This window comes from Acidimicrobiia bacterium, assembly GCA_029210695.1.
In the GTDB taxonomy this organism is placed as follows: Bacteria; Actinomycetota; Acidimicrobiia; order Spongiisociales; family JAHEDJ01; genus JAHEDJ01.
Genome location: JARGFH010000007.1, coordinates 1 through 105,107 on the forward strand (window position 1 = coordinate 1; position 105,107 = coordinate 105,107).

General features: G+C 62.1%; 92 protein-coding genes, 7 tRNA genes and 1 pseudogene. 68 read left to right on the forward strand and 32 right to left on the reverse strand.

What is annotated here, in order from left to right; translation table 11 throughout:
* Positions 1-112: 112 nt before the first annotated feature.
* From P1T08_03500 to P1T08_03515, 4 genes are all read right to left on the reverse strand, one after another.
* Positions 113-195 (reverse strand) — tRNA-Leu (locus P1T08_03500).
* A gap of 50 nt (positions 196-245) precedes the next feature.
* A tRNA-Lys gene (locus P1T08_03505) sits at positions 246-319 on the reverse strand.
* Positions 310-1,059, reverse strand: coding sequence for a hypothetical protein (locus tag P1T08_03510; GenBank protein MDF1595157.1), 750 nt, complete (start codon positions 1,057-1,059; stop codon positions 310-312). Before P1T08_03510 ends, P1T08_03505 begins: the two co-directional genes overlap by 10 nt.
* A gap of 43 nt (positions 1,060-1,102) precedes the next feature.
* Positions 1,103-1,807: a hypothetical protein gene (locus tag P1T08_03515; protein ID MDF1595158.1), complete on the reverse strand. Its 705-nt coding sequence runs from the start codon at positions 1,805-1,807 to the stop codon at positions 1,103-1,105.
* A 160-nt stretch (positions 1,808-1,967) separates the two neighbouring features.
* On the opposite strand from P1T08_03515, the gene P1T08_03520 reads away from it, so the two are divergent.
* From P1T08_03520 to proB, 24 genes and pseudogenes are all read left to right on the forward strand, one after another.
* Positions 1,968-2,041 (forward strand) — tRNA-Pro (locus P1T08_03520).
* Between the two features lie 127 nt (positions 2,042-2,168).
* Positions 2,169-2,239: transfer RNA gene (locus tag P1T08_03525), tRNA-Gly, on the forward strand.
* Between the two features lie 50 nt (positions 2,240-2,289).
* Positions 2,290-2,362, forward strand: a tRNA-Arg gene (locus P1T08_03530).
* A 12-nt stretch (positions 2,363-2,374) separates the two neighbouring features.
* Positions 2,375-2,454: transfer RNA gene (locus P1T08_03535), tRNA-His, on the forward strand.
* Between the two features lie 43 nt (positions 2,455-2,497).
* Positions 2,498-3,883 carry a trigger factor gene (gene tig, locus P1T08_03540; GenBank protein ID MDF1595159.1) on the forward strand — a complete coding sequence of 462 codons (1,386 nt, stop codon included), beginning with the start codon at positions 2,498-2,500 and terminating at the stop codon, positions 3,881-3,883.
* Positions 3,873-4,493, forward strand: coding sequence for an ATP-dependent Clp protease proteolytic subunit (locus P1T08_03545; GenBank protein ID MDF1595160.1), 621 nt, complete (start codon positions 3,873-3,875; stop codon positions 4,491-4,493). The genes tig and P1T08_03545 overlap by 11 nt, the downstream gene beginning before the upstream one ends.
* Before the next feature lie 6 nt (positions 4,494-4,499).
* Positions 4,500-5,765, forward strand: coding sequence for an ATP-dependent Clp protease ATP-binding subunit ClpX (gene clpX / locus P1T08_03550; protein ID MDF1595161.1), 1,266 nt, complete (start codon positions 4,500-4,502; stop codon positions 5,763-5,765).
* A 446-nt stretch (positions 5,766-6,211) separates the two neighbouring features.
* Positions 6,212-10,312, forward strand: coding sequence for an SdrD B-like domain-containing protein (locus tag P1T08_03555; protein MDF1595162.1), 4,101 nt, complete (start codon positions 6,212-6,214; stop codon positions 10,310-10,312).
* A gap of 309 nt (positions 10,313-10,621) precedes the next feature.
* Positions 10,622-13,630, forward strand: coding sequence for an SdrD B-like domain-containing protein (locus tag P1T08_03560; GenBank protein MDF1595163.1), 3,009 nt, complete (start codon positions 10,622-10,624; stop codon positions 13,628-13,630).
* Positions 13,631-13,840: 210 nt separating this feature from the next.
* Positions 13,841-15,775 (forward strand): SdrD B-like domain-containing protein, encoded by a 1,935-nt coding sequence (locus P1T08_03565; GenBank protein ID MDF1595164.1) that lies wholly within the window; start codon positions 13,841-13,843, stop codon positions 15,773-15,775.
* A 121-nt stretch (positions 15,776-15,896) separates the two neighbouring features.
* Positions 15,897-18,494 (forward strand): valine--tRNA ligase, encoded by a 2,598-nt coding sequence (locus tag P1T08_03570; GenBank protein ID MDF1595165.1) that lies wholly within the window; start codon positions 15,897-15,899, stop codon positions 18,492-18,494.
* 6 nt (positions 18,495-18,500) lie between these two features.
* Positions 18,501-19,796: a bifunctional folylpolyglutamate synthase/dihydrofolate synthase gene (locus tag P1T08_03575; protein ID MDF1595166.1), complete on the forward strand. Its 1,296-nt coding sequence runs from the start codon at positions 18,501-18,503 to the stop codon at positions 19,794-19,796.
* 138 nt (positions 19,797-19,934) lie between these two features.
* On the forward strand, positions 19,935-20,333 hold the full coding sequence (ndk, locus tag P1T08_03580; protein MDF1595167.1) for a nucleoside-diphosphate kinase: 399 nt from the start codon (positions 19,935-19,937) through the stop codon (positions 20,331-20,333).
* A 140-nt stretch (positions 20,334-20,473) separates the two neighbouring features.
* The gene (locus tag P1T08_03585; GenBank protein ID MDF1595168.1) at positions 20,474-21,505 is read left to right on the forward strand and encodes a rod shape-determining protein; all 1,032 of its coding nucleotides are present in this window, start codon (positions 20,474-20,476) and stop codon (positions 21,503-21,505) included.
* Positions 21,506-21,540: 35 nt separating this feature from the next.
* Positions 21,541-22,458: a rod shape-determining protein MreC gene (locus P1T08_03590; GenBank protein ID MDF1595169.1), complete on the forward strand. Its 918-nt coding sequence runs from the start codon at positions 21,541-21,543 to the stop codon at positions 22,456-22,458.
* Positions 22,455-22,958 (forward strand): rod shape-determining protein MreD, encoded by a 504-nt coding sequence (mreD, locus tag P1T08_03595; GenBank protein MDF1595170.1) that lies wholly within the window; start codon positions 22,455-22,457, stop codon positions 22,956-22,958. Before P1T08_03590 ends, mreD begins: the two co-directional genes overlap by 4 nt.
* Positions 22,955-24,895 carry a penicillin-binding transpeptidase domain-containing protein gene (locus P1T08_03600; GenBank protein MDF1595171.1) on the forward strand — a complete coding sequence of 647 codons (1,941 nt, stop codon included), beginning with the start codon at positions 22,955-22,957 and terminating at the stop codon, positions 24,893-24,895. The genes mreD and P1T08_03600 overlap by 4 nt, the downstream gene beginning before the upstream one ends.
* Positions 24,895-26,064, forward strand: coding sequence for a rod shape-determining protein RodA (rodA, locus tag P1T08_03605; protein MDF1595172.1), 1,170 nt, complete (start codon positions 24,895-24,897; stop codon positions 26,062-26,064). Before P1T08_03600 ends, rodA begins: the two co-directional genes overlap by 1 nt.
* An 84-nt stretch (positions 26,065-26,148) precedes the next feature.
* On the forward strand, positions 26,149-26,736 hold the full coding sequence (locus P1T08_03610; GenBank protein ID MDF1595173.1) for a thymidine kinase: 588 nt from the start codon (positions 26,149-26,151) through the stop codon (positions 26,734-26,736).
* A 302-nt stretch (positions 26,737-27,038) separates the two neighbouring features.
* On the forward strand, positions 27,039-28,574 hold the full coding sequence (locus P1T08_03615) for an Rne/Rng family ribonuclease (GenBank protein MDF1595174.1): 1,536 nt from the start codon (positions 27,039-27,041) through the stop codon (positions 28,572-28,574).
* Positions 28,575-28,634: 60 nt separating this feature from the next.
* Positions 28,635-28,934: pseudogene (gene rplU / locus P1T08_03620) on the forward strand (50S ribosomal protein L21).
* 90 nt (positions 28,935-29,024) lie between these two features.
* Positions 29,025-29,276: a 50S ribosomal protein L27 gene (gene rpmA / locus P1T08_03625; protein ID MDF1595175.1), complete on the forward strand. Its 252-nt coding sequence runs from the start codon at positions 29,025-29,027 to the stop codon at positions 29,274-29,276.
* A gap of 25 nt (positions 29,277-29,301) precedes the next feature.
* The gene (gene obgE, locus P1T08_03630; GenBank protein MDF1595176.1) at positions 29,302-30,630 is read left to right on the forward strand and encodes a GTPase ObgE; all 1,329 of its coding nucleotides are present in this window, start codon (positions 29,302-29,304) and stop codon (positions 30,628-30,630) included.
* Complete coding sequence (gene proB, locus P1T08_03635; protein MDF1595177.1) at positions 30,627-31,748, forward strand: glutamate 5-kinase; 1,122 nt, start codon at positions 30,627-30,629, stop codon at positions 31,746-31,748. Before obgE ends, proB begins: the two co-directional genes overlap by 4 nt.
* Positions 31,749-31,783: 35 nt before the next feature.
* On the opposite strand, the gene P1T08_03640 is transcribed toward proB, so the two are convergent.
* The 7 genes from P1T08_03640 to trkA all read right to left on the reverse strand — a co-directional run bounded on the left by P1T08_03640 (position 31,784) and on the right by trkA (position 38,286).
* Entirely contained in the window at positions 31,784-32,338 is a 555-nt protein-coding gene (locus P1T08_03640) for a hypothetical protein (GenBank protein MDF1595178.1), read from the reverse strand.
* Positions 32,335-33,828: a potassium transporter TrkG gene (locus P1T08_03645; protein ID MDF1595179.1), complete on the reverse strand. Its 1,494-nt coding sequence runs from the start codon at positions 33,826-33,828 to the stop codon at positions 32,335-32,337. The genes P1T08_03640 and P1T08_03645 overlap by 4 nt, the downstream gene beginning before the upstream one ends.
* A gap of 1 nt (position 33,829) precedes the next feature.
* Positions 33,830-33,964: a hypothetical protein gene (locus P1T08_03650; protein ID MDF1595180.1), complete on the reverse strand. Its 135-nt coding sequence runs from the start codon at positions 33,962-33,964 to the stop codon at positions 33,830-33,832.
* Entirely contained in the window at positions 33,957-34,721 is a 765-nt protein-coding gene (locus P1T08_03655) for a TrkA family potassium uptake protein (GenBank protein MDF1595181.1), read from the reverse strand. Before P1T08_03655 ends, P1T08_03650 begins: the two co-directional genes overlap by 8 nt.
* A 2-nt stretch (positions 34,722-34,723) precedes the next feature.
* Positions 34,724-35,380 carry an NAD-binding protein gene (locus tag P1T08_03660; protein MDF1595182.1) on the reverse strand — a complete coding sequence of 219 codons (657 nt, stop codon included), beginning with the start codon at positions 35,378-35,380 and terminating at the stop codon, positions 34,724-34,726.
* Positions 35,381-35,467: 87 nt separating this feature from the next.
* Positions 35,468-36,916 (reverse strand): TrkH family potassium uptake protein, encoded by a 1,449-nt coding sequence (locus P1T08_03665; GenBank protein ID MDF1595183.1) that lies wholly within the window; start codon positions 36,914-36,916, stop codon positions 35,468-35,470.
* Between the two features lie 41 nt (positions 36,917-36,957).
* Complete coding sequence (gene trkA / locus P1T08_03670) at positions 36,958-38,286, reverse strand: Trk system potassium transporter TrkA (GenBank protein MDF1595184.1); 1,329 nt, start codon at positions 38,284-38,286, stop codon at positions 36,958-36,960.
* Between the two features lie 83 nt (positions 38,287-38,369).
* On the opposite strand from trkA, the gene P1T08_03675 reads away from it, so the two are divergent.
* From P1T08_03675 to P1T08_03720, 10 genes are all read left to right on the forward strand, one after another.
* Positions 38,370-39,611, forward strand: a complete 1,242-nt coding sequence (locus P1T08_03675; protein ID MDF1595185.1) for a glutamate-5-semialdehyde dehydrogenase — start codon at positions 38,370-38,372, stop codon at positions 39,609-39,611.
* Positions 39,608-40,462 (forward strand): MoxR family ATPase, encoded by an 855-nt coding sequence (locus P1T08_03680; protein ID MDF1595186.1) that lies wholly within the window; start codon positions 39,608-39,610, stop codon positions 40,460-40,462. The genes P1T08_03675 and P1T08_03680 overlap by 4 nt, the downstream gene beginning before the upstream one ends.
* A 14-nt stretch (positions 40,463-40,476) precedes the next feature.
* Positions 40,477-41,952 carry a VWA domain-containing protein gene (locus tag P1T08_03685; protein ID MDF1595187.1) on the forward strand — a complete coding sequence of 492 codons (1,476 nt, stop codon included), beginning with the start codon at positions 40,477-40,479 and terminating at the stop codon, positions 41,950-41,952.
* Positions 41,953-42,122: 170 nt separating this feature from the next.
* A complete protein-coding gene (locus P1T08_03690; protein ID MDF1595188.1) occupies positions 42,123-42,512 on the forward strand; it encodes a response regulator in 390 nt (129 codons plus the stop codon).
* 192 nt (positions 42,513-42,704) lie between these two features.
* A complete protein-coding gene (gene gap / locus P1T08_03695; protein MDF1595189.1) occupies positions 42,705-43,706 on the forward strand; it encodes a type I glyceraldehyde-3-phosphate dehydrogenase in 1,002 nt (333 codons plus the stop codon).
* Between the two features lie 229 nt (positions 43,707-43,935).
* On the forward strand, positions 43,936-44,439 hold the full coding sequence (locus P1T08_03700) for a M23 family metallopeptidase (protein MDF1595190.1): 504 nt from the start codon (positions 43,936-43,938) through the stop codon (positions 44,437-44,439).
* A complete protein-coding gene (gene nadD, locus P1T08_03705; GenBank protein ID MDF1595191.1) occupies positions 44,439-45,005 on the forward strand; it encodes a nicotinate-nucleotide adenylyltransferase in 567 nt (188 codons plus the stop codon). The genes P1T08_03700 and nadD overlap by 1 nt, the downstream gene beginning before the upstream one ends.
* Positions 45,006-45,102: 97 nt before the next feature.
* Entirely contained in the window at positions 45,103-46,218 is a 1,116-nt protein-coding gene (locus P1T08_03710) for an LCP family protein (protein ID MDF1595192.1), read from the forward strand.
* Entirely contained in the window at positions 46,215-46,598 is a 384-nt protein-coding gene (gene rsfS / locus P1T08_03715) for a ribosome silencing factor (GenBank protein ID MDF1595193.1), read from the forward strand. Before P1T08_03710 ends, rsfS begins: the two co-directional genes overlap by 4 nt.
* A 27-nt stretch (positions 46,599-46,625) precedes the next feature.
* Positions 46,626-46,702, forward strand: a tRNA-Ala gene (locus tag P1T08_03720).
* Positions 46,703-46,814: 112 nt separating this feature from the next.
* Here the strand turns inward: P1T08_03720 and P1T08_03725 are convergent.
* A complete protein-coding gene (locus P1T08_03725) occupies positions 46,815-47,834 on the reverse strand; it encodes a tyrosine-type recombinase/integrase (protein ID MDF1595194.1) in 1,020 nt (339 codons plus the stop codon).
* Positions 47,835-48,097: 263 nt separating this feature from the next.
* On the opposite strand from P1T08_03725, the gene P1T08_03730 reads away from it, so the two are divergent.
* Positions 48,098-49,342: a hypothetical protein gene (locus P1T08_03730; protein ID MDF1595195.1), complete on the forward strand. Its 1,245-nt coding sequence runs from the start codon at positions 48,098-48,100 to the stop codon at positions 49,340-49,342.
* A 94-nt stretch (positions 49,343-49,436) separates the two neighbouring features.
* Here the strand turns inward: P1T08_03730 and P1T08_03735 are convergent, their stop codons facing one another.
* The 5 genes from P1T08_03735 to P1T08_03755 all read right to left on the reverse strand — a co-directional run bounded on the left by P1T08_03735 (position 49,437) and on the right by P1T08_03755 (position 52,298).
* Positions 49,437-49,784 (reverse strand): DUF3024 domain-containing protein, encoded by a 348-nt coding sequence (locus tag P1T08_03735; protein MDF1595196.1) that lies wholly within the window; start codon positions 49,782-49,784, stop codon positions 49,437-49,439.
* Between the two features lie 289 nt (positions 49,785-50,073).
* Positions 50,074-50,349 (reverse strand): type II toxin-antitoxin system RelE/ParE family toxin, encoded by a 276-nt coding sequence (locus P1T08_03740; GenBank protein ID MDF1595197.1) that lies wholly within the window; start codon positions 50,347-50,349, stop codon positions 50,074-50,076.
* Positions 50,346-50,633 (reverse strand): type II toxin-antitoxin system Phd/YefM family antitoxin, encoded by a 288-nt coding sequence (locus tag P1T08_03745; protein ID MDF1595198.1) that lies wholly within the window; start codon positions 50,631-50,633, stop codon positions 50,346-50,348. The genes P1T08_03740 and P1T08_03745 overlap by 4 nt, the downstream gene beginning before the upstream one ends.
* A 662-nt stretch (positions 50,634-51,295) precedes the next feature.
* On the reverse strand, positions 51,296-52,015 hold the full coding sequence (locus P1T08_03750; protein MDF1595199.1) for a nucleotidyl transferase AbiEii/AbiGii toxin family protein: 720 nt from the start codon (positions 52,013-52,015) through the stop codon (positions 51,296-51,298).
* Positions 51,969-52,298, reverse strand: coding sequence for a hypothetical protein (locus P1T08_03755; GenBank protein ID MDF1595200.1), 330 nt, complete (start codon positions 52,296-52,298; stop codon positions 51,969-51,971). The genes P1T08_03750 and P1T08_03755 overlap by 47 nt, the downstream gene beginning before the upstream one ends.
* A 23-nt stretch (positions 52,299-52,321) precedes the next feature.
* On the opposite strand from P1T08_03755, the gene P1T08_03760 reads away from it, so the two are divergent.
* From P1T08_03760 to P1T08_03785, 6 genes are all read left to right on the forward strand, one after another.
* Complete coding sequence (locus tag P1T08_03760) at positions 52,322-53,206, forward strand: reverse transcriptase domain-containing protein (GenBank protein ID MDF1595201.1); 885 nt, start codon at positions 52,322-52,324, stop codon at positions 53,204-53,206.
* Positions 53,207-53,313: 107 nt separating this feature from the next.
* Entirely contained in the window at positions 53,314-55,743 is a 2,430-nt protein-coding gene (locus P1T08_03765; GenBank protein MDF1595202.1) for an adenylate/guanylate cyclase domain-containing protein, read from the forward strand.
* A gap of 99 nt (positions 55,744-55,842) precedes the next feature.
* The gene (locus tag P1T08_03770; GenBank protein MDF1595203.1) at positions 55,843-55,974 is read left to right on the forward strand and encodes a hypothetical protein; all 132 of its coding nucleotides are present in this window, start codon (positions 55,843-55,845) and stop codon (positions 55,972-55,974) included.
* Between the two features lie 23 nt (positions 55,975-55,997).
* Positions 55,998-56,348, forward strand: a complete 351-nt coding sequence (locus P1T08_03775) for a hypothetical protein (protein ID MDF1595204.1) — start codon at positions 55,998-56,000, stop codon at positions 56,346-56,348.
* A gap of 129 nt (positions 56,349-56,477) precedes the next feature.
* On the forward strand, positions 56,478-56,942 hold the full coding sequence (merB, locus tag P1T08_03780) for an organomercurial lyase (GenBank protein ID MDF1595205.1): 465 nt from the start codon (positions 56,478-56,480) through the stop codon (positions 56,940-56,942).
* A 6-nt stretch (positions 56,943-56,948) separates the two neighbouring features.
* Complete coding sequence (locus tag P1T08_03785) at positions 56,949-57,158, forward strand: hypothetical protein (GenBank protein ID MDF1595206.1); 210 nt, start codon at positions 56,949-56,951, stop codon at positions 57,156-57,158.
* Between the two features lie 50 nt (positions 57,159-57,208).
* Here P1T08_03785 and P1T08_03790 read toward each other — a convergent pair whose 3' ends face one another.
* On the reverse strand, positions 57,209-58,048 hold the full coding sequence (locus P1T08_03790; protein MDF1595207.1) for an LLM class F420-dependent oxidoreductase: 840 nt from the start codon (positions 58,046-58,048) through the stop codon (positions 57,209-57,211).
* An 85-nt stretch (positions 58,049-58,133) separates the two neighbouring features.
* Positions 58,134-59,000: a fumarylacetoacetate hydrolase family protein gene (locus P1T08_03795; protein MDF1595208.1), complete on the reverse strand. Its 867-nt coding sequence runs from the start codon at positions 58,998-59,000 to the stop codon at positions 58,134-58,136.
* Between the two features lie 116 nt (positions 59,001-59,116).
* On the opposite strand from P1T08_03795, the gene P1T08_03800 reads away from it, so the two are divergent.
* From P1T08_03800 to P1T08_03825, 6 genes are read left to right on the forward strand one after another with little or no spacing between them, the layout of a single operon-like run.
* Positions 59,117-60,187 carry an ABC transporter substrate-binding protein gene (locus tag P1T08_03800; protein MDF1595209.1) on the forward strand — a complete coding sequence of 357 codons (1,071 nt, stop codon included), beginning with the start codon at positions 59,117-59,119 and terminating at the stop codon, positions 60,185-60,187.
* Positions 60,188-60,244: 57 nt separating this feature from the next.
* Positions 60,245-61,027, forward strand: coding sequence for an ABC transporter ATP-binding protein (locus P1T08_03805; protein MDF1595210.1), 783 nt, complete (start codon positions 60,245-60,247; stop codon positions 61,025-61,027).
* The gene (locus P1T08_03810; GenBank protein ID MDF1595211.1) at positions 61,024-61,896 is read left to right on the forward strand and encodes an ABC transporter permease; all 873 of its coding nucleotides are present in this window, start codon (positions 61,024-61,026) and stop codon (positions 61,894-61,896) included. Before P1T08_03805 ends, P1T08_03810 begins: the two co-directional genes overlap by 4 nt.
* 16 nt (positions 61,897-61,912) lie before the next feature.
* A complete protein-coding gene (locus P1T08_03815; GenBank protein MDF1595212.1) occupies positions 61,913-62,761 on the forward strand; it encodes a fumarylacetoacetate hydrolase family protein in 849 nt (282 codons plus the stop codon).
* A gap of 22 nt (positions 62,762-62,783) precedes the next feature.
* Positions 62,784-63,629, forward strand: coding sequence for an NAD(P)-dependent oxidoreductase (locus P1T08_03820; protein MDF1595213.1), 846 nt, complete (start codon positions 62,784-62,786; stop codon positions 63,627-63,629).
* Positions 63,626-64,240 carry a hypothetical protein gene (locus P1T08_03825; GenBank protein MDF1595214.1) on the forward strand — a complete coding sequence of 205 codons (615 nt, stop codon included), beginning with the start codon at positions 63,626-63,628 and terminating at the stop codon, positions 64,238-64,240. The genes P1T08_03820 and P1T08_03825 overlap by 4 nt, the downstream gene beginning before the upstream one ends.
* 59 nt (positions 64,241-64,299) lie before the next feature.
* Here P1T08_03825 and P1T08_03830 read toward each other — a convergent pair whose 3' ends face one another.
* On the reverse strand, positions 64,300-65,532 hold the full coding sequence (locus P1T08_03830; protein MDF1595215.1) for a pyruvate carboxyltransferase: 1,233 nt from the start codon (positions 65,530-65,532) through the stop codon (positions 64,300-64,302).
* A 175-nt stretch (positions 65,533-65,707) separates the two neighbouring features.
* Here P1T08_03830 and P1T08_03835 point away from each other — a divergent pair, with 175 nt between their 5' ends.
* On the forward strand, positions 65,708-66,385 hold the full coding sequence (locus P1T08_03835) for a GntR family transcriptional regulator (GenBank protein MDF1595216.1): 678 nt from the start codon (positions 65,708-65,710) through the stop codon (positions 66,383-66,385).
* 159 nt (positions 66,386-66,544) lie between these two features.
* A complete protein-coding gene (locus P1T08_03840; GenBank protein MDF1595217.1) occupies positions 66,545-67,474 on the forward strand; it encodes a hypothetical protein in 930 nt (309 codons plus the stop codon).
* A 95-nt stretch (positions 67,475-67,569) separates the two neighbouring features.
* On the opposite strand, the gene P1T08_03845 is transcribed toward P1T08_03840, so the two are convergent.
* Positions 67,570-67,818, reverse strand: a complete 249-nt coding sequence (locus P1T08_03845) for a hypothetical protein (GenBank protein MDF1595218.1) — start codon at positions 67,816-67,818, stop codon at positions 67,570-67,572.
* A gap of 137 nt (positions 67,819-67,955) precedes the next feature.
* Here P1T08_03845 and P1T08_03850 point away from each other — a divergent pair, with 137 nt between their 5' ends.
* The 3 genes from P1T08_03850 (at position 67,956) to P1T08_03860 (ending at position 73,414) form a co-directional block, all read left to right on the forward strand.
* The gene (locus P1T08_03850; GenBank protein ID MDF1595219.1) at positions 67,956-69,914 is read left to right on the forward strand and encodes an aldehyde ferredoxin oxidoreductase family protein; all 1,959 of its coding nucleotides are present in this window, start codon (positions 67,956-67,958) and stop codon (positions 69,912-69,914) included.
* Between the two features lie 63 nt (positions 69,915-69,977).
* Positions 69,978-71,483: a molybdopterin-binding protein gene (locus P1T08_03855; protein ID MDF1595220.1), complete on the forward strand. Its 1,506-nt coding sequence runs from the start codon at positions 69,978-69,980 to the stop codon at positions 71,481-71,483.
* Positions 71,480-73,414, forward strand: a complete 1,935-nt coding sequence (locus tag P1T08_03860) for a molybdopterin biosynthesis protein (protein ID MDF1595221.1) — start codon at positions 71,480-71,482, stop codon at positions 73,412-73,414. The genes P1T08_03855 and P1T08_03860 overlap by 4 nt, the downstream gene beginning before the upstream one ends.
* A gap of 74 nt (positions 73,415-73,488) precedes the next feature.
* Here P1T08_03860 and P1T08_03865 read toward each other — a convergent pair whose 3' ends face one another.
* From P1T08_03865 to P1T08_03875, 3 genes are read right to left on the reverse strand one after another with little or no spacing between them, the layout of a single operon-like run.
* Positions 73,489-75,303 (reverse strand): aldehyde ferredoxin oxidoreductase C-terminal domain-containing protein, encoded by a 1,815-nt coding sequence (locus P1T08_03865; protein ID MDF1595222.1) that lies wholly within the window; start codon positions 75,301-75,303, stop codon positions 73,489-73,491.
* Between the two features lie 28 nt (positions 75,304-75,331).
* Positions 75,332-76,672, reverse strand: coding sequence for a cyclic 2,3-diphosphoglycerate synthase (locus tag P1T08_03870; protein ID MDF1595223.1), 1,341 nt, complete (start codon positions 76,670-76,672; stop codon positions 75,332-75,334).
* A 29-nt stretch (positions 76,673-76,701) separates the two neighbouring features.
* Positions 76,702-77,835: a serine/threonine protein kinase gene (locus P1T08_03875; protein MDF1595224.1), complete on the reverse strand. Its 1,134-nt coding sequence runs from the start codon at positions 77,833-77,835 to the stop codon at positions 76,702-76,704.
* Positions 77,836-77,942: 107 nt separating this feature from the next.
* Between P1T08_03875 and P1T08_03880 the strand changes: the two genes are divergently transcribed.
* From P1T08_03880 to P1T08_03890, 3 genes are all read left to right on the forward strand, one after another.
* Complete coding sequence (locus P1T08_03880) at positions 77,943-79,157, forward strand: aspartate aminotransferase family protein (GenBank protein MDF1595225.1); 1,215 nt, start codon at positions 77,943-77,945, stop codon at positions 79,155-79,157.
* Positions 79,158-79,224: 67 nt separating this feature from the next.
* Complete coding sequence (gene ald, locus P1T08_03885; protein ID MDF1595226.1) at positions 79,225-80,346, forward strand: alanine dehydrogenase; 1,122 nt, start codon at positions 79,225-79,227, stop codon at positions 80,344-80,346.
* A 52-nt stretch (positions 80,347-80,398) separates the two neighbouring features.
* The gene (locus P1T08_03890; protein MDF1595227.1) at positions 80,399-81,268 is read left to right on the forward strand and encodes a polysaccharide deacetylase; all 870 of its coding nucleotides are present in this window, start codon (positions 80,399-80,401) and stop codon (positions 81,266-81,268) included.
* Between the two features lie 3 nt (positions 81,269-81,271).
* Here the strand turns inward: P1T08_03890 and P1T08_03895 are convergent, their stop codons facing one another.
* Genes P1T08_03895 through P1T08_03910 form a run of 4 tightly spaced genes read right to left on the reverse strand, consistent with a single transcriptional unit; the run spans position 81,272 to position 85,063 of the window.
* A complete protein-coding gene (locus tag P1T08_03895; GenBank protein ID MDF1595228.1) occupies positions 81,272-82,327 on the reverse strand; it encodes an ABC transporter ATP-binding protein in 1,056 nt (351 codons plus the stop codon).
* Positions 82,324-83,112 carry an ABC transporter permease gene (locus P1T08_03900; GenBank protein ID MDF1595229.1) on the reverse strand — a complete coding sequence of 263 codons (789 nt, stop codon included), beginning with the start codon at positions 83,110-83,112 and terminating at the stop codon, positions 82,324-82,326. The genes P1T08_03895 and P1T08_03900 overlap by 4 nt, the downstream gene beginning before the upstream one ends.
* Positions 83,109-83,984: an ABC transporter permease gene (locus tag P1T08_03905; protein ID MDF1595230.1), complete on the reverse strand. Its 876-nt coding sequence runs from the start codon at positions 83,982-83,984 to the stop codon at positions 83,109-83,111. Before P1T08_03905 ends, P1T08_03900 begins: the two co-directional genes overlap by 4 nt.
* Complete coding sequence (locus tag P1T08_03910; protein MDF1595231.1) at positions 83,960-85,063, reverse strand: extracellular solute-binding protein; 1,104 nt, start codon at positions 85,061-85,063, stop codon at positions 83,960-83,962. Before P1T08_03910 ends, P1T08_03905 begins: the two co-directional genes overlap by 25 nt.
* A gap of 180 nt (positions 85,064-85,243) precedes the next feature.
* On the opposite strand from P1T08_03910, the gene speB reads away from it, so the two are divergent.
* Together speB and P1T08_03920 are read left to right on the forward strand one after the other, a co-directional pair.
* Positions 85,244-86,227 (forward strand): agmatinase, encoded by a 984-nt coding sequence (speB, locus tag P1T08_03915; protein ID MDF1595232.1) that lies wholly within the window; start codon positions 85,244-85,246, stop codon positions 86,225-86,227.
* A 114-nt stretch (positions 86,228-86,341) separates the two neighbouring features.
* Positions 86,342-86,977, forward strand: coding sequence for a TetR/AcrR family transcriptional regulator (locus P1T08_03920; GenBank protein ID MDF1595233.1), 636 nt, complete (start codon positions 86,342-86,344; stop codon positions 86,975-86,977).
* Between the two features lie 30 nt (positions 86,978-87,007).
* On the opposite strand, the gene P1T08_03925 is transcribed toward P1T08_03920, so the two are convergent.
* From P1T08_03925 to P1T08_03940, 4 genes are all read right to left on the reverse strand, one after another.
* The gene (locus tag P1T08_03925) at positions 87,008-88,687 is read right to left on the reverse strand and encodes an urease subunit alpha (GenBank protein ID MDF1595234.1); all 1,680 of its coding nucleotides are present in this window, start codon (positions 88,685-88,687) and stop codon (positions 87,008-87,010) included.
* Entirely contained in the window at positions 88,677-89,384 is a 708-nt protein-coding gene (gene ureB / locus P1T08_03930) for an urease subunit beta (protein MDF1595235.1), read from the reverse strand. The genes P1T08_03925 and ureB overlap by 11 nt, the downstream gene beginning before the upstream one ends.
* An 18-nt stretch (positions 89,385-89,402) precedes the next feature.
* Positions 89,403-90,842 (reverse strand): amidase, encoded by a 1,440-nt coding sequence (locus P1T08_03935; GenBank protein MDF1595236.1) that lies wholly within the window; start codon positions 90,840-90,842, stop codon positions 89,403-89,405.
* A gap of 92 nt (positions 90,843-90,934) precedes the next feature.
* Positions 90,935-91,606 (reverse strand): TetR/AcrR family transcriptional regulator, encoded by a 672-nt coding sequence (locus P1T08_03940; GenBank protein MDF1595237.1) that lies wholly within the window; start codon positions 91,604-91,606, stop codon positions 90,935-90,937.
* Positions 91,607-91,717: 111 nt separating this feature from the next.
* On the opposite strand from P1T08_03940, the gene P1T08_03945 reads away from it, so the two are divergent.
* The 11 genes from P1T08_03945 (at position 91,718) to P1T08_03995 (ending at position 105,013) form a co-directional block, all read left to right on the forward strand.
* Complete coding sequence (locus P1T08_03945) at positions 91,718-92,851, forward strand: serine/threonine protein kinase (GenBank protein ID MDF1595238.1); 1,134 nt, start codon at positions 91,718-91,720, stop codon at positions 92,849-92,851.
* Positions 92,852-92,897: 46 nt separating this feature from the next.
* Entirely contained in the window at positions 92,898-94,307 is a 1,410-nt protein-coding gene (locus tag P1T08_03950) for an aminotransferase (protein ID MDF1595239.1), read from the forward strand.
* Positions 94,308-94,311: 4 nt separating this feature from the next.
* Complete coding sequence (locus P1T08_03955; protein MDF1595240.1) at positions 94,312-95,937, forward strand: amidohydrolase; 1,626 nt, start codon at positions 94,312-94,314, stop codon at positions 95,935-95,937.
* Between the two features lie 8 nt (positions 95,938-95,945).
* Positions 95,946-96,941, forward strand: a complete 996-nt coding sequence (locus P1T08_03960; GenBank protein MDF1595241.1) for an agmatine deiminase family protein — start codon at positions 95,946-95,948, stop codon at positions 96,939-96,941.
* Positions 96,938-97,879: a hydrolase gene (locus P1T08_03965; protein MDF1595242.1), complete on the forward strand. Its 942-nt coding sequence runs from the start codon at positions 96,938-96,940 to the stop codon at positions 97,877-97,879. Before P1T08_03960 ends, P1T08_03965 begins: the two co-directional genes overlap by 4 nt.
* Before the next feature lie 97 nt (positions 97,880-97,976).
* Entirely contained in the window at positions 97,977-99,548 is a 1,572-nt protein-coding gene (locus tag P1T08_03970; GenBank protein ID MDF1595243.1) for an ABC transporter substrate-binding protein, read from the forward strand.
* A 60-nt stretch (positions 99,549-99,608) separates the two neighbouring features.
* Positions 99,609-100,553 carry an ABC transporter permease gene (locus P1T08_03975; GenBank protein MDF1595244.1) on the forward strand — a complete coding sequence of 315 codons (945 nt, stop codon included), beginning with the start codon at positions 99,609-99,611 and terminating at the stop codon, positions 100,551-100,553.
* A complete protein-coding gene (locus tag P1T08_03980) occupies positions 100,550-101,425 on the forward strand; it encodes an ABC transporter permease (GenBank protein ID MDF1595245.1) in 876 nt (291 codons plus the stop codon). The genes P1T08_03975 and P1T08_03980 overlap by 4 nt, the downstream gene beginning before the upstream one ends.
* Positions 101,422-102,402 (forward strand): ABC transporter ATP-binding protein, encoded by a 981-nt coding sequence (locus P1T08_03985; protein MDF1595246.1) that lies wholly within the window; start codon positions 101,422-101,424, stop codon positions 102,400-102,402. Before P1T08_03980 ends, P1T08_03985 begins: the two co-directional genes overlap by 4 nt.
* Positions 102,399-103,388, forward strand: coding sequence for an ABC transporter ATP-binding protein (locus tag P1T08_03990; GenBank protein ID MDF1595247.1), 990 nt, complete (start codon positions 102,399-102,401; stop codon positions 103,386-103,388). Before P1T08_03985 ends, P1T08_03990 begins: the two co-directional genes overlap by 4 nt.
* On the forward strand, positions 103,385-105,013 hold the full coding sequence (locus P1T08_03995; protein MDF1595248.1) for an amidohydrolase: 1,629 nt from the start codon (positions 103,385-103,387) through the stop codon (positions 105,011-105,013). The genes P1T08_03990 and P1T08_03995 overlap by 4 nt, the downstream gene beginning before the upstream one ends.
* The last annotated feature ends 94 nt before the right edge of the window (positions 105,014-105,107 follow it).

Consider the following 105,107-nt stretch of genomic DNA (forward strand, 5'->3'; position numbering starts at 1 on the left):
AGTCCGCCAAACCGAGTTTGGCTTTGCCAAACTCGAACCTGTCGAGGCGGAGCTCACACGCTGGCGGGAGTTGCGCAGCAACTCCAATTTGCCGGACGAAGTCCGGCAAACGTGCGGGCGAGAGGACTCGAACCTCCACGGGCATTGCCCACCAGGTCCTAAGCCTGGCGCGTCTTCCAGTTCCGCCACGCCCGCTCTGTACGCGACGATCCCGACACATTGTGACAGGTGCCGGGATCGTATCGTGGGTCGCCGGGGACTTGAACCCCGAACCTGCGGATTAAGAGTCCGTTGCTCTGCCGAATTGAGCTAGCGACCCGGCGATAGGATAGCGCCCGATCCTTCTTCGTCGGAAACGGCCAGTTCATCGGCGAGGCCATCAATCCAGCCCATGACTCGGAACCACGCATCTGTGGACCGGCGCACTCGGACCCGTAACACGCCGTGCGCGAGATGGTTCTTGCGGTGTCCGGTTCTAGCGGGTTTGATGAATGTCCTGTGGAACTGGACATCGGGAAGGCCGAGCGCAATCTTCCAGAACTCGCGCGCAAGCGGCTCGTCGTTTCCATGGTGTAGATGAAGATGAAGGACGAATATGGGGTCGGAGTTGAGATGGGTTCTGACCCAGGCGATGAAAAGACGGTGCGCCCGCGGATCGGAATTCGCCAGATCGAGCTGACGCTTCGCTTTGGCTCCTTCTGCCCAGTACATCACGGTTCCCGCCAGCCACAGTTGGTCACCCACCAACGTCGGAACCTCGAGTCGAGCACTCGACCGGACTAGCTCCGTGGCTGCTCTGCGCTTCCTCTGGGTGTCACGTGGTACACCGCGACGCGACGAGGTTCGGCTGGCGATATCCAGGACCTGCTGTTCAGGTAGTCGGATGTCCCGGCACCAATATGCCAGCGTACCCTTAGGCACCGGGATCAGTTCCATGATCTCGCCGTAGGACCAACCGAGCCGCCGGACGGCCCGGCCCAGTTCGGATCGTTCCCAGCGTGACAGTCGATCCCATCCGGTGACAGCCTGTCGAAGTTGGGCGGGCAAATTCGGTTTCATCCCTCGAACGTACCTCGTCGGTGTGACAAGTCCGTCCGGTGCTTCATCCCCCTGCCAGCGCGCGCTCGAGTGTGCGAACGCGCGCTTCGAGCTTGCTGATCGAAATCGCGGCTCCAGAGTCGTCTCCGTATCTCAGCATCCGCCAACCCGTCTGGAACTCCTGCAGGAAGACGGCGAGGCGACCCAGAACGAGAACGATCAGTGCAAGAACGATCATGATTAGCACCGCACGTACCCAGCGGAAGGTCGTATCCCATATCCCCGCTCCGTACGTCTTCGTATCAGCTGCCACCGCTCGGATCTCCTGAGGAACTTCACCGAGTGCCGCCACTGCCGCCAGTTCTTCCCCAACTGCGCGCCCGGCCTCGGCCAGATCAGCTCCCAGCGCTTTCAACTGCGTCACTCCGGGGGCCTTGAAGTCCAGGTCGGGGAGGTCGAAGTTGATTACCGGGATCTCGGGAAGCGAGATCTCTATGCGATCGGTGAGGGATCGAAGGGCCTCGGCCTGAGCGGCCACGGCATCCCTCGACTTACCCACAAACGTACTGATGGTCTCGAGTCCCTGTGATGCAGCGCTCAGGTCGATCTGGATAGCATCGACCCGCGCCGCCATCGCTTCGCCGTACGCATCGGATGCCTCCCTGATATCGCGAACCGCCAGGCTGGTGATCAGCAAGAGGGCGAGAGCCAGCAAGAGAGGCGAGAGGAGCCGGGTGAGTATCAGCGCGCCGCGGATTCTGGTCAGCATCTTCGGGGTCCCTTCGGTGTCGTGAGGAGGAACGTAGTAGGTGCAGGGTCGGATGCAGGCCTTTACTCGCGGGCACCCGCGCTCCGCTCCGTTGGAACGCGATGTGTCTAAGTGCTCCCGCACCTAGTACCTTGTACGGCAAGCCGCGGGGCTTTCATCACGGGCTGTGGCGCAGCTTGGTAGCGCACCTGCTTTGGGAGCAGGGGGTCGCCGGTTCGAATCCGGCCAGCCCGACGCATGATTGAACCGGAGGTTCAATCAAATTGGAGTATCGCCTCCGGCGAAGCTCCAATCTGCCGACTTGTCGGCGGGCCGTGACTCGTGACTCGTCACTCTTGTTATCCTTGCGGGCGCAAAACACGCGGGTGTAGCTCAATGGCAGAGCTCCAGCCTTCCAAGCTGGCTATGAGGGTTCGATCCCCTTCACCCGCTCGGCGAAGACATCGCTTCGGCGATTTCCTCGCGGTGCGTTTGCGACCTGTGCCCCTGTAGCTCAGTGGACAGAGCAGGAGCCTTCTAAGCTCTTGGTCGGGGGTTCGAATCCCTCCGGGGGCGCTTTCGCCACATGGTGGCCGTAGCTCAGCTTGGTTAGAGCACCTGGTTGTGGTCCAGGATGTCGCGGGTTCGAATCCCGTCGGTCACCCCCACGTCGGGCGCCGCGCGCGCCCGTTTGTCAGCTGAGGAGCAGCATTGAACACCACCATGACCGACGAGGGGCCCTTCGAGAAGCTGGTCACTCTGCAAATCCCTGAGACCGAAATCGACAAGGCGAAGTCGGGGGCTGCTCGCAAGCTCGCCCGCGAACTCAAGATCCCCGGGTTCCGCCCGGGCAAGGCTCCACGACCCGTTGTGGAGGCGACTGTCGGCGCCGATCGCCTTCGTTCTGAGGCGATCGAGGAACTGCTCCCGACCGCCGTCACCGAAGCCCTCAGCGAACTCGCATTGCAACCCGCCGTCACTCCGTCGGTCGAAACCATGCGGGACATCGAGGAAGGGCTCGAGGTCGATGTAAGAGTCACCATGTGGCCGACCCTCGAGGCTGTTCCCCACTACGACGGCAGAAACGTTGAGGTCGCCACTCCAGACGTCACCGAGGAGGAAATCACTGAGAACGTCGATCGGATGCGCGAGCAGTTCGCCGAACTCGAGTCCGTCGAGCGGGCGGCTGTCACCGGTGATTACGTGAGCATCAACCTCTCCGCCACCGACGGAGATCAATCCGTCGAAGAGGCTGCCGCCGAAGATCTGCTCTACGAGGTCGGCTCGGGATCGTTCATTGATGGAATCGACTCTGAACTCGAAGGCGCTTCGGCCGGGGAAATCGTGAGCTTCAGCGCACCGCTTCCTGACGGGTTCGGTGACCGGGCGGGCCGCACCGTGAACTTCAAGGCGCTGGTCAAAGAGGTCAAGCAGAAACGGCTGCCCGAATTGACCGACGAGTGGGTCGACGATGTCACAGAATACGAGACGGTTGAGCAACTCACCGAGTCGCTGCGAGCGCGCATCCAACAGATGAAGATGAACGCGGCACGCAACGAGTTTCGGGTCAAGCTGCTCGACCTCCTGCTCGACGAGGCGGAGATCGAGATTCCGGCCGCCATCATCGACGGCGAGATGGAGTCGATCTTCCACTCGTTCTCCCACCGGCTCGAGTCGCAGAAGATCTCGATCGCCGACTATCTCCAGATCACCGGGCAAGACCAGCAAGCATTCATCGACGACCTGAGGAGTCAGGCCGATCGAAACGTCCGCACCAATGTCCTACTCGACGCGGTCATTCCGGCGGCCAACCTCGGCCTCGAAGAGGGCGAGTACAGAGATCTGGTCGGGGCGCTTGGATCGCAGACGAACACAGATGTGGACGAGCTCGTTGCCCGACTGGCGGAAACGAACCAGGAGAAAGAGCTACGCAGTGATATCCTGAGGCGCAAGGCGCTGGACGCGCTGTTGGAAGCTGCCGTAGCCGTTGATAGTCAAGGCCAACCCGTCGACCTGTCGCCGGTCGAAGAACCGATCGAGGATTCCGGTGATGAGGCTTCGGACGAAGAGCCCTTGGAGGATGCAGATGACGTTTGAGAACTACATGGTGCCGACCGTGGTCGAGCAGACCAGCCGCGGGCAGGTTGGCTACGACATCTACAGCCGCCTCTTGAAGGATCGGATCATCTTCCTCGGGACGCCGATCGACGACACCATCGCCAACCTCATCATGGCGCAGCTTCTCCACCTCGAATCAGAAGATCCCGACAAAGACATCTTCCTTTACATCAACTCGCCAGGCGGTTCGATAACGTCGCTGTTCGCGATCTACGACACCATGCAGTACATCAAACCGGATGTCAGCACGGTGTGCATGGGAATGGCCGCCTCTGCGTCGGCGGTGATTCTGGCCGGGGGAGCCAAAGGCAAACGATTCGGACTGCCGCACAGCCGGATCATGCTCCACCAACCGCACGGCGGGGCGCAGGGGCAGGCGTCCGACATCGAGATCCAAGCCAAGTTGATCATCCATATGCGTGAGCAACTCAATGAGATTCTCGCCGAGCACAGTGGACAGGACGTCGAGAAGGTCGCCACGGATACGGAGCGTGATTTCTGGATGCTGGCCGAACAAGCCGTCGACTACGGCATCATCGATGCGATTTTGACGAGGCGAGAACTGGCCGCGGTGAAGGAAGAAGGCTGATCGAGGATGGCGAAGTTCAGTGAGGGTGGCGAACTCCTGAAGTGCAGTTTCTGCGGCAAGTCGCAGAAACAGGTTCGCAAGTTGATTGCCGGACCCGGCGTCTACATCTGCGATGAGTGCATCGATCTCTGCAATGAGATCATCGAAGAGGAGTTCGCCGGCACCGAGGAACTGGACTTCACCGAACTGCCCAAACCGCAAGAAATCCTGACCTTCCTCGACGACTACGTCGTAGGTCAGGAACGGGCCAAGAGAGTCCTTTCGGTTGCCGTGTACAACCATTACAAGCGGGTGCGGGCCGGACTCCAACTTCGTGAAGACGTGGAACTACAGAAGTCGAACATCCTCCTCATTGGACCAACAGGATGTGGCAAGACGCTGCTCGCCCAGACGCTCGCCCGCATGCTCAACGTCCCCTTTGCGATCGCCGATGCGACTGCATTGACTGAAGCAGGGTATGTCGGCGAAGACGTCGAAAACATTCTGCTCAAGCTCATTCAGGCAGCCGACTACGACGTCAAGAAGGCGGAGACCGGAATCATCTATCTTGATGAGGTCGACAAGGTTGCCCGCAAAGCTGAGAACCCTTCAATAACACGAGACGTATCTGGTGAGGGTGTGCAGCAGGCGCTGCTGAAGATCCTCGAGGGAACCGTGGCGGCCGTTCCGCCGCAGGGAGGGCGGAAGCACCCCCACCAGGAGTTCATTCAGATCGACACGACAAACATACTATTCCTGTGCGGCGGCGCCTTCGCCGGACTCGAGGACATCATCGGAAACCGCGTCGGCAAACGTGCCATCGGATTCGGTGCCGACATACGGACGCGTGAAGAGGCCAACGGTTCTGAGCTGCTGGCGAAGGTTCTCCCGGAAGACCTCATGAAGTTCGGTTTGATTCCCGAGTTCATCGGCCGCCTCCCAGTCGTGGCGACCGTCGACGAACTCGATCGAACGGCCTTGATCGAGATCCTCGAAGAGCCCAAGAACGCACTCACCAAGCAATATGCAAGGTTCTTCGAACTCGACGGTGTTGAACTGGAGTTCACGTCCGGGGCGCTCGAAGCGATCGCCGATCAGGCTTTGGGTCGGGGAACTGGGGCTCGCGGTTTGCGGGCGATTCTCGAAGAGGTCCTGCTCAATACCATGTTCGAGCTTCCCTCCAGGTCCGACATCGGCCGGGTCGTCATTGACGAGGGAGTCGTACGCGAACGAGTCAACCCGACACTTGTGCCGCTGGCTGAACTCGATGAACCGCAGGAGCGTTCGGCATAGCCGGCACAACGAAACCATGGCGGACGTAGGTCCAAAGGCCTATAGCCACGCCCCCCTTGATCTGGTTGAATGCAACCATGGAGAGTGAGGAAGGCGGGTGAGCTGGTCGCTGTTTTCAGCTGGTCTCAACGTCGGCCTGAACAGGGCACGCAGATGAGCATCTGTGGCTATCATGAGCGGCCGGCACGGCGAATAAGACTTTCCGGGGGCACGCAGCGTGGTGTCCTGAGGGGCTTGGGAAGCATCGACTCTAGATCCCAAGGCGTATACCTTGGATTTGGTTGAGAGAGCTAGTGATAGGCTTGCCACAGAAAGTCACATATTGTGACAGGGGCGCAATTTGGGAGGCATCGAACTTCAATCCGAAACTCGGTCACCTATGGATTGAAGCGAGCTAGTGGTGAGACCGGCCCCGCCCCGTCACGAAAGTGAGGGGAGGCGGAGAAATGAATAAGGGTCCGATTTCGAGGGCAGCCGGCATCGCCGTGCTTGCATTTCTGTTGGTTATTGGTTCGTTCCTGGTCGTCATGCCGGAGAGTGCCGACGCGGCGCTCGGCGGTCTCACAGGTTTTGAGATCGATGGCGATGTCGTTGCGTCCGGGGGTGTTGATTGGCAATCGTTGCCGAATTCTGCTGGGGTATTCGATCCTGGTGAAGTCTTGGTCATCAACGATCAGAACTTCACCGGTGCCCAGCTCGTCACGGATCCCTCCACTGCGGCCAACACGTATTGCATCGGTGGTGACGACCTCATCGTGAAGAACGGCACCAAACTGACCGATTTCCCATTTGTGGCGGTAGACGGAAGTCCTGCTCCCGGAAAGAACGACATCTGTCAGACCTACGTTGCTTATGACGTGGTCCCGAACGCAGGTGTCAATGAAATCGTGCTTTACGTCGGCGTGATTCGGCGCGAAACAAATGGCACGACGGCCGTCGCCGTCGAACTCAACCGGATCGATCAAGCGCACCGCCAGTCGGGCGACCTCGTGATCTCGTTCGAGTTTGATGGAAACGGTCCTGTTGCGGTTGTGAATATCCGAGAGTGGAACGGCTCAGGGTTTGACCTTACGGCCGTCGGAGGAACGAGCGCTGCTGAGGGCTACTCGACAGACCACTTCGGTGAGATTGCCGTCAACCTCACGGCTACCGGTATTCTGCCGCCCCCCGAAAACCCGGAGGATTGCTCGACGCTCGGCACGGTGCTTCCGTTTGGCTGGGCAGGTAACTCCGATACCTCGAATATTGGCGACTGGGGTGGTAGCGCCCCTCTCGGTCTCGACCTCTGCGGCAAACTGATCATTGAGAAGCAGACAAATCCGACAGGATCGACCGAAACGTTCGGATACTCGCTCTCGACGAGTGCTCCTTTCTCCCCGCTGACCGGTTCGCTCATCGGTGATGGTGATTCCTTCGAGTGGTTGCTCCCCGACGGCAATTACACCCTCGTGGAGGCCGACCCATTCGGCCTTGGGTGGGCATTCGATAACTATTCGTGTAACAACGGGGCATCAAGCGAAGATCGGGCGGCCGGCGTGACCGTTCCGGTGTCGCTGGGCACGACGATCACCTGCACCATCGAAAACGTCCAGCCGGCCATCTCGGTAACGAAGACGGCCGATCCCACGAGCGTGCCCGAAACAGGCGGCGACGTCACCTTCACGTTCCGGGTCGACAATACGGGTCCCGAAGCTGTATCCCTCACCGATCTCGTCGATTCGGTGTTCGGCGACCTGGACGGCCAGGGGAGTTGCGTTCTTCCGCAGGACCTCTCCATTGGCGGTTTCTATGAGTGCTCTCTGACTGTCTTCCTGGACTCTGACGACCTCGTCGATCACTTCGACGAGGTCACGGCCACGGCTTTTGATGCAGCAGGTTTGACGGCAACGGCCACCGATGACGCAACCGTCACGTTCAACGATCTGTTGCCGACGGTTGGGTTGACGAAGTCGGCTGTGCCGTCGTCGTTGCCAGAACCTGGTGGTGATTTCGTCTTCACGTTGACGATTACGAATACGTCGGTGGAGCCGGTGACGATCACTGATTTGTCGGATTCTCAATCTGGTGCGACGGACTTCTCGGCGTGTTCTGCGCTGGTGGGTTCTGTGCTGGCTGTGGACGCGACGGTTGAGTGTGAGTACACGGTTGCTCACAGCGAGGCTGGTTCTTATGACAACACGGCGTCGGTGACGGTCGAGGACAATGACGGCAACTCGGCGTCGGATGAGGCCGCTGAGACGGTCACGGTTGTCGATGTGTTGCCGACGGTGGAGTTGGCGAAGTCGGCTGTGCCGTCGTCGTTGCCAGAACCTGGTGGTGATTTCGTCTTCACGTTGACGATTACGAATACGTCGGTGGAGCCGGTGACGATCACTGATTTGTCGGATTCTCAGTCTGGTGCGACGGACTTCTCGGCGTGTTCTGCGCTGGTGGGTTCTGTGCTGGCTGTGGACGCGACGGTTGAGTGTGAGTACACGGTTGCTCACAGCGAGGCTGGTTCTTATGACAACACGGCGTCGGTGACGGTCGAGGACAATGACGGCAACTCGGCGTCGGATGAGGCCGCTGAGACGGTCACGGTTGTCGATGTCCGGCCGTCTGTTGACTTGGTGAAGGATGCGTCGCCTGGTTCGTTGCCCGAACCGGGTGGTGACTTCACGTTCACGCTCACGATTTACAACACCACGGTTGAGCCGGTGCAGGTGACGGCGTTGTCTGATGATTACACGTTGCCGGCCGGTTGCACGGGCCTGGTTGGCCAGTGGATTCCGGTGGGCGGGAATCTGTCTTGTTCCTATACGGTGACACATACCGATGCTGGTTCGTATGACAACACGGCGTCGGTAACGGTCGAGGACAATGAAGGCAACCCGGCGTCGGATACCGACGATGAGACCGTGACGGTCACGGATACGCCGATTGCGATCAGCATCCAGAAGACGGCCGATCCCCTGTTCCTCAACGAACCGGGCGGCACCTTCACCTACACCTTGACCATCACCAACCCGTCGCAGGAAGCGGTGGAGATCAAGGCTCTGACGGATTCCAATGCACTGTCGGCCGATTGTCTGAATCTGATCGGAGAGACACTCAACCCGGCGGGCGATGAAGGTGACAGCGTCTCATGCACGTACACCGTCGACCACACGACACCCGGCGTATATGACAACGTCGCCACAGTGGTCGTCATGGACAATGAGGAGAACGAGGCAACCGACGATGACGATGCATCGGTCTCCGTGCTCGATGTGCCTTCGTCGATCCTCGTTACCAAGACACCCGGCGTCACTCAGATCGCAGAACCGGGCGGAACGGTGACGTTCACCGTCGTCGTTGAAAACACCAGCGAGACCGACATGCTGATCGTGGCATCGCTCGTCGACGATGTCTACGGTGACCTGAACGGTCAGGGTAACTGCACGGTTCCGCAGAAGCTCGCCGTCGGTGAGTCGTACACCTGCTCGTTCGATGGTGAGGTGCTCGGCAACGCCGGCGATTCTCATGTCAACGTCGTCACGGTCACGGCGGAAGATGACGACGGCAACTTCATCGAGGATGACGACGATGCGACCGTCAATGTGACCGACGTCGCTTCAGGGATCTCGGTAACCAAGACTGCCGATCAGCCGGCGGTGCAAGAGCCGGGCGGGACCGTGACCTTCACCGTGGTCGTGCAGAACCCGAGCGCCGCCGATTCCGTGACGATTACGAGCATGGTCGACGACGTATTCGGTGATCTCAACGGACTGGGCACCTGCTCGGTCCCGCAAGAACTCGCACCCGGTGCCAGCTACACCTGCAGTTTCGACGGCGAAGTCGCAGGGGAAGCCGGCAGTTCCGCCGATCCACATGTCAACACAGTGACGGTGGTCGGGATTGACGATGATGAGAACGAGGTCACCGACTCGGACGACGAAACCGTCGACATCACCGAGAAACCGACCGGTACGATCGGCGACTTCGTGTGGAACGACACCAGTGAGGATGGCATCCAGGACGCCGACGAGGTTGGTGTCGAGGGTGTGCTCGTCGAACTCGTCGATGCCGACACCGGTGAGGTGATCGCCTCCATGACGACCGGCGCCGACGGAGCCTACGAATTCTCGGGTGTTGAAGAGGGTGACTACTTCGTGCGGTTCACGACTCCGAAGTCGTGGGAGTTTGGCCTCGTCGACGCGGGCGATGACGACTCTGTCGATAGCGATGCCGTCTTCAAGTCCGGGAGCGGCGAGAAGCAAGAGCACTTCGAGATCGCCGAGACACTTCCGTTCTCGCTCGCCGCCGGTGAAACGAACACCAGCTTCGATGCGGGAATGATCAAGATCTTCGTGTCGCCTCAGGTGATCACCACGACAACGACGACCACTACGGTGGCGACGACGACGATCTCGACGTTGCCGTTCACCGGGTTCGGTCAGGGTGACGTGGCGGGAACCGCTCTCGTGCTGATCGTGCTGGGTGGATTCGTCTTGCTGGCCATGCGCCGGAGGGATGACCTCCTCGAGACTGCTGCGGCAGAGGCGCCGCATCCGGCCTGGGACGAATAGAACACGCCGATCAAGCGATGAGTTTGGGGCCCCGGAGCAATCCGGGGCCCCAACTATTGGTCGTGTCTTGCCGACAGCACACCACGTTAGGTGGCAGACTAGTCACAAAGAATGAGACTTTGTCCATCCTTACGCATGGTCACACTGAGTGGTAGCGTCGACACTGAAAGTCACAACACGTGACATGGGGCAACTGAATAGGGAGGCGCTGACCTTCGACCCGCAATTCGGTCACCAATGGGTTGAAGCGAGCTGAGTGGTGAGACCGGCCCGCCCCATCCGTAGACGACGGATGTGAGGAGCGGACACATGACCGAAGGCAATTCTCTGCGAGCAGCAGGCTATGGGGTGCTCGCATTCCTACTGGTAGCGGTCTCACTAGTGACGTTGCCTCCGCCGGCCCGGGCCGAGGGGAACATCAACTACTCGGACTACACCTTCTATTTCGCGAATGGAACGGTGTGGGAGGGGAACACGTGGGACGAGGGTGGCGGCAATAACGCCACAGTGCCGGCGAATTTCGGTGTTGGAAGCGCTCGAATCCTCCATGTCTCGTGCTCCGACACATTCAGCGATGGCTTCTCCGACGATCCGGCTCCGCGGTTCCCGCTGGCATCAGATGGCACGAGTCAAGAGTGGAAGATTCTCTCGTATCACATCGACAAATACCAGTCGAAGAACGACGTCGTTCCGGGCGACATGACGAAGATCCAAGATTCATGCGGAGAGACCTTTGTTCCTGCGAGCATCACTGTTGTGAAGGACACTTTGCCCCTCACTTCGGATCCTTTTTCCTTTGAACTCGACGCGGTGATCGCCTCACCACCCTCGGCGCCTTCGTTTGTCAGCCCGTCTCTCCCCGACGACCGGAGCGTGTCCGGCGCGGGTGGCTCGTACACCTGGGGGAATCTGCTCGCAGGTTCATATACGCTCTCCGAGTTGATCGGCTCGAATCCTCCTGAGTACGAGTTCGCGTCCGTCGAGTGCACGAACGGCGCCTCGAGCGCTGGAGTGCCTTCTGTCGCGTTCGGCCTCCACGGAGGTGAGCACGTCACCTGCACGTTCGTCAACCAGGCTGAAATCACGCTCATCCCCAACGTCGATATTGAGAAAGCGACGAACGGCGAAGATGCCGACACGGCGACCGGACCCGAGATCCCTATTGGTGATCCTGTCACCTGGACTTATGTGGTCACGAATACCGGCGAATTGCCGTTGACCGGCGTCACCGTGATCGACAATCAGGGCGTTGCCGTTTGGTGTCCGCGAGGCACCCTCGGTGTTGGCGAATCGATGACCTGTACAGCCAGTGGCACTGCTGTGGAAGGCCAATACGCCAACTTGGGCACGGTTACCACCACTGAGGGTCCTTCGGATGAGGATCCGTCGCACTACTTCGGTCTGACCCCGGCCGTTGATATCGAGAAGGCCACGAATGGCTTTGACGCCGACGACCCACAAGGCCCCTGGTTGGTTGCAGGCAACGATGTCACCTGGACGTATGTGGTCACAAACACAGGTGAACTGCCGTTGACCGGCGTGACGGTGACCGACGACGTTCTCGGTGCGATTTGTGAGATCGGTGAGCTGGCGATCGGCGCTTCTGATACCTGCACGGCCGCCGGCATTGCCACCATCGGCCAGTACGCCAACCTCGGTACCGTCACGACCGACGAGGGTGTCTCGGACGAGGATCCCTCGCACTACTACGGGTTCATACCGGAGGAACCTGGGATCGATATCGAGAAGGCCACCAACGGCGAGGACGCCGACGACCCGACCGGTCCATCCATTCTGGCCGGCGATCCCGTCACCTGGACCTACCTCGTGTCGAACACGGGCAACATTCAGCTGACGGGCGTGGAAGTCCTCGATGACCAGGGTGTTGCCGTCTCATGTCCGACTGACTCGCTCGACGTCGGCGAGTCGATGGAATGCACGGCCACCGGTACGGCGACGGTCGGCCAGTACTCCAACCTGGGTACCGTCACCACCGATCAAGAGGTCTCTGATGAGGATCCTTCTCACTACATCGGCTATGCAGTGGGATCGATCGGAGACTTCGTCTGGTTCGACCAGAACAAGAACGGGATTCAGGACGGTGGTGAGCCGGGCGTTGCCGGCATCGACGTCTACCTCCACGAGGGTGAGGTATGCAGCGGCGAACCGATCGCACAGACGACGACCGACGCTGACGGCCTCTACCTGTTCGACGGGTTGTTCGCCGGTACCTACTGCATCGAATTCCAGCTCCCATACGAGTATGCGTTCAGTCCGGCAGATCAGGGCGGCGACGGCGCACTCGATAGCGACGCTCCGACCGAGGTGGTCGTTCTCGCCGAAGGCGAAGACAACCTGAGCGTCGACGCCGGTCTCGTTGGTGGGGATATCACCTTGGAGAAGGAGACCGACGTCGCGACAGAAGAGACCTTCGGTTTTGACTTCAACGGGACGCAGGAGGTTGATCTGGGATCGGGTGGTTCGGCGACCTTCCACGTGCCGGGCGGTGTGTACTCGATTACCGAGTTTGTAGCGCAAGGTTGGGAACTCGTCGAGGTTCAGTGCGGAGACATCGAAGCCGACATCGATCTCACCGGTGGAAACGTCACGTTGTTCGTGCCGCCGGGCGGCTCGGTCGGTTGCACCTTCCTGAACCATGAGATTCAAGAGCCAGTGGGTCTCATCGGAGACTTCGTGTGGAAGGACACGGACGGTGACGGTGTTCAGGACGAGGGTGAACCCGGTATCGCCGGTGTGAAGGTGGAGTTGTTCGACGCGGAAACGGACGAGTCGGCCGGCTCGACCAACACGGATGCAGACGGCATTTACGTGTTCGGCAACGTTGCGGCTGGCGACTACTACCTGCTGTTCACCGGCCCGGTCGACTGGGAGTTCACACTGGCGGACGAAGGGTCGGACGATGCAGCCGACAGCGATGCAGACGCTCTGGACCCGGAAGCCAACCCGCAGATCGGGCGAACGGCGGTGTTCGCGCTCGGCGCAGGGGTCGCAGATCTTTCCCGTGACGCCGGGCTGATCTTCGTTGAGGTGTTCCCTCAGGTCATAACAACGACGACGACTACCACTGCGCCACCGACGACGACTACAACCACCGTGCCGCCGGCCACAACGACGACCACGGTGGCCGACACGACTGTAGAAACATTGCCGTTCACCGGGTTCGGTGAGGGAGGAATGGGCAGCCTCGGCTTTGCACTCATCGTTCTGGGCGGGCTCGTGCTGATGGCAGTCAGCCGAAAGGAAACCGACCTGGAAGTCGTATCGGAGGAGGCGCCGGCGAGGTCCTGGGAGGACTAACAACGGCGGGAGGAAGGCAACGCTGGGCCCCGGAGTTCTCCGGGGCCCAGTTGCGCGATAGGGCCGGAGGCCCATTGTGTGAGGCCGTACTCAATGAGAAGATGAAACCTGGCTCGGGAGGCCGTGACCCCCAGTCCGAGAACGGTCACCGGGATTGGGGTGAGCCAATGGTGAGACCGGCCCGCATAACATCCCGAAAGGGAGGGAGAGATGCGGAACGGTTTGTCACGTTCATCTGGCGGTATCGCGGTTCTTGCTTTCCTTCTGGTTGCTTTGACGTTCGTTCTAGTGGGCCCACTTGAGGCCGGAGCAACCTCTGACGGTGGAGAGCATCGTCCACCGGCCGGGTGTGTGAAGCTCGAAGATCCCAACGACATCCCGTCGACGACCGAGGTCGCGTTGGCGAATGGGGTGACCGTCACATTTGATTGGACGACCAAGCCATCTGAGGCCGGGGAATGGATCGGCTTCGAATGGTCCGCAGTCGGCGGATCTGCATACGGGACTGTCAAGGCGTCGACCGAGGTCTACGACTGGGGACCGAGTCAAACGGGGACCTTTCTCGTGCCGGACGATGAGAACGGGCGAGTTCACGCGATCTCCTATGTGATCGTGTGCGGCGAACCGCTGCCGCACGGTTCGATCACCGTCATCAAGGATGCCGTGCCGGACGCCGCAGATACACCCTTCGGCTTCGTGCTCGATGGCCTCGACGATCCGGTCGAGTTCGAACTGATCGACGATGGGGAATCTCCCGGCCTGGCGGCGAGAACTTTCGATGAGCTTTCGCCGGGAACCTACGCCGTCGGTGAGACGGCCCTCCCGGAAGGCTGGGACCTCACGGACATCGATTGCGGGGAAGCAGACGTATCGGTCGATGGCGATGCAGTGTTCATCGAACTCGAGGATGGAGATCAGGTGGTCTGCGTCTTCACCAATGAGAGGGAAGAGGAGATCGATCTCGGCTCGATTACCGTGATCAAGACGACGTCACCTGAGACTGCACAGGAGTTCCTCTTCACGCTCGAGCCGGGCGATTACCAACCGGTCGCAGGGAACGGAGGCACGTATACGTGGGCCGGTCTCGAGGCCGGCACATACAACCTGTTCGAAACACTGACCGAAGCGCAGAGTGCAGACGGCTGGCATCTCGAAACGGTCGAATGCGACAACGAGGATGATCCGGACGCAATCACGCTCGAGGCCGGGGGCGACGTCGTTTGCACGTTCGACAACCACCAGACCGTCGACTTCGTGCTCGAGAAACTGACGAACGTCGAGAGCCAGGACGAGTTCAGCTTCGAGCTCGACGGTGTTGCACTGGTCGATCTCGCCGGGGGAGAGACCTTCGAGACCGTCCTCGAAGAAGGCACGTACACGGTTACGGAACTGATCGTCGACGGATGGGACCTGTTCAGCATCGTTTGTACCGGAGCGGAAAGCACTGTTGACATTGCCGCGGCCAGCGTTGAGTTGCTCCTGCTACCGGGTGCCGACGTGCGCTGCACGTTCGTCAACAATGAGGAGGCGGCCGAGCTGGGCGTAATCGGTGATTATGTCTGGCACGATGCCGACGAGGAGGGCGACCAGGATGGTGACGAGCAGCCGCTGGCTGGGATTCAGGTTGACCTCCTGGACTCGAACGGCCGAGCCATCGCATCAACGAAAACCGATGTGCTGGGTCTGTATAGCTTCTTCAACGTTCCGGAAGGTGACTACCGGGTTCGGTTCCACGGTCCGACAGGTTGGACATTTACGAAACGCGACGCGGCGGCGGACGCGATCGACAGCGATGCGCTCGTTGCCGACAAGAAAGCTGATCCGCAGATCGGCGAGACCGACCTGTTTCACTTGAATGCCGGCGCAGTCGATCTGTCTCGTGATGCCGGCCTCTTTGGTGAAACCAGGGTGCTCCCGCAAGTGATCACCACAACAACCACAGCAGCCACAGCAACCACAACGACGATTGCGTCCGCGTCCACGACAGCAGAGACCTTGCCTTTCACCGGGGCACCCGAAGCCCCAAGTCTCATCGGGTTGGCGACGGCGCTGCTGGCGCTGGGACTGATGGCGGTTCTCGCCATCAAACGGAGGGAGGATCTGCCGGTAACCGGGTGGTCGCAGCGGCTGCGCGACACCTACTGATTCTCACTACCTATAGAGAGCCCCGGTCCACCATGGCCGGGGCTCTCGCTCGTTGCGAATACCGGCCCGACTCGTGTCCAGCGTTCGTACAATGGCGATTCGCGATTGAGATGAAGGTGCAATGGAAGCGACCTACGACCCCAAAACCGTGGAGGCCGACTGGTACGACCGGTGGGAGCAAGCGGGGGTGTTCCGTCCGGAACACAACCCGGACGGCGTGCCTTTCTGCATCGTCATTCCACCCCCCAACGTGACCGGGTCGCTGCATATGGGTCACGCCCTGAACCACACCATTCACGACGCCATCATCCGTCGGCGCCGCATGCAGGGGTTCGCGGCCCTCTGGTTGCCCGGCACCGACCACGCCGGCATCGCCACCCAGAACGTGGTCGAGCGGGAAATGGCCACAGAAGGGCTCACCCGGCACGACGTCGGTCGCGACGCGTTCATCGAGCAGGTGTGGGAATGGAAGCGTCAGTACGGCAACCGAATCTCGCTCCAGATGCGCGCCCTTGGCGACTCCGTGGACTGGACGCGTGAGCGTTTCACCATGGACGAGGGTCTGTCGCGCGCCGTTAGAGAGGTATTCGTTCGCCTCTTCGAGGAAGACCTGATCTACCGGGGAGACCGGATCATCAACTGGTGCCCGCGGTGCGGAACGGCACTGGCTGAGATCGAGGTCGAATACGACGATGAGATGGGCGAACTCGCCCACATCACCTACCCATTCGTGGACGGCGAAGGGGGGATTACGGTTGCAACAACCAGAGCGGAGACGATGCTGGGTGACACGGCGGTGGCCGTGCATCCCGACGACGAACGCTACCGGCACCTGATCGGCAAGAAACTGCTGTTGCCGCTCCTGGGGAGGGAGATCCCGGTCATCGCCGACGAGTTCGTCGACCGGGAGTTCGGAACCGGAGCGGTCAAGGTGACCCCTGCCCACGATCCGAACGACTTCGATATGGGGCAACGGCACGGCCTGGAGTCGATCAAGATCCTCGACGAGCGAGCCGTGATCACTGAGGCCGGCGGCGAGTTCTTCGGCATGGACCGGTTCGAGGCGCGAGAAGCCGTGAAGCATGAACTCCACAAGCGGGGTTACCTCGAGAAGGTGGAGACCCACGAACACTCAGTTGGACACTGCTACCGGTGTTCCACCGTAGTCGAGCCGTACCTCTCGCTCCAATGGTTCGTGAAGGTGCGTCCGCTGACCGAACCGGCCATCGACGTCGTGCGGACGGGCGATACCAGGTTCGTCCCGAAGCGGTGGGAGAAGAATTACTTCCACTGGATGGAGAACCTGAGGGACTGGTGCATCAGCCGCCAAATCTGGTGGGGCCATCGGATCCCCGCCTGGTACTGCGATGCCTGTCATGAGACCATCGTGGCCCGGCAGGACCCCACGGAGTGCACGAACTGTGGCCGAACCGACCTCCGCCAGGACAATGATGTGCTCGACACTTGGTTCTCTTCAGCTTTGTGGCCGTTCTCGACGCTCGGCTGGCCGGATGAGACGGCCGATCTCGACCGGTTCTACCCCAATGCGGTGCTCATCACCGGGTTCGACATCATCTACTTCTGGGTTGCCAGGATGATGCAAATGGGCATCCACTTCATGAAGGATGTCCCGTTCGCCGACACGGTCATACACGGTCTCGTCAGAGACGCAAGCGGGAGAAAGATGTCGAAGTCGATCGGGAATGCCATCGACCCCCTCGACGTGATCGAAGAACACGGCGCGGACCCGCTGCGCCTGGCGCTCATTCAGTCGGCCGCGCCGGGCCACGACGTCCCATTCGATATGGAATGGGTGGTAGGTGCCCGCAAGTTCGGCAACAAACTCTGGAACGCGCAGCGGTTTGCCGGGCTCCACATCGAGCGTGGCTCGGTACCGGCGGATGGTGGCTATCCGGACGATCCCGGCCCTGCCGACCGCTGGATCCTCGCCCGGCTGGGTGAGGTGCAGCGCCGGTTCGATGAGCTCGCGGATGAATATCGATTCTCGGATGCCTTCGGCCTCCTCTATAACTTCGCCTGGTCGGAAGTGTTCGACTGGTACATAGAGATGTCGAAGGCGCCCCTCCGTGACGAGGAGCGGGCGGCAACGACCCGGCAAACGCTCGGCACCGTGCTTCGGGACGTGCTGAAGCTATTTCATCCGGCCATCCCGTTTCTGACGGAAGAACTGTGGTCGGAACTGGTAGCCGACGGACTCCTGGCCGGATCGAAGTGGCCGGAGCCTCCGGAGATCGAAGCACCGGCCAATCTCGAGACCTTCCAGGAACTCATCACAGGAATTCGCCGCTTCCGGGCCGAACATGGTCTTGCTCCCCGCGCCGGGCTGGCGTTGAAACTCCTCGATCCTGAAGGAGTCGTCGAGGACTGGTGGATCGAACAGATCGAGGCTCTGGCTGGTGCAACACATGAGCCGATTACTCAGAAACCAACCGCCGGACATACCCGGGTAGTGGCCGGGAGCGTGCAGGCGTTCATCCCTCTCGAAGGGAACGTCGACCTCGACGCCGAACGGAACCGGCTGGCCAAAGCGATTGAGGCCACCTCGGCCGACCTCGCCAAAGCTGAGACGAAGCTCTCGAATCCAGCGTTTCGCGATCGGGCACCCACCGAAGTTGTGACAAAGGAAGAAGAGAAGGCATCAGAATTCCGCGGGCGGCTCGACAAGCTCCGCACCCAGCTCGCCGAACTCGGAAGCTAGCCGGTGATGAACTACCGGGAAGCGGTCGACTTCCTCGATGCCCATATCGGCCAGGGCGTGCAGCCCGGATTGGATCGCGTTCGGGCACTGATGGACATGATGGGGGACCCCCAACTGGCCGCGCCGGTGATCCATTTGACCGGCAGCAACGGCAAGACATCAACCGCCCGGATGATCACGTCGTTGCTCATCGCCCACGGGTTGCGGGTTGGAACGTTCATCTCTCCACATCTCGAGAAGATCGAGGAACGACTCGCCCTCGACGGGGTCTACGCCACCGAGGATGAGTTTGCCGAGGCAGTGGCCGACATCGTCCCGTTCGTCCAGTTATTCGAAGAGCGCACCGGACAAACGCCGACCTACTTCGAACTCACCGCCGCGCTGGCTTTCTCCTATTTCGCCGTCAACGCCGTCGATGTCGCGGTCGTCGAGGTCGGACTCGGCGGACGGCTCGACGCCACCAACATCGTCGACAGCCGGGTGGCGGTCGTGACCGGAATCTCCCTCGAGCATACGTCGTGGCTGGGCAACTCGATTGAGGAGATAGCCATCGAGAAGCTGGCCATTGCCAAGGAATCGTCGGTGCTAATCACCGGTTCGCTGCCCGAGGAAGCATATGCGGTGGCCTCCGCCCGGGCCGGGAGCCTCGGAATTGTGCACCGACGTTTCGGGGCCGAATTCCATCCTGAGTTCGTCACCATGGCGGTCGGGGGCTGGGCCGGCTCGGTGAGCGGGGTGTACGAGACCTACGATGAACTGCTTCTCCCTCTGCACGGTCGCCACCAGTTCGACAACCTGGCCGTGGCGATTGCCGCAGTTGAAGAGCTCACCGGGCGGGCGCTGGACCTGGACGCCGTGCGCGAAGGCACGGCGTCGGCAACCTCTCCCGGGCGCCTTGAAGTTGTTGGGCGGAGGCCGCTGATCTTGCTGGACGGTGCGCACAACACCCAGGCCTTCGAGCTGTTGTCGGAGGCGCTAGCCACCGAATTCCTGCCGGAGGAGTGGGTCGTTGTCATTGGAGCAATGGGAGACAAAGATCTCGAAGCGATGATCCGGAACCTCGAGGGTCAGGTGTCGGCCGTGGTGGCAACCTCCGTTGACTACGAGCGCGCCATTCCGGCCGATCGGGTGGCGAAGATCGCTTCGGCGACCCTCGATGTGCCGGTGGAGACTGTCGTCGGCATTCCGCCCGCGCTCGAGGCGGCCCGCCGGCTGGCCGGGACGGATGGTGCGATCCTGGTGACCGGCTCACTGTACGTAGTGGGGGAGGCGCGCAGCGCGCTACTCCATCCGTCGAGCTGAAGCGGCGGCGGCAACGCGGTGGTCCGAGGCAAATAGACCCCATTCCAGAGCGACCCGTCCCGACCGGCCTGCGGCAGACGTCCCAATGGTCGCTCGCTACCATCCACCGTCTTCACGAAGGAGCACACAGCTTTGCCAATCGAAAACACATTCATCATGGTGAAACCAGACGGCGTCGCTCGGGGCCTGGTCGGGGAAGTCATCGGCCGGTTCGAACGGAAGGGCCTTCGACTCGAGAAGATCCGCTCTCTCACGATCGATGAGGCGATGGCCGGTGTGCATTATGCCGAACACGTCGACAAGCCGTTCTTTGCTGAACTCGTCGATTTCATCACGAGTGGTCCGGTGGTGGCCATGGAATGGTCCGGTGAATCGGCGGTGTCTGTGGCTCGAACCCTGATGGGGGCGACAGACCCCAAGCAGGCGGCACCGGGCACCATTCGCGGTGATCTCGGCTTGATCGTGACCAACAATATCGTGCACGGATCGGACTCCACCGAAAGCGCAGAGCGCGAACTCGGGATCTTCTTCGGCTAAAAGGTTCTCAGTTCTGCGTTCTAGGTCTGACCTATCAGGTAGAACGTAGAACGTAGAACCCAGAACCGGCCGCCTGTCGGGTGGGAAAAACCTCAACCGGCAACTATCCTTGCTCTTCCATCCCCTAACCAAGGCCACACGTGGCTGATACCCTTTTTGCATTCGCCGGCCAGGACATGGCTATCGACCTCGGTACTGCCAACACGCTGGTGTATGTTCGCAACGTCGGCATCGTTCTCAACGAGCCGTCTGTCGTCGCGATCAACGTGCGCGACAACCGGGCGCTGGCGGTCGGGATGGAAGCGAAGCGCATGATCGGGCGCACGCCTTCCCACATTCAAGCGATCCGCCCGCTCCGCGACGGTGTGATCGCCGATTTCGACGTAACCGAGAAGATGCTGCGGTATTTCATCCAGAAGGTGCATCGCCGCAAGTGGGCCAGGCCGCGGATCGTCATCTGCGTGCCGAGCGGCATCACGCCGGTGGAACGTCGGGCGGTGGAAGAGGCCGCGTACCATGCAGGTGCCAGGCGGGCTTACACAATCGAAGAGCCGATGGCGGCGGCGATTGGCTCCGGCCTACCGATTCACGAACCATCCGGCTCGATGGTGGTCGATATCGGAGGTGGAACCACGGAGGTCGCCGTGATTTCGCTGGGAGGAATCGTCGTCTCACGAAGCATTCGGGTGGGTGGGGACGAGCATGACGAGGCGATCGTCGAGTGGGTGAAGAAGGAATACAACCTGCTGCTGGGCGAACGCACCGCCGAACAGTTGAAAATGGCAATCGGTTCTGGCTACCCCTATCCCGACGAGCCATCTGCCGAGGTTCGTGGCCGTGATCTCGTCACCGGTCTTCCGAAGACGATCGTGCTCAGCAGCCCGGAAGTTCGGGAAGCGATCGAAGAACCCGTTCAGGTCATCGTCGATGCAGTCAAGTACACCCTCGACAAAACGCCACCTGAACTGGCCGCAGACATCATGGAGCGCGGCATCGTTCTCACAGGTGGTGGAGCCTTGCTGCGGGGTCTCGATGAGCGCATTGCCTTTGAAACGGGGATGCCGATCGTCACGGCAGATCGCCCACTTCAGTCGGTGGTTTTGGGATCTGGCAAGTGCCTCGAGGAATTCGATGTTTTGCAAGGGGTCTTAGTCTCGTCCAGTCGGCCGTGAGCACCGTGCAGACGCTCTCGAGGGAGATCTGAGTCATGCTCCCGTACGGAAGTCCACGCCGTGGCACCGTCACTCTCGGTGTGCTGGTGCTGATCTCGTTCCTGCTCATGACGTTTGATATTCGGTCATCTGGAGAGGGTTTCATTCAGACGGTCCGGAGTGGTGCTCAGTCGGTCTTCAACCCTTTCCAGAGTGTCGCGCAAGCGGTGATCGATCCGGTTGTCGATGCATTCGACGCGCTCGCCAATCTCGCTTCGTTGCGGGATGAGAACGATCGGCTGCGAGCCGAGCGCGAGAACCTGCTGGCCAGGATGGCTGAAGCCGAGGCAGCGTTGGTCGAGAACGACCAACTCCGGGCTCTGCTTGCGTTGCAGGATAAGTTCCCCGACTTCAATCTCACGACTGCCGCGATCATCAGCAGCGGGGACTCCTTTGATCTGCGCCTCACCATCAACCGGGGATCAGACGACGGCATCGTGCTGGGCAGCGTGGTTGTCGACGCCTCGGGTGCCCTCATCGGGTTCATCGTCGAGGTCAGCGACGCCAATGCGATCGTTGCTCCGATCATTGCCTCCGGGACGGTCGTCGGTATCGTCACGGAAGGTGGAGATCCCGGCTTCATCTCCGGGCAGGGAACCGAAGATGAGGTCCGGCTCGAGGTATACGATGCCACCAGCCCGGTGCCCGCCGACAGTGTGCTGAGGACCTTCAGGCACGACAACAACACTCCGAACGGGCTCAATGTCGCCATCGTCACCGCCCGGGCTGATGTCAACGTATCCAAGATCGATACCAACGACGTTGTTCCGTTCGTCGACTTCATCCGCCTTCAGTTCGTAACGGTTCTGGGCATTGCCGGCGACCAGGGCGGCGAGCCTGTCGAGGTGCCAACCGACGCGACAACACCAGACGGTGACACCTCAGGGACTACCAGCACGACTGAGGCACCGTGAGAGCGCGATCTGCCTCGCTCATCTTGATCTTGCTGGCGGTGCTCGTCCAGACGACTCTGTTCTCGGTCGGCGGAATCAGGCCCTTTCGCGTGGCCCCGGATGTCGTGATGGTCGTGACTATCGTCACGGCCCGCTGGCTGGACGATGACGCGGCGCTACTGGTCGGATTCACGGGTGGTGTTTTGGTGGACCTGCTGGCATCGAGCCTGCTGGGATGGCGGGCCCTGACGCTCACTCTGGTCGCTTACATGGCGGTTCGGGCCCGGTCGCGTTTCGACCTCGGCCTCATGTCCGGGGCCCTCGTCGTGCTCGTACTGAGCCTGGCAGGCGTCCTATTACTCGGGGTGATTGGTACGCTGTTCGGGCAGGCAACTCTCACCGAACCCGACGCTCTCCGGCGGATCATGCTGGTACCCGGATACAACTTTGTTCTCGCTTTCCTGGCGCAGCCAATAATTGCACGCGCTCTCGAAGGCCGGTCGCGGAGCAGGGCGCTGTGAACTTCCCACGCCGGCTGGCCGTATTGGGCATGGCCTTCATTGTTCTGTTCTCATTGCTCTTCACCAGACTGTGGTTCGTGCAAGTGGCCAGCGGGATCATGTATGAAGAGGAGGCCAGCAGACAGCAGTTGGATGCCGATCGGACCACGGCGGCCCGCGGCGAGATCCGCGATGCGCGAGGAACATTGCTGGCGTCGAGCCGCATCGTCCCCGAGATGATTGTCGAACAGGCTGAAGTAGCCGCCGACGAAGAAGAGCCTCTGATACAGCAGATCAGCGCGTTGCTCGATCGTCCTGCGGTCGAGGTCAGGGCGATTTTCGAGCAAGCGGGTCCGGCCACTCAACTCTCGTTGGGGATGGTCACCCCGGAGCAAATGGCATACATCCTGAAGAATGCGGAGGATTTCCCCGGTGTCGTGGTCCAGGATCGTCCGATCCGCGTCTACCCGGAAGGGTCGCTCCTGTCGCACGTCATCGGCTATATCGGCCGGCCGAGCCCCGACGACGTAGCGGCGGCGGGCCCGGATCTTGACCCGAACGGGACGATCGGGAAGTACGGCATCGAGAAATTCTATGACGAGTACCTGCAGGGGGAGCGCGGGACCCTGCTGTATCGGGTTGATCCGCAAGGCCGCCCCCTCGGTCTCGAGGAGGAATTACCCGCCGTGCAGGGCGACACCGTGTACCTGACGCTCGATCAGGGCCTACAGCGACAGACCGAGTTCGCCGTCAATGAGGCGATGATCCTGTCCAAGGAACTCGACGAGGGAAACCCGGAACTGGCTGCAGCCGTAGTTATGGACGTTACCGATGGTTCGGTGCTGGCGCTCTATTCCTATCCTGATTTCGATCCGAGCCTGTTTGTCGACGGCATCAGCCAGGTCGAGTACTCCGCACTCGAGGAACGCAACGTCTTTACGAGCCTGCCTATTCAGGGCGCGTATCCCCCCGGATCCACGTTCAAGGGAATCACCTGGGCGGCCGCCATCAACGAGGGTCTTTACCCGCGCGGGATAGCTTCGCCGTCTGGAACGATCAACTGCGAAGGTGAACTCGACCTGGGCATCGACGAGAACGAAGCCGGGCAACTGGTGTTCACCGACTCCGGTCATGGGGCGACCGATCTACACACGGCGCTCGGCGAATCCTGCAATGTGTATTTCTGGCAGGTGGCGCTGACGATTTGGCGTGAGTACAAGAACGATCCTGAGAACGAAGACATTCTCCAACAATGGGCGCGGCGTCTGAGTCTTGGCGAGCCCACCGGCATAGATTTGCCGTTCGAGAAGGGGGGCCGGATTCCCGACCGGGCGCTATACGAGGAATGGGCAGCCTCGCCTCAAGGAAGCGTGCTGTTGTCTCCGGATCGATTCACCGAAGCCATCTGGCGGGGTGGTGACATCATGGGAATCGCCATCGGCCAGGGCGACGTGCTGGCAACTCCGCTCCAGATGGCCGTTGCCTACGCGGCGCTCGTCAACGGGGGTACTGTCCTCGAACCGCATGTGGTCGACCAGGTCGTATCCGTACAAGGCGATGTCGTCCTCGACGTCGGCAAGCGGGTTGCTCGCACGATCGAGTTCACTGCGGCGCACGAGCAGTTCATCCGCGAGGATTTGACCAGGGTGACCAATAGCGGCGGAACGGCGGCTGCCGCGTTCAGTGTGATGCAGAACCCCTGGCAAACCGGCGGGAAGACGGGGACTGCCGAGCGGGACGCTTCCAAGGACAACACGTCCTGGTTCGTCGGCATTGCTCCCATCGACAATCCGCGCTACGTGGTGGCCGTGATGATTGTGGACGGTGGTCTCGCCGGGAGAGTCGCAGCCCCGGCTGCTCGCAACATCATCCAGTACCTGCTGCCCAACGAACCGGTCACGCCCGTTCGGCCCGGCGGAGCAGCCACTCCTGCCGACAACACCGAGGACGACATCTGATGGCCGTCATTGACAGGGCAGGGGCTCCCGGCATTGTCGCGGATCGCAAGCGCCCGGGACCCGATGTGACCTCGTTCGTTGTGATGATGGCCCTGATCAGCGTGGGTGTGTTGATGATCTATGCCAGCACTCGTGAGCAACTCGAACTCCAGAATCTGGATCCGGGCAGGTTGATGCAGCGCCAGATCATCTTCGCAGTCATCGCACTTGGTGTGTATGTGGCGGGTTCGCTGCTCGACTACCGCGAGTTTCGCAACTATGCCGCCTGGATCTATCTCGGCACTCTGGCAGCACTCATACTCCTGATCTCTCCCTTGATTCCCGCACAGGAGAACGTGAAACGTTGGATCGACCTCGGGATCTTCCAGGTACAACCATCGGAGTTCGCCAAGATCACAATGGTGATTGTGCTGGCCACCGTGCTGGCCCCTGCCAGACAGGAGGGCATGCAGTGGAAGCGCATCGTCCAGGCCCTGTTTCTTGTCGCGATTCCAGCGCTTCTGATCTTCTTGCAGCCCGATCTCGGGACCATGCTGGTGTTCGCCTTCATCACTCTCATCATGCTGTTTGCCGGTGGAGCAACGTGGAAGCAGATGATCGCCCTCGGTGGGGGGACGATCGCGGCGGTGGCCGTTGTGTTTCAGCGTGGATTACTCAAGGACTATCAACTGGAGCGGTTGACGGCGTTCTACGATCCGAGCGCCGACCCGCTCGGCATTGCCTATCAGCAAGCTCAGAGCGTCACGGCGATCGGATCGGGCCAGCTAACCGGGACTGGTCTGTTCGACGGCGCACTGACCAACCTCCGTTTTGTCCCGGAGCAAGAAACCGACTTCATCTTCACCGCAGTTGGCGAGCAACTCGGGTTTCTCGGCTCGGCCCTGGTGATTGCAGCCTTCGTCGTCCTCTTGTGGCGAGCGTTCGTCATCTCGGCAATGGCCCGCGATCGATTCGGTAGCCTGCTCGCCGTCGGTATCGGCTCGATGATCATGTTCCAGGTATTCGTCAACATCGGGATGACGATGAAGATCATGCCGGTCACCGGACTGCCGCTCCCGTTCCTCAGCTATGGGGGATCGTCGCTGCTCACCTTTGCCTTCGCCATGGGACTACTCAACTCGATCTGGCGGAAACGATCGCCGGTCCCCGGCGAGACATACATCGTGTGATCGAGCCCGGCCCGATTGACGCCATGTGTCGGGTACGGTTCGCGCTCGGAGTAGGCCGAACCTGACGAGCTATGCTTCCTTGCCATGTATCGACGTGGTGATCAGGGTTGGATCGAAGTGATCTGTGGCCCGATGTTTTCGGGCAAAAGCGAAGAGCTCATCCGGCGAATCACCCGCTCGAAGATCGCCCGGGTCCCCGTTCAGACCTTCAAACCCTCCCTTGATATCCGCTATGCAGATCGGCAGGTGGTCTCGCATAGTTCGTTGTCGGTGACTGCCGAGCCCGTCCCGGACTCCTTCACATTGCTGCGCAAGATAGACGACGCTACCCAGGTCGTTGGGATAGACGAAGGCCAGTTCTTCGACGATCGAATCATCGAAGTAACGGAGCGGTTGGCGAAGGCCGGCAAACAGGTGATAGTCGCAGGTCTCGATCTCGACTACCTGGGCCGGTCGTTCGAGCCCATTCCCACGTTGTGTGCGCGCTCGGAATATGTGACCAAGATGCTGGCAGTCTGTCACCGGTGCGGTGCACCGGCCGCTTTCACCCAGCGGATCATCAAGTCCGATGATCTGGTCGTGCTCGGTGCAACCGATGCGTATGAGGCTCGATGCCGCAACTGCTACGACCCGAACGAACCAGAGCAGCCACGGTTGGCGGTGAATCGCTAGCCGTGCGGTGATTTGGTGCTAGCCTACGGGTGCGACCGCGAGCGGTCGTGAGTTTAAGGACGCGACCTCCTTCAAGGGGTCTTCCCCGTCGATCCCGGCAGAGTCTCGAGGCGTACGAACCTCAGAACCCCTAGGACCATCCGGACTCGACGGCAGGGTATAGGTGTATGCCCGCTCTCCCATGACCACCTGAACAGGAGAGCCGGCTGAGGTGCCGCACGGATCACCGTGGGGCAGAGGTCGGAACCCCGGACTCGTTCGCTCGCACAGTGAGTAGTGAAGACCGGAAGGATACGAGTTTCATGGCGTTGTTCCGCCGCAAATCGGCTCAGGTTGTCCGCCGTGGGGTGGGCGATAACGAGGTCGAAGAACGCACCACCAGGCGTGTCGGCCGCGAAACGGTCGAGGTACGAAGAGTCCGGGCCGTCCCTGAAGAGAAGAAACGGGAGGCGGGGTCGAAGGGGCGCCAGAGCAAGCCCCGGCCGCCGGGGCGCGAGAGTCGCGGGCGGACGCCCCGTCACGTAGAGGAGGAGATCATCCTCCCACCCGAGACCGGAAAGAAGCAGATGCTGGTCCGGGTACTTCCTACCCAGACCCAAGTTGTCATTCTCGAGGGTCCCTCTCTGGTAGAGCATTACGTTGCCCGACAGGAGCGAACATCGCTGGCAGGCAACATGTACCTCGCCAAGGTGAAGAACGTTCTTCCGGGAATGGAGGCCGCCTTCCTCGATTTCGGAGAGCCGAAGAACGGAGTCCTCTACGCGGGCGACATCAAAGTCGATCCCGCCACCCACGGTCACCATCCGCGTATCGAGCAGGTGCTCGCCGAAGGCGACGAGGTGCTGGTCCAGGTGGTCAAAGATGCGATGGGTGCCAAGGGCGCCCGGTTGACCGGGCAGGTCACGGTCCCCGGCCGGTATCTCGTGCTGGCCCCCGACTCAGATATGCAGGGGATCTCACGGCGGCTGCCGGAAGAAGATCGCCTTCGTCTGCGCGACATTCTGCGAGATGTCAAACCGGCCGGGTTCGGCGTGATCGTGAGAACCGCGGCGGCTGCTGCGACGAAAGAAGAGATCGAGACGGACATCAACCGGCTCGTCAGAGTGTGGGAACTGATCAAAGAAGAGGCGGCTGCCGGTGGGGCTCCTCGTCCGGTGTACGAAGAGCCCGGTCTGCTTATCCGGGTCATCCGTGAGCATTTCACACCCGATTTCAAACGGCTGCTCATCGACGACGAGGCGGCCCGCGCTGAAGTCGTTTCGTACCTCGATCGGACCGCGCCCGACCTCACCGATAAAGTCAGCATGTATCAAGATGAGATCCCGCTCTTCGAGCGCTATCACGTCGAGGATCAACTTCAGAAGGCGCTCGACCGGAAGGTATGGCTGAAATCCGGTGGCCATCTAGTAGTTGATCGAACTGAAGCGCTGACGGTGATCGATGTGAACACCGGCAAGTTCGTTGGCAGCTCCAACCTCGAGGACACCGTTCTGCAGAACAACCTCGAAGCAGCGGAGGAAATCGGTCGTCAACTGCGACTGCGCGATATCGGCGGCATTATCGTGATCGACTTCATAGATATGGAGATCTCACGCAACCGCCAGGCAGTGCTGAGGCGCCTGAAGGAAACCCTGGCTAAGGACAAAGTCCGTACGCAGGTATTCGATGTCTCGAATCTCGGTTTGGTCGAGATGACCCGTAAGAACGTTTCGGCCGGATTGCTCGAACAGTTTTCAGAGGTCTGTCCGACCTGTTCGGGACGGGGTATCGTTCTACACGAGGCCACGGCGCTTCGCGGCCTCCCGTTTGAAACCGACGACGACGTAGAAGTGATGTAACCGAGTTGGAAACTCACCAATAGCCGGTAGAGTTACCGCCCATTTGACCTGAGGACGACAATGTACGCGATCATCCGCACCGGCGGGAAGCAGGCGAAAGTGCGCCAGGGAGACGTTATCGACGTCGAACGGCTCAAGAACGCCGGCGAAGCAGTAGAATTCAAGCCCTTGCTCGTTGTGGACGATGGTGGTGCAACCATCAGCGATCGTGAGCAACTCGCCGGATACACCGTGCGCGCCGAAGTAGTCGGTGACACGAAGGGCGAGAAGATCGATATCTTCAAGTACAAGAACAAGACGGGGTACCGTCGACGCATGGGTCACCGACAGATCTACACCACCATCAAGGTGACTGAGATCGTCGGCCCGAAGCCCAAGAAGGCCAAGGCGGAGCCTGCCAAAGCAGAAACTGCCAAGGCAAAGGCCGCCAAGGCTGAGGAGAAGTAGCAGATGTCCAAGACCAAAGCCGGAGGCTCGACCAAGAACGGTCGCGATTCAAAGGCAAAACGCCTCGGACCGAAGGTCTTTGATGGCCATGTTGTCAACTCCGGCGCGATCATTGTGCGCCAGCGGGGCACCCGTATTCACCCCGGTGAGAATGTCGGCCTCGGACGAGACTTCACGCTGTTCGCCATGGCCCCGGGCGTCGTCAAATACCATGCCAGCAACGGCCGCCGTTTGGTGAGCGTTCTCCCCGAGTAGGGAGAGCGGCCGACGGTTTCGACGCGTGTTCGTCGATCAGGTCAACATCCACCTCCGCGCCGGAAACGGTGGTGCGGGGGTGGTTTCGTATGTGCGCTCGCGCGGTAAACCGAAAGGGAAGCCCATCGGTGGTTCCGGCGGCGATGGGGGCGACGTCTACATCGAGGCAGATGAGTCGGTGGTGACCCTGCTCATCTACCAGCGGAATCCCCACCATGCTGCAGGAAACGGAACCCACGGTCGTGGCGATCTTCAACACGGCCGGCGCGGTGAGGATCTGGTGCTGAAAGTACCTCTCGGTACGACGGTGTGGGACGACGAAGGCACCATGATTGCCGATCTCGTCAAGCACGGGCAGCACGTCAAAGCCCTCCAGGGAGGTCGAGGAGGATCCGGGAATGCTGCGTTCATCTCTGCAAAGCACCGGGCGCCTGCCTTCTCCGAACAGGGCGAATATGGTGAGTCGGCGACCTTCGGGCTCGAGATGAAACTGCTCGCCGATGCCGCGTTGATCGGATTCCCCAATGCGGGGAAAAGCACCCTCATCTCCGCGATCAGCGCCGCTAAGCCGAAGATTGCCGATTATCCATTCACGACACTCGAGCCCAACCTGGGTGTTGTGGCAATCGGAGAGCGCGAGTTCGTTGTCGCAGACGTCCCCGGACTGATCGAGGGCGCATCTGAGGGGAAGGGCCTTGGTCACGAGTTTCTCCGTCACGTTGAACGAGCGCGGGCATTGGTCGTCCTGCTCGATCCATCGCCATTGCAGATCGCTTCACCTGCGGAGCAATACCACGTGTTGATCGATGAGTTGCGGCGCCATTCCGGTGAACTCGTCGATCGGCCGCGGGTCGTGGCATTCTCAAAGGCCGATCTGGCTGCCGGGGACTTCGATACTGGCGAACTGGCCTCCGCCGTCGGAGAGCCCTCGCTCTTCTCTATCTCGGCCGTCACGGGGCGGGGGCTAGAACCGTTTCTGCACGCGGTGGCGGACGCGATCGACCTGGCAGTACGCGAAGAGCCGCAGCGAGAGGGGTTCATCCTCCATCGCCCGGTCCGCGAGTCGTTTGAGATCCATGCAAGGCCGGGTGGGTGGGAAGTGACGGGTCGCGCCGCCGAGCGGGCCGTCCGGCTCGACGACCTCACCGTTTCGATGACGGCCGATTTCGTAGCCGGCCGGCTCGAACGTCTGGGCGTCGACGAAGCACTCCGGCAGGCGGGAGCGGTTCCGGGCGATGAGGTGCGCATTGGCGAACTCGTGTTCGAGTTCTCCAATCCCGATGACGAGCAACACGAGGCGGGTGAACCAGGGGCGGGCGGTCCGGACGGCGTGGAGGGCGGCGAAGAGGAATGACCGGACACCGCCCGATCTCACCGGGAGCCAGGATTGTCGTGAAGGTCGGCTCATCCAGCTTGACGCGCCCCGGTGGAGGTATTGACGAAGATGCCATCGAGCGTATTACCGGGATGATCGCCGGGAGTTGGGGTGCCGGGAACCCGACCGTTCTGGTGAGCTCAGGCGCCGTGGCGGCAGGCCTTCCGGCCCTGGGTTTGCGGGAGCGTCCCACCGATCTGCCCGGGCTTCAGGTGGCGGCGGCCGTTGGGCAGGGACGTCTGATGGAGCGCTATTCGGCCGGTTTCTCCACTCGCAGAATGGTTGCCGGGCAAGTGCTCCTCACCAAGGACATCCTCGCCAACCGTGACCAGTACCTCCATGCTCGCCAGGCGCTCGACCGCATGCTGAGCGAGCGGGTCGTGCCGATCGTCAATGAGAACGACACCATTGCAGTCGAGGAACTCAGGCTCGGGGACAACGACCGGTTGGCGGCCATCGTCTCTCATCTGGTTGGTGCGGGTCTCTTGTTGTTGCTGACCGATACGCCCGGTCTCTACTCCTCGGACCCGCGATTGGCGGAGAATGCAGAGTTGTTATCGGCGGTGCGGCACACCGACGAGGTACTCGATACCGTGGCGCGCGGTACGTCGGGACCGGTGGGGTCGGGTGGCGTAGCGACGAAGGTTTCTGCGGCCCGGATGGCTGCCTGGTCGGGGATCCCGACCATCATTGCCGCGGCAGGAAACCAGTCTGCGATCAGTGCCGCGGTTTCCGGCACGTCGACGGGGACGTGGGTGGAACCACATCCCAGCGGGCTTCCTGCTCGCAAGCTGTGGATTGCCTTCGGACTACCTTCATCCGGAACCATCGCTGTTGACTCCGGTGCCGCTCGGGCCATTATCGAGGAGGGCGCATCATTGCTGGCGGTGGGCATCAAAGAGATGCAGGGTGAGTTCGAAGCCGGCGACGCCGTCGAAGTGCTCGACGGAGACGGGGTCCTGATCGCCAAGGGGCAGGTCCAGGTCGGTGCGGACGAGTTCCGCAGGGCGGCCTGCGACAATGCTCTGGCGGGACTGACCGTGATCCACAGAGACCAGCTGGTAGTCCTGGTTGGGCCTTGGCGACCGCCAACTTGAACCCACACCTGCGACTCGGAGCTCAGGGTTCTGGGTCAATCCTCGAGCCGTTGTTGGCGCCTGCGTTGGCGGGCATGCTGAAGAAGCACGCCGCCGGCCACGGCGGCCAGTATCACTCCGATCGCTCCCAATGGACCTGTAGCTTCCGAGGGCAGGTGATAGCCCGGTTCGACGAGTTCGAGACTTGTCACTGCGATGTACGTCTCCCCCGTTCGGTCGGGGTCGTGATAGCGGAACTCGCCCGTTGCGGACACGATCGGGCCGCGCCACCGATATCCGCCCGGTTGCTCGACGGCGGCCATCTCTTCGAAGAGCTCGGGCGGCACCCGCAGGGTTACGCCGACGTTGGCCCCGGCGAGGAGGCCGGTCTCGAGCAGCGGATGTGTGGCGTAGGGGTCGTCGTTGATCTGGAGCCAGAATGCGCCCGAATGCCGGCCGAAGTCGCCGACGAGTTCCCCCGTGACTTCTACAACGCGACCGGACCATTCGTCGGGACTCGACAGAATCTCGGCGATCTCCGTCGCTCCTGCCGGAGACTGTAGTCCGGCGACCAGAGCCATAGTCATGAAGGCGGTGATGATTCCCTTCATTCGCCGACTACCCAGGTGACCGCGAACCCGATGAGAGCAAACACGGCTACGAACTCCAGACGGCCGATCCACATTTGTAGGAGGTACACGACTTCGAGCAGCACCGGCATACCGGGGTCAACCACCCCGACGGAGAGTCCGACGTTGGCGGCGGCACTGACCGATTCGAACATCGCCTGCTGGAGAGGGACGCCGTAGGCGATTCCAACCGACGCGCCCAGCAGGTAGAGGCCGACGTAGAGGAGTGAGATCGTCATGACCGACTGTGCCAGTTCCGGCCGCATCACCTTGGCCGTGCTCTGCCAGTAGCGCTCCGAGATGACAGTCCCTTCGGGCAACAAGGCTTCCTTGATGAGGTTCCAAAGAGACCGCACCGTCAGCCCGATGCGGAGCGCCTTGACACCTCCCGCAGTCGATGAGCCCATCCCACCGAACGACATGGCGAGGGTGATCCCACCGAAGGCCAATCCGCTCCAGAGCACCAGATCGGAGGGTTGCACGGTGGCAAAGCCGGTTCCCGTATGGGCAGACAGAATCTGAAAGAACCCCTGCCGGGCCAGGGAAGCCGAGTCGGTGTAGAGGCCGGTGGCGGCGAGGCCGACAAACGCGATCAGCAACGTTCCGGCGAAGGTGATGATGATCGCACGAGCTTCGAGATTGCGCAGGAGATTGCGAGGACCCCTCCACAGCGCGTAGTGGGCCCCGAACGATAGGGCTCCCGCCACCATGAGCACGCCGATCACGGCCTCGTAGGTAATCGAGTGGTAATACCCGATGCTGGTACTCATCGGTGCGAAACCGCCGGTATCGAAGGCGGACATGAAGATGGTGATCGCATGAAACAAGGATCGGAAGGGGTCGAAGCCCAGTACGAAGGAGCCCACCACCCACAACGCCGTGATACCGAAGGCGGCGTGAAACAAACTGACCGACCAGATGAACCGGGCAGTCGAGCCGACTGAAGGGAAGATGCGTTCGTCCCGCGCTTCGCCGTGATAAAGGGCCAGCACGCCACCGCCGCCGAAGAACATCAGCGCGGCGAGAACGATTCCCTGACCCCCGAGGAATTGCAGGGCACTCCGCCATACGTTGATCGACGGTGCCAGGTGGTCGAGATCCTGAATCAAAGCTAGTCCGGTGGTGGTGACGCCGCTCATCGCGTCGAAATAAGCGTCGAGGACTCGGCCGTAGTGGCGGCTGAGTGCCAGGGGAATTGCGCCGAGGGCGGGCACAGCCAGCCAGACCAGCGCGACGGTGACCATGCCGTGATGCCAACCCGCATTCTGGTCTCGCGGTCTAAAGCGTTCAACAGAGGCGGCGATTGCCAGAGCCAAACCGATCATGAAGATGAAGGACGACGCCGAGTGCCAGTCTCGATCTACCAGCGCCCACAGGAGCGGGATCACGCCGGCGATGCCGACCACGTAAAGCACCCGTCCCAGCTGGAAGCTGATGAGTTTGAGGTCCGAGATTTGCGGGCGTATCAGCACGTCACAGAATCCATGTCACGATCCATGCGAGGAGAACGGCAGCCGCCAGCAGAGATACCAGTATCGCAACCTCGACCAGCACACCGGCCAGTCCACCGATTGCATACTGCAACGCTCTTCGACGTCTCCTAGCCATCCTCGTCACCCGGGATGCCGGCTTCGCCCTCCGGTGTCGCCACGATCTCGATTCCCTCGCCCTCGAGAAGGGCGGTGTTGCCGTTTTCCTTGCCGTTCGATTCCGCAGAGACCGTCAGTAGTGCATCCCTAACCCGCTCTTCGGTTTCAGTACGGGTGACGGCGAGGATGCGATCACCAGGTTGGATCGTCGTTTCCGGACCGGGCACCAGGACGGTCCCTTCGCGGCGGACGGCTACCAGGATGCTCGACGGCGGGAGGGTCAAGGAAGCAACTTCTCGAGGCGGCGACTCATCCGGGATGACGATCTCGAGGAGGCTGACATCTCCTCGATCAAGCAGAGCCACTCGTGCCAGTTCACCGACGTCGAGCTCCTTGCTGATCACATTGGCCACCAAGTCGGTGAAGCCGACCACGGGGACCTTCAGCGCATCGAACGTACGACGGTTCCGGGGGTCGTTGAGACGAGCCAGCACCCGGGGAGTACCGAACGCGGTGCGGGCCAGCTGACAGGCGACGAGGTTGTCCTCATCTCTGCCGGTCAGGGCCAGCAGGTAGTCCGCTCGCTGCGTGTCGGCCCTTCTGAGCAACGCCACATCGGTCCCGTCTCCTAAAAGGCAAAGGACGTCCGCTTCCGCTGCAAGCTCTTCCGCGTTTGACTCATCCTTCTCGATCACGGTGATCGTGTGGCCCGCCTCTCGGAGCTGTTTGGCGAGGAAACCGCCCACCTTGCCTCCACCGATGATCACGATTCTCACGGCTACCGGTCCTGATCTACGACGTATTTGTGAATCCGACTCCGAACGCCTTCGCGAGCAGCCGCCACCACGAGATCGTCGCCTCGCAGCTTGAGATCGTCTCTGGGGATCACCGTCACCTCACCGCGTTGGATCGCGGCGATGCGGAGTTCGTGATCGATTTCGAGTTCGTCGACCCGCATCCCTTCGGCAGCTGAGGAAAGATGGAACTCCACGACCTCGATGTCTCCCTTGGGGAACGTCACGTGGAACGCGAACTCCTCGTCCATGATCTGCTCGTAGAGGACATTGGCGACGAGCTTGGTTCCGGTCACGTGATGGATGTCGAGGGCGTGATAGGTCTCCTCACGGGCCGGGTCATACAACCGGGCAATCGAGCGAGGAACGCCAAAGACCACCTTGGCAACTTCACTGGCCATGAGGTTGGCATTGTCGGAATCGGTGACGGCCAGAAAGACATCGGCTAGCTCGATACCTGCTTCCCGCAACGTGTCGACGTCGTACGCTTCGCCAACGACTTTCGTGCCGTTGAAGGTGCGACCCAGCGTGTTGAGCGCCTCCTCGCGACGGTCGACAACGGTGACGTCGTGCCCTGCTTCGACCAGCATCTTGGCGACATTCGCCCCAACCCGACCACAGCCGGCAATTACGATTCGCACGATGTCTGCTTTCTCATGAATGGTGATGATACGACGAAAGAGTCGCGAGTCGCGAGCCGCGAGATTGTGGCTGAGGCTTCGGACTTGCTACCTTCGCCAAAGATCCCTGGTGAAGAGCAGGAGCACCGGGAAGATCTCGAGTCGGCCGGCGATCATGAGAAACGCCAGAAGCCATTTGCCGAGCCACGGGACGGCGAGGAAGTTCGATGTCGGCCCGACGATACCGAGGCCCGGGCCGATATTGCCGAGTGACGATGCAACCGCTGAGGTAGATGTAACCAGATCGAGGCCGGTGCCCAGCCTCGACTCAATCAAGCCGAGCAGCACCGTCCCCGTCATGAACAGGAACATGTAGAACAGGAAGAACGACTGGACCGAGCCGACGATGGGGTCGGGTACCGCCTTCCCTCCGAAACGGGTCACGATGACCGCCCTCGGGTGAACCAACCGGCGGAGGTCTGCGGCCGCCGAGCGGGTCAGTACAGCAACGCGAAACGTCTTGACACCACCCGCGGTGGATCCTGAACTGCCTCCAAGGAACATCAACCCGACGATGAGTATCTGAAGACCCGGCGCCCACGCTCCGAAGTCGGCGGTGGCGAATCCGGTCGTCGTCATGATCGAGGTGGCGGTGAAGGCAGCATCTCGCAGCGATCCGTGCCACGTGTCGCTCGCCCAGATGCCGACGGCGACCACCGCGATCGCGCCAACGAGGAGGAAGGTGTAGAGCCGGAACTCGGTGTTGCGAAGGTACTCGCCGGGTCTCCGTAGCGCACGGAAGTGCAGGGCGAACGATGCCCCCGCAATGAACATGAAAGCGGTAATGACCCATTGGGTGTAGGGGCTGAAACCGGTGATGGAGGTCGCCTCGGTCCCGAATCCGCCGGTCGACATGGTCGTAAACGAATGCGCAACCGCCTGAAAGAGGTTCATGTCTCCAGCCCACAACATGAGCACTTCGAGCAACGTGAAGGCGACGTAGATCCACCACAGTCGCTTGGCCGTTTCGCGAAAGCGCGGGGTCAATCGGTCGGGTTGCGGTCCGGGCGATTCGGCCTTGGCCAGCTGGACACCGCCGACGCCGAGCAGGGGCAGGACGGCAATCGACAAAACGATCACCCCCATCCCGCCCAACCACTGGGTTCCGGCCCGCCAGATCAGAATGCCGTGTGAGAGAGCCCCCGGGTCGGGGATTATTGAAGCACCCGTCGTAGTGAACCCGGCCGCGGTTTCAAAGAAAGCATCGGTGAGGTTCGGGATCGATCCGGTGAAGAGATAGGGGAGAGTGCCGAAGAACGCCATGACGAACCAGGCCAGCCCGACTGCCGCAAACCCCTCTTTGGTGGTGAGCACACCGTGTCGGCCGATGAAGCGCCAGCCGATGAGGCCGACGGTCACGGTGACGGCCGCCGCAAGAAGGATCTGACCCGCTTCGGCCCACTCCTGGTAAGCCAGCGAGACCAGGGCGGCCGGAACCATGGCAACGCCGCTGGCCGCCACGACCGCACCGATGATCAGCGAGAGCTGGCGGCCCATGGAAACCTGCTGGGATGCGCTGGTCGAACCGGAGGACGACATCAGCCCGTGAAGAGTTGCTCGACGTCGTGGATAGCCGTCGGAAGAGCAAATAGAATGAGGCGGTCACGGGCATGGATCTCTGTTGCGCCGTGCGGGACGACCACGTCGCCCTCGCGATGGATGCCTCCGATGATGGCGCCCGAGGTGAGGTCGAGTTCTCGGAGGAGCTTGCCAACCGCCCGGCTTTCCGGTGCCACTTCGATCTCAATGGCCTCGGCGTCGGTGTCCTTAAAGGTTGCCACCGAGTGAATACGACCTCGCCGAACGAATCTGAGAATGGCATTGGCGGCTGCCAGGCGGGCGGAGACTGCTGCGTCGATGCCGCTGCCTCCCAGCAGGCCTACGTAGGCAATCCGGTTGAACCGGGCAACCGTCGTAGATGCACCGAGTGCTTTCCCGACCATGCAAGAGAGGGCGTTGATTTGATCCCATCCTGTCAGGCCCACGATGGCGTCTTTGTCGCTGACTCCCAGCTCTTCCAGTACGGCCGGGTTGGTTGCATCGGCGCACAAGACCAGCACCCGATCGTGCCGTTCTGCGAGCGATCGGCATCGATCACCATCCTCGTCGACCATTACGACGTCAACTCCCCTTTCAAGGAGGCGATCTGCGGTGAGCTCGGCAAGTCGGGTGGCGCCGACGATGATCGCTCTGCGTATGGGCTCCTGGTGCACACCCATGAACTCGGTGGCTCTGTCGAGGTTGGCGCGAGTCGTCATCAACAGCACGTGGTCGAGTTCCTCGATCACCGTGTCGCCGCGCGCCACGATGGTCTCGCCGTGGCGGACCACGGCAACCACGACCCATTCCCAGTTGGTTGCAGAGCGAAGTTCGCTGAGTGGTACTTTGACCATCGGGCTGTTCTTACGTGCAATGCTGCCAACCAGAACCAGTTCGCCGCGGGCGAACTCAACGAGGTCCGAGACGCCGCTGTGGCCAAGCAGGCCGACAATTTCTCGTGCCGCCATTTCGCCGGGATCGATGACGACGTCAACGCCGAGTCCAACCAGACCCGAGCGCAGCTCCTGGTCCTCGATACGAGCAACGGTCCGTTTCACCCCCATGGTGCGGGCGGTGTGACAAGCAAGCGCATTTGCACCATCGGAATTCGATACCGCAATCAGGAGATCCGCCTTCCGTATCCCTGCTTCCTCCAGGGAGCTGGGGCTGGCGCCGTTACCGACGATGACAAGCGCATCGACCCGGTCCTGGAGCTCGGCGGCGTGACGCTCGTCGCTTTCGATCACGACAACATCCTGGCCCTCACTCGATAGGCGTGCGGCCAGGTAGGAACCGACCGCTCCTGCTCCGACTATCACAATTCTCATTCGCCGACCGCGCCTCCCTGAGGTAGCTCGACAGGGTAGTACCGGCCAAGTGCCGGGACGGGCCGAACTACACTCCGGCCGGAATGATCGATCAGATGGGCTCGAAGGCGAGTGATTCTGCACGAATCCTTGCCTCTCTCGACACTGCCACAAAGAACGAGGCGCTCTTCGCCATGGCGGGTGAGCTCGACGCGCGCGTCGCCTCCATCCTGGCGGCGAATGCTGATGACATGCAGGATGCCCGTGCTCAGGGCATCAGTGGCTCTCTTCTCGACCGGTTGGCGCTCAGTCCCGACCGTGTCGGTGCGATCGCGAATGGCTTGCGCAAGGTGGCGGGATTGCCGGATCCGATCGGATCGCTGACGGGTGGCTGGGTGCTGACGAACGGCATCCGTCTGCAGCGAATACGCGTTCCGCTGGGAGTAGTGGCGATCATCTACGAGGCCCGGCCCAATGTGACGGCGGATGCGGCGGGGCTGTGTTTCAAGTCCGGCAATGCTTCAATTCTACGCGGTTCGTCTTACACACTGCGGTCGAACAACGCGATCGCCAACGCCCTGCGGGCCGCCCTCGAGGGGCTCGGCCTGCCTGCCGACGGCGTCCAACTCATGCAGGACACGAGCCGGGAGGGCGCCACCGCGCTCATGCAGGCGAAGGATTGGATCGATCTTCTCGTGCCGAGGGGCGGTCCCGGCCTTATCTCTGCCATCGAAGAACTGGCGACCGTGCCATTCGTGATAGATGGGGCCGGGAATTGCCACGTCTATGTTGATGCCTCGGCTGACCTCGAGATGGCGGCTGACATCGCGTTCAACGCCAAGACACACCGACCCGGTGTGTGCAATGCAGCCGAGAAGTTGTTGGTGCACGGGGACGTCGCCGCCGAGTTCCTGCCCGTCATTGCAGAGCGATTGCTGAGTGCGGGCGTTGAACTGCGCGGTGATGCTGAAACCCGGGTCATTCTCCCGGGCATCGCACCCGCAACTGAGGACGATTGGCCGACCGAGTTCCTTGATCTCGTCATGGCGATCAAGGTGGTGCCGTCGCTCGATGCCGCGCTCGATCACATTCGTGCGTACTCGACCGGACACACGGAGGCGATAGTGACAGGCGATCTGATGGCTTCCGAGCGATTCGTGCGTGAGACCGACAGCGCGGTCGTCATGGTGAATGCTTCAACGCGTTTCACCGACGGCGAGGAGTTCGGCTTCGGCGCCGAGATAGGTATCTCTACCCAGAAGCTGCATGTTCGCGGCCCGATGGGCCTGGAGGCACTCACCACAGAGAAGTACGTGTTGCATGGGGAAGGCCAGATCCGTTCATGATCACATTTGCCGCACCGGGTGATGTCAAAGTCGCACTCGACGAAGCGAAGTACCTGGCAGACGATCGTATTGCTCAGGTTGTCTTCCTCGCCGAACGCCTGGGCAAACCGGTGCTGATCGAGGGTCCGGCCGGTGTCGGCAAGACCGAACTCGCCAAAGCCCTGGCAGCTGTCCACGAGAGACGGTTGATCCGCTTGCAGTGTTACGAGGGGCTGGACGAATCGAAAGCCCTTTACGAGTGGAACTACAAGAAGCAACTTCTTCGAATTCAAGCCGACCAGGGATCGGACTGGAGTGAGCTCGAAGACGACATCTTCAGCGAGGACTATCTGCTGACCCGCCCGCTGCTCGAGGCGATCACCACCGATGAGCCGGTGGTCTTGTTGATCGATGAGATCGACCGGGTTGAGGTGGAGACGGAGGCGCTCCTCCTCGAGGTGCTTTCCGAATTCCAGGTGTCGATTCCTGAACTCGGAACGATGCGGGCGAAGTCCCAACCGCTTGTGTTGCTCACGTCGAACAACACACGGGAGCTCTCCGAGGCCCTCAAGCGCCGTTGCCTGTTCCTCCACATCGGATACCCGACGGTTGAGCGCGAGAAGGCGATCCTCCTGGCCCGGGTTGAAGGGGTGACCGAGCATCTGGCGGAGCAAGTGGCTCGTATCGTCCGGAGTGTGCGCAGTTTCGACCTGAAGAAGCCACCATCGGTATCTGAGTCGATCGACTGGGCGAGAACCCTCATCGCGCTCGGTGTGGCCGAGGTTGAAGCTTCGGATGTCATCGATACGCTCCACGTGCTGCTCAAGTACCAGACTGACATCGAGCGAGTCGCCAAAGACCTCGAAGTCTGAGTGGGTTGAGCTTCATGCTGCTCGACGTCCTCACCGGATTCATCCAGGAGCTGAGAGCAGCGGGCGTTCCCGTGTCGATGGTAGAAGCAATCGATGCCACGGAAGCGCTCCGTTTCACGGATCTTGCCGAGCGGCCTGCGTTCAAGGCAACGCTCGAAACCACTCTGGTCAAGAACGTTCGTCACCTCGAAGCCTTCGACACGGCGTTCGAGGTGTACTTCGCCCATCATCGACCCGAACCCGAATCTTCCGGCGAGAAGTCCGGTCCAGACGCGTCGCAGCAGCCGCCCGGGCAGTCCGACCGGCCGGGTGCCGGAGGCGAGGTAGACCTCGACGAGTTGCTCGAAGCCCTCTTCCAGGCGCTTTTGTCAGATGATCTCGCAGGGATCCGGGCCCTGGTCAGGCGAGCGGTCGACGAGTTCGCCGGCATTGAGCCTGGACGACCGGTGGGCGGCACGTATTACCTCTACCGGACGCAGCGGCGGTTGGGGATCGAAGGCCTGCTCGAGCGACTTCTGGAGTCTGAACAGGGCAAGGCCCAGTCCGATCTCGAAGAGCGCCTCATCCGCGAAGAATACGAGGAGCGGATCGAGCAACTCCGTGAGGAGATCCGTGACGAGATCCGGCGCCGGTTGGTAGCCGACCGGGGTCGAGAAGCTGTGGCCAAGACCCTCAGGAAGCCCTTGCTCGAAGACGTTGATCTGATGCATGCCTCCCGGGCCGACCTGGCCCAAATCGAGCAAATCATCAACCCGCTGACCCGCAAGCTGGCGGCGCGTTTGGCTCACAAGCGCCGGCTGCGGCGGTCGGGACGACTCGACTTTCGGAGAACGATGCGCCGATCACTGGCGACGGGCGGCGTCCCGATCGACCCCCAATTCCGCGTGCCGCATCCGATCAAGCCGGAGATCTTCATGTTGTGTGATATCTCCGGATCGATGGCTACATTCGCCCGGTTCACTCTCCAGTTCATGTATGCGATGTCGAGTCAGTTCTCGAAGGTGCGATCGTTTGCCTTCATCGATGCTCTCGACGAGGTCACTTCATATCTGGAGGTTGGAACCGATTTCCCACAGGCGCTCGACCGGATCTCCACGGAGGCCGAGGTCGTGTGGGTAGATGGTCATTCCGACTACGGCCGATCGTTGGACCAGTTCTGGGACCGTTTCGGTGGCAGCCTGACCCGCCGGTCCACGGTCATCCTCACCGGAGACGCTCGCAACAACTACCGGGACGTGAACAGCTCAATCCTCCCCAAACTGGTTGAGGTCTCACGAGCCGTGTACTGGCTCAACCCTGAGCCGGAGGCATACTGGGACACCGGGGATTCGGTAATGGGTGCCTATTCCCGCCATTGCACCGGGGCGTATGAGGTGCGGAACCTCCGCCAACTCGAGGCATTTGTCGAGCAGATTGCGCTGCCTCCTGTGGGTCGAGTTGCCCGCCCGGTGCCTCACGAACCCGGTCCCGGACGTTTCTGGCGACGCTGAACCAACTAGTCAATCTGCGGTTTCTTTGCATAGTTAGGATTGTGCGTAAAGATACGGGTCTGAGGGGTCGATACCAGACACATAGGTTGGGCGAAAGCGACCACTTTTCGATCGCCGGGCCCGGCCGACGAGATTGAGTAGCAGGTAGCAGAGTGCTTGAGGAGACAGTTGTGACACAGCGGGTGCTGGTCGTTGAGGACTCGGCGGTGATCCGCCGGTTGATCGAAGTCTGTCTTCGCCCTGCCAGCCTGGAAGTGATCATGAGGGAGGATGGGCCGCAGGGCCTCGAAGCAGCCATCACAGATCAGCCCGACCTCCTTGTCCTCGATATCGGCCTTCCTGAAATGGACGGGTGGGAGGTCCTCTACAGGCTCCGCTCGGACATCCGCACCAAGAATCTTCCAGTGCTAGTGCTCACAGCACACGCTGAAGAAGAGTCCCGGAGGCGAGCTGATGAGGGCGGTGCCGATGCCTTCGTCACAAAGCCCTTCCAGCCCAACGAATTCCGCCAGGAAGTTCTCAACCTGCTGGCCCGCCCGCGGGCGGCCGTCAGCCTGTAGGAAGCCCCGGGTTCTCAGAACCCGTCGCCTGAGTTCTCTGCTGGTTCTTCCCTGCCAGCTGCCTATGGTCAACTGCGAACCGCCCTTGCGTATGGCCCCGGTTCGCCAGGCGGCGGGTACCGGGTAAATTGGCGTAGTTGGGGGTCGCCGTCGGCGCTCTATCGTCAGATCAATCGTTTTCCAGGAGGATCCATGAAAGTTGCCATCAACGGTTTCGGGCGTATCGGACGCGCAGTCTTCCGTATCATCGCCGAGCGAAACGACCCCGATCTCCAGGTCGTTGCCGTCAATGACCTGACCGATGACGACACGCTCGCCCATCTGCTCAAGTACGACACGGTGTTCGGTCGGTTTCCCGGAGACATCGAAGTTGGCGACGGCGTCATGAAGGCCGGCGGCCAGACCGTTGCGATGCTCATGGAGCGCGACCCGGCCGCCCTCCCGTGGAGCGAACTCGGAGTGGACGTGGTAGTCGAGTCCACCGGCGTGTTCCGCGATCGCCCGTCACTGGAGAAGCATCTGGCGGCCGGCGCCAAGCGGGTACTGCTTACTGTTCCCGCCAAAGACCCGGTCGACGCCACGGTCGTAATGGGGGTCAACGACGAGACGATGACTGCCGAGGCCAAGCTGGTCTCGAACGCGTCGTGCACGACTAACTGCCTGGCACCGCTTGTGAAAGTACTCGACGAAGCGTTCGGCATCGAGCGTGGATTGATGACCACGATTCACGCCTATACAAACGACCAGAACATTGCCGACAGCCCGCACAAGGACCTTCGTCGGGCCCGTCACGCGGCCGCCAACATCATCCCGACGACCACCGGGGCGGCGCGGGCCGTCGGCAAGGTTCTACCGCATCTAGAGGGCAAGCTAGATGGCATGGCAATGCGGGTTCCCGTTGCAGATGGCTCGATCGTCGACTTTGTCGCAGAACTCAAAGTCGACGTGACGAAGGAACAGATCAATGCCGCCTTCAAAGCTGCTGCCGAGGGAGAACTGAAGGGCATCCTCGAATACACCGAAGACCCCATCGTCTCCTCCGACATCATCGGGAATCCGCATTCCAGTATCTTCGATTCCCAGCTGACCTCGGTCATGGGCGGAAATCTGGTCAAGGTTGTGTCGTGGTACGACAACGAGTGGGGATACTCGAGCCGCGTCGTCGACATGCTCTCGGCGATGGCGGATCAGTAGCAACCGGCATCGAGTCGGCCCCCTACGCGTGTCTCCCTCGCGGCACGTGGGGGAGTACAACCTACGATCCATGAGCGTTTCTCCCTCGCGTTAGCGGGGGAGATGCCGAGTCTTCGAGGCAGAGGGGGCAGCGGGACGGGATAGTCGAACAGGCGAACGAGGCACTTCACCCGCCGTCGACATGGTCTTACAGTGACGGTGGCGGTCGGCGGGCGGGGAGAGGAGTTCGTTGTATCTCGCCTCCGCCATCTTGCTGGCGATCAACCTGCTCATCCCGGCTGCGGCAAGCTGTGGTGGCATGGACCCGCCGGTCCCCGGTCCAGTGGTTCAAGGATTCGAGCCGGTGGGCCGGTATGCAGGCCACTGGGGTGTCGACTACCACGCGGTTGCGGGTACGGCAGTCACCGCCGGTCAAGCCGGGACGGTGTCCTTTGCCGGCGTCGTGGCCGGTAATCGGACGATCACGATCGACCATGGTGGCGGGGTGAAGTCCAGCTACTCGTATCTGTCGTCGGTCTCGGTCGAGGTCGGTGAGCGCATCCGTCGCGGTGCGGCCATCGGTCTGTCCGGTCGTGCCCACGGGACGGATGCCGTCCATTTCTCCGTGAGGGTCGGCGGGACCTACGTCGATCCGAACCGACTGTTTTCGTGTTCGCTGCTCGATCCGGCCGCCGCCCTCCGACTCGTGCCCGTCTCCCGAAGGTCTCGATCGTCCGCCTATCCTGTCGGATAGTGAAAAGGGGCATTCTAGGCGGAACATTCGATCCGCCCCACATAGCGCATCTAATCGCCGGCGAGGCCGCCTACCGGCAACTGGCGCTCGACATCGTCTCCTTCGTCCCGGCCGGGTCGCCATGGCAAAAGGCCGACTCGGGCGTTTCCGGCGCCGAGCATCGATTGGCGATGATCAGCCTCAGCGTCGAGCATATTCCGTACTTCGTGGCAGACGACATTGAAATCCGGAGGGAGGGGTCGAGCTTCATGGTCGACACGGTAGAGTCATTCGACGGCGAGGACATCGTCCTGATCCTGGGGGCCGATGCTGCGCTCGGCATCCGCTCATGGCATCGGTGGAGGGATCTCCTCGAGCGAGTCGACTTGGCCGTTGCGCCCAGACCAGGGGTTGGACGCCACGAGGTCGAGCATGCTGTACCCAAACCCATCGAATGGCTCGATATGGCGCCGCTCGACCTCTCCGCAACCGACGTGCGCGAGCGGGCTCGCAAAGGCTTGAGCATCCGGTTCTATGTGCGCGAACGGGTGTGGCAGTACGTGCAGGAGCATCACGTTTATGGCTAGGTCCAGACACGGTCGGAGGCGACGGTCGGGGAATATCGGCCAAACCGCACCCTCACCCCGGGAGATCGAGCGTGAAGCCCGGTCTGAGGCGGCGAGGTTGGCTCGCCGCAGAATTGTACTGGCGACGGTTGCTGCCGTCGCGATCGTGGTAGGAACCGTGTGGGTTGCTGCTTGGTTGAACCGCACACCGGACGCCAGTCCGCCCGATGTAGAAGCCCCCCCAGATTCCGGCGCCTCGTTGCTGCTGGGTCTGACCGACGAGCGTGGTTCACTTGTCTCGATAGCGCTGGTGGCTTCGCACTCCGTCGAGGAATCCCGGCTGGTGCTGTTCCCGCCTTCGCTGGCTGCTGTTCTTCCCGGCTACGGCGAGCGTGATCTCGCCGATGCGGTCCTGTTCGGGGGGCCCGACCTGTTGCGTCTCACCATCGCCAACTTGCTGGGAATTCGCATCGACTCGGTGGGGGTAGCGGATGTCGGCGCGTTTGCCGCATCGGTCGGCGGGCCGATCAGCGTTGATCTGACGAAGCCTCTGGTCGTCTCCGATGCAGGCGGCGAGACCGTCGCGTACGGACAGGGAGTCGCCGAGCGGAGCACCGAGGATCTCAAGCGGCTGCTCTCCGAGCAGGGCACCGGAGATCAACTCGCGTTGCTCGTGAGACAGAGTGCGGTGTGGGAGGCGGTATTCGCCGCCGCCGCGATAGATGGAGTGGTTCTCGACGGTCTGCTGGCAAGCGTGGAACAGAGCTCCGATGTGGCCTATCAGGCGATGTCAACTGCGGTGGTTGCCGACCCGCTGCTGGTGAGCGCCGTACCCACCAACCGGGTAGTGGGAGTAGGGCCGAGTACCGAGCGCTACACCGTCTCTACGGAAGAAGGAGCCGCCTTTGTTCTCGAATCGTTCGACTATCTGCAACTTGCGGATGAACCCCGGCTGCGCATAGAGATCCTCAACGGTAACGGTCTGGTTGGAACGACGGCGCCCGTCGCCCGGGTGCTGATCGAGGCCGGCTACCGGGTGGTGTTCACCGACAATGCTGATCGCCAGGACTACGAGACCAGTCGTTTGATCGCGCAGGGATCCGAGCACCAGTCGGCTGCCGTCGCGATCCAACGGCTGCTCGGTACCGGCGAGGTCTTTCTCGAACAGCGGCAACCCAGCGGAGTGGTGGACCTCACTATCATTGTTGGATCAGATCTCGCCGTTCAGGGGTGACCACCATCACAGTCGAAACCGATAGCTACAGCACCGCCCGTCAGATTGCCGACATCCTCGACGATAAGAAGGCCGAACACATCACGTTGCTCGATGTCTCGGACCTCATTCAGATCACAGAAGTCTTCGTGATCGCCACCGGTAACTCCCGCCGTCAGATCTTGACCCTCGCCGATGAACTTTCGGTTCAGATGAAGGCTGCCGACCATGGACCGCTCCGGACCGAAGGGCGAGAGGATGCCCTCTGGATGTTGATCGATTTCGGCGACGTCGTTGTACACCTTTTCCAGCTGGAACCCCGTCGGCATTACGATCTCGAGCGATTGTGGGGCAATGCGCCGCGTCTCGAGTGGGAGCCTGCCGCAGTCGGCGAGGGATGATCCGGTGGTAAAGTACCGATCCGATCCGGGGCTGTAGCTCAGCTTGGCAGAGCACTTGCATGGCATGCAAGGGGTCAGGGGTTCAAATCCCCTCAGCTCCACCACCGAAAACCCCTGTAAATACAGGGGTTTTCGCCTATTCAGGGGTGAAGCTGGGTGATGGCTGGGCCGCCCTTGGGCCGCACCTGGGCCGCAACAGCTTCGGTCCGGGCCGCCTCAAGAGCGTCGGCAGCCTCTCTGTCGCGTCCCTCGAAGAGGTGTCCGTAGATGTCGTAGGTGGTACGGATCGAGGCATGGCCGAGCCGTTTCGAGATGACATAGGGGTCCTCTCCGGCGGCGATGAGCAACGCCACTTGGGTGTGGCGCAGGTCGTGGGGCCGCATCGGTTCGCCCACTGAGGCTCGAACCGCCGGATACCACATCCGCCGCCGGAAAAGGTTGGGCGCGAGCCGGCCTCCTTCGGGTGCCGTGAACACGTAGCCGTCCTTGCCCGGATAGGCCGAGAGGTGGGGCGGCCAGCACGTCGGCCAAGAACGGCGGGAAGCTCACGGTGCGGCGGGCAGCCGGTGTCTTGATCGGCTCCTTAACCCGGAGCTGACGGCGGAGGATATCGAGCCGGTCGATGCGGAGAGCGGCCAACTCGCCGGGACGCAGGCCCGTGTAGGCGCCGGTCAGGACGAAGGCGCGGTAGCGGGGCCGGATGGCATCAGCGAGCGCTTCGACCTCGTTGATGGTCAGGAATCGCATCTCGGTGCGGCCGGCCTTGGGGAGGGCGATGTTCCGACAGGGGGAGCGCGGGATCATCTGATCGCCAACGGCCAGTTCGAGGGCCTCTCGCAGCAAGGTGTAGGCCCGGCGAATTGTGGAAGGGGAGTAGCCGTCGGCGACAAGGTCGGCGATCCACTTCCGGATGGCTCCCGGTTCAATGGCGCCGACCGGAACCGATCCGAAGGTGGGCAGCACCAGGTTGCGGAGGACGGACCGGTAATTGTCCCGGGTTGAAGTAGCCACATTGACTCGCCCTGCTTCGACGCTCGTGCTCCAGTCCCCCAACGTGAGTCGCCCGAGGCGCGGGTCGGTCCAGTCCCCGCGCGCCATGTCCGTCTCGACGCTGTGCAAGAAGCGATCGGCGTCGGTTCTCCGAACGAAGCTCCTCGATCGCTCACGCCCCGTCGGGTCTCGGTAGCGCACCCGCCACAGCCGGGGACGGTCCGGGCGTCGTTCGACATAGCCCATGATCGGATCGTACAGATCCGGAGTGACAGGTTCGGGGTCAAAGAGGGTATCGTCACTGAGCGTGGCGCTCCACATAATGCCAATGCGTCCGGGATTGCCACATATGCCGGATATCGGGCGGTAAGTTGGGCCTTTCTCCTCTGGTGGGATTGAACGAGTTGGGCTAGTTCTTCAGTTGCGACTGTGTCAGGGGGGCGCGCCGCGGCGAGTTTCGCAGAAGTGATCCGTGGCAAGGCCACCGAAGGCGTCGAAAGGGGGCGCAGATGACCGACTCCGCGCCTGAAGTGTTGGGAAGTACTGCGGCAGATGCGGGCGCGGAGCCACACCCGTCTCTACTCCGGCTCGAAGCTCGACATGAGGAGCCGACCGGGCGCAGCGAGTCGTTCGAGGCTTGCGTGGAGGACATCCGCAGGTGGTACGGCGGCGGCGGAGACGTCGTCGACCTCGTTTCAGGACTGGCGGGGCTGATCCGGCGGCGGCTCGGAGTGGCTCCGCAGAGTCCGGGAGCGGCGATGGTGGCGGTGCTGACCGGTTCTGGTATCAGGCTGTTGCCTGCGCTTCTCGCCGCCGTCCTGTTCGGACAGTGGACGGAGATTCCCTGGGGGCGGTGGGCGGTGATCCTCGCGTTCTATGGTTTTCTCGAAGGCAGCTTCGGGTGGATGAATCCGCCCCCAGGAAGCCCGCTGCTGCCAAGGGTCAAGCGGATCGTGGAGAACTGGACAGCGCTGCTCCCCACCATCGTCAGGGAGTCCGACCTGCGAGACCTGGCCGACTTCACCCGGCGCTGGATTAGCCTGCCGGTAGTCGTGGTGGCGGGCGTGGCGGTAGCAGCCATGATGATTCTGGCCTGCGCACTGTTCACTCCGGCCGCCCTGGGCGAGCTTCCGGCGGGGAGCGTCGTTTTGTTGGCCTGGCTGCTCTTTGACTTCGGGGTGAATACCGTCTACTACGGGGAAGTCTTCCAAAGGGTGTTCATGGCTCGAGAAGCCAGATACGACCACCACCTCTTCTGGCCGAGCCCGGCCGACTCGCCCGAGGTCCACAAGGTGACGCGGAAGACGACCAACCAAGGGTTCGCAGCTGGGTTGTGGATCACCGCCTGGTTGGTGCTGGCGGTGGTGCTGGTGGGGTGGGACTCGCCGCTGGTGCTACCCCTGGCGGTGGGGTTCGTGGTGATCGGTTACCTCACCACCATCGGTTTGGCCTTCGGCAACCGGGCCAGCGTCCGCAAGATCGTCGAGCGGAGCCGCCAACAGCGTCTGGCCTTGTTCCGGTCCCGCATCGACACGTTCGAACCACGTATGGTCGACCTGTCACCCGAGGAATCAGAGCAACTCCGGGATCTGCTCTTTCTTCACCACGAGATCCGGGACGCTCCCACCTCTTCCACCGCCACCCACACCGCGGTCCGAACCGCGGCGGGATTGCTCATCCCCACCATCGTGTTCGTCATCACCGTTTTCGGCGAGGTGTCGGCAGAACGCATCCTCGACGCCATCCTCCCCTGACCCGGCCAACCCGACCCCCATATCCTCACCTACGAGTGCGGCGTCGAGAATCGCGCCGATCACTGTCCGTGGTGAGTTCAGACCCGGAAAGGCGTCAGCCGAAGAAGATACAGGTGGGATCTTCGTCGATCTCGTCGAGCAGGGTGCTGATGTTTTCGGAGGGATCGAGATCCCAGTAGCGGTGCCACCGCTGATTGCGATCGGCCCAATAGAGGGTCCATGAAAGATCGGAGTTGTTGAAACGGAGTTGGGCGATCTTCATTCGGGTCCATTCGGCATCCGGATCCGACCAGAGGGGCCGGCACTCCATGATGGTGATCGAATGGCCGCGGACATCTGCGTCGAGTCGCACCCGATCGCGGATATGCTCGGGGATCCGAGCGGCGCAGAAATGTCGGACTCGGGCCAGGTCGAGCTCGGGGATTGGGAGGATCGTTGCCACGTGTCGACGATAGCGACTCGCCCGATGGCTGGGCGTGAAGAGCGAATCGGCGCCTTTGCTCAAAGCAGGGTCCAGGCATGGCTGAACCGAAGAGCCGGCTCAGGAGGGTGAGAAGCCGGTCGTACTGGAAGGGTTAAACGCCCGAAGGTGACGCGCCTCCGTCGCTTCCCTGGGCACCTACCGGGTCGTCCTGAAGCAAGCGGTCGTGGGTTCGCCCCGATCCGCCCCAATCTCGCGCCATGTGACCCCTCGGGCCCGATAGTCCTGGATCGACTGCTCGAGGAGCGGGTCAGCGGGGTCGGTAGACGTCGGCGCGATGATCGACATAGACCACTCGCAGCATGTGGTCTGCTTCATGGATCTCGTAGACGACCCGATATGTGCCGACTCGTGCGGAGTGAAGTCCGGTCAGTTCACCACGCAACGCTTTACCGACACGGTATGGATTGTCGAGAAGGGGACCCAGCATGAAGTCGAGGACGGCTACTGCGATCTTTTCGGGGAGTCGGTCAATCGTTCGCTGAGTGGGTCCGGCAACGACCAGATCCCAGGGCGGCTCCTTCACCCTGTGCGGGCACGGAGCCGATCGCGCATGGCTTCGACTTCGTCCTTGGAGATCACATCGCCGGCTTCGATGGCGGCTCTGCCGTGCTCGATGTCGCGAACGGCGGCCGGGTCGGACAGGATCGCCACGGTCTCTTCGATGGCATCGAGATCATCGGTGCTGACCAGCACGGCCACTGGGCGGCCGTTGCGAGTCACCGTCACTCGCTCATGGGTAGCGACGATCTGGTCGACAACCTCGGAGAGTTTGGCTTTGACTTCCGAAAGCGGCAAGACCTTAGACATGACCATAATTATAGTCTGAGTGGTCGGCAAGGATCAACTCTATTGAGGACTCGATCAAGGCCGCCAGCCCGCCCGTTTCCGGAAGTGTTCGATACCGGTGCACCGGAGTGCGGATCGATCGTCGGGGGGTCGTCACGCATCGCGGCCGCTATCGGAATCGGTGCAGGTCGTGGACGGCCACGCCGTTCTCGGCGCCCCGGCTCAGACGATTGAAGGCCAGTTTGGCTTCCCACGCAGGAGATTCGGCAGTAGGCGACTGCCCGAGCGACAAAAGAAAATAACCACATCCAAGAACCGACCGGGATTCCACCCCCAACCGGCCAGCACCGCTTACCGATCCACCCCTCTCAATTCCACACGCATCTGCAACAAAGTTGCGAGCGGTATACCAGTAAACCTCGCACCCAGATGATGCAACTGTGTGCGGTGGGACTCACGGCCATCACGACGGTGGGTTTCCCGCGATGCTCAGGTCGCCTGAGGTATGTCCGGCGAGGTGGCGGACTCCGCTGCGGCTGCAATAAGCCGATTGGTTGGCATCGCCCATGGTGAGCCAGTTGGAGGGTTCCTGACAGGGTCGCTGACACTCTGCGGGAAGGGTGGCGGGGTTATGACACCGAGATGACATCGAGTCCATGGGGATGAGAGCGAGGCGTACAGCATCAGAGTTCGAGTCCCGGCTCCGTGCCTTTTCCGGCATCTCGACCAGGACCTTGAATCTCCAGCTGGTGGCGCCAGCCGACGACTAAGGCTCGGAGGCGAGCGAACTCGGCGTCGTCGACATCGAAATCGGCTCGTGGCAGACGATCGAGCCTGCGGAGCATGTCCGCTAGGACCGTTCGATCGAAACCGGGATCCTTCTCTGCGGCCAGAGTGCACAGGTGTTCAAGCTCATAGCGGGATACGAGGGCCGCTACATCCACGAAATCACGAGCAGCGGCCCTACCGAAGAGAGCCAGCAGCTTGTCTGCAGCGAGCTCCTCATCCGAGAGAATTGCTCCTGCCTCGGTCCGTTCGGTTGGGAAGCGTCGGGCATCCCAGGCAAGGTCGACCAGAGTGGTCTCAGCCCCGAAGGAAACGAGCAAGCGAGCGAACCCGTCTGCAACCTGGACTCTTCCTACATCGAGGCCGTCCTCGGTCAGCAAGGCCTCGAGCGGAGGGAGCACTCGGTTGACTTCCTCCGGGGTGGTGGCGAAGAAGTCCAGATCCCGTGTCGGGCGGTCCACGATGCCCCGCACGATCAAGGCAGCGCCGCCGGCTAACGCAACAGTCTCCAGCCTCTGTGAGGCCTGCGACGAGCCGCCTGAGCCTCTCCTGGAGCGGGCTGAGCATCCGCTAGGCCAGCCGACCGCGCCGGCGGAGCCACACGTCCCAGACGGCACGTACGTGCGGCGAGAGCACCAACTCGTTCCACAGATCGACCAATTGGTCGACGTCGATGAAGTAGCGGACGTCGTCGGCCGTTCCTTCGGTCAAGACCTGCTCGTAGGCGCTGATCCGATCCCGCCGATCAGAAAGGTTGTAGTCGGTACGCCCGGTCCAACGGATGTGTGGGGGAAGGGCGACCCAACCGGCTGCCTTTGAGATCGTCGGGTTGTCGACGTCATCGGGAACGGCGACCGGTCGGGTCATCGGGCCCACGCCTGCGCTTCGAGTTGTAGCCATGATCTGGATTGTACGACCAGGTGGTGACACGGTGGAGCTTGGGCCGCACCTGGGCCGTGGCGTTTCCTCGAGGGCGACAGTTTGTCTTCGAGACCGACATTCGGGACTTCTTCGGCAGTATCGATCATGATCGGCTTATGGGTCTTGTTGAGGCTCGGGTGTCGGACCGGCGGGTGCTCAAGTTGGTGCGGGGATGGCTGCGGGTGGGGGTGTTGACTGATGGGGTGGTGTCGGAGACGGTCACGGGCACTCCCCAGGGCGGGGTGGTTTCCCCGTTATTGGCCAACATTTTCTTGCATGCGTTCGACAAGGCTTGGGCCGAGTCCGGCACCGGTGAGCTTGTCCGTTACGCGGACGACTTTGTGGTGTTGTGCTCGTCTGGCAGTCAGGCTGAAGACGCTCAGGAGCGGGCGACCGCCATCTTGGGTGAACTCGGTTTGGAACTGCACCCGGACAAGACCCGTGTGGTCGATCTCCGGGAAGGCCGCGAGGGTTTCGATTTCCTCGGGTGTCACTTTCGGGCCCGTATGTCCGGTCGGCTTTGGGAGCAGCGCGGCATTATCCGCTACTACTTGCATCGCTGGCCCTCTGTGCGGTCTATGAAACGAGCCCGGGCACGGATCAAAGCCCTCACCAGTCGAAGCCGGGTCGGGATAGACCTCCCTGAGGTGATCAGGGAATTGAGCCTGTTCCTGCGGGGATGGGGCAACTACTTCCGGACCGGGAACGCAGCCGACAAGTTCGTTCAGCTCGACCGGCACGTAGTGTGGCGGCTCAAACGGCTACTGATCAAGAAGCGGGGCCGCAATCTTCGCGCTGGGCAAGCTGACCGATGGACACCGGCCTGGTTCTACGATCAGGGTCTGCACAAGCTCAGTGGCACTATCCGATACCCGAAAGCTGCGTAACCATGTCAAGAAGATCATCGGTATGCCGTATGCGGGAAAACCGCACGTACGGATTGAAAGGGGGATGGGGAACCGGGCCGTCAACGGCACCGCGCCCCTGACTACCAATGGACCACCTGCCTGGCCGGGAGTTGGCGGCGGTCATGTTCGCCGACATGGTGGGGTTCACCGCGTTGATGCAGGCGAACGAGCAACTCGCCATCGAGAAGCGGACCCGATACAGGACTGTCCTTGAGGCATGTCACGAGAGGTTCGGCGGGGAGGTTGTCCAGCATTACGGGGATGGTGCGCTCAGCATCTTCCACAATGCGGTTGACGCCGTCCGGTGCGCTGTAGCAATCCAGAAGGAACTGAGCCGACCGCTTGTGGTTCCGGTGCGGATCGGCATACATCTAGGGGACGTGATCATCGAACCAGGCGGCGTTATCGGTGACGCGGTCAATATTGCGTCACGGATTGAGTCGTTTGGGGCGGCTGGGGCTGTTCTGGTTTCGGACTCGCTGCACGATCAGGTGAAGAACCAGCCGCAGTTTGATTTCGTCGAACTCGGGGAATTCCACCTTGAGAACGTTGTCCGACCATTCGGCATTTTTGCGGTGGCGTCCGATGGGTTGGTGATTCCCGAAGTCGGCAAGCTGGATGGCAAGGGAAAGGTCGCCGTTCCGTCGGTCGGGCGTTCAGGACCTGGTGCGCCCACTGCAAGGGGGCTTTTCCGTTCGAGCGTGTTGGCTGCCATCGGGTTTGTGGTAGTCGGGTTGTCGGTTGGGGTGGTGTGGCTCAGTGGGATGTTGACCGGCGACAACACCACTGTCACGACGACGGTAGCTGCTTCGACCAGCACTGTTGCGGTGGTGGATGACGTTGCCGATACCACCGTGGAAGAACTGTGGTCACTCACCCTGGACGCGCCGGTCGTCGGAATGGCGACTATGGACGGTCTGGCTGTCATCGCAACAGGTGACGGTCTGGTGCGTGGCGTTGCCGTAACTTCCGGCGACGAACTGTGGAGACACAAAGCCGCACGACCTGCCCAACTTGGCGTGTTCGCCGACGGTGGGGTCGTCTACTACGCAACGGCGGAGGGGGTGTCCCTGCTCGATCCGGCAGACGGCGAACTGATCGATGGGTGCGGGTTCAGTTTCCGGGATCAGGTGCAGGGTGTCGCGGTGGCCGACGGTTCCGTCTACTTCACCGTGCGTTCGGACGGCACTGTGCGTCGGGTTCCCACCGACCCCATCCCGGACGGCCCCTGCCACCGACCCGCAGCAGCAAGCTCGCATACATTCCTCTGGTTGCCACCACAGTCTGGTCCCGTTGTCATCGGGAGTGAAGTTCTGGTTGGGGATACTCGAACGCTCACACGGCTCGATGCGGCTAGCTTGGATCTGGTTGGGAGCTACGACCTCTCTGTGGGTACCCTCGCTGAGTCGTATGACGCCCGGGTGGTTGGACTCGTCGGTGTTGAACTGATTACTCGGACGGCGAGCGGGGTGCGAACCGATGCGGCGACTTATGGGGCCGACGGCGAAGGCGCTCTTTATGCGATGGTTCCTGGCTCTGGCATGGCGCGATCCGATTACACGGTCGAGATGGTGCCGGTCGTATCTGACCTCGGGGTGTTTCTCGTCGACACTGGTCACACGCTCCGCAGGCTTTCTCACGATCTCGGCCGCGATCTTTGGAACGTCGATCTAGCTGTCACTCCGACCGGACTATGGCTCGCCGACAACACTGTTTACGTTTCGTTGCCAGACGGAACTCTGGTAGCCATCGACGCACAAAGTGGCAGCGAACTTCACCGCCTCGGAGTGGGAACAGGAATCGCCACTGCCGCCTTTACCGAAGGGGCGGTCATCATGGCCACAGGAGAGGGTAGAGTCACCGGCTTCCTCGAGCCGTCGGCTCCCGATCCCAGCCTGCCCAGGTTCGAACCGATTGTGAAAGACCCCCCGCCGCAGCCTGACGCTGTCGTTCGTGAGTTTTACGCCGCCGTGACGGCGGGGGATCGGAAGCGAGTGGAGAGCCTCATTGCGGTCGATGCCGCGTTCGGTGCTGCCAAGGAAGGTGGCACCTGGTTCTCTCCAGACGCCCGCGACGAGTTCTGGGCAAACTACGACTTCTTCAACACACTCAACGTCGCACTCTCCGTCGGCACGTGCGAACAAGAGGTCGTGGGCGAATCTGTCATGGTGGACTGCGAAGTGACCCAGTCCGACACCTACCTCGACGCGCTCGGTGCCGAGATCTCTGGGAGTGGGCGACTCGTGGTGGAGTCGGGTCTCATCCATAGTTTTGTAGGAGGCCCCAACTTCCGCGGAGAGGTCAGAATCAGCCGTGCCAATGTCGGCTATCGACGCGGATTGACGTTCACCCTGGAATCGGAGCTTCTTTACGACGATTTCTTCGATTGGGCTGCAACCACCCTGGCTGACGCTCTCGAAGCTTCTTGTGGTACCGACGTCTTAGAGCTCCCCACCGTTGAGTGCGCCCTCTTCATGCTTGACCACGTCGACGAATACATAGCGGCATCCGAATAGACCGGACATCGAAACCCCGACTCCCGGCGTTGACGGTCACCGCATCGGGCCACCAGGCTCCGTGGCTCATCTTGCCCCAAACACGTTGAGGCGGATCGCGTGGTCGTGGACTTTGATGAGAACTACGAAGCAGGATCGAAGGTCACCACACCGGCGTGGTGTTCGGATGGATACGTCAAGGGCGGCAGCGGCCGCCTCATCGGACAGCATCGCCGGGCTGCTAGCCAATGATCCCGAGGCCGATCAGAAGCATCGTGACGGTTCCAAAACCACACACCCCGACCCAGATCCAACTGCCGAAGTCGAAGACTCTGGGGCCGTATCCTTTGCCCGCCAGTTCGCTCCTGACGTGCCGAAAAGCGATGTACCCGGCGACGCTCAACTCGGAGGCGTTAGCCCAGGTCAAGGAGGTGGCGGAGATCAGGAAGTTTCCCGAGGATGTCCTGACCGCCTTCAAGACCGACTTCGAGACGGTCCTGGACGACGTGGCAGCGAGCGATGCCGCCTTTGCCGCGATCCTTGCACCGTGGCGTGAGTTCCGCGACGCTGTTCAGGAGTGGCATTCCCTGGCCGAGTCGTCGATGCTCCGGGCGTACAATCTGTAGGAGATCCCGGGTCGAGGACCCTTCAGATCCGAATGAACCTGCACCTCGGTGCGGGTTCATTTGATGAGGGAATGCTCCGAGTTCGGTCCCGGTGATGCCCTACGATGCTTGGTGACGAATGGAGTTCCCATGTCCGGATCCGATCTGTTGGATCAGGGTTACGCCGAAGTGCTGCGCCGGTGCGTCGCAACAGGTCGGGCGCCCCACTACACCGAACTGGCCGCTTCGCTCGGCATATCGCTGGAGGAGGCGAGATCGATGGTCCACGAGCTGGTGAGATTGACTCCGGGCTGGGTGCATCCTGGAACCGATCTCCTGGCGTCGTTCCCGCCCTTCAACCTTCAACCAACGCAGTACTGGGTGACGATCGATGGTGATCAACGCTGGTTCGCTCAATGTGGGCTCGAGGCCCTGGCCATCCGGTGGCTGGTCCCGGGCCAGACGGTGAGGATCGATGCGCCCTGTTTGTGCTGCGGCGAACCGATGGTCTTGGAGATGATCGATGAATCCATCACCACCATCGAGCCTGAGGCAATGGTCGGCTACACGAGTTCTGAGATCGGCGGAGATCCGGCCACGCGACCATTTAGGTGAGCGAACATGAACCTCTTCCGGTCGGAAGACCACGCTCGCAACTGGGACCGGTACGACGACACAATGGCAGCCAGCCTCCGTCCGGTGGCCGAATGGGCAGACATCTTTAGCAATGTCTACTTCCGGTCGCGGGGCCGCCCCGATTTCGTGTCGTGGGCGAAGAGCGAAGCAGGCATAGAGGCGTTCGCCGAGCTTCGACGTCGAGCCCGATCCTGACTCCGGTACGTCCCTGACTCCGGCCCGCCGATCGGCGACGCCGTCTGCGTTCAGATCTCCTGCAATGCCTCGGCCAGGGGCTGAACCATTCCTGGGTTGAACGGCGCCCGCAAGCTGAACACCGCCATGTCGAGTCCGGTCTCGAACAATTGAGCCGCCTCGGCGGCCAGGGCCTTCGGGTCGGCATCGGCGGGAGTGAACACGTGAGCGCTGCGCGTGATCTCGTTTGCATTGCGTCCGACTGCCTCGCAGTGTGAGAGCAGCACTTCGTTCTTGTGGTTCCAGGCGTCGGGTTCGATCCTCAGGGCATCCCAGATGTCGGCCCATCGAGCAACGATCTTCAGGGTGCGCCTTTCGCCGCCGCCACCGATGGCGATCGGGAGGCGAGGTCGCTGCGGGCCTTTCGGTTCGCAGTGGGCATCGGTGAAGGTGTAGTACTCACCGGCGAAGTCGAGGGACGGCTCCGACAACAGACGAGCGATGACCTCCACCCCCTCTTCGAATCGATCCATCCGCTCTTTGATGGTTCCCAACTCGAGACCGTAGGCCTCGACCTCGGTTTGAAACCAACCGGCTCCGAGCCCGAGGTTCAGGCGACCGCCGGACACGATGTCCAGAGTCGCAGCCATCTTCGCCGTCACTGCCGGATGCCGGAAGTGCATGCCGTGCACCATCGTTCCTACCCGGATCCGGGATGTGGCGCGGGCGAGCGCGGTGAGCGTGACCCATGCTTCGAGAACGGGTCCGTGCGGGTCGCCGGCGATGGGGTAGAGGTGGTCGAATACCCAGGCCGACTCGAACAGGTCGATCTGGTCGGCTTCCTTCCACACCGCCAGCGTGTCGTCCCAGCTCACATGCTGCGGGGGAGTCTTGATGGCGAATCGTCCCATGATCAAAACCTCTCAGTAGTTCGGATGGCATCCACCCTATGCGTTGTGGGGCTTGCACGTTCGATGCGGCGCGGCACGAGGGGGACTACTCCACTGGATTGCGCAATGTACCGATCCCGTCGATGGAGATCTCGACGACGTCGCCCTTCACCAGGTAGCGCGGTGGGTCGAATCCGATCCCGACGCCGAGGCCGGTTCCCGTGGCGATGACATCGCCGGGCTCTAGCGTCATCACCTGTGACAGCGTGACGATGAGAGATTCGGTATCGAAGATCAACGCCGAGATGGGCGCTTCCTGGCGGAGTTCGCCGTTGACATGGGTACGCATCCACGATGAGGTGATGTCCGGTAGTTCGTCCCGGGTGGTGATGCATGGTCCCATCGGGCAGAACGTGTCGGGGCTCTTTCCGATGAACCACTGGACGTGCCGTTTCTGGAGATCACGAGCTGTGACGTCGTTGACGATCGTCCAGCCGAACACGTGAGAGAGGGCGTCCTGTCGACTCACGTTCTTCGCTTGGCGACCGATGACCACAGCCATCTCACCCTCGTAGTCGGTGGAGCCGGTCGGGTCGTTGGCGAGGATGATCGGTTCGTCGGGACCGATCACCGACGTCGGAGCTTTGGTGAACACCACCGGGTTGTCGGGAATCATCTGTTTTTCGGAGGCGTCGAAGCCTGAATCAGAGAATTCCTTTGCATGGTCCCGGTAGTTCCGGCCGACCGCGATGACGTTCTTGCGCATGCGTAGCGGGGCGAGCAGTCGGACCGCGGAGAGAGGCACGCGCGGGCCTTCCCGTAGCGCCTGCATCGCAGAGTCGACCGACCAATCGGCGATCACGTCGACCATATCGGCCGACCCGAGCCCTCCGGAACTGAGATCCACGATCTCGTCTCCTTCGATGCCACCGACTGCAATCTCTCCTTCGAACCCGAAAGTCACTAGCCTCACTATCTCGACATCCTACATCGCATATGATGTAGGATGTTCTGCATGGCGGAGCAGATGAACAATCTGCGACTGTCCAAACGGGAAGCCCATGGCGAAGGCCTAACTTGGAGGTAAGGATGTTTCGCAAGCGTTCACTAACCGTTCTGCTCATCGTATTGGTTCTGGTGGTGGCCGCATGCGGGGGAACGGAAGACACGACTACTACCGCCGGAGCTGCTACAGCTACCACAGCCGGACCCATGGAGATGACTGAGGTCGTTGTTCTGGCTCCGAACCCGTCCGCTGTCATCTGGTTCCAGCTGTGTTCTGCCATCTATCAGGGATTCCTCGAGGAAGAGGGCATTGACGCCTCGTTCGAAGCCGTCGACGGCTCCGGAGCCGTTCTACAAGCGATGGCTGCCGGTCAAGCCGAGTTCGGCATTCCCGGCCCAGGTCCGTTGCTGGGAGCCCGGGCGGCAGGTGAAGATCCCGTTGCCATCTACAACGGCTTTGCCCAGGCCCTATTCGGGCTGGTGGTGCTAGAAGACTCCGACTACAAGGTCCCTGCGGACTTGAAGGGCACCGATGGACCGACCGTTATCGGTGTCGGAACCGCAGAAGGATCCGAAGTGACCTTCGTACGTCCGATTCTCAATGAGGCCGGCCTGGAAGAGGGCGTCGACTACGAGTTCCTGCCCGTCGGTGACGGTGGCCCCGCCACCGCAGCCTTCGAGCGGGGCGAGATCGAAGCCTATGCAGCTGCCGTGCCGGACATGGCGATCATCGAAGCCCGCGGATTGCCGTTGCTGGAGATCACTCCTCCCGAGTACAAGACGGTGTTCGGAAACGGATATGCCACGACCCAATCACTGATCGATTCCGATCCGGATTTGGTGCAGGGCTTCGTCAACGGGTTGGTCAAGGGCGCCCTCTTTGCAGAGGGAAACCCGGATGCCGCCGAGGCAGACTGCGCGCAGATGAACCCGGAAGAGGCGACCGATCCTGAGCTCGCACGGGCTCTGCTGGATCTGACGCTCGTCGTCAGCAAGCCGCTCGGTGGGTTGCCATGGGGCACCTACGATCCACAGGCCTGGGCAGACTGGGGCCAGAGCCTCGTCGACGACGGGACGCTGGACGAGCTGCCCGACACGGGCGTCGCGTTCACGAATGAGTACGTCGAGAAGGCTCACGCCAACGCCGGTAGCTGATTCAAAGTGATCGAATCAACCGATTCGGTTGATCGGGCGGGGCAGCAGTCCCGCCCGATCAACGACGAGGTCGTGAGAGTCACGAACCTCAACAAGACCTTTCACAAGCGTGGCCTGAAGGCTCTCGACAATGTCGATATGACGCTGCGGCATGGCACCTTCACCAGTGTCATCGGGCCAAGCGGATGCGGGAAGTCCACACTCTTGAAGATACTGGCCGGCCTGATCCCGGCCACGTCGGGTGAGATATTGCTCAGCGGCAAACCGGTCACCGGCCCGAGGCAGGATATCGGAATCATGTTCCAGCAGCCGACGCTATTGCCGTGGCGAACCGCGTTGGAGAATGTGCTGCTCCCCATTGAGATCAGATCCGGCTCTGCTGCCGCGAAGAAGCAGTCGGACGTCGGCATGCAGTTGCTCGAGTTGGTGGGGCTGAATGGATTCCACGATGTCCGTCCTTTCGAGCTATCCGGAGGGATGGCGCAGAGGGTTGCCATTTGTCGGATGCTGGTCACCGGACCAGCGATTCTGCTGCTCGATGAACCATTTGGTGCACTAGACGAGCTGACCCGTGAGTACATGAACGTCGAGCTACAGCGCATTTGCAGAGAACGCGATGCCACCTCCTTCATGGTGACCCACGCAATTCCAGAGGCCGTCTTCTTGGCCGACCAGGTGTTCGTGATGTCGGCCCGGCCCGGCCGGATTGCCACCGTGGTGGATGTTGATCTTCCTCGCCCCCGGAACCTCGACATGATGACTACTCCCGAGTTTGGGGCGCTCGTACATCGTGTGCGAGAGAGTCTCGACATGGGAATCGACGGCGGAGGCTTGGCATGACACAGAAGACTGAAACCCATGGTGTTCCCAGCGCGATGTCAGACGCGGAGGAGCTTTGGTATTCGGGCAAGTGGATCGACCGGGTTCCACAACCGGTCTCGATCTTTGTTCTCGGGGTATCGATGCTTGGTGTCTGGTGGCTGATCGCCGAACTCGAGTTCGTCTCCCGGATTCTTCTTCCGGGTCCGGCGGAAACGTTCGAAGAGCTGTGGGATACGACCAAGAACATCGTTACCGGCGGGCATATTGCGGAGGGTCTTTGGATCACCACCCAGGAAGTGATTTGGGGCTTCATCTCGGCCGCGGTCCTTGGCTTCTTGCTCGGGGTGGTGGTCGGTGAAACCCGGTTGGGGCGGAGAGCGGTCATGCCCTACCTGGTTTCATTCAATGCACTCCCAAAGGTCGCGTTCGCCCCGGTCTTTGTGGCCTGGTTTGGGTTCGGCGTCAATTCGAAAATCGTGATGGCGGCGTTCATCGCTTTCTTCCCGGTGATTGTCGACACGGCAGCCGGTTTGGCGGCAGTCGACGCGGAAACTCAGATGCTGTTCCAATCGATGGAGTCCTCTAGGTGGCAGACGCTGCGCAAGTTGAAACTGCCTTCCGCTCTGCCGTTCATCTTCGCCGGACTCAAGACGGCGGCGGTGTTCTCGGTAGTCGGGGCAGTGGTCGGCGAGTATCTCGGCGGAGGCCATGGATTGGGTGAGCTGATCAGGTTTAGCGCCCAAACGCTGCGGATCGATCGGGTCTTCGCGCTGATCGTCTACCTCGGCGTCATCGGCCTCCTTCTGTTCGGCCTGGTGGCCTGGACTGAGAGGAAGCTGTTGTTCTGGCACAAGTCTGAGATCTTCGAGATCCAGGGCACGGGCTGAACCGAAAGGAAGACACATGAGAATCGCTCGAATTGCCGGGCCGTCCGGCCCCGCCTATGTGGTGCAGGTTGGAGACGGGTCGTGGATCGATCTGCGGCCGCTTGGCATCGACGTAACGACCACGCCGGAGCTGACCGAGGCCGCTGATGCGCTGGCCGCCCTGGACGTCGAGGCTTTGGGTGGAGGCGTCGTGGATCCGACGTTCCTCGCCCCGGTGGTCGCCCCCGGCAAGCTGATGGCGATAGGTCTCAACTACTCGGACCACATTCGTGAAACCAACTCGAACGCGCCGGTGAACCCGATCCTGTTCATGAAAGCGAATACGTCGCTGACAGGGCCCGAGGACGACATCATCGTTGATGCAGCCATGACCTCAATGGCCGACTACGAGACCGAACTCACCGCCATTATCGGGCGCCGTACCAAAGGCGTCTCCAAGAGCGAAGCACTCGATGCCGTCTTCGGCTACACCGTTGCCAACGACGTCACCGCCCGCGACTGCATGAAGTCCGACGGCCAGTTGGTCCGGTCCAAGAGCTTCGATACCTACTGTCCGATCGGGCCGTGGATCACCACCGCCGACGAGGTACCCGATCCGCAGGCACTCGGGATCAAGACGCTGGTCAACGGGGAAGTACGGCAGGACTCCACGACGGGCGAGATGCTGTTCCCGCTCGACCACCTCATTCACTTCCTTGCCAGGGGAATGACCTTGGAGCCCGGTGACGTGTTGCTGACCGGAACCCCACACGGAGTGGGGTTCGTCATGGATCCGCCCCGTTTCCTCCAACCCGGGGACGTTGTGGAGTGTGAAGTGGAGGGGCTAGGTAAGCTCCGCAATCGGGTCGTCGCACCCGCCAAGTAATCCGCCGGGAAGGAGTGCCGCGATGGACGTAGGATTCATGGGATTGGGCGCCATGGGACGACCTATGGCTTCAAACCTCGCACGAGCAGGACACCGGGTGGTCGCCTGGAATCGCTCACCGCTCGAGGCGCCCGAGGGAGTCGAATCGGCCGGCTCTCCACGGGCCGTCGGCGAGCAAACGGAAGTCGCCTTCGTCATGGTCTCGGCCGCCGATGCGGTCGAAGAAGTCGTGTTTGGCGAGAACGGCTGGGCCGATGGGGCCAAGCCGGGATCGGTGCTCATCCAATCATCCACCGTCGGACCGGCCGCCGCCGAGCGTATCGGAGCACGAGTCGCAGCAGCAGGGTTTGGTTTCCTCGACGCACCGGTCAGTGGCTCGGTGAAACCGGCCGAATCCGCCCAACTGACGGTTCTCGGCGGCGGCGACCAGGCCCTGTTCGACCGCTTCCAGAGTCTGTTCGACGCAATCTCCAAACGAACCGTGGTGTTCGGACCGGTCGGGAGCGGGTCGGTAGCCAAGCTCGGAGTGAACGGGTTTCTCGTAGCTGTGATCGCGGCTGCTTCCGAGAGTCTGTCGTGGCTCCGCGAAGCAGATCCCGAACTCGATATCACAACCTTTGCCTCGGTCATCGAGCGGATTTCTCCGTTGGCGGCAGCCCGGGCTGAATCCATAACCGGTGAGGCGCCGGCGGGAGGCTTCTCGCTCCGGCAGGCTGCGAAAGACATGGAACTGGTCGGCGAGGAGTTTGGTTCCGGAGGCGTCATGGAAGCGGTGCGCAGCCTGACCCGATCGGGCCTCGAGCTGGGATTCGGCGAGCTCGACGTGTCGTGTCTCGGTGCTGTTGTCCGCAACCAGGGCAAAGCGTGACGGCAACGGCCGCTTTCGACGCAGAGGCCTGGGATTCGATAGCAGCCGCCAACCTATCCGACGTCATCGGTCGAGTAGGAGCGATGGACGGCGGTATCCGCCGCTTGAGTGGGCGGCGGATGGCCGGCCCGGCCCACACCGTTGTGACCGGCACCGGCGATTCGTCGACTATTCACCGGGCACTGGTGCACGCCCAACCCGGCTCGGTGCTGGTCGTCGACGCCCAGGGTGGGACAGCCCGGGCCGTGTGGGGAGCCGTCATGACGGCGGCTGCGATGGCCCGCGGAATTGTCGGCGTGGTCATCGACGGTGCCGTCCGAGACATCGACGAGGTTGCAGCCACCGGTCTTTCGGTGTACGCCAGGGCGACCTGCCCGGCGGGCCCTCACAAGGGTTTCCGGGGCGCGCATGGGGTGCCGATCCAGTGTGGTGGGGTAGTGGTCAACCCCGGCGATGTCGTCGTAGGTGATGCCGACGGCGTCACGGTCGTACCCGCGCTCCAGGCCGAGGCGGCGCTCGCCGCGGTTGCGCGCGTGATCAGCGCGGAACGGGAATGGATGGATCGCATCCGGGCCGGTGAGTCGACGGCCGATATCCTGGGGTTGGAATAGCGGGTCGCTCCGACCGCGCGGAGCAACCCGGTCCGATCCGTCCGCCTCCTTCGGATTGCCTAGCCGGTCCGGCCCGGCAGTACCTCTCCGACGATCTCGAGGAATTCGTCGTTGGTGAGAAGCCCTTTCTTGGCGAGCGACTTGCCCTTGACTTCAGCGAGGATCGTCTCGATCTGAGTCGTCTCTGCGTCGTTGATCCCGTTCTTGCCGAGCCAGATGGCAACTGAATCGATACCGGAGCCCTTGCCGAGGACGGCCTCCGGCTGCGGCTGACCAACGAGTTCCGGCCGGTAGGGGAAGGGCTCGGTGAGGTCATCACCGACGTTCTTCAACCAGGTGGTGATGATCCCGGATTCGACGTTGTACAGCTTCTCTCCGGTCACAGGTCGATTCGAAGGTTGCTGGACTCCCGATAAGTCGGCCACCAGACGGGCAATCTCTGTGAATTTCTCGGTCTTGATGCCGAGGTCGACGCCGTACATCGTGAGGAGGGCCAGCACCGTCTCCTCAGTTGGGGCGTTTCCGGCCCGTTCCCCGATGCCGCTCACGGTGGTTTGGAGCACCGAGGCGCCCTCGCCTGCGGCCAGGATGGTGTTGGCGACGCCCATACCGAAGTCCATGTGGAAGTGTGTCTCGACCGGCACCTTCAAACGTTCCCGAACCCGGCGCGTGTAGTAGGTGATGGCGTGGGGTGAACAAACGCCGAACGTGTCAACCAGGCCGATGTTGTCGACGTAACCGTTCGTGGCCACTGCTTCGAGATCGTCGAGCAAGTCGGTCATCGTGGCGCGCGTTGCGTCGATCGGGAAGAACGTGACTTTGAGGCCGTTCTCGTGGGCGAACAGAGTCGACTCGACCGATGCTTCGATCGCTCGTTCCAGCGGCCAGCGGTAGGCCTTCTCAATCACGTGATGACTGGCCGGAACCTCCATGATCACCCCGGATACACCGCATTCGAGGGCCAGTTCGACATCGGAGATCATGCAACGCGAAAACGCATAGATCTCAGCATCGAATCCCGCCGCCGCGATCCGTTTCACCGCCTCGGTATCGGATGGAGAGACCGCAGGCAGACCTGCTTCGATGCGATGGATACCAGCCTCCGAGAGAGCCTCGGCTATTCGCAGTTTGTCGTCTACGGTGAACTCAACGCCGGCTTGTTGCTCACCATCTCGCAGTGTGACGTCGTGGATTTGAATCTTCTCGGGCAGATTGAACGAATCGGTCACCTCTGGCAAGTAATTCCAGGGGCTCGAGAAGAACATATCTGTTTTCCACGGGTGTTCTGACATCTCTGCTCCTCGCGATTCGACCCACACTATCCTGCATCCTGTAGGATATCAGATCGAACGCCGACGGCCCGATTGCAGTCCGATGGAACGTCGTTCAGGCGCTCTTTCGGTCCGGGGTAGGCTGCCGGCTTGGCTCGGAGTTGGATCTAGTGGCAGCAAAGGAATGGAGTACGAGGTGAGTGAACCGATGGGTGGGACGGCGACCAATGCCGGCTCGATCTCCAACGCCCGAAGAACCACCCACGAACTCGTTCTAGAGATGCTGCGGCGACAGATCCTCTCAGGCGAACTCGCCGCCGGCGCTCGTCTGGTCCAGTCGGAACTCGCTCTTTCGATGGAGGTGAGTACGACCCCCGTTCGAGAAGCTCTGCGCGATCTCGCATCTGAGGGCCTGGTCAGATTCGACCCTCACATTGGAGCCGTCGTGCAGGGGTTGAGCTCCGTCGAGTTCCGCGAGATCTACGAAGTTCGGATGCTTCTCGAGCCGATGGCGATACGCAAGGCCACGGGTGCGATGACGGCTGAGCTCCTGGATCGCCTCGAGCAGATCCATCATTCAATGCAGGAAGAGGAGGATCCCGCTCGCTGGGTCCAGCTCAATCGAAGTTTCCACCTGGGTATCTATGAGACGGGTGTCTCTCCCCGGATCGCCGCCATCATTCGATCATTGCAGGATGCCTCAGTGATGTACGTCGGCGTCGCGCTCGGTCAAACCGATCTGCTCGGCGAAGGAAATGAGGGCCACGGTGCCATCATCAGCGCGCTTCGCGCCGGCGATCCGGACATGGCAGCCAAAGCGACGCTCCATCACCTCCAGGTGACGATGAAGGCATTCGACAGCCTCCACGACTGACCGACGCCGTCTGCCTTATGATCGCGCTCCCCGCTCGTAGACGCGCAACCCCAAACCTGCACCCTTTCCCGGTTTGGTGAGCCTTTGGGGGTCCTCCGCATACTCCCTCGTGGATGGGTGCCACATAGGGGCTCGCCTGCAAAGAAGGAGATCGAGTACATGAAGTCCTTTCTCGTTTTGGTTGTTGTTGGGTTGACGATCTCAGCGTGTGGAGGTGGCGCCGAAACCGGGGGAACGGCGGCGACGTCCGACGGTGGATCCACGCAAAGCGAAGCTGTTGAAACGTCCGGCGCCACAAACCAGGCAGCGGCCGGGGGGTCGGGCTTCTGTCGAGCAGTTCTCGACCTGGTCGACGAGTTCATTGCTTTGGACGAGAACGACCCCACTCTGGAAGGGAATGACTTCTACGGGTTCATGGAGGACATCTTCCGACGTCTGTCCGCCGAGGCTCCAGCAGAACTCGAAGCCGACTTCTCCCTGACTATCGCGGCCGTCGAACGATTCGGCGAGTGGGCGAAGGATCCGCTTCAGCCGGAGCCACTTAACGATGCCGAACTGCAGGCGTTCGAAGAGGCGAACCTCCGGATTGAAAGCTACATAGAGGACGAGTGCGGGGTCGACCTCACAGATGAAGACGCGCAAGCCGCCGAGGGATTTGACACGGCAGGGTCGGCCGGAACCAGCGGCGCCGCCTCCTTGGCCACTCAGACGATCACCATCGGTGGTGAGACCTACGAGGAGAACCTAAGTGGAGATTATGAGGTGTCGTGCGATTTGTATGGTGACGCCGAAACCGGTGCGATCGGTATCTACCTGGACGGTCCCGAGTTCCAATCGTCCGTATCGAGCTACGACTCGGGAGTCGAACCCGGGACCTATGAAGGACAGGTATTCGTGTTCGCCTCGGATCCGGTCCTCGACGAACTCACCTGGGATCTTCAGGAGGTTGACGGCACATTCGTCCTGGACCAGGCAGAATCGGTTTCGGACGAAGAGTGGTCCTTCTCAGGGAGCTTCTCCGCCTCGATCGAAGATCCGGCTGCGTCAATCGATGTGACGTTCAGCTGCATCGGGCTGGTGGGGTACTAGGCCGACCCGCACCCGTGTGGTGGTGATGTTCCCGGTCGTGATGATCGAGTGGGGCCGGCGATCCCGGTCACCGTCAACGGGAACAGGGGGTGCGGCTAGCTATCGGATGGTGGCCGGATCCGCGACGCGACGACAAATCCGACAATCGGCCCGGCGGTCAAAATCGCCACGGTCGTAATGCCCAGCAGCACGTTGGTCTCGAAGACCTCGGGGAGGCTCGCTTCATAGCCCTGGTCGACCCCGGCGAAGATAACGAGGTTGACCGCAACGATCCCTCCAATCATCAGGCCGATGATCGCTCCGGCCAGTCTTCCAATGATGCGGCCGGGCGTATGTGTGCTCATCTAAGTAGCCTCGCGCCGCCGGGTGAGTACCTCATAGAGGCTTCTTCCTCAGCCCCGTGGGACCAGGCCGCTTCCGGGATACCCGGATGCGCACCGTCCTGTAGGATGCTGGCAAAACGCTCTAGAGGAGGCCCCTAGTGGCATACGGATATGCGGGCAAGATCCTGCACGTCGACCTGACGTCGGGCTCACTCGAAATCGAGAAACCACCGGAAGAGCTGTACCGCACCTACATGGGCGGAAGCGCCCTCGGCCTCTATTACCTGCTCAAGAACACTCCTGCCGGCGCAGATCCCTACGGACCTGAAAACACACTGGCCTTCATGTTGTCCGGCATCACCGGTGCGCCAATCGCCGGTCAGAGTCGGGCCACCGTCGTCGCCAAGTCGCCGCTGACCGGCGGGGTAGGGGACAGCCAGGCCGGAGGCTTCTGGCCGGCCGAGCTCAAGTTCGCCGGATTCGACGGCATCGTCGTGCGCGGAATCTCCCCCAAACCGGTCTACCTCTGGATCAATCAGGGCGAGGTGGAACTGCGCGATGCCTCACATCTCTGGGGCAAGATGACCGTCGAGACCGAAGAAATCCTGCAAGAGGAACTCGGGGACAACCGCATCCAGGTCGCCCAGATCGGACCGGCTGGGGAGAACCTGGTCCGCTTCGCCGCCATCATGAACATGGCGACCCGGGCCCATGGGCGGACCGGGATGGGCGCCGTGATGGGCAGCAAGAAGCTGAAGGCGATCGTGGTCCGCGGCGGCAAGAAGAAACTGCCGATGGCCGATCCGGAAGGCGTTAGGGCGATCATGCAGCCGTCGATCCCGGCCATCCGGGAAGACGAAGACGTTTGGGAAATCGCCAAGTACGGAACCCTCGGAATCCTCGAGAGCCAGAACGCGGTGGGAGGGCTGCCGACCCGCAACTATCAGAGCGGCTGGATGGGCTTCGACCGGGCGGCTGCGATCGGTGGCGAGCGCCTCTTCAATGAACTCCTTCGCGGCGCCGATGAAGGCAATCAACTGAAGCTGGGTCGCGAGACCTGTTACTCGTGTGCGGTTCGGTGCAAGCGAGTGGTCGACGCTGAGTGGCAGGGCCGGAACGTCGACCCGAAGTCGGGTGGCCAGGAGTACGAAACCTCATCGGTGTTTGGTTCCTACTGCGACATCGACGACATACATGCCATTGCCTATGCCAACCAACTCTGTAATGAATACGGCGTGGATACCATTGCTGCAGGTGCGACGATGGCTTTTGCCATCAATTGCTTCGAGGCGGGTCTGATCACGGCGGCCGATACCGGGGGCATCGAACTCGGGTGGGGAAAGGCCGACGCCATGATCGCCATGCTGGAGAAGACGCTCAACCGGGAGGGGTTCGGTGATGTCCTGGCGGAGGGCTCGGCCCGGGCCGGCGCACATATCGGCAACGGTGCAGAGGATTTGGTAATCGCGGTCAAGGGTGCCGAGCTTCCCGCCCACATGCCGCAAGTCAAACCGTCTCTGGCGGTGATCTACGCGGTGAACCCGTTCGGGGCCGACCACCAGTCCAGTGAGCACGATCCCAACTACACGCCGGAACTAGTCGCAGAGTCGCCGGAGAAGTACGGCAAGCGGGCGGCCGACATCGGCCTGACGAATCCTCAGCCGGAGGAAGCGCTCAACGCGGCCAAGGTCGAGTATGCGCTGATCACCCAGTACGCCTACTCGGCGCTGGACTCCGCAGACGTCTGCCAGTTCGTGTTCGGGCCGGGTTGGCAACTTCTCGGTATGGAGGAGTTGGCCGCGGTCATCACTGCAGTACACGGTGAGGAGACGACGGTCGCCGACCTGCTGACACTGGGGGCTCGCCGGCTCAACATGCTCCGGGCCTTCAATGCACGTGAAGGCATCACACGTGAGCGAGACACCCTTCCCAAGCGATTGTTCGAACCACTCGACGGCGGACCCAGCGACGGCAAGTTGGTTGATCGGGTCGAATTCGAGGCTGCCCTCGAGACCTATTACGAGATGGCGGGCTGGGATCCGATCACGGGCAACCCGCCCAGAGAGACGCTCGAGAACCTCGAGCTCGGCTGGGTGGCCGACGAACTCGGCGTGTAGCAGAGGACCCCGCTCGACGGAGTGATCCGGCCGGGGTGCTGTTTACGCACGTGAGGACGAATATTGGCCACAGTCAGGCTCCCAAGCTCGCTCGACAAGTACGCCGGTGGGCGAAGGTCCATCGAGGTAACCGCCGCGACCGTCGACGCCGCCCTGCGGCAGGCGGTAGAGGCACATCCCGATCTCCGCATCCGGCTCTTCGATGACTCGGGAGAACTGCACCCGCATCTGATGGTGTTCTGTCGCGAGGCGGAAGTTCCCCGCCGGGACCTGGCGGCGACTGCGCTAGAGGAAGGCGATCGGGTAGATCTGCTGATCGCCATAGCCGGAGGTGCAGATGACGTTCGCATGCGAGGGTTCCGGCAGCGAGCGAGCGTCGAACAGGCGATATCGGCGGCCCTCGACGGCGTGGATCCGTTGGACGCTGAGGCCGTCGAGGTCACCGAGTGTGCCGGGAGGGTGCTGGCCGGCGACGTGCGGAGCGAGGTGAACGTGCCGGGGTTCCGCCGGGCAACGATGGATGGGTTCTCCGTTCGGGCAGCCGACACGTTCGGGGCGTCTGCGTACAACCCGGTGATCCTGAATCTGGTCGGATCTTCGATGCCGGGGGTTTCGACGACGGGCTCGATCGAGGGCGGCGCCGCCGGACGGATCATGACGGGTGCGCCGGTCCCGGACGGCGCCGACGCGGTGTTGCGAGCTGAGGACGCCCTGGAAACCGGCGGTCGCGTCGAGGTGCGGGCTCCGGTAGCCCCAGCGAAGAACGTCGGCAGGGTCGGAGAGGATATCGAGACCGGGACGACCGTGTTACGCCGAGGGAGGCGTCTGCTACCCCAGGATGCGGGGTTGCTGGCGTCGATCGGACACCATCCCGTGCTGGTGCACCGGCGGCCGGTGGTGCGTGTCATCGTGTCTGGTGATGAGTTGCTGGCACCGGGTGAACGCCCTGAGGGCTCGAAGATCGTCGACAGCAACTCTCCTATGCTCGCCGCGCTGGTGATTCGCGACGGTGGTAGCCCGGAGATCGTGCGGCTCCCGGATGACGAGCAGGCGATGCGCGACGCGCTGAGCCGGCCGGGCGCCGATGTGATCGTTACCGCCGGCGCTGCCTCGGTCGGGACGGAGGACCGGGTACCGGTGATCGTCGATGAACTGGGCGAACTCGTTGTCCACGGTGTGGCTATGCGCCCGTCCTCGCCGACCGGGGTGGGCAGGATCGCCGGTGTTCCAGTGCTTCTCCTGCCGGGCAATCCGGTGTCGTGCCTGGTTGCCTACGACTTCTTCGCCGGGCCGGTCATACGCCGGATGGGGGGATTGCCCGAGCAGTGGCCATATCTGTCCGTCCGACTGCCGCTCGAACAGCGTCTCGTGTCACAGATCGGCCGCACTGATTACGCCAGGGTCCAGATCGAGAACGGGCGCGTTCGCCCGCTCGCCATCTCCGGTGCATCGGTTCTGTCCTCGGTAACCAGAGCTTCCGGTTTCGTGGTGGTTCCCTCCGGGCTGGAAGGATATGCGGAGGGGACCGGAGTGGAAGTTCACCTCTACGACCCGGCGCTCGTCCGATGAGGCAGCGCCAGTTCCTCGATGTTGTCGATGAATCGGTAGCGCATCAGCGCTTCGACGATGCCTGCGCGCATCTCGAACCGCAGACGGAGACCATCCGGTTGGAGTCTGCATTGGGACGTGTGCTGGCCGGTGACGTTGTGGCCGCGGTCGACGTCACCGCCTTCGACAGGAGCAATGTGGACGGCTACGCGGTGCGGGCGCAGGACACGTTCGGGGCCGAGGAACTTCAACCGATCACGATGGCCGTCTCAGAAGTCGCCCTCGCAGCCGGCCAGGCGCCTCCTCCCGGGTTCGAGGTCGAGCCCGGCGTGGCGGTGGCTCTTGCCACCGGCGGGGTGGTTCCGCGCGGGGCAGATGCCGTGCTGATGGTGGAGTACACCGAACCCGACGGGGAGCGAATCCGCGTCGTCCGGCCGGCGGTCCCGGGCGGGAACATCACGTTTGCAGGATCCGATATCGGTCGCGGAGAGACGGTGATGCGGCGAGGCACCCGGCTCAGTTCACGCGAGACCGGAGTGCTGGCGGCGGTTGGAGCCGACCGGCTGGACGTGGTCGCCAGGCCCCGGGTAGCGGTGGTGTCCACCGGTGATGAGATCGTTGAGCCGGGACTCATGCTCGGTGTCGGCCAGGTGTACGACTCGAACCAGCGCATGTTGCTCGACGCCGTCATCGAACTCGGATGTGAGCCGGTGCCGTGCGGGATCATCCCGGACGACGAAGCCCTCCTCGAGCGGGCTGTCGAGGGCTTGCTGTCGGGGCCGGAGGCCGTGGACGTGGTGTTGTTGTCCGGTGGAACCTCGAAAGGCGAGGGCGACCTCAACGCCACGGTCGTCGAACGGTTGGCGCTGAGCATGCCCGATTCGGCCGGGATCGTCGTGCACGGGGTCGCTCTCAAACCGGGCAAGCCCGTTCTGCTCGCCGTTGTGGGCCGAGTGCCGGTAGTCGTTCTGCCGGGCTTTCCAACCTCGGCGATTTTCACCTTTCACGAATTCGTAGCTCCGTTGCTGCGCCGCCTGTCGGGCCTTCCCCCTCACGATCGATCTCTGGTGCAGGCGATGGTTCCGTTGCGGATCACCTCTGCGTCGGGGCGAACGGAGTACAACCTGGTCGATCTGGTGCAGGGACCGGTAGGCCTGGCTGCCTATCCGCTCGGTGCAGGATCGGGCAGTGTGACGGCTTTCGGACGCGCCGACGGCTTTATCCGGATTCCCGCCGCCATCGAGTATGTCGACGAGGGGGCCGTGGTCGATGTTCATCTCCTGCATCCGGAGGTACGTCCCGCCGACCTCGCCGCCATCGGGAGCCACTGCGTCGGTTTCGACTATCTGCTCGGGGTGCTGGCCGGGCGTGGGTATCGCGTGAAGATGGTGCCGGTCGGGTCGACGGGTGGGCTCACGGCCGTGGGCCGGGGGGAGGCCGATGTGGCCGGAATCCATCTCATGGATCCAGCGACCGGTGAGTACAACCGTCCGTTTCTGCCGCCGGGGGTGCGGCTCATGTCCGGCTACCGGCGCCGGCAGGGAATCGTGTTCCGGTCGGGTGATACGACGCTGGCGGACCTCGATGCGGAGGCCCTGGCGGCTGAACTGGGCGAGGGTCCGTTTCGAATGGTCAATCGCAACCCTGGAAGCGGGACACGGGTGCTCATCGATCAACTGCTCGGCGGGCGGCAACCTGAGGGTTACCTGCATCAGGCCAGCACCCACCACTCCGTGGCAGCCGCCGTCGAGCAGGGGAGGGCGGATTGGGGCGTGACTCTCGACACCGTGGCGGGAAGGGCCGGTCTGGAGTTCCGGTTCCTCCAGGACGAGCAGTTTGACTTTGCGGTGCCGGAATCGCGGTGGGATAGGCCCGCCATCGTGGCACTTCGGGAGTTGCTCGACGCCCCGACGATCATCGCGGAGTTGCAGGGGCTCGGCTTCCACCGCTAGACGGCCGACCGTGCCGGTTGTCGATGTCGGTCGGACCCGGCAGAACCTACAACCCAGAACCTACAACTGGCTTCCTACATGAAGCCGGCTGCTACCGCCCGCTGATCCAGAGTCTCTATCACCCGACCTCGCAACTCATCGAAGAACTCTTCGGTGTTGAACTGCGGCACAGTCGAGTGTTCGATTGGTAGGTGGGCGTCGGCAGGCATCAAGTAGTCGTCTTCTGTGAATCCGTGTTTCCGCTCGGAGGCGTAGCCGCGCAGGAATGTTCGGTCGACGGCCGCCAGCAGGTCGTCGGCCTCTACGCCGAGGCCGGTGATCAACCGAATCGCCTCCGCTTCCAGATCGGGGCCGATCATGGAGAACTTACAGAGCCCGGTGATGTCATCGAGGATGAACCTGGGCCCCCGATTGACGGTGGCATCGATCCAGTACTCGAGGCCGGTTTCTCGCTCGACGATCGCCAGAAGGTATGTGCGCATCGACATGTGACCTCCGGCCAGCGCCCATGGATAGGAGGGATTGGTGTGTGGCAGATAGGCGGGGTACTCGACGCCTTTCGATTGCATGGCGAATCCTGTGGCACCCTGGTGGATGGACAACCGCATGGAGCCTTGCCCTAACTCCGGGAACAGGCCGGTTCCGACCGCCTCGATGGCTGTCCTGGTGGCGGCCGCGTCGCCGTAGCTGAGCCCGCCGGCGATGGGGGAGTCGGGATGGCGCAGATTCCACTCCATCGCGTATCCGATGGTTCCTCCGAGCGAGATCGAATCCATGCCCAGTTCGTCGGAGAGATCGATCAAGGTCAAGGCGGCGTCGGCGTCATAGATGCCCAGGTTCGAGGTGAGTAGGGCAAGGGGCTCGTAGTCGACCTTGGCCCGGAATCTCCCGGCCTCTCCATCCGTACGGTCGTAGACGTTCTTGTGGCATTTGATGCCACAGAGGTAGCAGGCCTCCGCTTTGACGATATAGGGGCCTGCTTCGAAGGCTGGCCGGGTGAGAAGCTGACCATCTTCGTTACCCGGAGGGGCGAAGTTGAACTCGGGGAGACCGCCGGCCGGATGGAGCATCCCGACCATGCGCCAGGTACCGACGTCGCGATACCCCTTGCTCCCGTCTCCGAGGTTGATCTCCCGGTTGATGTCTTTGAGACCCCGGCTCGAAGCCTTCGGATTTGGGCCGTCGGCGGCGATCGCCAGAAGGTTTTTCGAACCCATCACGCCGCCGTATCCGCCCCTTCCGCAGAATCGGGGCTTGGCGTCCCCCGACTTCAACTGGTTGTCGGTCGACAGCGCAATCGACGCATACCGGACCGACTCGTAGTTCTCTCCGGCCGGACCGATCACGGCGAAATGCGCCTCCGGATAGCGGTTGTGGAGTTCCTGGATCTTGTCGTTGACCGTGCGTCCGATGAGGTCATCGGCGGCCAGGAAGGTGAACTCTGCCGGGCCGCCGGGTCCTTCGGGATCGTCGGCAGGGGTCAGGCGGAGGAGGGTCGCTTGCTCGCACCGGCCGGTGAAGATGACTTCTTCGATGCCGAGGCCACGTAGTTTGGTGCCGAAGTGCCCCGATCCTGCCGACCACATGAGACCCGGCGCACCGGCCAGCGAGGTCTTGAGCGGGGAGTAGCCGTGGAAAAAGGTCCGCAGACCCGTCATCGCCCGTGTCCCGCTCAGCAGGCCCAGGTTCATGACCAGCGGTGCGTCAGGTGCGTAGGGATCGGTGATTTCGAGATCGCCCAGCAGTTTGGTGGCGCGGGCGATTCCACCGAGGGCGTCCTCGAGATCTTGGCAGGGGAAGGATTCGAATCTGACGGTCCGGTTCGTGAGGTCCACGTGGTAGCGATTCACGGTGAAGTCCGTAGCCGGTCGCAATGCGGTCACTTCCACGGTGAAACCTCCTCGAGATCCGTCGGCGTTATCCAAGCGCCTGCCCGGCGATGAACTCGTCGAGTACACCGGTCAGAGTCGGTTCGCCGATCTCCTGTAGATCGTAGAACACGCGCGTATTCGGCTTCTGGATATCGACGATGCGGGCAAGGTCGATGGGCGTTCCGATCACGACGGCGTCGCAATCCGTGGCGTTGATCGTGGCTTCGAGATCGCGAAGCTGTTCCTCGCCGTATCCCATTGCGGGCAGGATGGTCCCGATTTCGGGGTACGTGGCGAAAGTGTCTTTGAGCTTGCCGACCAGGTAGGGGCGGGGATCGACGAATTCGATGGCACCGTATTTGGTGGCGGCGACGACGGCTGCGCCGATCTTCATGCCCCCGTGGGTGAGGGTTGGACCGTCTTCGATCGCCAGGACGCGCTTGCCGGCAACTACCGAGGGGTCCTCCAACCGCATCGTCGAGGCTGCGTCGATGACCTTGGCGGACGGGTTCACCTTGGCGATGTTGGCCCGGACCGTTTCGATTCCGGCCAGGTCGGCGGAGTCGATCTTGTTGATGATCACGACATCGGCCGTGCGCAAGCTGACCTCGCCGGGGTAGTATCGCAACTCATGTCCCGGCCGATGCGGGTCGACGATGGTGATCGCCAGGTCGGCCTCGTAGAACGAGAAATCGTTGTTGCCACCATCCCAGACGATCACATCGCATCCATTGGGGTCGTCTTCTGCCGCTCGGAGGATCGCCTCGTAGTCGACTCCGGCGTAGATGACGTTGCCTCGCACGATATGTGGCTCGTACTCCTCCATCTCTTCGATGGTGCAGTCGTGCTTTTCGAGGTCGGCGATCTCGGCGAAGCGCTGGACTCTCTGGGCGGTGAGATCGCCGTACGGCATCGGGTGGCGGACGGCAACGACCTTGAGGCCCCTGGCCATGAGCGTCTCGACGACCTTGCGCGAGGTCTGGGACTTGCCGGATCCGGTCCGCACCGCGCACACAGAGATCACCGGCTTGGTGCTCTTCACCTGGGTGTCGCGCGGTCCCAGCAGAGTGAACGATGCCCCGGCGGCCTGTACGACTGCCGAGACGCCCATCACGTGCTGGTATGAAACGTCGCTGTAGGAGAAAGCACACTCGTCGACTTCGAGGTCCCGGATCAACGCGGGGAGTTGGTCTTCAGCGTAGATCGGGATTCCGTTCGGGTAGAGCGGCCCGGCCAGCTCAGGCGGATAGGTTCGGCCTTCGATGCCGGGGATCTGTTCGGCCGTGAAGGCGACCACTTCGACTGATTCGTCGTCGCGGTAGTGGGTGTTGAAGTTGTGGAAGTCGCGCCCCGCGGCGCCGATGATGATCACCTTGCGTTTGGCCATCTGGTTCTCCTGCCTCTCGTGCGTGTGCGCTAGTAACCCGGAATCTGGCGGGGGAAGTAGTCCTGGAGTGTGCCTTCCCGATACACATCGGCCGTTGCGCAATGGAGGCCTCCACCGAACGGTCCGACCGCCCAGAACGGCACCTCGATCACCTCGAAGCCGAGTTCGTAGAACTGCTGCTGCTGGGCCTTCTCCGATTCCTCAACGAAGATGGTGTGCTCATCGAGGAGCAGCGTGTTCATAGACAGCCAGACGCTGCAGAAACACAGTGGAGGTTTCTCCGGCAGGGCGGGTTCGGCGCACGGAACGATCTCCCAATCGTTCATGGCGAACAGCTTCTTCATCTCTTCGGTTAGGGGCACACGTTGCCGGTTGCTGAGGGCCAGGCCCGGCCGGAGCGGTATGAACGTGGCATCGATGTGCATCGGGTGCGCCTCCCAGAAGAGCACCTCGTGGAGTCGGTGCTCCGGAAAATGCCGCCGGAGCCAATCGATACCGGCCCCGTTGGTGGCCGTTGACCGCTGTACGAACAGATCCCTGCCGAACCGTCCGACGTCGGCGGCATCGAAAAGCGGCTCTTCTTCGGTGAGGTTCCACTGCTTGTTCTTTGTGAAGCGTTCGATCTGTTCCGCGTCCGGGAGGGACTCGGCGTACTCCCAGAACTCCATGCCGTCCACGTAGGAAGCATCCGTAAGGCGCGGTTTCGGGGCGGCTTCCCACCGGAAGTCCGGATCCTCCCGGAAGTACTTCTGGAGGAGTGGACGGTAGGCGAGGTACTCGAACCAGCGAGAGCGCTGCGACATCGTGGCTTCGAGGATCTCGTTGCCGACCGTCAAGAGGATGTCGCGGGGTGGCATCACGCCGAACATGGAGTCCTGGGTCCAGTCGGGCGTGGTGACTGCCTGAGAGAAGTCGAGAACTTCCGGTCGGTCGACCGCTACACCATGCTTCTCCAGGAGAGCAACGAAGTTGTCCAGTTGCGCGTTGGCGGCGTCCTCCATCTCCTGCGGAAGCCGGCCGTAGGTGCCCTTCGGAAAACCCCACTTCGGCCAGTCACGGACTGTGGCAGGTTCGGGCGCCTGCACCATGGTGCCATCGGCGCGGCCGACGATGACCCGCTTGAGCGGGTCCCACTCGGTCCACGAGTTCACGATCTTTGCCACCGCGCCTCCTCGTTCGAGTTCCTCCGGCTCCGGCGTTGCCGGGCCCGGCTGCATGCGATAGACTACCTATCAATCGATAGGTAGTGCCAATCAGGAGGCCGCGGCCCATGCCCAGCTCGTTCTTGCATCCGTTCACGCCACCTCGAAAGACGGAGTTCATCTCGATCACCGGTGGTAAGGGCGCCGTCGTTTTTGATGACCAGGGAAACGAGTACATCGACGGAATGGGCTCGTTGTGGTACGCCAACGTTGGCTACGGCCGGGAAGAAATCGCCGAGGCGATCGCCGACCAGGCGAAGAAGCTAGGCGCCTATCACACCTTCGACCCGTTCACGAACCCGCAAACCGAGGAACTCGCCGCCAAGGTCGTCGAGCTGTCGCCGTTCGACAACGCTCGGGTATTCCTGGGTTCGTCTGGATCCGAGGCCGTCGACACGGCCATGAAACTCGCCCGCATCGCCCAGCGCGAGTCGGGCCATCCTCAGAAGCAGATCATCGTGAGCCGTGAGCGCGGGTACCACGGCACCAACTACGGCGGAACCTCGGTGCAGGGCATTGCTCCCAACCGCGAAGGGTTTGGGCCGCTGGTGCCGGGCATCATCAACGTGGTCGCCGACGACGATGAAGCGATGAAGAAGATCTTTGCCGAGCACGGTGACGAAATCGCGGCGGTGATCACCGAGCCGATCCAGGGAGCGGGCGGGGTGTGGCCACCCCCCGAGGGCTATCTGTCGCATCTGCGCGATCTCTGCGACACCTACGGGGCCTTTCTCATCCATGATGAAGTCATCACCGGATTCGGGCGCACCGGGAAGTGGTTCGGCAGCCAGTTCTACGGGGTAACACCCGACATGATCACGTTCGCCAAAGGTGTGACCTCGGGCTACGTGCCGCTGTCAGGGGTGATCGTCGGCCCTGCCGTTCTGGCCGGGCTCGAAGCAAACGACGGCTTCATCCTACGGACGGGCTACACATATTCTGGGCACCCGCTGGGTTGTGTCGCCGCGCTGAAGTGCATCGAGATTCAAGAGCGGGAAGGCCTGTTGGCCAGGGCGACCGAGATCGGGAAGCGCCTGTCCGCCGGGCTCAACACCTTGCGCGATGAAGGGTTGCTGAGCGATGTGCGCGGCGAGGGAGCCGTTTGGGGAATCTCCGTACCGGACGGCGTCAACGTCGTGGCGGTGCGTGACGCTCTTCTGAAGAAGGGCGTGATCATCCGCCCGATTCCACCGAACCATCTCACGATGTGCCCGCCGCTCGTCATCACCGACGACCAGATCGACACGATCGTCTCTTCCCTGCGGAGTGTGTTGAAGGGGTAGGAGATCGTTCATGACGACACGGCAACCGGAATTGTGAGTTAGCCCACCGCAACGGAGGTACAGCGAGATGCTTGTTGGGGCGCCGAAAGAGATCAAGAAGGCAGAACGACGCGTCGGCCTGACGCCGTCGAGTGTGAGAGAACTGGTGGCTCACGGTCACGAGGTTCTGGTCGAGACGGCTGCCGGAGCCGGTATCGGCGCTTCGGACGAGGACTACGTATCGGCCGGTGCTCGCATCGCCGCGACTGCGGTGGAGGTGTGGGATCAGGCGGAGATGATCGTCAAGGTCAAGGAACCGCAGGCAGTCGAGCGGGCCCAGCTCAGCGAAGATCAGGTGCTGTTCACCTACCTCCATCTCGCTCCCGATCCCGACCAAACGAGAGACCTCGTCGACGGAGGTGCAACCTGCATAGCCTACGAGACGGTGACCGATCGCAATGGCGGCCTGCCGCTGCTTGCTCCGATGTCTCAGGTCGCAGGTCGTATGTCGATTCAGGCAGGCGCCCACTGCCTCGAGGCTCCCAGTGGTGGGGCAGGGCTCCTGCTGGGTGGCGTACCGGGTGTCCACTCGGCGAAGGTAGTGGTGATCGGTGGGGGTGTCGTCGGCGAGCATGCGATCGAGATGGCAGTCGGCCTCGGCGCGTTTGTCACCGTGCTGGATCGCGACATTGGCGTTCTGGATCGTCTCGCCAGGCGCTTCGGCACTCTGCTGGAGACCGTTTACTCGACCGCGTCGGCCCTCGAGGAACTGGTGCTCGACGCCGACCTCGTCATCGGGGCCGTCCTGGTCAAGGGTGATCGAGCCCCTCGCCTCGTGACGGCCGAAATGGTCAAGGCGATGCGCCCGGGTTCCGTCCTGGTGGATGTGGCGATCGATCAGGGCGGCTGTTTTGAGACCTCACGCCCGACCACACATGAGGAGCCAACGTACATCGTCGACGGCGTTGTGCATTACTGCGTAGCCAACATGCCTGGCGCCGTGCCACGTACGTCCACCTACGCGCTCAACAACGCCACGCTTCCATTCGCACTGGCGCTGGCCGACAAGGGCGCCAAACAGGCGATGCTCGATGATGTTCACCTCCTGGGCGGCCTCAACGTGTGCAGAGGACAAGTAACGGAAGAGCACGTCGCCAGAGAACTCGGTTATGAGTACGTGGAAGCGGCGGAGGCACTGAGGGCCTGCTGATGCACGGTCATCAATTCTCTCACCGGTCATGGCTCGTGCGACGGTGGCCGCGATGAGCGTAGCTCCGGGCGAGTTTGCCTGGCCGGCCGGGTACCGTTCGGCCGTCGCGCTGACGTTCGATCTTGATGCCGAGTCGGTCGTGCTGGCGGTTGATCGGTCGTATGCCTCCCGCCCTTCGGTGATGACGCATCAAGCATACGGACCTTTGACTGGACTACCGCGGTTGCTCGAGGTGCTTGGTGGGGAGGCGTTGCATGCCACGTTCTTCATTCCCGGGTTCACGGCCGACCGATATCCCGGCGCCGTTGCCGCGGTCCTCGAGGCAGGACACGAGGTGGCTCATCACGGGTATCTGCACCGTCCACCTGCACATCTTCTCGTGGAAGAGGAGCGAGCGGAGCTGGAGCGTGGGCTCGAGGCTCTTGGGAAACACGGGGTGCGGCCCGCCGGGTTCCGTGCGCCCTGGTGGGAGACGTCTGCCGACACACTCGGCCTGCTGGCGGAGTTCGGATTCGAATACGATGCCAGCCTGTTTGATCGCGATACCCCCTACCCGGTGGCGACGGATCAGGGCGTGATCGTGGAGATACCGCAGTCGTGGGCATTCGACGATTGGGAACGATATGCCTATCTGCCGGACCCTCCGGCCGGTCAAGGGGTGATCGAGCGTCCCTCCGACGTCATGGAAACCTGGTGGCAAGACATCTTGGCCTACCGGGAGTACGGCGGTTGCGCCGTCCCGGTGATGCACCCCTTTCTGTCGGGGCGACCGGCCCGGGCGCTGGCGCTGGCAGGGTTGCTTGAACGCCTGGCTTCACTGCCGGATGTGTGGGTGACCACGTTGGGGGAGATTGCCTCTCACACTTCCGACCTGGGGATGGAGGCCGCCCCGCTCGATCTTCCTGACCTCGACGGCGTCTGACCGCTACGACTCGAGGAGCACGAAGTCGTCGAGGTCGGCGCTGACACGCACTATCTGATCGACGGCCAGAGCCGGTTTGGCGGGCGAGTTGAGGATCAGTTCCGCATGTCCCAGCGCAATTCTGCACCGCTGGTGAGCCCCGATGAAGTGGCGGTCGACGACCCGGCCCTCTCCGAGCTGAAATCCTCCCGTTTCGTCTGCCCGGAGGTGCTCGGGACGAATCGCCAGCGTGACCGAAGCGTCCCGGCTTGCCCGGCCGGGCACCGAGAACGTCCCGAACGCGGTTCCCACCTCGACCGTTCCGCCGGCGGTGTCCCTCACCGTTCCATCGACCAGGTTGCTGTCACCCATGAACGTTGCGGCGAAGCGTGTTGATGGGCGGAGGTACAGGCGGTCCGGGGGTCCGTGATCTTCGATCCGGCCGTCGCGGAGCACCACGATGGTGTCTGCAAGACTCATGGCCTCCTCTTGATCGTGGGTCACGTGGACGAAGGTGGTTCCTAGCCGTCTCTGGATTTCGCTCAGCTCATCCTGCATCTGACGTCGGAGCTTGAGGTCGAGGGCGCCCAATGGTTCATCGAGAAGCAACACCCGGGGTTCGATGACCACCGCCCGGCCGAGTGCGATTCGTTGTCGCTGTCCGCCGGACAGTGAGGCGATATGGCGATCGCCGATGCCTGGTAGACCGACCAGCTCCAGAGCAGTTTCAACGCGCCGGCGGCGTTCGTCACCCTTTATGCCATGCATGGCGAGGCCGAAGCCGATGTTCTTGGCGACGGTCATGTGCGGGAACAGGGCGTAGTCCTGAAAGACCGTGGTGGTGGGTCGCCGGACCGGCGGGAGGTCGGTCACATCGCTGTCGTCGATGTGTATACGCCCCTCCGTGGGCTCCGTGAAGCCGCCCAGAATGCTCAGCAGCGTCGTCTTGCCGCTGCCGGACGGACCCAGGATGACCACATAGGAACCCGGCTCAACCACGAGATTCACGTCATCGAGCGCGGCGGTATCACCGTAGCGCTTCGTGACACCGTCGATAGTGAGCCGTGCGCCGCGCGTCATCGCTGTTTCTCCAGTCTTCGTCTGATGAGGGCATAGGTGATGATGAGCATGCCGATCGACAGGGCGAACACGATCGTGCCTGCTGCGTTGGTCTTTGGATTGAGCCCGGTCCGCAGGGCCGACCAGATCTCAACCGGGAGCGTCACATCGAACCGGGTGAGCAGTAGAGCGATGACGAACTCGTCCCAGGAAAGCGTGAAGGACAGCAGGAAGGCAGCGAGCAACCCGGGCGCGAGCAATGGGACGGCTACTAGCGCGAGAACCCGTGACTCCCGGGCCCCGAGATCACGGGCGGCCTGCTCGAAGCGCGCTTGTTGCTCGTTCATCTGACTCAGGATGATGGCGAAGGCGAGGGGAAGATTGATCACCACATGGCCGATCGTGACCGTGATCAGCGATCTCCCGATTGCGAGCTCGCTGAAGGCGAGGGACAGGCCGAGTCCTATGACGAGATAGGAGACACCGAGAGGTGCAATCAAGAACGCCCGGAGTGCCTGGACTCCTTTGGGACGGAATCTGGCCAGGCCGTAGGCAGCGAGGAACCCGAGCACTGTGCAGATCAATGCTGAGGTTATGGCGACCAGCGCCGAGTTGCGCAACGCCGCCATCATCCGCCCATCGGCGAACAAGGCCTCATACCAGCGCAAGGACAGGCCGCGGAGTGGAGGAACGGCTAACGCCCCGTCCTGGAAGGAGAAGAGCACGAGTGCCAGCACGGGCAGAAGGATGAAACCGAATACGGCAGCGAGGTATGAGTAGCGGATCACACCGCCGATCCGTTTCATTCCTGCTCCAGCGTGAGCCGCTTGGCCGAGGCGGCATAGACCACGATGACGACAACGAGGAGAACAACGCTGAGCGCCGCAGCCAGCGGAAAGTCTCCCCGCCGCTGCACCTGGAGCATGATCGCCTGGGGGAGCAGCAGCTCCTGGCCACCACCGAGGATCTGCGGAGTGATGAAGTCACCGATGGCGAGGACGAAGGTGAGGAAGGCACCGACGACAACACCGGGCATGCTGAGCGGGAGCGTCACCCGAAGGAAAGTCAAGAAAGACGAGGCGCCGAGGTCCCTCGCTGCCTTCCGGTACGACTCGGGTATCTGGGTCAGGCTGGCATAGATCGTGAGGGAGGTGAGCATCGTGAAGAAGTGCACGAATCCGACCACGGTTGCCAGCCGTGTGTTGGACAGTGTGATCGGCGACGAGATCAATCCGGTGGATGTCATCAGTTCGTTGACGACACCGTTCTTGCCCAGAACCAACAGCCAGCTGTAAGAGCGGACCACGTAGGAGGTCCAGAACGGGAGCACGGCGAGCAGCAGGAGCGGGCGTTGCCAGCGCGGAGGCACGCGATACGCCAGGATGTAGGCGAACGGATAGGCCACGAGAATGCTGAAAACGACTGTGATGGCCACGACCTCGAGCGAATTCCGCAACGCGTCGAAGAACACCGGTTCGTCGATGATCCTCCGGTAGTTGTACAAGCTGGGCGAAGTGTCGATCGTGCCGCCGACTCTTCGAAAGAGGCTGTAGGCGACCACCAACCCCATCGGAGCGAGGAAGAAGAGACTCGTCCAGAGAAGGGCTGGACCCGCCAGGGTCCAACCCTTCCTCGAAGATGTCTGGGCTGCCGTCAACCCTGCAGGAACCTTGTCCACACGTCGAGCATGGCCGCGTCGAGGTCGGCGTCCGGGATGAAGTACGGGTACGAGTTACCGACGAACCCCTCCTGTTCGTCCCAGCGGAGGATCTTCTTTTCGGCGTCGCTCAGCGTGGCTTTTGAGTTGGCCGGCATCGCCCAGTAACACGAGGAGGTAGCCAGACGTGCCTGGCCCTCCGGGCTCACGATGTACTGAACGAACTTGGTGGCCAGGTCCTTCTTCTCCGAATCTGCGAACACCCCGATAGCTTGCTGCCAGCGGATTCCGCCTTGATTCGGGAGGATCCAGTCGAACGCCGGGTTCTCGGCGTTGAGGACGCCCGTCACGAACTCGCCGCCGCCGACGATGATGTCGACTTCTCCGGTGGCGAGTGCGGTCTGCGTGGTGACCACATCTCCGATCAAAGCGACATGCGGCTTGAGGTCCATCAAGCGTTGCTCGATGGCCGGGAGGTCGTCGACGGTCAGGTCGGCAGGCTTGATGCCGAGGCTGATTGCTACCTGCTCCATCACCGGTATGTAGTAGTCGTACACGGCGATCCGCCCGTCGTACTCCGGATCCCACAGCGATTCGACGTCGCGCATGGCGTCCACCGAGACGTTGTCGCCGTTGAAGGCGATCGTGTTGTAGCCGAACTTCTCAGGCACTGCGTAGAGCTTGTCGTTCTGGTAGTGCGTTCCGGGTAGATCGACGTCGGCGAAGAAATCATCCCACGGATAATCATCCGGGTTCAGCTCGGCGAGCAACCCGGCATCGACAATCCGCGGGACGTCCACCGAATCGACCACGAACACATCCCATTCACCGGGCTGTGACTGCTCAATGAGCCCCAATGCAACTCCGGTGCCGTCGTAGTCTTTGACGTTGACCGTGACGTTGTTGGCCTCCTCGAAGGGCTGGAGCAACGCCGGATCGGTGTGATCACACCACACCAGGGCGTTCAGCTCCGTGGGTGTGTCGCCGGATACCGCACCGCCCTCGGTGGTGTCGGATTCTGCATCGCCGCAGGCGGAAGCAATGAGTGCGAAGGCGAGGAGTGCTCCGATCAACTGAAGGATCCTGTTGCGTGAATTCATCTTCTCTTTCTCCTGATGGGAATTGGGCTGTGAGCTCCTATCGGTCGATAGGTTAGCGGGTGCATGATTCGGCCGGTTTCTTGCAGCGAGCGGATGGCTGCCGCCCCGGACATCGGTTGGTATTCTCCGGCCGGGCCGGTGGCGACCGGCACCCGCAATTCTAAAGCTTGGAGGCACGGCGTGAATCCCGGAACACCCTTTGACGCCAGCCGTGTTCACGCCTTTTCTTCCGGTTCTACGTTTGCGGGTGTTCCGGCTGCGACTCTCGAGGACCTCCAGGGAGCACGCGCCGTGATCGTTGGTGCTCCGTTCGACTGGGGCACGTCATATCGTCCCGGCACGAGGTTCGGGCCCAAAGCCATTCGGGAGAGTGACTACCTTGCCGCCGATGCCTATCGGCCTCATCTGCCGACCGGCCTCAACGCCCTCGAGGGGGTGGTCGACATCGGAGATATCGAGCTTCGTCCGGGAGACATCGAGGGTGATCTCGATCGGATCGCCGCCACAATCGAACGGATCAGCGGGGACGGATCCATTCCCATCGTGCTGGGTGGCGATCACACCATCACATATGCCAACGCCACCGGCGTGGCCAGGACATACGGTTTTGGGGAGGTAGCGCTGGTTCACTTTGACGCCCACGCTGATACCGGAGAGACGACCGGCTATGGATCCCTCTACGGTCATGGAACACCGATGCGCCGGCTGATCGAGTCGGGTGCAGTACCCGGAAGCAGGTTCGTCCAGATCGGCCTACGCGGGTACTGGCCGGGCCCGGACACGGTTGCCTGGATGCGGGAACAGGGATTGCGCGGCTACCTGATGACCGAGATCGAGGATCGGGGATTGAAGTCGGTCGTCGACGAGGCGGTCGCGCACGCCGGCGACGGCGCCGACGCAGTGTTCCTGTCCGTCGACATCGATGTTGTCGATCCGGGCATGGCGCCGGGTACGGGCACCCCGGAGCCGGGCGGTCTCACCTCGAGGCAGATCCTCGACACGGTGCGGAGGATGTCTCGTGAGCTGCGCATCGTCGGAGCCGACATCGTCGAAGTCTCACCGCCCTACGACGGACCGGGCGCCATCACGTCGTTTCTCGCCAACCGAATCGTCATGGAGGTCCTCAACGGCCTGGCCGAGCGAGCTGCCGGCGTGAGTTCATAGCCGGTCGGATGGCATTGTGTTACGGCGGAATCTTCGGTAGCCTATCGATTGATAGCCTCGATCGGGCATTCCCTCGGCTGCTGCTGCAGCTTCACCCTCACACCGAGAGACGGCATGACCGGACCTGAACTCGAATCCGAAGAGCTTCCGACCAGGGAGCGCATTCTGCGCGAGGCTTCGAGGTTGTTCGGCAAGAAGGGGTATCACGGGACCTCAACCCGCAAGATCGCGGAGGCTGTGGATATCCGCCAACCGTCGCTCTTCCATCACTTCGCCTCCAAGGACGCCATCATGGCTGAGCTGATCGATATCGATCTCGACGAGGCGGCGAGGGTAGCGCAGGCCCAAGCGTCGGCCGGCGGGTCCGCCGCACTCCGGCTCTACAGGTATCTGATCTGGGACATCTCCTTCATCTGCCGGTGTGCGTACGACCTGTCCGCCGTCGAGTCGGTGCTCGACGATCCCGCTTTCTCAGACAAGCGGGCGCGCCACCAAACGCTCGTCGACGCCAGGCGGTCGTTGATCGAGGAGGCGATCGACTCGGGAGAATTCGTGAAGGTGGATCCCGAGGTGGCCGAGAGGGCCATCGCCTGGATCCTGAGGGGCGACATCAACGATACGGCCGGACAAACCATCCCCGATGCGGACGTCGTCGCCGACCAGCTCGCTTCGTTCGTTCTGCGGGCACTCCTGTCCGATCCGTCGCAACTCGACGAGATCAGATCCGCAGCCGGAGAAGATTTCGCGTGAGAACGTAGCGACTGGACGGAGTGCCTCGGATCAAGCGAAGTGGTACCGCTGCCCGAGGGGGACTTCCGTGACCGGCGCCAGCCGGGCCGGGCGGCCTTCGATCAGCACCGGACCGTCGTCATCAGGAACCTCGACCTTCGGTACGGAGTTGTTGGCCACCATTTGCGCCCGGGTCAGCCGGCGCGTGTTGCGGACGGCCTCCACGTGGCGGCCGGGGAGACCATCAGAGATGCCGGCTACTGCTGCTGCTTGCGAAACGAACACGGTCGCCAGCCTTCCTGGAGCATCGCCCAGTCCGCCGAACATCGGTCCGTACATCCTGGGCTGGCCGCGACGGATCGAGGAGCTGCCATCACCGGAGGCACCCCAGGCGATGAAACCTCGCTTCACCACCATTTCTGGTTTCGTGCCGAAGAACTCAGGACGCCAGAGAACGAGGTCGGCGAGCTTGCCGGGTTCCAGGGAGCCAACCTGCGAGCTCAATCCATGGGTGATGGCAGGGTTGATCGTGTATTTGGCCAGATAGCGGCGAACCCGCTCGTTCTGCTGTCCCTCGGCGGCGACTTCCCGCCCCATCACATCGGCGAGCTGCCAGGTGCGGCGAATCACTTCGCCACCTCGTCCCATTCCGAGCGAGTCCGAATTGATGATGCTGATGGCTCCCTGCTCGTGAAGCCAGCTCTCGGCCTCCATCGTGCGCGCCCTGACTCGTGATCTCGTGGCGGCGACATCGGAAGCCACTGCGGCGTTCTGGTGGTGGACGATCATGGCCATAGGGACGATCTCGTCGAGGGCGTTGACTCCGAACGGCACGGTTGGCGTGGTGGAGGAAGCGAGAACATGAGGTTGCGAGACCAATTCGATCGAGTTGGGCACATGCCCGCCGCCGGAGCCCTCCACGTGATATGCGTGCACCGTTCGACCATCGAGGGCATCCAGACTATCGGCGAGCGAACCCGACTCGTTGAGCGAATCTGTGTGCATGGCGACGGCTACGTCGAACTCCTCCGCCACCGTCAAGCAACAATCAACAATGGACGGAGATCCTCCGAAGTCCTCGTGGATCTTCAGCCCGGATGCTCCTGCGCTCAGTGCCTGCTCGAGGGCCGATGGGTCGTAGGCCCCTCGCGCCAGGAACGCTACGTTGAGCGGAATCGCTCGCCAGGCCTCTAGCATTCCCTGGAGGTGGGCACGTGGATTGACGCCGACGTCCCACACGCCTCCCGACCCCATGCCCACGATCGTCGTGATACCCGAGCCGAGCAACACGGGGAGCACGGCCGGAGACGAGAGGTGCACGTGCGAGTCGACTCCCCCAGGAGTAGCGATCATCCCCTCGCCGGGTAGCAGGCTGGTGTGGGGTCCGATGACCAGGTCGACATTGTCCATCACGTCCGGATTTCCGGCCCGACCGATTCCGACGATCCGCCCATCCTTGATCCCGATGTTCCCTTTGAAGACGCCGAGGAGAGGATCCATGATCACCACGTTGCTAATCACGAGATCCAGCATCGAGGCGGAGCCCGGCCGACTCTGCACGAGCATCCCGGCCTGTGTCGTCTTCCCGCATCCAGCGAGAACCTCGTCGCCGTAGGAAGTCTCATCCCTTTCGATCTCCACGAGGATCGAGGTATCGCCGAGGCGAATCCGGTCTCCGACGGTGGGACCGTACAGCGTCCCATACAACTCCCGGTCGACTTCACCGGGCATCGCTCTGCTCCTCGTGGGCGTATCCTCGGCGAATCGCACTTGCGACCGTCTCGTCTATGTCGACCTCATCGAGTGGGCCGTCGACCAGACCACCGAATCCCCAGACTTCCCGATTGCCACCGAGTGGAATCAGGCTGACTTCTTTGCGTTCATGTGGCTCCCATCTCACGGCCGTTCCGGCCGGAATGTCTAGGCGCCTGCCGAGCGCCGCCCTCCGGTCGAAGTTGAGACTCCGGTTGGCCTCGGAGAAGTGGAAGTGCGAAGTTACTTCGATCGGTGTACTCGACTGGTTCTCAACGATGACTGCGAGCGGGGTCCGTCCGGCATTGATCAATACCGGCTCGGTTCCCGGGATGACCTGGCCCGGGACGTCACGATCGTCACGGGCTAGGGCAGGCCCGAAGGGATACTCGACTACCACGAGCGCTGTGCCGCTCGGGAAGAGCGCGTCGATCTCAATCCTGCCAACGATCTCCTGGACGCCCTCCATTACGTCTTGGCGGCCCAACACCGTTTCGGCTCGGGCAACGACCTCCCGGAGAGGCAGCCCGTCCCACGCCATTTCGAGGATCTCGTCACAGATAACGGCGACGGCCTCGGGGGCGTTCAGCTTTCGGCCTCTGTCGCGTCGTCGCCGTGCCAGTTCGGCCAGGGTGAAGATGGTCAGACGATTGCGTTCCTTGGCGGTCAAGCGCATGAGTGGAGTCCCTTCTCGTCAGGCCCGATCAGCAGGTCGGTCTAGGCCGAGGCCGGGGCTATGTTTCTCAAAGAGATTGCCGAACGACGATTCCAGTCCGAGCGCCACCCGGAATGGGACGGCATCAGAATGGGGCGGGCCGACGATTTGCATGCCGATCGGCACTCCCGTGCTCGGTGCGAGTCCGATCGGCAAGTTGACCACGGGGAGCGTGCCGAGGATGTTGAACGGATAGGTCATAACCAGGTCGAGCATGTCCCCGAGATCGCCGGTGCCTCCCGAATCGGGATGACCGAGGTCGGCCGCGATCGAAGTGGTGACGAGTGTCGGGCATATCAACGCTTCGTACCCGGCGTGGAACACGGTGCGTTGAAGTCCGGCAAACATCTCATCTCCGTAGCGCCAGCTCTCTATCCACTCCTCGACGGATACCGGCGCTCTCCCGAAGAACTCGCGAATGTATGGAGTCAGGCGGTCGTCACTCGTGTCAGGGATGGACCCTCGGAGAATGGCGCCGGACTGGAATGAGAGGTGGGTCATCGCGATGTTCGCGGCTCGCCCTGTCCAGTCGAGTTCTACGGTTTCAACCGTTGCACCGAGTCCGCGCAGCCGGTCGGCCACAGCCTCGAGCGCGTCGACGATCTCCGAGTCGGGTGAGAAGTAGCCAAGGTCGGGGCTCATCGCGATTCGCATGCCGGAAACCGGCAGGAACTGCGACGGCAACTCGAGCGGGGGAGCGGAGTACATGTCGCCATCCAATGGACCGGCGATTGCGTTCTCGAGGAGTATGACATCCGCCACCGTGCGGCCGAGTGGCCCGGAGGCAGCGTAGGGCTCGCGATTCCACGGCCAATACTCGGGAACCCGGCCCCAGGGAGGCTTGAAGCCGACGACACCGTTCATCGACGCCGGAATCCTGATCGACCCACCGATATCGCTGCCGGTCGCCAGGATGGAAGATCCGGCGGCCAGGCTCGCTCCCGAGCCGCCGGACGACCCTCCGCTGGTCATTGCCAGGTTCCACGGCGAACGCGTAATCCCGTGGAGAAACGACCAGGTGACGATGGCCATCGAGAACTCCGGCGTCGTGGTGTGCGCGTGAACAATCCCACCGGCATCGAGTATCCGCTGAGTGATTGGGTCGGTGCCGGAGGCGATCTCGTCCTGGAAAAGCAGCGACCCCTGTGTCCACCGGCGGCCGTCGATGCGCGGTTCGTCCTTGGCGGCGATCGGGAGCCCCTCGAGCGGTCGGGCCGTGCCGCCGGCGTATCGTTCGCCGGCCTCCCTGGCCCGGTCGAGAGCTTCCTCGAAGTATGTGTCGACAAAGGCGTTGATCAGAGGTTCGGTCGCTTCGGCCCTGGCGATGATGGCCTCGAGCAATTCGAGCGGTGAGAGTTGGCGAGTTCGGAACCCGGCCAGTGCTTGCGTAGCGTCTAAGTAGGCAAGTTCGTTGGACATCGCTCTCCACTTCCTGCTCGCTTGACCGTGGGCAGATGTGCTACCGGCCATCTTCGCGCAACCCTATCAAACGATAGGCGAGACCGGGCTTTCTAGACCGAACGGTCGTCGTACAGCGGCAGCAGCGCCATTGCGTCCCGCCTCACCCGATCGAGTGAGTCGGACTCGGCCAGGAGGCTACGGAGAATGAGGGTGGCCGCCTCGTCTGGATGCGATTGTCGCTTGAGATAGTCGGTGGTGGCGAAGAGGTTGGCCCGCGCCAGCAAAGCGCTCACCATCTGCTGTGCGAGCCAGGAGTCGCCATCGGCAAACTCGCCGGACTCCTGACCGGAGCAAATCAACGAATGAGTGAGGTCGTCAAACTGGTTGACCAGAGTTTGGAAGAGGGCCAGGTCGGGGTCATTGAGGACTTCGTAGCTGATGTGGGCCCGCATGTCGTAGGGGGAGTTGACGATCCGGGTGATCTCCCCGCGGATCATGGCGTACAGCTTGGCCGCTGGTGCAGCGTCGGCCTCCACCAGGCGCTTGAGGCCGGCAACTGCGGGAAGGAGGTCATGCTTGTACAGCTCTTCGGCGATAGCCCGTTTGGTGGGGAAGTGAAAGAACAGTGAGGGCTGGCTGATCCCGACGGCGGCCGCGATCTCTCTGGTGGTCGTTCCGTGGTACCCGTTGACCGCCAGCAGCCGGGAAGCTTCGATCAGGATGCGCTCGCGAGTATCCGGAGTGTCGACTGCGGTCGTCTTGTCATTCCCTTTGCTGTTCATGTCCACCACCGAGCGAATCCCATTGTCTCTTCGGAGGCCGTGACCGGCCACCTTCGACAGTCTATCTATCATTTGATAGGCTGGGCGCAGGATCCGTTGTCGGAGGTGTAGATGACCCGGGTGAACTCGTGGAACGAGTGGGATCCGCTCAAGCACGTGGTCGTTGGCCGTATCGACAGCCGGATGGTAGGTGCACCCGAGGCCGGCATGGTTCTCGATCTTCCGGGCGTCGGTCTGAAGCCGGGCGAGTGGCACGAAATACCCGATCATTACGTGGATAAGGCCACCGCGCAGATGGAGAGCTTCGCTTCCCTGCTTGCCGGACGAGGCATCAAAGTCGACCGACCGACTTCGATGGACGATCACCAGTACGTTCGCACTCCGGACTGGGAATGCAACCACATGTTTGGGACGATGCCGCCCCGCGACATCCTGATGGCGTACGGCAACGAGATCCTCGAGGCGACCATGTCGCAGCGATCCCGCTGGTTCGAGTTCCTCGCCTACAAGCCGCTCCTCGAGCGGTACTTCAAAGAGGATCCCAACTTCCTGTGGGAGGCAGCTCCCAAACCGCGTTTGTCTGATGAGTCCTACGTCCCCGGCTACTGGGACGACTTCTACGGCACATGGTCGAACGAGGAACTGACGGCCCGCATGGAGCGGTTTGAGTTTCATCTGACCGAGAAGGAGCCTCTCTTCGATGTTGCCGACGCCATGCGATTTGGCAAAGACATCTTCATCCAGCATTCGGCACCCACCAACAGAGCCGGCATCGACTGGTTCAAACGCCACTTCGAAGCGCGGGGTTTCCGCGTACATGTTCTGGCGTTTGGCGGGACTGTTCAGCCTTGGCATATCGACGTAACGCTCGTTCCGCTGCGGCCGGGTCTGATCATCGTGAACCCGAACCATCCGTCCCTCGTTCCAGAGTTCTACGAACTGTTCAAGATCAACGATTGGGAGGTCGTCGAGGCGGTTCCCGTCTCCAGGGCCAAGCAGCCGCCCTACAGCATGTGCCACGAGTCGCTCGGCTACAACGTGTTCTCGCTCGATCCGAGCACCGTGTGCGTGGAGTCGAACGAAGTTGAGTTCATGGATCAACTCGACGGACTCGGTCTTGACGTCGTCCCCATCGACTTCATCGATGTATCGATGTTCGGCGGCGCCCTGCACTGCGCAACCCTCGACGTTGAGCGGGACGGCGACATGGAGGACTACTTCCCGAACCAGATTCCCGGATTCTGAAGAATCGACTCTTCAACCGACACCGTTTGCAGGAAAGGACCCAGAGATGGCGGACTACATGAGCACCGAGACCCCGGCGGTTGTTGAACGCGATAAGCGCCACCATGTTCATCCATATCAGGTGTTCGACTCGTTCGCCGAGCATGGCGCACTCCCCATCGCCTCCGGGCACGGTGCCTTCATCACCGACACCGACGGCAAGCGGTATGTGGACGCGGTCGGCGGTCTGTGGTGCACGAACATCGGGTTGGGACGCGAGGAAATGGTCGAGGCTATCGCCCACCAGGTGAGACGACTCGCCTATTCCAACCCGTTTGTCGATATGACACATGTGCCGGCGGCTGATCTAGCGACCAAACTCGCCGAGCTCGCTCCCGGTGACTTGAACCACGTGTTCTTCAGTACGGGTGGTTCGACCGCCAACGATCTTGCCTACCGGATCATTCAGTTCTATCAAGCAGTACGCGGCAAACCCGAAAAGCGCCACGTGATCTCTCGCATCGACGCCTATCACGGTCAGACGTACGCGGCCGTGTCGATCGGAGGCAAGCCGGGTGACCGGATCGATGAGTTCGAGTTCCTCGACAACATCCATCATCTCAGCTCACCAAACCAGTATCGGTACGGGCGCCATCTCTCCGAGAAGGAATTCGGCGACCAGTTGTACGACGAGTTCGAGAGCAAGGTGGCCGAACTCGGTGGGGCCGAAAAGGTCGCCGCCTTTTTCGCCGAGCCGATCATGGGTGCAGGTGGCGTTGTCCCTCCTCCCGACAACTATCTGAAACGCATCTGGGAGTTCTGCCGGGACAACGACATCATCTATGTTTCGGATGAAGTCGTCACCGGTTTCGGGCGTCTGGGCGAATGGTTCGCTTCTGAGAAGATCTTCGGTATCGAACCCGACATCATCACCTCCGCCAAGGGTCTCACGTCTGGATACTTGCCACTAGGCGCAACGATCTTCTCAGATCGGATCTTCGATGTGATCGCCGAACCCGGACACCATCGTTATCTGCCGCTGGGTTTCACGTACGGCGGTCATCCTGTCTCCTGCGCGGCCGCTCTCAAGAACATCGAGATAATTGAGAACGAGGGCATCCTCGAGCACGTCCGTGAGATCGGGCCATACCTCATGGAGCAGTTGGAGACTCTGCGGGAGCTGCCGATGGTTGGTGACGTCCGGGGCTCCCACCTGATGGTGTGCATCGAGTTCGTGCGTGATGTCGAGACCGGTGAGGCATATCCAGACGAAATCGACATCGGCAAGCGGGTGTCGAACGAGTGCGATGCTCGCGGCTTGATCGTGCGACCGGTCGAGAACCTCAACATCATGTCGCCGCCGCTCATCATCACACGGCAGGACATCGAGTTCATCGTCGACACGTTACGGGAGTCGATCCCGCCGGCCTATGCGGCGGCCGAGAAGGCGATGACCGAGATTGGGAAGGGGACATAGGTCGATGACTGCGGTGCGGGTCTTCCACAGTGGGATGGTCTACACGGCGGACGCCGCAGGGACCCGGACGCAGGCAGTGGCAGTCGGCCACGGCCGCATCATGGCCGTGGGCAGCGACAACGAGGTGCTAACCGCCTATCCGAGCGCCGAACTGATGGATCTCGGAGGCCGCACCATGGTCCCCGGCTTCATCGACGCTCACAACCACTATCTGGCTACCGGGGAAGGGCTGGCAGCCATCGATGCGCGCTTTCCGGGAGTTGCTTCGCCTGATGACCTCGTGGCGGCAGTAGCCGCAGCAGCCGACGACCGAGCGGCCGGGCAGTGGTTGTCCGGTTTTGGGTTCGATCACGCCAAGTACGACCGGTGGCCCACCCGGTGGGACCTCGACCGAGCGACCACGGAGCATCCTGTCGCCATCCGTCACGTCTCGGGTCATTACCTGCTGGTCAACTCCGTCGCCCTGGCTGCAGCCGGCGTTAACGACTCCACCCCCGATCCAAAGGGCGGCGCTTTCGTACGGGACGAAGTCGGACACCTCACCGGGCTGTGCCTCGATGCAGCGATGGGCATCGTCGAGCCGGTCGCGGTTGACATCGGTTCGCACGGCCCGAACTTCCACGTGCAGGCTTCGATGGACGACCTGGTGGCTGCCGTTGATCGGGCTGGCCGGGCCTACGTGGCCGCCGGCCTTACGACCGTGTGCGACGCCCAGGTCACCAGACGTGAAATGGCCGCCTATCGCCGGGCCCGGGCGCTGGGTTCCTGGTGGGTGCGAGTGGCTTGCATGCCTCTCTCCAACCAACTGGCCGAGTACGGTGCCGCCGGTCTGGCCAGTGGGTTCGGAGACGACATGCTCTGGTTGGGGCCGATGAAGTTCTACATGGATGGCTCCCTGATCGGTGGAACGGCGGTCTTCACGGAACCGTATGGAGAACACGGGGAGTTCGAGGGGATCTTCTACTGGCAGCCCGAGGAGATGCGGTCGATGATCACCGAAGCGCATCGCCAGGGATGGCAGGTGGGAGTGCACACCCAGGGAGACCGCGCCATTGAAGCAACCCTCGATGCCATCGAGGCGGCTATGGAGTCCGATCCACGTCCGGACCCGCGGCACCGAATAGAGCACTGCGGCCTTCCAACGGCGGAGCAGGTCGCCCGCATGGCACGCCTGGGCGTGGTAGCAATCAACCAGCCCAACTATCTGCACGATCAGGGGGACGAGTTCCTCGCCAGGCTCGGCGAGCGGGCTCATCGGCTCCAGCCCCTTCGAGCCGAGCTCGAGGCTGGAGTGACGATCGCCCTGAGCAGCGACGCCGACGTCACCACTTTCCGGCCGCTCGAGACCATCACCAACGCGGTGATGCGCACGACTATGGGAGGTCGAGCGATCGGCGCCGACCAGGCGTTGACCGTTGAGGAGGCGATCCGAGCCCACACCATCGACGCGGCATACTCCATCTTCGCCGAAGACCGGCTCGGATCCATCGAACCCGGCAAACAGGCCGATCTGGTCGTCATCGACGGTGACCCCTTCTCGGCTCCGCCCAACGAGATTCGTGATCTGGAAGTGTGGATGACCGTGATCGACGGAAAGACGGTCTTCGATCCGGGCGGGCTGATCCTGTGAGCTTCCGAATGCCGGCCGAATGGGAGCCACACGAGCGCACCCTGATGGCCTGGCCGGTGCACCACTCGTGGGGAGCCCACCTCGACCGTGCTCGGCAGGCGTATGCCGATCTGGCCAACGCCATCATCGACTTCGAGCCGCTCACGATGCTCGTCAACCCTGGCGAGGGCGCCGGAGCCCATCGCCTCCTGAGCAGCCGGATCGACCTGGTCGAGATCCCCTACGAGTCGGCGTGGCAGCGCGACTCCGGGCCCCTCGTCGTGGTGGATGACCAGGGATCTCGCCGCGGAATCGATTTCCGCTTCAACGCCTGGGGTGAACGCTTTTTGCCCTACCAACAGACCGCCGAAGCCGCCGGGGCGATCCTGTCCCACCTGGGCATCGAGCGGGTCGCCTCGTCCATGGTGCTCGAAGGAGGCTCGATCACCGTCGACGGTGAGGGCACGCTCATCACCACCGAGCAATGTTTACTCAATCCCAACCGCAATCGGGATATGACGAGAGGAGACATCGAACGGGAACTCGGGGAGAAGCTGGGTATCGAGAAGGTCATCTGGCTCCCCGTCGGCATCGCCGCCGACTTCGCTACCGACGGACACGTAGACGCGGTGTGCACATTCGCGGCGCCGGGCGCCGTCCTCCTCCAAGGCTGCACCGACCCCCACGATCCCGATTTCGAGCGTATGGCGGCCAACCGGGCGGCGCTCGACACGCAGACCGACAGCTCCGGACGCTCCTTGCAGGTCATCGAACTCCCCGACTTGCCCGGCGAGCCGTTCAAGGGGGCCGACATCGGGGTTGCCTACGCCAACCTCGTCATCGTCAACGGGGCCGTGATCGGCGGGATCGGCGGATACCCAACCGACGATGAGGCCCTGGAGATCATCGGCACGGCGTTCCCCCAACGCGCGGTGGTCGGTGTCGATGCAAGGATCATCTCGTACGCGGGCGGCGGTCCCCATTGCACGACGATGCAGATACCGGCAGGAGGGTCCACAACATGACCGACTTCCAGGTGATCACGAGAATCGACGACGTGCTTCCCTCACCGGCTCGGCATGAGGCGCCGAGCGGTCGGGGTGTGTTGCGAATTGGGGCCGTGCAGTGTGCCTGGGACGCCGACCCCGACCTGCATCAGGCAACGCTGGCGGAAGGGATTCGGCTGGCGGCGTCGCAGGGGGCGAGAGTGATATGCCTGCAGGAGCTCACGCTTTCGCCCTACTTCGCGGTCGCCCCCGACGACATCGAGGCGGCCGCCCGCTGGATCGAAGACCTCGAAGAAGGACCGACCGCGACTTTCGCCAGACGGATGGCAGCCGAGACCGGCGCGACCATCCACGCCAGTCTCTATGAGCGAGATCCCGGCGGGCTCGGCTTCAACACCGCCATCGCGATGGATGCGGCCGGAGAACTGCGGGCTCGCACTCGCAAGGTACATATTCCCCAGTTCCCGCTCTATCACGAAGATCGCTACTTCGCTCCGGGCGACAGCGGGTTCCCCGTGATCGACATCGAAGGAGCCGGCTTCGGGTTCCCGACCTGCTGGGACCAGTGGTATCCGGAACTGGCCCGCATCTACTCGCTCGAAGGCGCAGAGATTCTCGTCTATCCCACAGCAATCGGCATCGACCCGGACGAACTCGACTACGACACGCAACCCATGTGGCGGCACATCATCACCGCCAACGGCATGGCCAACGCGACCTTCATGGTGGTGATCAACCGCATCGGCACCGAAGGTCCGACCACCTTCTACGGCTCGTCGTTCATCTCCGATCCATACGGGCGAGTCGTTGTCGAAGCCCCGCGCGACGAACCGGCGGTGCTGGTCGCGGACCTCGATCTCGACCAACGAAGGGACTGGATGACCTTCGGGCTCTTCGACACCAGGCGCCCGGATCAGTACCAGCGATTGGCACAGTCGGACGGGGACGGTGCATGAACACGACTCGGACGACACCCCGTCAATCACGGATCCTTAGGATTGGATCTAAACCAGATCCGATTCTCCAAACAGCACCCGAGAGGAGATAGAAACCATGAGGCGAAGAACAGGAATCATCGTATTCGTGTTGATGGCGCTGCTGGTCGCGGCTTGCGGTGATAGCACAGATGGCACCGAGGCCACCGACGATACGCCGACCGGGACGACGCAGCCGGGAACCGAGCCGACGGTGGCGCCCGGCGACGATGGGGGAGGCACGCTCACTGCCGTTCGCTTCGAGTCGTTCGACGGCTGGGTACTCGACTCCGCGGCTGCCTATTCCAGCTACCAGACGCACCAGGCGGTGATCGAGCCGTTGATGCGTTTCGGTTCCGACGGGCAGTCGATCGAGCCGGGGCTGGCCGAGAGCTGGGATTACGACCCGGACGGGCTGACGATCACTTTCACGCTGCATGAGGGAACACGCTTCAGCAACGGCGACCCCGTCACCGCAGAGGATGTCGCCTTTTCGCTCGACATCTGGAATGCCGGACCGAACTTCGGCGGATCCTGGGATGCCATCGCCGGAGTAACGGGTGAGGGACGAGAGATCGTTATGGAACTCGCCTACCCGGACAATACGGTCATGGCGGTACTCGCCTCCTCGATCTCGGGCATCATGCCCAAGGATTTCGGCGGACTGACCGAAGATGACTACTACAACAATCCGATCGGCGCAGGTGCCTTTGTCGTGGATGAGTGGTCGATCGGCGGCCGCATAATCCTGTCGCCCAACGAGTTCTACTACGACCCGGAGCGCCCGTATGTGGATGAGCTCATTCTCGATGTGGTGACCGACGAGGCCGAGCGGCAAATCCTCTTTGATAGCGGCGAGGCCCAGATCATCGAGTACCTGTCGCCAACCGTCGCCCCACAGTACGACCCGGCGGACGTCTACATCTGCACGGTTCACTCCGTTGAACACATCGGACTCAACGTGCTGAGGCCACCATTCGACGATCTGTTGGTACGTCAAGCGGTTGCCTACGCGATCGATTACGACGCCATCGACGCCGCGCTGGGTGAGTACTTCGGCCTCCCGAGCGGGATTCTGTCGCCCAACATCCTCAACTGGGCTCCACCGTCCAAACCGTATTTCAGGCGGGACCTGGATACGGCCAATGATCTCCTGGCACAGTCGTCGGCGGCGGGAGGTACTTCGGCGGAGCTGATTTACGACGCCGGCAACGCTCTGGATACTCTCGTTGTGCAGATCATTCAGGCGAATCTCGCCGAGATCGGCATCGACGTGTCGTTGAGTGCGCTCGAAACCGGTGCGTTCCTGGATCGGGCGTTTTCGATCGACGCCGACATGACGATCTGGAACTACGGAGCTATCTCGCCGAATATCTCCGACCCCATGATCTGGATTTATGCGACCGGGTGGCTGTTCTCCGGGTTCGAGACCGATACATTGTTCGACCAGTTCCTGGCCTACGCAGACGCCGCCACGAATGAGGATATGCAGGCAATCGTCACCGAGATCCAGGACGGTGCCATCGACGAGGCTGCCGCCATCGCCGTGGCAGAAGGTTCCTACCTTCACGCGGTGAATCAGAACCTGACCGGGTTCGCGTCCGCCCCATGGGGCCTGTACTACTACGACACCATCGGGCTCGGCGGCTAGAACGATCAGAGTGGGCGCCGGGGCTACCGCCCGGCGTCCACTCTCAACGGGAAGGTGGATGTGGGGCGGTTTGGCTTCGTAGCCAGAAGGCTGTTGCAGACCATTCCGATGCTGTTCGGCATCGTGCTGGTGGTCTTCCTCGTGCTGCAGATCACTCCGGGCGATCCGGCCCGGCAGATTGCCGGCCTGCGGGCAAGCGAAGCCGACCTCGAGGAGGTTCGCCAGGAACTGGGATTGAACGACCCGATCATCGCTCAGTACGGACGATACGTCGGCAACGTGCTCCAGGGCGACCTGGGCTACTCGTACAAATCACGCAAACCCGTCGCCGATATCATCGGCGACCGTATCTCCGTGACGGTTTGGCTTCTCGCCACCGGCGTCCTGATGACCTTGCTGATCAGCGTCCCACTTGGCGTAGTCGCCGCCCTTCGGAAGGATCGGATTGCGGATCACGCCATACGTGGCTTCGGGTTGCTCGGATTGAGTATGCCGGCGTTCTGGACCGGAGTCATCCTGCTGTTGCTCGTGGCGCTTCCGACCGGGTGGTTCCCGGCGGGCGGATTCGGGGATACCTTTGGTGAGAAACTCCGGGCAATCTTCTTGCCGGCATTGACCCTGGCAATCGGCTCATCGCCGTTCATCATCCGCGGATTGCGCGCCGCCATGATCTCGGTGATGGAATCCGACTACATCTCCACCGCACGATCCGTCGGCGTTTCCGGTGGACGACTGGTCCGCCGTTTCGTGCTCCGCAACGCGGCAGGACCCGGCGTCACGTTGCTGGCGATCGAGATCGGTTACCTCTTGTTCGGCGCCGTCGTGATCGAGACGACCTTCGCGCTGCCGGGTGTCGGCCAGGGTCTGGTGATTGCCGCGCAGGGACGGGACCTACCTTCGGTCCAGGGTTACACGCTGCTGTTCGCTCTGGTTGTCGTCGCGGTCTACCTTCTCTCGGATGTCGTGACCGCGATGCTCGATCCGCGGGTGGAGATCGACACATGACCACTCCCGCCTTCGAAGCAGTCCCCGAGGCTCCGCAGATCGCAGAGGCATCCCTGGCCGAACCGGGAGTGTGGAAGCGCATGCCGAAGAAGGTCTGGGTTGGGTTTGCCATCGTGGCCCTTTATGTGCTCGTTGCTCTTCTAGCCCCCGTGATTGCCCCCTACGATCCTCTAGCCATCGAACCGGTCAACCGGCTCGCCTCGCCTGATACGGCCCATCTCCTGGGTACCGATGAGCTCGGACGGGACATTCTTTCGAGGCTGATCTACGCGGCCCGGGTTGACATTCCGATCGGATTCCTCGGTGCGCTCCTTCCGGCCATTCTGGGCACGATGCTGGGGGCAATCGCCGGGTACTTCGGCCGCTGGGTCGACACGGCCATCATGCGCACAGCCGACGTGGTGCAGGCGTTCCCCGCCTACATCCTCGTGATTGTGCTCGTCTTCGCACTTGGCCAGGGGGCCGGTTCGATCATCCTCGCCTTCACGGTGCTGGCCTGGGTCATCTATGCCCGCATCATCAGGGGGGAAGTGCTGCGCGTGCGTGATCGGGACTATGTGCAGGCCGCCCGCGTCGCCGGATTGCGGAAAATGCGGATTCTCCGGGTCCATGTGTTCCCGAACGTCATCAACCAGACCCTGGTCTATCTGCCCAACGACATAGTGTTTGCCACGCTGGCGCTGGCCGCGTTCTCGTTTCTGGGGTTGGGTATCCCGCCTCCCACGCCGGAGTGGGGAGCGATGATTGCCGAGGGTCAACCGTTCCTTCGCACGAACTGGTGGTTTGCGACTGTGCCCGGGTTGGTGATCGTGGGTCTCGGACTCGGTCTGTCCCTCATCGGCGAGGGGCTCGAGGAAGGCCTCCGGGCATGACCGGGCAGCTACTCGAGGTGGCCGACCTCAAGATCACGCTTCCGGCAGGTGGCGGCACGATCACGCCGGTGGACGGAGTGTCGCTGTCCCTCGGAAGAGGCGAAGCTCTCGGCATCGCAGGTGAGTCGGGGTCCGGCAAGACTCTCACACTCAAATCGATCATCGGATTGCTGCCCCCTGGAGCGTTCGTGGAGGGCGATCTGCGATTCGCGCTCGAGGACGAAGCACCGATCCCCTATTCGGCCACCGACGTGCACGGTCGCGGAATATCGATCATCTTTCAGGAACCGATGACCGCGCTCAACCCGACGATGCGGGTAGGGGATCTGATCGCGGAGGGTCCCCGAATTCACGAGGGGCTCGGCAAAGCGGCGGCCAGGCAACGGGCCGTTGAACTGATGCGGCAGGTCGGCATACCCGCCCCGGAGCGAAGGGCCAGGATGTGGCCCCATCAGCTCTCCGGGGGTCTCCGCCAGCGAGTCATGATTGCGACGGCCCTCTCCACCCGTCCCAAGCTCCTGCTCTGCGATGAGCCGACAACGGCGCTGGACGTGTCGATTCAGGATCAGATCCTCGGGTTGTTGCAGGAGATCCGGACCACGCTGGGGATGTCGATCATCTTCGTTTCGCATGATCTCGCAGTTCTCGGCGAGCTCTGCGAACGGCTCGCCATCATGTACGGGGGCCAGGTCGTCGAGACCGGACCGACGGAAGCGGTGTTCTCCAGACCGAATCATCCCTACACCGAGGCGTTGATGACCTCGGTTCCTTCCTTCGACGCGACCTCCGACAAGCTGGCCGGCATCGAGGGACATCCGCCGGATCCCAGGTCGTTCCCGCCCGGTTGCCGGTTCGCCCCGCGTTGCCGTTATGCGCAGGACGATTGCGCTGAGGTGCAGTTCAGGCTGGTGCCCACCTCCGCCGAACGTTCGACGGGGTGCATTCACACTGAGATCTTCGCCGAGGGGGAGCGGTGAGCGCCTTCCTAGAGGTGCGGGATCTCACGGTCACTTTCCGGGTCGGGTCCGCGCTCAAGGCCCGGCTGAAAGGTGAGCCGCCTCCGGATCTCACCGCCGTCGACGGAATCTCGTTCACGGCGGAGCGGGGGGATTCCATCGGGATCGTCGGTGAGTCGGGGTGTGGGAAGTCGACCCTCGCCAAAGCGATCACGGGTCTGGTCCCGGTGGCTTCTGGTTCACTTCATCTCGATGGTGAGCCGCTCCTCGCCAAGCGCGACCGGACGAAGATGCGTCGTATCCAGATGGTGTTTCAGGATCCCAGTTCGTCGCTCAATCCGTCCCTCACGATCGAGCGGATGCTCTCGGAGCTCCTCACAGTCCATCGGATCGTACCCGGAGACAACGTCGCCGATCGTTGCGGAGAGCTGATGGAACTCGTTGAGCTGCCCCGTAGCCTGCTCAAGGTCAGACCCGGCCGGTTGTCGGGCGGACAGAGGCAGCGGGTTGGTATCGCCCGGGCGCTCGCCCTCGAGCCGGATGTTCTGATCGCGGATGAAGCCGTCGCCGCACTGGATGTGTCGGTGCAGGCGCCCGTGCTCAACCTCCTGAATTCGCTCAGAGAGAACCTTGGACTCACCCTCATGTTCATTTCGCACGACCTGGCGGTGGTCCGATATGTGAGCGATCGGGTGATCGTGATATACCTGGGCAAGGCGGTCGAGGATCGGTCGACCGCGGAGTTGTTTGACGATCCCCGCCATCCCTATACCAGGGCGCTCATGGCCGCCGCCCCCAAGTTCGGGGTGAAGAAAGCGCCGGGTGAGTCGGCGTTGAAGGGCGAGCCGCCGAGTGCGTTGAAACTCCCGAGCGGTTGTCGGTTCAGTCCGCGCTGCCCGATCGCGGCGGAGGTCTGTCACCAGATGGAGCCCGATCTGACCGGGCCCTCTCCAGTCCAGAGGGCTGCGTGCCACTTTGCCTGGGACCCGCACGGTGTTACATCATGAAACCCGCCGACGTGGTTCTGCGTGGAGCGCCGATCTGTACCTTCGATGCTGCCCGGCCTTGGGCTCAGGCCGCTGCGGTAGCCGCAGGTTCGATCCAAGGCGTCGGCAGCGCCGACCAGATGGCGGAGCTGATTGGTCCGGACACCACAGTTGTCGACCTCGGGCGCGACCAGCTGGTTCTTCCCGGGTTCATCGATGGTCACACGCATTACGTCAATGGCCCCCTGGAAGCTGCAGGAGTTGTGCTTTCTGAGTGCGAGACACTCGAGGAGGTCGTGAGTGCGCTTCGGGCCGCGCCCCCCGGTGACGGGACCGTGCTCGGCGGAGGGTGGCGTTCCCACATCTTCCCCGACGGGCCGGATCGCCGGATCCTCGATGAGATCTTCGGAGACGTCCCGGTCATGTTGCGGGAGATCAGCAGCCACTCGCTCTGGGTCAACTCTGCGGCGCTGGCGAGAGCCGGGATCACCGCCGCCACACCGGATCCGGATCCCGGGTTCTCGATGTTCGTTCGCGACGAAGCAGGCATGCCCACGGGGTGGGTGCTCGAAGAAGGGGCAATGGCGATGGTGCGATCGGCCGTCTCTCCGGCGACACCGGGCCAGGCGCGACGGGAGCTACTGGCGGCCCAGCCCGGCTACGCGGCGGCCGGGCTCACAGGCGCCTTTGACGCAGGGGTCTTCCTGATTGACGAGTGGGCGGCGTGGGAGATGCTCGTCGAACTCGATCATCGTGGTGAGATCGGCCAGAGGGTCGTTGGGGCGAAGGCCGCCATCTTCGGCGCCGACCCGGTGGCGATGCTGCGGGAAGCTAATCAGACCTTCCGTTCACCCAACGTGACGATCGACACGCTCAAGATATTCGTCGATGGGGTGCCCGAAGCGCACACCTCGGCTTATCTGGAACCGTATGACGACCGGCCCGACACGCGCGGGCCACTGGCGGCTCCCGAGGAGGACATCCGGCGATGGGCGCTCGAGGCGGACGCCGCCGGTTTTCCTTGCCACTTCCATGCCATCGGCGACCGGGCCGTGCGGGTCGCACTCGATGCGGTCGCAGGCGTCAGATCGTCGGGCAACTCGGGCCTGCTCCATACGATCTGCCACGGTGACCTGGTCGATCCTGCCGACCTGCCCCGATTCGCTGAGCTCGGTGTAGTGCACAACACCTCCGGGCAGTGGATAGCCAGCACCCCGATCGACGAAGTCATGACCCGGCGCGTGGGCGAGCGAGCGCGGCGCCACTACACCATTCGCAGCGCCCTCGAGGCCGGGACCGTCGTGACACTCGGGGCGGACTATCCAGCTTCGTCGTATGTGTCGACCTACCGGCCGCTCGTGCTGATCGAATCGGCGGTGACACGGCGGCTGGCCGGAGTGACGACGGATGAGCCCCTTCCACCGGCACATGAGGCGCTGCCGGTCGAGGCTGCGATCCGGGCGATGACTATCGATGCCGCCCGCCAGCTGCGAATTGACCATGTCGCCGGCTCACTGCGGGTGGGGAAGGATGCAGATCTCGTCGTACTGGGCCGGAACGTCTTCGAGATTCCACCCCATGAGATTGCCGCCACGCCGATTGCTCTCACGATGCGCGGCGGCCGGATCACCTACGAACAAGTCTGACTGACTGGCGACTCTGCCTAGGTGGCTGCCGAAAAAGTTGGTGGTTGTGGGTCGGGGGTGCTCGCGTTCGAGGTCGTTTTCGGTCACACTGGAG

Excerpts from the sequence above, each read along its gene's own strand:
- P1T08_03860 (MDF1595221.1), top strand. The coding sequence starts at position 71,480 with ATGAGGCAGCGCCAGTTCCTCGATGTTGTCGATGAATCGGTAGCGCAT.
- ureB (MDF1595235.1), bottom strand. The coding sequence starts at position 89,384 with ATGCGCTTGACCGCCAAGGAACGCAATCGTCTGACCATCTTCACCCTG.
- P1T08_03970 (MDF1595243.1), top strand. The coding sequence starts at position 97,977 with ATGAGGCGAAGAACAGGAATCATCGTATTCGTGTTGATGGCGCTGCTG.
- P1T08_03785 (MDF1595206.1), top strand. The coding sequence starts at position 56,949 with ATGAACCTCTTCCGGTCGGAAGACCACGCTCGCAACTGGGACCGGTAC.
- P1T08_03575 (MDF1595166.1), top strand. The coding sequence starts at position 18,501 with ATGAACTACCGGGAAGCGGTCGACTTCCTCGATGCCCATATCGGCCAG.
- P1T08_03935 (MDF1595236.1), bottom strand. The coding sequence starts at position 90,842 with ATGTCCAACGAACTTGCCTACTTAGACGCTACGCAAGCACTGGCCGGG.
- P1T08_03730 (MDF1595195.1), top strand. The coding sequence starts at position 48,098 with ATGACCGACTCCGCGCCTGAAGTGTTGGGAAGTACTGCGGCAGATGCG.
- P1T08_03765 (MDF1595202.1), top strand. The coding sequence starts at position 53,314 with ATGGACCACCTGCCTGGCCGGGAGTTGGCGGCGGTCATGTTCGCCGAC.
- P1T08_03890 (MDF1595227.1), top strand. The coding sequence starts at position 80,399 with ATGAGCGTAGCTCCGGGCGAGTTTGCCTGGCCGGCCGGGTACCGTTCG.
- P1T08_03910 (MDF1595231.1), bottom strand. The coding sequence starts at position 85,063 with ATGAATTCACGCAACAGGATCCTTCAGTTGATCGGAGCACTCCTCGCC.
- gap (MDF1595189.1), top strand. The coding sequence starts at position 42,705 with ATGAAAGTTGCCATCAACGGTTTCGGGCGTATCGGACGCGCAGTCTTC.
- rodA (MDF1595172.1), top strand. The coding sequence starts at position 24,895 with ATGGCCGTCATTGACAGGGCAGGGGCTCCCGGCATTGTCGCGGATCGC.
- P1T08_03945 (MDF1595238.1), top strand. The coding sequence starts at position 91,718 with ATGACCCGGGTGAACTCGTGGAACGAGTGGGATCCGCTCAAGCACGTG.
- P1T08_03685 (MDF1595187.1), top strand. The coding sequence starts at position 40,477 with ATGCTGCTCGACGTCCTCACCGGATTCATCCAGGAGCTGAGAGCAGCG.
- clpX (MDF1595161.1), top strand. The coding sequence starts at position 4,500 with ATGGCGAAGTTCAGTGAGGGTGGCGAACTCCTGAAGTGCAGTTTCTGC.
- P1T08_03845 (MDF1595218.1), bottom strand. The coding sequence starts at position 67,818 with ATGAGCACACATACGCCCGGCCGCATCATTGGAAGACTGGCCGGAGCG.
- P1T08_03745 (MDF1595198.1), bottom strand. The coding sequence starts at position 50,633 with ATGTCTAAGGTCTTGCCGCTTTCGGAAGTCAAAGCCAAACTCTCCGAG.
- P1T08_03725 (MDF1595194.1), bottom strand. The coding sequence starts at position 47,834 with ATGGGCTATGTCGAACGACGCCCGGACCGTCCCCGGCTGTGGCGGGTG.
- P1T08_03555 (MDF1595162.1), top strand. The coding sequence starts at position 6,212 with ATGAATAAGGGTCCGATTTCGAGGGCAGCCGGCATCGCCGTGCTTGCA.
- merB (MDF1595205.1), top strand. The coding sequence starts at position 56,478 with ATGTCCGGATCCGATCTGTTGGATCAGGGTTACGCCGAAGTGCTGCGC.
- proB (MDF1595177.1), top strand. The coding sequence starts at position 30,627 with ATGACCGGACACCGCCCGATCTCACCGGGAGCCAGGATTGTCGTGAAG.
- P1T08_03650 (MDF1595180.1), bottom strand. The coding sequence starts at position 33,964 with ATGGCTAGGAGACGTCGAAGAGCGTTGCAGTATGCAATCGGTGGACTG.
- P1T08_03545 (MDF1595160.1), top strand. The coding sequence starts at position 3,873 with ATGACGTTTGAGAACTACATGGTGCCGACCGTGGTCGAGCAGACCAGC.
- P1T08_03515 (MDF1595158.1), bottom strand. The coding sequence starts at position 1,807 with ATGCTGACCAGAATCCGCGGCGCGCTGATACTCACCCGGCTCCTCTCG.
- P1T08_03960 (MDF1595241.1), top strand. The coding sequence starts at position 95,946 with ATGCCGGCCGAATGGGAGCCACACGAGCGCACCCTGATGGCCTGGCCG.
- P1T08_03925 (MDF1595234.1), bottom strand. The coding sequence starts at position 88,687 with ATGCCCGGTGAAGTCGACCGGGAGTTGTATGGGACGCTGTACGGTCCC.
- P1T08_03665 (MDF1595183.1), bottom strand. The coding sequence starts at position 36,916 with ATGGGCCGCCAGCTCTCGCTGATCATCGGTGCGGTCGTGGCGGCCAGC.
- P1T08_03940 (MDF1595237.1), bottom strand. The coding sequence starts at position 91,606 with ATGAACAGCAAAGGGAATGACAAGACGACCGCAGTCGACACTCCGGAT.
- P1T08_03870 (MDF1595223.1), bottom strand. The coding sequence starts at position 76,672 with ATGGCCAAACGCAAGGTGATCATCATCGGCGCCGCGGGGCGCGACTTC.
- P1T08_03815 (MDF1595212.1), top strand. The coding sequence starts at position 61,913 with ATGAGAATCGCTCGAATTGCCGGGCCGTCCGGCCCCGCCTATGTGGTG.
- P1T08_03900 (MDF1595229.1), bottom strand. The coding sequence starts at position 83,112 with ATGAAACGGATCGGCGGTGTGATCCGCTACTCATACCTCGCTGCCGTA.
- P1T08_03640 (MDF1595178.1), bottom strand. The coding sequence starts at position 32,338 with ATGAAGGGAATCATCACCGCCTTCATGACTATGGCTCTGGTCGCCGGA.
- P1T08_03560 (MDF1595163.1), top strand. The coding sequence starts at position 10,622 with ATGACCGAAGGCAATTCTCTGCGAGCAGCAGGCTATGGGGTGCTCGCA.
- P1T08_03980 (MDF1595245.1), top strand. The coding sequence starts at position 100,550 with ATGACCACTCCCGCCTTCGAAGCAGTCCCCGAGGCTCCGCAGATCGCA.
- P1T08_03790 (MDF1595207.1), bottom strand. The coding sequence starts at position 58,048 with ATGGGACGATTCGCCATCAAGACTCCCCCGCAGCATGTGAGCTGGGAC.
- P1T08_03800 (MDF1595209.1), top strand. The coding sequence starts at position 59,117 with ATGTTTCGCAAGCGTTCACTAACCGTTCTGCTCATCGTATTGGTTCTG.
- P1T08_03985 (MDF1595246.1), top strand. The coding sequence starts at position 101,422 with ATGACCGGGCAGCTACTCGAGGTGGCCGACCTCAAGATCACGCTTCCG.
- P1T08_03955 (MDF1595240.1), top strand. The coding sequence starts at position 94,312 with ATGACTGCGGTGCGGGTCTTCCACAGTGGGATGGTCTACACGGCGGAC.
- P1T08_03895 (MDF1595228.1), bottom strand. The coding sequence starts at position 82,327 with ATGACGCGCGGCGCACGGCTCACTATCGACGGTGTCACGAAGCGCTAC.
- P1T08_03820 (MDF1595213.1), top strand. The coding sequence starts at position 62,784 with ATGGACGTAGGATTCATGGGATTGGGCGCCATGGGACGACCTATGGCT.
- rpmA (MDF1595175.1), top strand. The coding sequence starts at position 29,025 with ATGTCCAAGACCAAAGCCGGAGGCTCGACCAAGAACGGTCGCGATTCA.
- P1T08_03615 (MDF1595174.1), top strand. The coding sequence starts at position 27,039 with ATGGCGTTGTTCCGCCGCAAATCGGCTCAGGTTGTCCGCCGTGGGGTG.
- P1T08_03810 (MDF1595211.1), top strand. The coding sequence starts at position 61,024 with ATGACACAGAAGACTGAAACCCATGGTGTTCCCAGCGCGATGTCAGAC.
- P1T08_03950 (MDF1595239.1), top strand. The coding sequence starts at position 92,898 with ATGGCGGACTACATGAGCACCGAGACCCCGGCGGTTGTTGAACGCGAT.
- P1T08_03830 (MDF1595215.1), bottom strand. The coding sequence starts at position 65,532 with ATGTCAGAACACCCGTGGAAAACAGATATGTTCTTCTCGAGCCCCTGG.
- P1T08_03510 (MDF1595157.1), bottom strand. The coding sequence starts at position 1,059 with ATGAAACCGAATTTGCCCGCCCAACTTCGACAGGCTGTCACCGGATGG.
- trkA (MDF1595184.1), bottom strand. The coding sequence starts at position 38,286 with ATGAGAATTGTGATAGTCGGAGCAGGAGCGGTCGGTTCCTACCTGGCC.
- P1T08_03675 (MDF1595185.1), top strand. The coding sequence starts at position 38,370 with ATGATCGATCAGATGGGCTCGAAGGCGAGTGATTCTGCACGAATCCTT.
- P1T08_03880 (MDF1595225.1), top strand. The coding sequence starts at position 77,943 with ATGCCCAGCTCGTTCTTGCATCCGTTCACGCCACCTCGAAAGACGGAG.
- P1T08_03680 (MDF1595186.1), top strand. The coding sequence starts at position 39,608 with ATGATCACATTTGCCGCACCGGGTGATGTCAAAGTCGCACTCGACGAA.
- P1T08_03920 (MDF1595233.1), top strand. The coding sequence starts at position 86,342 with ATGACCGGACCTGAACTCGAATCCGAAGAGCTTCCGACCAGGGAGCGC.
- P1T08_03965 (MDF1595242.1), top strand. The coding sequence starts at position 96,938 with ATGACCGACTTCCAGGTGATCACGAGAATCGACGACGTGCTTCCCTCA.
- P1T08_03610 (MDF1595173.1), top strand. The coding sequence starts at position 26,149 with ATGTATCGACGTGGTGATCAGGGTTGGATCGAAGTGATCTGTGGCCCG.
- P1T08_03755 (MDF1595200.1), bottom strand. The coding sequence starts at position 52,298 with ATGGCTACAACTCGAAGCGCAGGCGTGGGCCCGATGACCCGACCGGTC.
- P1T08_03570 (MDF1595165.1), top strand. The coding sequence starts at position 15,897 with ATGGAAGCGACCTACGACCCCAAAACCGTGGAGGCCGACTGGTACGAC.
- P1T08_03590 (MDF1595169.1), top strand. The coding sequence starts at position 21,541 with ATGCTCCCGTACGGAAGTCCACGCCGTGGCACCGTCACTCTCGGTGTG.
- P1T08_03840 (MDF1595217.1), top strand. The coding sequence starts at position 66,545 with ATGAAGTCCTTTCTCGTTTTGGTTGTTGTTGGGTTGACGATCTCAGCG.
- ald (MDF1595226.1), top strand. The coding sequence starts at position 79,225 with ATGCTTGTTGGGGCGCCGAAAGAGATCAAGAAGGCAGAACGACGCGTC.
- P1T08_03565 (MDF1595164.1), top strand. The coding sequence starts at position 13,841 with ATGCGGAACGGTTTGTCACGTTCATCTGGCGGTATCGCGGTTCTTGCT.
- P1T08_03995 (MDF1595248.1), top strand. The coding sequence starts at position 103,385 with ATGAAACCCGCCGACGTGGTTCTGCGTGGAGCGCCGATCTGTACCTTC.